The sequence below is a fragment of the Actinoplanes sp. NPDC004185 genome, from assembly GCF_053603475.1.
In genome coordinates this window covers 1-93627 of the sequence record NZ_JBSGFR010000036.1, presented here as the reverse complement: position 1 = coordinate 93627, position 93627 = coordinate 1, and the positions used below count along the sequence as shown (strand labels likewise).

The window sequence follows — 93627 nt, the reverse complement described above, 5'->3', positions numbered from 1 at the left end:
GACCGAGCGCGAGCGCCGCCGCGAGCATCCACCCCAGCCGTCCCACACCTGACCTTCGGACGGGGCGGCGCGTTGCTGAGCTCACGCGGCCGCGGTCGCCGCCGGCCGGGACATCGGCGGCGCCGGGTTCACCGACCGTTCCACCGTGATCGCGTGCCACAGGCAGAACATCGCCACCGTCCAGACCTTGCGGGAGTTGTCGGCCACGCCGGCCCGGTGCTCGGCCAGCAGCCGCTGGGCGTAGCCGAGGTCGAGCAGGTGCCCGGTCTGCGAACCGGTCATCAGCTCGCCGATCCAGTCGCCGATGCCACCCTTGAGCCACAGCCGGGTCGGGGTGGGGAAGCCCAGCTTGCGGCGGTCGCGCACCGACTCCGGCACGATGCCGCGCATGGCCTCGCGCAGCGCGTACTTGGTCGTGCGGCTGCCGGCCGGAAGCTTGAGCTCGGTGGGGAGTCCCGCCGCGGCCGCGTACACCGCCTGGTCCAGGAACGGCACGCGCAGCTCCAGCGAGTGCGCCATCGACATCCGGTCGGCCTTGGTCAGGATGTCGCCGGGTAGCCAGGTGTGCAGGTCCACGTACTGCATCGAGGCGACGTCGTCGACGTCGGCGGTCTCGGCGTACAGCTTGCTCGTGACCACCGTGTGCGGGTCGGCGGTGAAGCGCATCAGCTCCGCCTTCTCCGCGGGGGAGAAGATCCGGGCGTTGCCGTAATAGCGCTCCTCGATCGGCGTGGTGCCGCGCTCCAGGAAGCTGTGGCCCTTCACGCCCTCCGGGATGACCTTCGACAGGCTGCGCAGACCTCGCTTCATGCCGGCCGGCAGGCGCTCGATGCCGGCCAGCGACATCGGCTCGCGGTAGATCGTGTAGCCGCCGAACAGCTCGTCGGAGCCCTCCCCGGACAGCACCACGGTGACGTGCCGGGACGCCGTACGGGCCAGGAAGTACAGCGGCACCAGCGACGGGTCCGCGACCGGGTCGTCGAGCAGCTGCACGATGCGCGGCAGCTCCCGGATGACGTCGTCCTCGGTGACCACCGTCGGGGTCAGCCGCACCCCGAGCTGGTCCGCGGTGTGCTGGGCGATCTCGATCTCCGAGTAGCCCTCGTGGGCGAAACCGGCCGTGAACGCGTGCAGGTCCGGCTTGACCTCGGCGGCCAGCGCGACGATGGCCGACGAGTCCACCCCGCTGGACAGGAACGCCCCGACCGGCACCTCGGCGTGCAGGTGCTTGCGGACGCTGTCGCGCAGCGCGTCCCGGATGGCGTGGATCGCCACGTCCGGCCGGACGTGCAGCGGCCGCAGCGACGGCCGGAAATAACGGTCCAGGCGCAGGCCGCCGCCGGGGGTCCAGGTCATCCGGTGCCCCGGCGGCAGCCGCCGCACGTGCCGGTGCAGCGTCATGGGGTCCGGCACGTACTGCAGGGTCAGGTAGTGGGCCAGGGCGTCGGTGTCCAGGGCCGCCCCGGAGTCGCCGCTGAACGGCAGCAGCGCCTTGCGCTCACTGGCCAGGAACAGCCCGTCCGAGGTCTCCAGCAGGTACAGCGGCTTGATCCCGAACGGGTCGCGGGCGGCGTGCACGGTCCCGGTCCAGTGGTCGTACGCCACGAACGCGAACATCCCCCGCAGCCGCGACAGCGCCGCCGCCCCCCAGTACTGGACCGCCGCGGCCAGCACCTCGGTGTCGCCGTGGGTGGCGAACGTGGCGCCGTGCTCGCGGATCAGGTCCGCCCGCAGCTCCCGGTAGTTGTAGATCTCGCCGTTGAACACCATGGTCCAGCGCCCGGCCTGCGGACCGTCGAACGGGTAGTGCGCCGGCTGCCGGCTGTCCGCCACGTCCACGATCGCCAGCCGCTGGAAGCCGAAGGCCAGGCCGTCGCCGTACTCGACCTGCGTGTCGTCCGGCCCCCGGTGGTGCATCGTGGCCAGCGCCTCGGCGAAGGCGGCGGCCGACGCGGGGTCGGGGACACCGGCGTGCGCCCGGCTGCTCACGAACACGCTCAGACCACACATCGTGGCACTCCTTCGGTTGACGGCGGGTCTGCACCGTAGGAAGCCGGTTATGAAGGACCTGTGAGGAAGTGGCCGGGAATCGTGGACGCACCGGAACCGGACCGGATCCTCACCGGAATCTGACAATCGCCGCGGGGGTTGACCGCCTGGGTGAGAATCGCGTCCGTGACCGCCCGGATCCTGGTAGCCGACGACGACCCGAAGCACGCCCAGCTCATCCGCCTGTACCTGGAGCGTGAGGGCCACCACGTGCTCACCGTCGGCGACGGGCGGGCGGCGCTGGAGCAGGCCCGGGCCCGCCGGCCCGACCTGCTGGTCCTGGACGTCATGATGCCGCTGGTCGACGGGCTCGACGTGTGCCGGATCCTGCGGGCCGAGTCGTCGCCGGTCGCCATCCTGCTGGTGACCGCCCGCTCGTCGGAGAACGACATGCTGCTGGGCCTGGACATCGGCGCCGACGACTACCTGGCCAAGCCGGTCAGCCCGCGCGAGCTGACCGCCCGGGTCCGGGCCCTGCTGCGCCGCATCGGCACGGCCGACGGGCAGTCCGCGACGCTGCGCGTCGGTGATCTCGAGGTGGACGCCGGCCGTTTCGAGGTCCGGGTCGGCGGGGCCACGGTGCACCTGACCGCCAAGGAGTTCGGCATCGTCGAGCTGCTGGCCCGCGAGCCCGGCCGGGTCTTCACCCGGGGGCAGATCATCGACCGGACCTTCGGCTTCGAGCAGGACGTCTCCGAGCGGACGGTCGACGCCCACGTGGTCAACCTGCGCCGCAAGATCGAGGCCGACCCGGCCGAGCCGCGGTACGTGCAGACCGTGTACGGCCGCGGTTACCGGATGGCCGAGCAATGAGCTTCCGGCTGCGGATCTTCCTGCTGGTCATGGTCGTGGCCGTGACGGCGATCGGGGCGACCGCCTGGCTGACCCTGAACCTGACCTCCCGGGCCTTCAACGAGGCCCAGGCCAGCGCGGACCGGCACCGCTACGAGATCGCCGACGAGGTGGCCCGCTACGGCCTGCTGCGCGGGCGGTGGCCGGGTGTGGACAAGCTCGCCGCCGGGCTGTCCCGGCAGACCGGCCTGCACATCCGGCTCATCACCCTGGACCAGACGGTGCTGGTCGACACGGACAACCTCGCCGGCCGGGCCGCCGGCCCGGTGCGCCCGGGCCCGATGCTGATCGACCCCCGGCCGCAGCTGGAGGGCTGGGCCGGCGACAGCAGCCCACCGGCGCTGTCCGCTCTGCTCGCCAAGGGCGTCCCTGGCCGGCGGCTGCTGACGACCCCGCTGTTCGAGCCGGCCCGGGGCGGCGACCTGGAACGGACGCCGGTGGCGGGCATGCTGCGCCAGCTCGCCCAGTACCGGGCGGCACTGGTCGCCGTGCGCTGCATCGCCGACAAGAAGCCCGGCAGCGACGCCGTACTGGTGACCGACCGGGCGCCCTACCTGACCGGGCAGCAGCTCAAAGAGCACCCCGACTGCGTCAGCCGGGCGTCGAAGCTGGTGCTGGACGACCGCCGGCGCATCGACATCGACATGCTCACGTACCGGCAGTGCAGCGCCCCGGCGTCCCCGAAGGAGGACAACACCTGCGCGGCCACCACCTTCAACGACCGGGCCGGGGTGTCGGCCGCGCTGCCCCTGCAGCTCTATCTGGGCGCGCCCGCCGACACCGACGTCGGCCGGCTCGGCCGGCCCGCCGCCTTCGGCGCCGCCGGCCTGATCGTGGTAGCCCTGATCGGCACCGCCTGGATCGCGCGCGTGGTCAGCCATCCGGTACGCCGGCTCACCGAGGCCTCGCGGCTGCTCGCCGACGGCCGGCTCAGCGTCCGGGTGCCCACCTCCGGCCGCGGTGAGCTGGCCCGGCTGTCGCAGACCTTCAACGCCATGGCCGAGGCGGTGCAGCGCAGCGAGGAACGCCAGCGGCGGCTGGTGGCCGACGTCGCGCACGAGATGCGGACGCCGCTGTCGAACCTGCGCGGCTACCTCGAGGGCCTGTCCGACGGGGTGGTCGAGCCGAGCCGCGAGCTGTTCGTCTCGCTGCACGAGGAGACCATGCTGCAGCGGCGCATCCTGGACGACCTGCAGGTGCTGGCCCTGGCCGAGGTCGGCGACCTGCGCTACGCCAAGGGCCCGGTCGACCTGGCCGACCTGGTGCAGGTCGGCGCGACCGTGCACCGGGCGGTCGCGGCCGAGGCCGGCATCGCGCTGACCGTGGACGTGCCCGGCCCGGTGTGGGTCGAGGCGGACCCGGACCGGCTGCGCCAGGTCCTGGGCAACCTGCTGACCAACGCGGTGCGCTACACCGACACCGGCGGCCATGTCCTGGTACGCGTCCGTGAGCGCGGCGCCGAAGCCGTCCTGACCGTGCGGGACACCGGGGTCGGCATGACGCCGGAGGACCTGTTGCGCGTCTTCGACCGCTTCTGGCGCGCCGATCCGGCCCGGCAGCGGGCGACCGGCGGCAGCGGCCTGGGCCTGACCATCGCCCAGCGGATCGTGCGCGACCACGACGGCTACATCGAGGCCACCAGCGAACCGGGCGATGGCACCACCTTCACCGTGTGCCTGCCGCTGCGCCCGGCAGCGGCGGCCGGTGCGGACCCGTCACCGCTCAGTGCGGGCCCACCGCCGTGATCCGGATCGCCGCCGCGCCGAGCTCGTCGCTGGCCGCCAGGTCGACCTCGGCCTCGATGCCCCAGTCGTGGTCGCCCTCGGGGTCCTCGAAGACCTGCCGCACCTTCCACACCGTGGGCGTGGTCTCGATGTGCAGCAGCGCCGGCCCGCGCGCCGAGGGCCCGGTGCCGACCACCGGATACTCGGCGTAGTAGTCCTCCAGGGCTTCGATCCAGCGATCGGTGTTCCAGCCCGACTCGGCGTCCAGCTCGCCCAGGTCCTCGGCCCGGCGCAGGGCGAACAGCTCGACCCGGCGGAACATCGCGTTGCGCACCAGCACCCGGAACGCCCGCACGTTGCGGGTGACCGCCGGCGGCTTGTCGTCCAGCGGGGACACCTCGACGATCTCGGCGCCGGGGTTGCGCAGCCGCTCCCACTCGTCGAGCAGGCTGGAGTCGACCTGGCGGACCAGCTCGCCCAGCCACTCGATCAGGTCGGTGAGCTCCTCGGTGCGGGCGTCCTCGGGCACGGTCTGGCGCAGTGCCCGGAACGCGTCCGCGAGATACCGCAGGACCAGACCCTCGGAACGGGACAGCCCGTAGAACGAGACGTACTCGGTGAAGGTCATCGCGCGTTCGTACATGTCGCGGACGACGGCCTTGGGCTTGATCTCGTAGTCGGCGACCCACGGGTGCCCGCCCCGGTACGTCTCGTACGCACCCTCCAGCAGCGGCAGCAGCGGCTTGGGGTAGGTGACCTCCTCGAGGAGCTCCATCCGCTGGTCGTACTCGATGCCCTCGGCCTTCATCGCGTTGACGGCTTCGCCCTTGGCCTTGAACTGCTGCGCGGACAGCACCTGGCGGGGGTCCTCCAGGGTGGCCTCGATGACCGAGACCACGTCCAGCGGATACTCCGGGGACTCCCGGTCGAGCAGCTCCAGGCAGGCCAGCGCGAACGGCGACAGGGCCTGGTTGAGCGCGAAGTCGATCTGCAGGTCCTCGGTGAGGCGGTAGCGGATGCCGTCGTCGGTCTCGACCCGCTCGATGACCCCACCGGCCAGCAGCGCCCGGGCGATGGCCAGGGCCCGGCGGATGTGCCGGCGCTGCGCGGCCGGCTCCTCGTGGTTGTCGGTGAGCAGGTGCCGCATCGCCGCGAACGGGTCGCCGCCGCGGACCAGCACGTTGAGCAGCATCGCGTGCGACACCTGGAACGACGAGGTCAGCGGCTCGGGGTCGGCGGCCACCAGCCGGTCGAAGGTCGGCTGTCCCCAGCCGATGGTGCCCTCCGGCGGCTTCTTGCGGACCACCTTGCGGCGCTTCTTCGGGTCGTCGCCGGCCTTGGCCAGCATCCGCTCGTTGTCGATGACGTGCTCGGGGGCCTGCACGATGACCGTGCCGAGAGTGTCGTAGCCGGCCCGCCCGGCCCGGCCGGCGATCTGGTGGAACTCGCGGGCCTTGAGCAGCCGGGTGCGGACCCCGTCGTACTTGCTCAGGCCGGTGAACAGCACGGTGCGGATGGGCACGTTGATGCCGACGCCGAGGGTGTCCGTACCGCAGATGACCTTGAGCAGGCCCGCCTGCGCGAGGGTCTCGACCAGCCGGCGGTACTTGGGCAGCATGCCGGCGTGGTGCACGCCGATGCCGTGGCGCACCAGCCGGCTCAGGGTGCGCCCGAAGCCGGCGGTGAACCGGAAGCTGCCGATGGCGGCGGCGATCGCGTCCTTCTCGGCCCGGGTGCACATGTTGATGCTCATCAGCGACTGGGCGCGTTCCAGGGCGGCGGCCTGGGTGAAGTGCACGATGTAGACCGGGGCCTGCCGGGTGGTCAGCAGCTCCTCGATGGTCTCGTGCAGCGGGGTCATCGCGTACTGGAAGACCAGCGGGACGGGCCGCTCGGTGTTGCTGACCACGGCCGTGGGCCGCCCGGTGCGCCGGCTCAGGTCGTCGACGAAGCGGGTGGTGTCGCCCAGGGTCGCCGACATCAGGATGAACTGGGCCTGCGGCAGCTCGATCAGCGGCACCTGCCAGGCCCAGCCCCGGTCGGGCTCGGCGTAGAAGTGGAACTCGTCCATCACGACCTGGCCGACGTCGGCGTCGGCGCCCTCGCGCAGGGCCAGGTTGGCCAGGATCTCCGCGGTGCAGCAGATGATCGGGGCGTCCGCGTTGACGCTGGCGTCACCGGTGAGCATGCCGACGTTGTGCGCGCCGAAGACCGCGCACAGGGCGAAGAACTTCTCGCTGACCAGCGCCTTGATCGGCGCGGTGTAGAAGGTGGTGCGCTTGTCGGCCAGGGCGGCGAAGTGCGCGCCGGTGGCGACCAGGCTCTTGCCCGAGCCGGTGGGGGTGTTGAGGATGACGTTCGCCCCGGTGGCGATCTCGATGAGCGCCTCCTCCTGGTGCGGGTAGAGCGTCAGTCCCTGCTCGCTCACCCAGCTCTGGAAGGCGTCGAAGACGGCGTCGGGTTCGGCGGTGCCGGGCAGGCGGTCGGTGAGCGTCATGATGAGACCACCCTATCCGTCGCGCTTTTCCCAGCACCGTGGCCGGGCGCTGATCGCGCCCGGCCACGGAAGGGGACCCTGCTGTGGAGTTGCTGACGATCCGCTAGACGCCGAACGCCGAGTAGATCGGGCCGGCGACGCTGCCCGCGAGGCCGATGACGGCGGCGACGACGGCGATGGTGGAACCGATTCGAAGGCGCATTCCGGGAGCTCCTCTGGTGCGGTGGTGGCCTCGCTGCACAGAGAATTCGCTCCGCCGGGTGCGGAACGGGACACACCGGGTTGCCGATCGGTTGCAGAATGTATCGACACCTCTCAATGCCCACTGACCTTCGGAGGTCCCGTGAAATCCCTCGCCGTCCTCGGCGCCGCGCTGGTGCTCACCACCGCCGCCGCCCAGGCCCCGTCCGCCCCGGCTCCCTGCACCGCGCAGGTGCAGCTCAACCCCGGCTTCGAGCGCGGGACAGCCGGCTGGACCGCCGGCCCCCGCATGGTGGTGCTGGGCACGCCGGAGCGCCCCGCGCACACCGGCCGGGCGTACGCGACCTTCGCCGGCCTCGACGTCACCCGCACCGACCTGCTGCGCTCCACGGTGACGATCCCGGCCGGCTGCGGCCTCGACGTGAGGTTCTTCGCCCGGGCGAGCTCCACCGAGACCAGCCGCAGCGACTACCTCAACATGGGCCTCGCCGTGTCCGGCGAGCCACCCAAGACCCGCTTCTCCTTCGCCTTCGACATGCGCACCGACTGGCAGCAGTACAGCGCCACGGCCTCCACCGCGGCCACCGAGCGCACCGCGACCATCACCTTCTTCGGCAGCGAGTCCGCGGGCGGCGGCGCGACCACCTTCGACGTGGACGACGTCACCGCGACGCTGCGCCCGCAGGCAACACGCTGAACATGTAGCAGCCGTAGACCACGTTGCGGCTGTGCACCAGCACCACGCCCGGCTCGGCCAGCACGGCGGTCAGCGCCGCCACCGGATCACCACCGTCGTGCTGCCGGCTGGCCGGATGGATCCGCCCGGCGCTGTCGTAGGCCCGCAGCACCTGCGCGCGGCCGTACCAGTCGCCCGGATAGGGCAGCTCGCCCGCCGGGCCGCCGCAGGGTGCGGCGTGGGCGAACACCGCACCCTTCTCCCGGTACGGCGATGCGGGCAGCGGCGGCTCGTAGTTGAACAGCAGAAGTCCCTCACCGGCGGCCGCGTCGCGCAGGCAGCACCGCAAGGGCTCACCCCCGCCCGCACAGCGCCGTTCGGCCGCGGGGTCGGCCCGGACCTGGGCGAGCAGGCTGGGGGAGAGGGCATCGATCCGGTACGCGATGGTCGTCGTCATGACCTCATCCTGCTGCGCCGCCCGGCCGGTGGTCTGGCGGTATTCGGACGGTCGCCTCGCGGGCACACTGAGACCCATGGACGTCGTGCTGGCACCTTTCACCCGAGACTCGCTGCCCGCCGTGCAGCCCTGGTTCGAGCACCCGGAGGTCGACCGCCGGCTGGGCGGCCCGCAATGGCCGGTCCGCAGCCTGGAACTGGCCGGCACGGGCATCGGCGATTCGTTCCGCGGCCGCCGGGTGCTGCGCGACCACTCCTGGGTGGCGTACGACCCGTCCGGGGTGGTGGTCGCCTACATCGGCGGCGACGTGTACGACCGCTGGAGCCGGTACTCCGAAGGGCCGGACGGTGCCGTGGTCGACGCGGTGGAGCCGGGCCCGAGCATGGGCCTGGCATACGTCGTCGATCCGCGGCGGTGGGGGCACGGCTTCGGAACCGCGGCGCTGCTCGCCGTCATGGCCGCGCCGGAGGTGGCCGACGTGGTGCTGTTCGCGGCCGGGGTCGAACCGGACAATGTGGCGAGTGCCCGCTGCGCGGCGGCGGCGGGCATGCGCCCGGACCGCACGGAACCGGACTGGGAGGGATTCATCCACTACATCCGGCGACGTGAACCTCTCTCTAGCGGGGCCAGGCCGCCAGCCGCTCCCGCACCCCCCGGACCTGCTCCGCGCTGAGTCCGTAGACGGCGAACCGGGCGTCGTCGAGCCGGTCCAGATACCGGCCCGCGTCGGCCACCTCGTCGTCGTCCAGGCCGGGGTCCAGCGCCCGGGCCAGCTCCAGCACCCGCGTGAGCGGATACCGCTCCAGCGCGGCCGCCACGTCGATGTAGTCCCGCACCTCACGCCGGTTGACCAGCGCCGCGACCTTGGACGCGACCAGGTCGTCCAGGTGCATCACCGGGCCCACGTCCATCACCACCGGCGCGCGGCTGCGGTCCAGCCGGGTCAGGGTCAGCCGCAGCGCGCGGGTGCCGTCGGCCACGTGGTATTCGCGCAGGTCGTCGTCCATGCCCTCGAAGAGCTCGTCGGCGACCTCGCGGAACACCTGGTAGCCGGCCTCGGTCAGGGCGGCGGTGACCTGCCCGGCGGCGGCCTCGACGGCCCCGGCGGTGTCGGTGAACAGGTCGATGTCCTCGGTCGGGCGCTGCACGAGGCCGTTGACCAGCCAGGCGACACCGCCGCCGAGCACGAAGCCGTGCTTCTCCCCGACGGTCAGGGCGATGGTGGCGACGTCACGGTAGAAGTCGTCGATGTTCCCGCTCACCCGGGCGACGCTAGCGGATCAGCCCTGCGGGGCTGCTGCGACCGGCCGGGGCGGTCCGTCACCCGTGCACCTGCCGGCCCATTGAGAGACCGGAGCTCGTGTATCCGTACCGGCCGTAGAACCGCACGGCTCCGGCGTTGCGGTGATGGATCCCCGCGGACAGATAGGTGATCCCCGCGGTGGACGCCCACTGCTCCGCGGCGCTGAGCAACGCCGAGCCGACACCTCGGCCGCGCGCGTCCTCGGCGACCACCGTGTGGATCTGCGCCGAGGGTTCCGGACGCAGGATCTGATGGTCCGGCGGCTCGGGGCTGCGTACCACCTCGACCATCCCGGCGACCCGGCCCGCGACCTCAGCGACCAGCACGGCGTGCCCGGCCGGCCCCTCGGCCAGGAGCGCGGCGAAGTGTCGTCGCACCGCTTCCGGCTCGGGGATGCGGTAGGCCTGCGGGTCCAAGGCCAGGTGGGCCTCGGCGTTGGCCACCCTCAGCCGCACGAGGGCGTCGACATCGGACGTGGTGGCGGGCCGCACGGTGGGGTTGTTCGCTGGCACCTCGCGGAACCTACTGGATCGACGCGGACGTCGGCACCTGCGGACGGCGTCGCGGAACCGGGCAGCTCCGGGCTGCCGATCTCGCCCTCGCGGGGCTCCGGGCTCAGGCGGCGGTGACCCGGCGCAGCACCGGGTGGCGGGCCTCCCAGGCGGCGCGGACGCCGCGCGGCAGGTTGAGCTCCGGCCAGATCCGCACCAGCGTCGGCCCGTGGAGGTAGTTGCGCAGCTCGTCGACGCGGACGGCCTCGCGCAGCACGTTCTCGTACATCCAGAGCAGCATGGTGGGCTGGTCCAGGTCGAAGGTGCGGACCGGATTCCACCACAGCCGCAGGGGCAGCTCGGCCACGCCATGGGCCGGGCCGGTCAGCTCGCCGAGGGTGCCCGCCACGAGCACCGGCCGGTGGGGCCGGGCGAGGTGGACCGCCGGAGCGTCGGGCGCGGTGGTGGGCATGGGACCAGGGTAGACCGCCGACCCCGTCGAACGATAACTCCTAGAGTCCTAGGATGCCTTAGACGCAGTGCGGCAAGCCGCACCAGACACAGAAACGACCGCCTGCGGCGGACGACAAAACTAAGAAAGGCGGGTCCGGACGACCAGCTGGTGCAGCGCCTCGACGGCATCCCGGTCGGCATGCTCCGGCAGGACGGAGCTGTCCCGTGCCGCTTCCAGCTCGGTCCGCAGCCGGGGGATGTCCCGGGCCAGATCACTGCGGACGGCGGACGGGAACGGGCCGTGCTCGGCCTCGCGCTTGCGGCCGATCAGCTCCGGCACGTATGCCAGGCCGGTGCCGAGCAGGCCGAGGTCGGTCTCCAGCTCGCCGGTCCGCATGAGGTGCAGCCCGGTGAGCAGCACCCGCAGCGTGTACAGCGCCGGCTTGAGCTCGCCGGTGCGGTCGAAGAGCCGTTCCTGGGTCGCCGCGAAGCCCAGGTAGTGGTGGGCGTGGTGGCGGGTGATCAGCGCCGGGGCCAGCGCCTTCAGCTCGTCGTGGACCGGGGAGGTGGCGACCACCAGCGGGGACAGCAGCTGTTCCAGCACGTAGCCGTTGCGGCCGGTCAGCAGGCGGGCGAACTTGAGCAGGTCGTGGCTGACCACGTCGAGTTCGACGCCGTCGCGCCAGCCGTCGGACTGCAGGGTCTCCGGGCCGGTGCGCAGGCCGACGACCTCGGCCGCCGGCAGCAGGTGGGCCGCGCGCAGGTCCAGGTCGGAGTCGGCTGACGCGAAGCCGTACAGGTGGGCGCCGCTCACGGTCGCGAAGATCAGGGGGTAGGGCAGGTCGGCGGCGACCTGGCCGGCCCAGTTCGGCACGTCGATGGTCATGGCAGACCCCTTTCCCGTACGGCGTGGAGCAGCGCGTCGACGGCGGCCCGGTCGGGCGTTTCGGGCAGGGCGGTGCGCGCGGCCGCCTCGTCCAGGTCGGCCAGCAGGTCGGCGGCCCACGCGGTCACCGATTCCCACGGCACGTCGCCGTTCTTGACGGCCAGCAGGCGTTCGCGCAGCGGTGACACGTCGACGAGCACCTCGCCGGTCCGCAGGACGTGGGCGCCGGCCAGCAGCAGCCGGATCATGTGCATGGCCTGTTTGTGGTTGGTGTCGCCGGTGCGCCGGCGCCGGGAGTCGACGCGTTTGAGCTGGTCGCGGGCGTACGCGCCGTAGGTGTCGGCGACGCGCCGGGACAGGAACGCCTGCCGGGTGGCCAGCAGGTGTTCGCCGTCGGCGGTGACCGCGGTGATCAGGGGTGACCAGAGGACTTCGAGCACGGTCGGGTTGCCCTGCAGGGCCAGGGTGCAGAAGCGCTCGATCTCCCAGGAGAACTGTTCCTCGGCCGGGCCGTCGAGGTGGGTCGGTGGCTTGTCGAGGTGCCAGAACAGGTCGGTGGGGGCGGCGTACACGCCCCGGCGGTCGTGGTCGGAGCCCGGGCCGGCGAGGCCGTACGCGCGGGAGCCGACCACGACCGCGAGGATCGTGTGGTCGGTGACGAGGGTGGTCACAGGTCCAGGCTGGTGCCGTCGATCGCCTGCAGGTCGTCGTCGCTGAGGTCGAGCTTGTCCAGGGCGGCGACGTTGGTCTCGAGCTGTTCGACGCTGCTGGCCCCGATGATCAGGCTGGTCATGCGCTGGTCGCGCAGGGCCCAGGCGAGGGCCATCTGGGCCAGGGACTGGCCGCGCCGCTGGGCGATGTCGTTGAGGTTGTGGATGCGGCCCATGGTGGGCTTGTCCAGGTCGCTCTCGTTGAGGAAGACACTGGTGCGGACCCGGGAGTCGTCGGGGATGCCGCCGAGGTAGCGGTCGGTGAGCAGGCCCTGCTGCAGGGGGCTGAAGGCGATGCAGCCGGCGCCGACGGCTTCGAGGGTGTCGAGCAGGTGGTCCTTCTCGATCCAGCGGTTGAGGATGGAGTAGGACGGCTGGTGGATCAGCAGGGGGGTGCCGAGCTCCTGCAGGATGGCGGCGGCGCGGGCGGTCTGTTCGGCGTTGTAGTTGCTGATGCCGACGTAGAGGGCCTTGCCGGAGCGGACGACGGCGTCGAGGGCGCCCATGGTCTCTTCCAACGGGGTGTCCGGGTCGGGGCGGTGGTGGTAGAAGATGTCGACGTAGTCGAGGCCGAGGCGGCGCAGGGACTGGTCGAGCGACGAGACCAGGTATTTGCGGGAGCCCCACTCTCCGTAGGGGCCGTTCCACATGTGGTAGCCGGCCTTGGTGGAGACGACGAGCTCGTCGCGGTGGTGGCGGAAGTCGGTGGCCAGGATGCGGCCGAAGTTCTCCTCGGCGCTGCCGGGTGGCGGGCCGTAGTTGTTGGCCAGGTCGAAGTGGGTGACGCCGAGGTCGAAGGCGCGGCGGGTGATGTCGCGCTGGCGTTCGATCGGGCGGGCGTCGCCGAAGTTGTGCCACAGGCCGAGGCTGATGGCGGGCAGCTTGAGCCCGCTGCGCCCGGCGCGGCGGTAGGTCATGGTGTCGTAGCGACTCGGCGCAGCCGAATAAGAGGGATCAGAATAGGTCACACACCACACCCTAGGGACACATGATCGAAACGTGCGCGCTGGTAGGTTCGTAGGTGCCGTACACCGCGCGGGAGAGACCATCTCGGTGGCGCCGAAGGGGCAAATCCTCCCCGGAACCTCTCAGGCAAAAGGACCGCGCAGGTAGGCGACTCTGGAGTGCCCTATGGGTATGACAGAGGGGGAGGTTGCGTCCGCCGACCTCTCTCTCCCCGCAGGAGCCGCTATGACGTTCGCTGACCGCCACATCGGCCCGGATGCCGACGCGCAGACCCAGATGCTCAAGGCGATCGGGTACACGTCGCTCGAAGCGCTGATGGATGCCGCGATCCCGGAGGTGATCCGCTGGCACGGGTCGCTGGAGCTGCCCGCGGCCGCTTCCGAGGAGGAGGCGATCGCCGAGCTGCGCGAGATCGCCGGCCGTAACACGGTCGCGACGTCGATGATCGGGCTCGGCTACTACGGCACGTTCACCCCGGCGGTGATCCGGCGCAACGTGCTGGAGAGTCCGGCCTGGTACACGGCGTACACGCCGTATCAGCCGGAGATCAGTCAGGGCCGGCTGGAGGCGCTGCTCAACTTCCAGACGATGGTGACCGACCTGACCTGTCTGACCACGGCGAACGCGTCGATGCTGGACGAGGGCACGGCGGTGGCCGAGGCGATGACCCTGGCCCGCCGGTCGAGCAAGAGCAAGAGCCCGGTCTACGTGGTCGACGCGGACACGTTGCCGCAGACGCTGGCGATCCTGCGGACCCGGGCCGAGCCGCTGGGTATCGAGATCGTCCTGGCCGACCTGGACGCCGGGGCGGAGCTGCCGGCGGAGTTCTTCGGGCTGCACCTGCAGTATCCGGGCGCTTCGGGCGCGGTGCGTGATCACGCGGCGCTGGTCGAGGCGGCGCACGCGGTGGGTGCGCTGGTGACGGTGGCGGCGGATCTGCTGGCGCTGACGCTGCTGCGCGCGCCGGGCGAGATCGGGGCGGACATCGCGGCGGGCACGACGCAGCGGTTCGGCGTACCGCTGGGCTTCGGTGGCCCGCACGCCGGTTACCTGGCCGTGCGCGCCGGGCTGGAGCGGTCGTTGCCGGGCCGGCTGGTCGGGGTGTCGCGGGACGCGGACGGCGCTCCGGCGTACAGGCTGGCGCTGCAGACCCGTGAGCAGCACATCCGGCGGGAGCGGGCGACGAGCAACATCTGCACCGCGCAGGTGCTGCTGGCGGTGATGGCGAGCATGTACGCGGTGTATCACGGTCCGGCGGGGCTGCGGGCGATCGCCCGGCGTACCCATGAGCGGGCCGGTGCGGTCGCGGCCGGGCTGGCCGCGGCCGGGGTCGAGGTCGCGCACGCCGCGTTCTTCGACACGGTGACCGCGGTGGTGCCGGGCCGGGGGGCCGAGGTGGTCGCGGCGGCCGGGAGCGCGGGGATCAACCTGCGGCTGGTGGACGCCGACCGGGTGTCGGTCGCGTGTGACGAGACGACGACGCCGGCGCACGTCGAGGCGGTGCTGGCCGCGTTCGGTGCGGCTCCCGCGGCTGCGGCCGGGGCGGCGCTGCCGGCGGGTCTGGAGCGCACCACCGACTATCTGACCCATCCGGTGTTCTCGGCCCACCACTCGGAGACGGCGATGCTGCGTTACCTGCGCAAGCTGTCGGACCGGGACTACGCGCTGGACCGGGGCATGATCCCGCTGGGCTCGTGCACGATGAAGCTGAACGCGACCACCGAGATGGAGCCGGTCAGCTGGGCCGAGTTCGCCGATATCCACCCGTACGCGCCGGCGTCGCAGACGGCGGGCTACGAGGCCCTCGTCGCGCAGCTGGAGGGCTGGCTGGCCGAGATCACCGGCTACGACGCGGTGAGCGTGCAGCCGAACGCGGGTTCGCAGGGTGAGCTGGCGGGTCTGCTGGCGATCCGGGGTTATCACCGTTCGCGGGGCGAGACCCACCGGGACGTGTGCCTGATCCCGTCGAGCGCGCACGGCACGAACGCGGCCAGCGCGGTGATGGCGGGCATGCGGGTGGTCGTGGTGGCCTGTGACGACAACGGCAACGTGGACCTGGGTGACCTGGCGGCCAAGATCGAGAAGCACGCGGACGCGCTCGCGGCGATCATGGTGACGTATCCGTCGACCCACGGTGTCTACGAGAAGGGCATCGCGGAGCTGTGCGGCGCGGTGCACGACGCGGGCGGTCAGGTCTACGTCGACGGGGCGAACCTGAACGCGCTGGTCGGTCTGGCCAAGCCGGGCAAGTTCGGCGCGGACGTGTCGCACCTGAACCTGCACAAGACGTTCTGCATCCCGCACGGCGGCGGTGGCCCCGGCGTGGGCCCGGTCGCGGTGCGCGCGCATCTGGCGGACTTCCTGCCGGGTGACCCGCTGGAGCCCGGTGAGCACCACGCGGTGTCGGCGGCGGCGCACGGCTCGGCCGGGATCCTGCCGATCTCGTGGGCGTACCTGCGGATGATGGGCCCGGACGGGCTGGCCGCGGCGACCGGGGTGGCGGTGCTGGCGGCGAACTACGTGGCGGCGCGGCTGCGGGAGCACTACCCGGTGCTGTACGCCGGCAACGAGGGCCTGGTCGCGCACGAGTGCATCCTGGACCTGCGGCCGCTGACCAAGGCGACGGGCGTGACGGTCGACGATGTGGCCAAGCGGCTCATCGACTACGGCTTCCACGCGCCGACGATGTCGTTCCCGGTGGCCGGGACGCTGATGGTGGAGCCGACCGAGAGCGAGGACCTGGCCGAGCTGGACCGGTTCTGCGACGCGATGATCGCGATCAAGGCGGAGATCGACCGGGTGGCGGCGGGGGAGTGGCCGCGGGACGACAATCCGCTGCACAACGCCCCGCACACGGCGGCGGCGGTGACGGCGGACGAGTGGCAGCACGCGTACCCGCGGTCGCTGGCCGGTTTCCCGGCCGGGGTGGACCGGACCTCGAAGTACTGGCCGCCGGTGCGGCGCATCGACGGGGCGTACGGGGACCGGAACCTGGTCTGCTCGTGCCCCTCGCCGGAGGCGTTCGAGGACTGAGCGGTCGTGGTGGCGATGTCGTCGCGGGTCGGCCGGGGGTGGTGCTTCCGGTCGGCCCGCGGGCGTGTCGCAGGTCTCTCAGGCCGCCAGGGCGTGCACGGCCGGTCCGCGGTGTGGTGCGATCGTCCTGCCGTCGGGCAGCAGCTCACCGGTGTCCTCGAAGACGATGACACCGTTGCAGAGCAGGCTCCATCCCTGCTCGGGGAAGGTCGCCACGATCCGGGCCGCTTCGCGGTCGACGGCTTCGGCAGAGGGGCAGGACTTCTGGTGCTGGCACATCGGGTGTCTCCGGTAGGGGGTTGTGTCGTGCTTCACATCAACGGGGCGGAACACTACTCCCATCCGAACGAATCCGGATCTCGTGAGTGATGGCGCCCCATTGAGAGAATCCACTGTTCTGATGTTCCACGGCAGAGCCGCCGCCGACCACTTTCCGACACCCGGGCGGGGTCCTCAACCGGGTTCTCCGGCGTCCTGCCAGGGCCGTCACGGTGAGTCATGCCGTTTCGAGTGGTCGGTGGGTGATGACGGTGACCCCGCAGAGCTTGTCTCGGCGTTCCTCGAAGACAACGGACTGCCGGTGCGAGACATCGGCCGAACGGCTACCCAATTCCACCCGACCGGCGTCGGAACCCCTTGTGGCGCAACACTGTACGTGTCCGCGTCGGCCGGTTCGGTGATCATCGGCGGGCCGCCCGGAGCGCCCTCTCCGGTCCCCGGGATCCCGGATGTGGTGGCCGTCGTGCACACCCACCGCGACCCGGACGAGCCGTCACCCTCGGTCATGGGAGCGTGTGCGATGGGCTCCGGCAATTCGGGAGGTTCCGCAGCCGGTGCAAGCCCGGACGAGTGGCGGCTGGGTCCGTGGCGCGACAGTTGGAGCCGCGCCGAGCACGCCGCCGCGGTCACCGCCGTCCGGGCCGCGATCGGGCGTGGCGACGTCTATCAGGTCAACGTCGTGGGGCATGCCTCAGCGCCGTACACGGGCGATCCGGGGCCGGCCCTGGCCCGGGTGGCCGCCCTGCCCGGGGCTCGCTACGGCGGCGTGCTGAGCGGCGGCGGCTGGGCGGTGGCGACGGCCACGCCGGAGACGCTGGTCGAGGTCCGCGGCGGCCGGGTGATCACCCGGCCGATCAAGGGCACCCGGCCGGCCACCGAGCAGGGCCGCCGCGAGCTGCTCGCCTCGGCCAAGGAACGCGCCGAGCACGTGATGATCGTCGACCTGGAACGCAACGACCTGGCCCGCCTGGGCGTGGGCGCGGTCCGGGTGGACGAGCTGTTCGCAGTGCGCCGCTGGTGCGGGCTGTGGCAGGCCGAGTCGGTCGTGTCGGCCCCGATCGAGCAGCCGGTGGGGCTGCCCGGCCTGCTGCGGGCGTTGTGCCCGGGCGGCTCGGTGACCGGCGCGCCCAAGCACGCGGCGCTGCGCGAGATCGCCCGGCTGGAGCCGGTCGGCCGCGGCGTCGCCATGGGCGCGCTGGGCTGGGTCGGCACCGACCACGTCGACCTGGGCCTGAGCATCCGTACGGCGGCGGTGGACGGTGAGCGGGTGCACCTGTGGGCCGGCGGTGGCATCACCATCGACAGTGACCCGTGGGCGGAGGTCGACGAGGCGGCGGCCAAGGCGGCCCCGATGCGCGCCGCGCTGGCCGGTTCCTGAGCCGCGCACCCTCTTCGCCTAGGTTGGGCCCATGACTGTGCGAGGAATCCGCTTCTACGGCGACCCGGTGCTGCGGGCCCCGGCGGCCGAGGTCGTCGCGTTCGACGACGACCTGCGGGCGCTGATCACCGACCTGGAGGACACCGTGCGCGAGCCGGGCCGGGCCGGGGTCGCCGCCCCGCAGATCGGGGTCGGCCTGCGCGCGTTCTCGTACAACGTCGGCGGCGTGGTCGGGCACCTGATCAACCCGGTGCTGTCGGAGCCCGGCGGTGAGCAGGACGACGAGGAGGGCTGCCTGTCGCTGCCCGGCATGGAGTATCCGACCCGGCGCGCCTGGGAGGTGACCGCCACCGGCGTCGACCAGTTCGGTGAGCCGTTGACGATCAAGGGCACCGGCCTGCTGGCCCGGGCGTTGCAGCACGAGACCGACCACCTCGACGGCCGGCTCTACATCGACACGCTGACCGGTGACATCCGCCGGCAGGCCCTGCGTGAGCTGCGCCGCGGACCGCGGGCGGCCCGCCGATGAGCGAGCCGACGGTGCCCGACACGACCCGCCTGGCCGCCGCGTCGCTGGCGGCCGGTGATCCCACCGGCTGGTTCGAGCAGCTGTACGCCGAAGCCGGCGCGGGCACCGCGCACGTGCCGTGGGACGTGCCGCGTCCCAGCAAGCTGCTCGCCGAGTGGGCCCGCGACGGCGCGGTCGTCGGCGGCGCCCGCCGCGCCCTGGTCATCGGCTGCGGGCTGGGCCGCGACGCCGAGTTCCTGGCCGGGCTGGGCTTCACCACCACGGCGTTCGACATCTCCGCCACCGCGGTACGCACGGCCCGCGAGCGGCACCCGGACTCGCCGGTCGAGTACGCCGTGGCGGACCTGCTGGACCCGCCGCCGCAGTGGCGCGGCGGCTTCGAGCTGGTGTGTGAGAGCAACAACGTGCAGGCGCTGCCCCAGCCGGTCCGGGACCGGGCGATCGCCAACGTGGGCCCGCTGGTCGCGCCCGGCGGCACCCTGCTGGTCCTGGCGGCCGCCGCCACCGGTACGGACACCGACGGCCCGCCGTGGCCGCTGACCCGCGCGGAGATCGACGCGTTCGCCGCCCCGGGCCTCACCCCGGTCCGGGTCGAGGAGATCGGTGACCCCGACGACCCGCTGATCAGGCGGTGGCGGGCGGAGTTCCGAGCCGGCGGATGACCCTGGCCAGGTCCGGCGGGTCCAGCCCGGCCAGGCCGCTGAGCTCGGCCGGGCTCAGCCAGGCGTGCCCGGCCAGGGTGAGCTGCTCGTCCGGCATGAGACCCTCGCGGGCCAGCGGCGGCCGGGCGACGTCGTAGCGGGCCAGAAAGAACTCCTCGGGCCCGGCGAACTGCTGTCCCTTCCACCGGAAGTCCCGCTGCACGGTCACCGACGGCCCGGTCACGGCGGCCGGGTCGAGCCCGGTCTCCTCGGCCAGCTCCCGGCGGGCCGCGGCCAGGAAGTCCTCGCCGGGCTCGACGCCGCCGCCGGGCGGCTCCCACACGTCGTGCCCGTCCACCGGGTCGCGCCAGTGCAGCAGCAGGATCCGGCCGTCCGCGTCGAGGCAGACGATGCGGGCGGCGCGGCGGTGGACCGGGTCCATGTCAGAGCACCTCGAATCGTGGCGGTGGGTGGCGCAGGAAGTCGTGGTGGGAGATGTCCCAGCCGTACGCGCCGGTGCGGGCGAAGACCAGCACGTCACCGATGCGCAGCCGGTCCACGCGCCGGTCGCGGGCGAGGACGTCGCGCGGGGTGCACAGCTCCCCGACGGCGTCCACGGTGACGTCGGTGACCTGGGGGCGGGGCCACTCGTAGGGCCAGTCGTCGACGGGCAGCACGGTGAACGGGTGGCTGTAACCCCAGGCGGCGGGCAACCGGAAGTGGTGGGTGCCGCCGCGCAGCACCGCGAACCAGCGGCCGTGGGTGTGCTTGAGGTCGAGGACCTCGGCGGCGTACCAGCCGGCGTCGGCGGCCAGGATCCGGCCCGGCTCGACGATCAGCTCCACGCCGGCGGGCACCGTCAGCCCGGCCAGCCCGGCCCGCAGCTCACCGAGGTCGATGGTGGCGTCGCTGAGGTAGTCGACGCCCAGCCCCCCGCCGACGTTGACCAGCCGCAGGTCCAGCCCGTGCCGGGCGGCGGTGGCCACCGACCAGTCCAGCGCCTCGGCGACGAACCGGGCGTGGGCGGCGGCGTCCAGGTTGTTCGACACGGCGTGCAGGTGGAAGCCCGTGAGCCGGACCGAGGTCAGCGGCAGGGCCAGCACCGCGGCCAGTTCCTGCTCGTCGACACCGAACGGGGTGGGCGTACCCGTCATGGCGTGACTGCCCGGCAGCGCGGCCCGCGCGCGGTTGACCCGTACCGCCGCGTCCACGACCGTCCCGGCCGCCCGGGCGGCCCGGTCCAGGCGCCGCAGCTCATGGCCGCTCTCCACGTTGACCTGCGCGCCCGCCGCCACCGCGGCGGCCAGCTCGGCGTCGGTCTTGCCCGGCCCGCCGAAGACGATCCGGCCGGCGCCGGCCGCGACCGCCAGGTCGACCTCACCGCCGGAGGCGACCTCCAGGCCGTCGCAGGCCGCGCCGAGGGTACGCACGACCGCCGGGTGCCCGTTGGCCTTCACCGCGTACAGCAGGGTCGTGCCCGGCGGCAGCGCGGCCCGCACCGCGGCGGCCCGCTCCCGCAGCGCGGCCGGGTCGTAGACGTAGGCACACACCGGCCGCGGCAGGGCCCGCAGCGCGGCGGCGACGTGCTCAGGCGGCGGCATGCAGCGGATTCTCCACCGGCAGGTACTCGTCGCCGGCCCCGGCCAGGCGCATCCGCACCAGCGCCTTGTGCGGCACCGTCGGCGCGGTGAACGCGGCGTGGTCCTGCGCCGCGAGCTCGCCCGCCCCGGCGTAGGTCTCGTCCACGACGGACCGCACGACCCGCCACGCGGCGTCCTCGTCCAGCCCGTGCGACTCACCGAGCCGGATCACCAGCTCGCCCAGGTGGGCCTGGAACGCCGTGTAGCCGATCTTGGCCCGCAGCACCGCGGGATCGTCCGTGCCGACCACCGAGCCCGGCCACAGCGTCACGTCGTGCCCGGCGGCGGCCAGCCGGCCCGGGTGCAGCCGCAACCCGGCGAAGTCCCGCACAGCCAGGCGCTGCGGCACCCCACCGGTGAACGTGGGCAGGCAGTTCTGCAGGTGCGCCTCCAGAGCGACCCCGCGCAGCGTCAGCCTCAGCAGCGGCGGCACGACCAGCCGCGTGTACGCGTCCAGGAACGCGGCCGCCGCGCCCGCGTCGTCGCGTCGTCCCGTACTCGTGGCGAACTCGGCCACCAGCGCGGCCGCGACGAACGGCAGCGCCCCACCCGGCACCGCCTGCTCGCCCGGGCGCAGCCGCCCGGTGAGTCCGTCGCGCATGATCGCGGCCATGTCGCGCCCCGACCCGGCCGGTACGGCCGCCCCGGCGGTCTCGGCCATCAACAGCAGCCGGTCCGCGGCCGGGTCCTCGGCGACGAGCCGGTGCAGCAGCACGGACACGGCCGGGCCGTTGCGGGTGCTGGCCACGCTGATGCTGCGCCGCGTCGAGGTGACCTGGATGTCCAGCGACACCTTCACGTACCGGCGGGTGCCGTCCGCGGCGACCGGCAGCAGCAGCGTGCGCAGCGCGGCGGTCGGGATCGCGTCGAGCTCGTCGTCCAGGATGCGCAGCGCCCCGCCGGCGAGCAGGTCGCGGTACCGCGACGGCAGCACGGCGTCGCGCTGCCAGGCGTGCACCGGCTGCAGCCGGTAGCCCGCCGGCACCTGCGGCAGCTGCGGATACACCTCCCGCAGGGCGGCGCCGACGTCGTCACCCAGGTGCAGGTCGTCGCGGACCGCGAGGAACCCGAGCCGGGTGTGCCCGGCCTCCAGGTCGTGGGCCAGCACGTCACTGGTGTCCCAGCCCAGCCGGGTCCGCCCGCACGGGTGCAGGTTGTGCCCGGCCACGGCGAGCCGCTCCCCGGCGACCGCGGCGTGGTCGGGATCGGTGGCCGGCACGTGCGCCTGCCGGGCCATGGCGACGGCCAGGTTGACCACGGCGTTGCGCAACTCGGCGGCGAACCCGGCGGCGTTGCCCGGCAGCCGCTCCGGCAGCAGGTCGGCCGGGTCGTCGGCGCCGGCGGTGCCGTACTCGACGCGGTGGAAGGCGTGCAGCCGGTCGCCGGGCGCGGCCGCCACGATCCCCTCGCGGACCAGCGCGCCCCGCAGCCGCCGCCCGACGACGTCGGCCGCTTCGGGCAGCGCGGCGGTGAACCCGTCGCTGAGCTGCGGCGCGTGCACGGCCAGGGCCGCGCTGGTGTGGGCGGCGGTGAGGGAGAGCCGGGTCGCCAGGCTGCGTGTCATGCCCCCGCCATCGGATTGTCGTGGGTGGTCCAGAGGTCGTCGAGCGGGTCGTCGGCCAGCCGCATCGCCGTGGTCGCCTTGACCGGCAGCGGGTCGCTGAGCAGCCGGGCCGCGTCGCGGGTCGCGGTGCCTCGGATCGCGGCGGCGGCGGACGCCCACAACCGTCCCGGGTCGGCGCCGGCGCGGGCCAGCACGGCGACGAGCTGCCCGGTGACCGTGCCGAGGACGGCGGCGGCCAGCTTGGTGCGCAGCACGTCCGGGTCGTCGCTGGGCAGATCACCCTCGACCGGCGGTGCCTCGACGCCGTGGGCGCGCAGCCGGCGGGCGCTGACCCGGACACCGCCGAGGTCGCGGTAGACGATCCAGGACGGCCGGCCGCCGTCGAGGACCAGCAGGGTGTTCTGCCCGTGGGCCTCCAGCGCGACGCCGCGGTCCAGGACGGTCAGCAGCGGCGGGAGCAGCAGGTGCACGAGGTCGTGCCACCACGCGTACGGGTCGGTGGCCAGCGCCGGCAGCAGCTCCGGAAGGGCGCCCAGCGGGAGCACCGTTTCGGTCGCGGTGATCCGCGGGGCCTGACGGCGCAGGTAGGCGAGGTGACGCTGGGGCCGGCCGTCGATGAGAACCGCGCCGGCGGCGGTCTCGCGCAGGACGGTCAGAGGCAGATCGGCGGTGAGGGTGGCGAGCAGGTCGGACAGTCGCGGGCCGTTGTGGACGGCGGCCGGTGAGACGGTACGCACGGCGGAGGTCATCTGGATGTCGACGGCGGTCTTGACGTGGTCGGCGCCCGACAGCGGAGCGACGGTGCGCAGGGACATGAGGGGGCGGACGAGTTCGGTCTCGCCGGCGTCGGTCAGCCACGGGTAGCGGGCGGTGAGGCGTTCGGCCTGCCAGGGGTGGGCGTAGAGCAGGGGAGGGGTGTCGCCGTACCAGCGGTCGGGCGGGACGGCGAGGCGGCGCAGGCGGATGACCGGGCGGTGCTCGGGGGCGTAGGCGAGGACCTCGGCGACGGTCAGGCCGCCTCGGGTACGGGCGCAGGGGTGCAGCGGGTGGCCTTCGGGGACCCGCTGCTCGAGGCGGCCGAGGCCGTCGGGGTCGCCCTGGGCTCTCTTGAGGTCGAGGGTGGCCGGGGTGGGTGGGGGGTCGGCGTAGGCGAGGGCCAGGTTGGCGACGCTGTTGTCGAGCTCCTGGGCGAGGCGCTCGGTGTGGGGGCCGAGGTTCAGGGCGCGCAGCAGGGCCGCGGGGTCGTCGTAGGCCTCACCCGGGCGATTCCTGTCCGGATGGGATTCGTCCTGGTGGGTGCTGCGCGGGCTGTCCCGGGTGTGGGACCTCCCGTCAGGACCACTTCCGGCTCCGCGGGCCTCGTCCCAGCTGGCCTCGTCCCGGCGGGTTCGGCTCCGGCCGCCTTCTTCGCGGCGGATGTCGCTCGGGCGGATTCCGTCTGGTGGGGTGAGCCAGGCAGTGAGGCCCTGCTCGGGGGCGGCGAAGGGGAGGGTGGCCGCGGTCGGAGCGGTCAGGACGCGGCCGTCGGCGAGGGCGACGTGGTGTGCACGGTGGGTTACACCGGGGAGTGGTTCGTGGTGCAGAGCGTTGAGGAGGCGGACCATGATCGCGGTTCGGGCCGCCGGGAGGGCCGCGTCGTAGGCCGCCACCACGTCCGGTCGGTGTTTGCGCAGCTCAGTGCGGGTTCGGGTGGGGTCGGCGGTGTGCCCGTCCGGTGGTGCTGGGGTGGTCGGTGGTGTGGGCACGGGTCATATTCTCCGGCAGCCGGCTGGCGAAGGTCGGGCCGGGCCTGCCATCTAACATCCTAGGATGCCGTACAGGGTGTGCGCTCGGTCGCCGAGGCACGGCCGTTCCCAACCTAAAAGGAATCAACGACTGACCCTGATCTGGATTCAGCTTCGGGGTGGCGGGATTGGCCTTACTTCTCGTGCATGCCCGCGAGGAAGTCTGCTTCTCTCGCTGCGTCCAGGCCGACCGGTGTGCGGTCGGGGCGTTGGGGCGCCGTACCGCCGATCTGTTGCAGCCAGGTCCACGTGTCGACGATCGTCTCGCCGACCGGGCGGATCTTCAGGCCGATGGCCTGCGCCTTGGTGACGTCCGCGCCGTGCATGAACGCGTAGTCGTGGCCGGTGAGCCAGATCGGGAGGTCCATCCAGGGCTCGATGCCGGCGGCGAGGATCGCCTGCGGGTCGGCCCAGCGCAGGTCCGCGTGGTTGCCGGTGACCTCGTTCGCCGTTTCCAGCAGCTCGCCCATCGTGGTGTGACCGGGCGGGCTGACCACGTTGTAGGGGCCGGCGGCGCCCTGTTCCGCCGCGTCGAGCATCCAGGTGGCCAGGTCGCGGGCGTCGATGTACTGCAGTTTGAGGTCATGCGGGCCGGGCGCGAGGGTGGGTCCGCCGCGGGCGAGGCGGTTGAGCCACCAGGGGAGGCGGCCGATGTTCTCCCGGGGGCCGAGGATCAGGCCGGCGCGGGCGTGCAGGACCGGGCCGGTGAAGTGCTGCTCGGCGGCGAGTTCGGCGCCGCGTTTGGCCGCCGAGTAGACGCTGTCGTCGTCGGAGTCGGGGGAGGCGTCGACGAGCGGGTCGTCCTCGGTGCGTGCCGGGGTGTCGGTGTCGGCGTGCACGCTGCGGCTCGAGAGGTAGGTGTAGTGGCCGGCGCGGCCGTCGAGGGCTCGGGCGCCGTCGCGGACGGCGCTGGGGCGGCCGGACCAGGTGTCGACGACCAGGTCCCAGGTGCCGCCGGTGAGTGCGGTCAGTCCGGTGGGGGTGAGGCGGTCGCCGGTGAGGCCGGTGGTGCCGGGTGGGGGTGGCTGGTGGCCGCGGTTGAGGACGGTGACGTGGTGCCCGCGTTTCTGGGCGTCGTCGATGAGGGCGGGACCGACGAATCCTGTGCCACCGAGCACGAGCAGCTTCATGGCGTCGACGATGCCTTTTGTCGTACCCCGAACGGAAGATGTGATCGCTGACAGCGGAACCGGGGGTGCGAGATGGCGTTGCGGGTGGATCTGACGGTCGACTGTGCGCGGGCGGTGGAGCTGGCCCGGTTCTGGAAGCTGGCGCTGGGCTATGTGGACGAGCCGCCGCCGGCGCCGTTCCGGACCCGGGAGGAGTGGGCGGCGTCGTTCGGGCCGCCGGGGGACGACGAGGGTGGCGGGGCGTGGCTGCACGATCCGGAGGGGATCGGTCCGCGGTTGGTGTTCCTGGAGGTGCCGGAGCCGAAGGTGGCCAAGAACCGGCTGCACATCGATGTGCGGGTGGGCCGGTACGGCTCGCCGGAGCAGGTGTGGGAGCGGGTGGAGGCGAAGGTGGCGCAGCTGGTGGGCGCGGGTGCGTCGGTGCTGGCGGTGGACGGCACGCATCACGTGGTGCTGGCTGATCCGGAGGGCAACGAGTTCTGCGTGGCGGGCTGATGCGCGGTCTGGTCGGGGGTCACGCGCCGAGGGGGAAGTCGGCGACCGGGTGCCAGTTGTGGCCGGGTTCGCGGGCGCCGGCGATCAGGCGGAGCGAGGTGACGGTGGTGGTGATCGGCAGGTGGCGGGTGACGGCGGCGGCTGCTGCGGCGAGGGTGGGCCGGGGGTGGTCGTGGCCGATGGTGAGATGGGGGATCGTCTCGTCGAAGGCGCCGCCGTAGGGCTGGGCCCGGGGGAATCGGGCGGTCAGGGCGGCGGTGAGGGTGATGAAGGGTTGGGCCGGGTCGGGGGCGAGCCAGACGACGGTGTCGCCGAACCAGCCGACGCGGTCGAGGGTGACCTCGAAGGGTGCCTGGGTGTCGGTGATCTCCTGGACGGCGGTCAGGACGTCGTCGGTGATGGTGTCGGGTGGCAGGAACGGGAAGAGGACCGTGATGTGGGCGGGCACGCCCCAGGAGGCGGCGCGGTCGAGGGCGGCGCGGTGGGTGCTGACGGCTGCTTCGGCGGCGGGGACTTCGACGATGAGGGCGGTGTGGGTGGCTCGCATGGGTTGATTCTTGTGCCTCCGGCGTCGGACGCGGTGGTGCCGGCCGGTGTGGGCGTCGGTGGTCCGGGCGGTTCAACGAGCGGCTGACGGAGGCCGCGGTGCAGGGAGCTCCGGCGCGGCCACGGGTCGACACCGGGGGCCGGGCCGCCACCGCGTGTCCGCGCCGGGGCTGCCCTCAGCTGATGAACGCCGCCCGGAAGTCGATGGTGGCGATCATCTGCCCGCGGTTGTTGATGCCGACCGGCATCTCGTTGCCGGTGAGTCCCCGGGTGGTCAGGTCGATGATCTGCCGGTTGTGCCACAGCACCGGCCGGCTGGTCCCGTCGGCGGTCTGGGCGACGCCCGCGAACACGCCCTTGTCGTTGACGGCGGTGGCGTTGCCGTCGGGCCCACCGAGCGTGCCGAGCTCCACCGGCCCCAGTGGGTAGGTCACCGGCCGGGTGCGTCCCTGCTCGTCGGTGGAGTATCCGGCGATGATGCCGCTGTTGTTGATGTCGTTGGGGTAGTTGCGGCCGGGGGTGGCGAGAGGCCCGAAGCCACTGGTGGAGCCGTACTGCTGGAAGCCGAGGTAGGTGTCGTCGAACAGCATCAGGACCTTGGCCTCGTTGTTGATTTTTCCGGTGGTGCGGGCGGTGGTGTTCTCCGGGCCCAGTTCGGTGACGGTGCCGTCGTGCCAGATCAGGCGGCTGACCGGGGCGCCGGTTTGGTCGACGCGGGAGACGAGGACCTGGCCGTTGTCGTTGATGTCCCAGCCGATGCTGCGGCCCTGGCCGAGGTCGGTGATGCGGCCGCGGTGCCAGATGACGGCGCGGTATTCGCCTTGGGCGTTCAGGGCGGTGCCGGCGATGGTGCCGTTCTCGTTGATGCCGTGGGCTTCGGCGTAGTGGCCGCCGGGCAGGGTGGGCAGGTCGGTGAGCCGGCCGTTGCGCCAGGAGAAGGCGTGCAGCTCGCCGTCGGCGGTGAGGCTGCGGCCGACGGCGATGCCTTTGTCGTTGAGGTCGTAGACCTCGGTGGACAGACCGCCGAGGGTGCCGAGGTCGGTGACGGTGTAGTGCCGGGGCGCCGCGGTGGCCGGGGTGGCCAGGGCGGTGGCGGCGACGGTGGCGGTGATGACGGCAGCGAGCAACGTTCTCATGTTTTCCCCCCGTGGGACGACAGCGAGTTGTTCCAGTGTGGACCGGTGGTGCCGGGCGGGGGGAGAGCCGATCATCCAGGAGTGCCCTGACAGATGTCATGGGACGGCCGTGACGGTTGCCCCCCTCGGCCGTCGCCGGCAGCGCCGAGGATCGGGGTATGACAGTTACCGCGTTGCCTGAGGCCGGGATCCGAGGGTCCGGCCAGTTCGCCGTCGATCTGGAGGCGGTGGTGAAGCGTTTCGGGGCGGTCACCGCCGTGGACGGGATCAGTTTGCGGATCCGTCCGGGGGAGGTGGTGGCCCTGCTGGGGCCCAATGGTGCGGGCAAGACCAGCACGGTGGACATGTTGCTGGGTCTGTCGGCGCCGACGGAGGGCACGGCCAGGGTGTACGGCCGTCCGCCGCGGGAGGCGGTGGCGCTGGGGCTGGTGTCGGCGGTGATGCAGACCGGTGGCTTGTTGAAGGACTACACGGTCGAGGAGACCGTACGGCTGACCGCGGTGCTGTTCGGGCGGGGCCGGGCCGAGGTGGCGCGGGCGCTGGAGCGGGCCGGGATCGCCGACATCGGCCAGCGGCTGGTCGGTAAGTGCTCGGGTGGTCAGCAGCAGCGGCTGCGGTTCGCGATGGCGTTGTTGCCGGATCCGGAGCTGCTGATCCTGGACGAGCCGACGACGGGGATGGACGTCGGGGGCCGGCATGACTTCTGGACGTCGATCCGCGAGGACGCGCGGGATGGCCGTACGGTCATTTTCGCCACGCACTATCTGGAGGAGGCCGACGCGTACGCGGACCGGGTGGTCTTCGTGCGGCGGGGCCGGGTGGTGGCTGACGGTACGGCGGCCGAGGTGAAGGCGCTGGCGTCGGGCCGTACGGTCCGGGCGACGTTGCCGGGGGCCAGTGAGGCCGAGCTGCGGGCGCTGCCGGGGGTCGAGTCGGTGGAGCTGCGCGGCGACACCGTCTATGTGCATGCGCGGGACACCGATCAGGTGGCGCGTTATCTGCTGTCCGAGACCGCTGCCCGGGATCTGGAGATCACCTCCCGGAATCTGGAGCAGGCGTTCCTGGCCCTGACCGCCGACGACACGACCGAGGAGAGTGCCCGATGAGCATGCCTGTTGCCCGTAGCCTGCCGCGTTTCGGCGGTTTCAGTTTCGCGATGATCGCCCTGGAGCTGCGGCGGATGGTCCGCAACAAACGCACGGTGATCTTCACGGTGGTGATGCCGCCGGTGTTCTTCCTGTTGTTCGGCACGAATGCGTCGTCGCGCTCGGAGCGGGTCGGCGGCGGGAACGTGACCGGTTACATCCTGGTGAGCATGGCGGTGTACGGGGCGATGCTGGCCACGACCAGCGGCGGGGCGATGGTGTCGATCGAGCGGGCGGCGGGGTGGAGCCGGCAGTTGCGGCTGACGCCGTTGCGGCCGGGGGCGTACGTCGCCGCGAAGCTGGTGCTGGCGATGGCGATCGGGGCCGTGTCCGTCGGGGTGACGTTCGTGGTCGGGGCGTTGTCGGGGGCGCAGTTGCCGGCGTCGGCGTGGGTGGCCTGCGGGTTGCTGGCCTGGGTGTGTGCGCTGGTGTTCGCGGCGTTCGGGTTGTTCATGGGCTATCTGCTGCCGAGTGAGAACGTGATGCAGATCCTGGGCCCGGTGCTGGCGGTGCTGTCGTTCGCCGGTGGGTTGTTCGTACCGGTTGACCAGCTGGGACACACGTTCGCGACGATTGCGAAGTTCACCCCGGTTTATGGGGTGGGGGAGCTCGCCCGGTATCCGCTGACCCACGACGGGAACCTGTGGGTCGCCGCGGCCGGTGTGGTGGTGTGGACGGCGGTGTTCGCCGCGGGTGCGATGTGGCGGTTCCGCCGGGACACGGCGCGGGTCTGAGTGAGCGGTAGCGTCACGACCATGAGCGAGGCGGAGCGGCGGGGCCGGCGCTTCGGGTGGGTCTTCGCCGGGTTGTGGTTGTTCTACCTGAAGGAGAACCTGACCGCACTGCTGGCCCATCCGGCGGGGTGGGAGCGCGACGTGGGGCTGGCCGCACTGGCCGGCTTCGCGGCGTCGTATCTGGTCCTGGTGACCTGGATAAGTTCGGTGCGCCGGGGCGGGCGGCCGCTGCGGGTCGTGGTGCGGCTCTGGCTGGTCCTGCTGGCGTTGCTGATCCTGACGGCGTTGCAGGTGCCCGGCGCGGGGGTGCATGCGCTGACCTGTCTGGTGTACGTCGCGGCGTCGGGGATGGTCGGCTTGCCGTTGTGGCAGGCGCTGCCGTTCGCGGCGGTGCTGCTGGCGGTGGCCGAAGGGCTGGCGTGGCGGGTGCCGGGCTGGGACGACCAGGGCTACGGCCTGGCGGTGCTGCTGGGGGCGGCGGCCAGCGGCGGGTTCCGGCTGGCGGCGGAGCGGCAGTGGCGTTTGCAGGTGGCGCAGCAGGAGCTGGCGGAGATCACCCAGCGGGAGACCGCCGAGCGGGCGGTGGCCGACGAGCGGGCCCGCATCGCCGCTGATCTGCATGACATCCTGGGGCACTCGCTGACGGTGGTGACGGTGAAGGCGGAGCTGGCGCAGCGGCTGCTGGACGTGGATCTGGGCCGGGCGCGCTCGGAGCTGCGGGATCTGGAGGCGCTGGCCCGCGACGCGTTGTCGGATGTGCGGGCGACGGCGCTGGGGGTGCGGGGGATCTCGCTGCCGGGGGAGATCGCGGCGGCGCGGGAGGCCCTGGCGGCGGCGCACGTGTGCGCGGAGCTGCCGGGGGCCACCGACGCGGTGCCCACGCGCAACAGGGAGTTGTTCGCGTGGACGATCCGGGAGGCGGTCACCAACGTGGTGCGGCACAGCCGGGCGGGACATTGTGCGGTGCGGCTGGAGCCGGGCAGTGTGGAGATCGTCGACGACGGGCCGGGCAACGGTGTTCCGGCCGGTGACGGGCAGGGTCTGGTCGGTCTGCGGCGCCGCGCTGACGCGGCGGGGGCGACGCTGACGGTCGGTCGCCGCGGCGACGGGCCGGGTTTCCGGGTACGGGTGGAGGTGCCGGCATGATCCGGTTGTTGCTGGCCGATGACCAGGCGCTGGTCCGCGGGGCGATGGCGGCCCTGCTCGACATGGAGCCGGACCTGCAGGTGGTGGCCGAGGTGGGCCGCGGTGACGAGGTCGTCGACGCGGTCCGTGGCCACGCCGTGGACGTGGCGCTGCTGGATGTGGAGATGCCGGGGCTGGACGGGGTCGCGGCGGCGCGGGCGTTGCGGGCGGCGGTGCCGGGCTGCCGGGTGCTGATGGTCACCACGTTCGGCCGGGCCGGGTATCTGCGGCAGGCGATGGCCGCCGGGGCCAGCGGTTTCGTGGTCAAGGACACCCCGGCGCGGCAGCTGGCCGACATGGTGCGCCGGGTGCACGAGGGGCTGCGGGTGGTCGATCCGGCGCTGGCGGCGCAGTCGCTGGCGCACGGGGACTCGCCGCTGACCGAGCGCGAGAGTGACGTGCTGCGGGCGGCCCGCGACGGCGGCACGGTGGCTGACATCGCCCGGGAGCTGCGCCTGTCGGAGGGCACGGTGCGTAACCATCTGTCGTCGGTGATCGGCAAGACCGGGGCGCGGACCCGGGCCGAGGCGGTCCGGCTGGCCGTCGACAACGGCTGGCTGCTGGCCTAGGCCGGTCCGGCCGCAGCTCGGTGCCGCCCTCGGGCGGACTTTAGGTTTTTTCGCAGTGCAACCGTCCGGCAACCGAACGCGACCGGAGTCTGCACCCAGCGCCACGAAAAGTTCCCCCTGTCAGCCGGTGAGCCGTCACCGGGCGACACACACGAGGGGGAACACACGATGTCCGCAGCCACGACGAAGACCGTCAGCCGCGAGCTGGAGCAGCTGATCCGCGAGAACATGCCGCTGGTGGGTCACCTGGTCCGGGAGATGTTGTTCAAGGTTCCCGCGCACGTGCACCGCGACGACCTGGCCTCGGCCGGGTACGCGGCCCTGGTCACGGCCGCGCAGGCGTTCGACACCGGCCGGGGCATCCCGTTCGGGCGTTTCGCCGCCGTGCGGGTCCGCGGGGCGCTGCTGGACGAGCTGCGCAGCATGGACTGGGCGAGCCGTTCAGTGCGGGCCCGGGCCCGCCGCGCGGACGTGGCCCGGCAGGAGCTGACCGCGCAGCTGGGCCGCACGCCGAGCCCGGCGGAGCTGGCCGCGCTGCTCGGGGTCGGTGTCAGCGAGCTGGCCACCGTCGACGACGACGTGCAGCGCGCGGCGGTGCTGTCGCTTCAGGGTTTCACCGCCGGCGCGGCCGAGGACATGGTCACCGAGGACTCGATGAACCCGGAGGAGACGCTGCTGCACCGCGAGCGGATCGGCTACCTGCACGACGCGGTGGCGGTGCTGCCGGAGCGGCTGCGGTTCGTGGTCGAGGCGTCGTACCTGCAGGAGCGGCCGCTGGCCGAGGTCGCCGCGGAGCTGGGCGTCACCGAGTCGCGGGTGTCGCAGCTGCGCACCGAGGCTCTGGCCCTGCTCAAGGACGGTCTGAGCACCCACATGGAGCAGCAGGAGACCGGTCCGGCCAAGGGCGACGGTTGCGTGGCGCGGCGCCGGGCGGCGTACGCGGCGCAGATCGCAGCGCGCAGCACGATGGCGTCGCGGCTGGCCGTGACCGACGTGCAGGGCATGCACACCTCGGTCGCCTACGCCGCCTGACAATTCAGTTGCGGCACCGCCGGGACCGCGTCAGAGTGGTTCCCGAGCACCTGCCGCCGAGCCCGAGGAGCCGTCACCTCCGTGTGATACCGACCCGACCCGTGCACGCGCCGCCCTTCGCTGGTCGCGCGCGGGTCGCCGTACCCCTGTCGGTATCGGTCCGTGGAGGACTCCTTGTTGAAAGCCGCTTCGATCAGCCGCGCCCACGACGGTGATCTGCTCTTCTCCGACCTCGACCTGATCGTCGGTCCCGGCGACCGCATAGGCGTCGTCGGCCCCAACGGGGCCGGCAAGACGACCCTGCTGCGCGTGCTGGCCGGCGAGCTGGCGCCGACCTCCGGCAGCGTCACCGCCGCCCCGGGCACCCGGGTCGGGTACGTGCCGCAGCAGGTCGCCGACCCGCGGGGCACCGTCGGGGAGTTCCTCACCGGCGGGCTCGGTGAGCTCGCCGCGGTCACCGAGCGGCTGCGGCAGCTGGCGACCGCGCTCGAGCGCGGCGACGACGTGCTCGACGAGTACGGCCAGGTCCAGGAACGCTGGACGGCCCTGGAAGGCTGGACCGCCGAGACCCGGCTGACCGAGATCCGCCAGCGTCTCGACATCGACCACCTGCCCGCCGGCCTGCGCCTGAGCGAGGTCAGCGGCGGTGAGCAGGCCCGGCTGCTGCTGGCCCGCGCGCTGCTGGACGCGCCCGGGCTGCTGCTGCTCGACGAACCCACCAACCACCTGGACGCCGAGGGCGCCGCCTGGCTGGCTGACTGGCTGCGCGACTTCCCCGGCGGGGTGCTGGCGGTCAGCCACGACCGGGCGTTCCTGGACGCCGTGGTGACCCACGTCGTCGAGCTCGACGGCATCCACGAGCAGCCGCAGGACTATCCCGGGTGCGGCTACACCGCCTACCGGCAGGAGAAGGCCCGCCGCTGGCAGCGGCTGCTGTTGGACTACGAGGCGCAGGAGAAGGACCGGGTCCGCTGGGAACAGGACATCGAACGGACCAAGCAGCAGGCCCGGTTCGTCGAGACGACCGTACGGTCCGGGGTCGAGGCGCCGCACCTGCGCCGTATCGCCAAGAAGGTGGCGCAGAAGGCCAAGGCCCGCGAGCGGCGGCTGCGCCGGCAGATGGAGTCGGCCCGGTGGATCGCCGAGCCGCGGACCCGCCCGCCGCTGACCCTGGCGTTCCCGGCCGACGAACGCGCCGACCGTGACACCGTGCTGGCCGTGCACGACCTGACCGTCAAGCTCGGCGACCGGACCCTGCTCGACGGTGTCGACCTGGACGTGCGGCGCGGCGACCGGATCCTGATCACCGGGCGCAACGGCGCCGGCAAGACCACCCTGCTGCGCGCGATCGCCGAGCACGCCGAGGCGGAACTGGCGGTGCTGCCGCAGACCTCCGACGGGCTGCGCACCGCCACGACGGTGCTGGACTTCTTCCGGTCCCGGGTGCCGGTCTACGCCGAGGACGCCGAACGGCTGCTGGCCGGGCACCAGTTCGGGCCCGACCAGTGGGGGGCCAGCCTGCGCAGCCTGTCCGCCGGGGAGCTGCGGCGGCTGCTGCTGGCCGTCATGGTCAACAGCCCGGCGCGGATCCTGCTGCTCGACGAGCCGACCAACTTCCTGGACTTCGACGCCCTCGACGTCGTCGAGCAGGCGCTGCGCGCGTACCGGGGGACGCTGCTGACCGTGACCCACGACCGGTACTTCGCCGGAGCTGTCGGGCACACCCGTACCTGGCATGTCGCGGACGGTCAGGTGCGTCAGAGCTGACACGATGGTCGCCATGTCGACGCTGATCCCCAGGCAGAACGCAGGTGCGGTCACCGTCGGCGGCAGCGCCGAACAGGTCACCGAGGCGTGGCTGGCCAACCGGCGGCTGTCGGAGCACACCCGTGACGCGTACCGGCGTGACGTCGCGGCGTGGCTGGCGTGGTGCGCGCAGCGGGAGGTCGACCCGCTGCGGGCGTCGTTCCTGGACGTCAACGCCTACGCCCGGGGTCTGGAGGCGCAGTCGCTGGCCCCGGCGACGGTCGCGCGCAAACTGTCCGGGCTGTCCAGCTGGTACGACTTCCTGGTCAAGCTGCGCGCGATCGACGCCAACCCGGTCGGTGGCGCGGACCGCCCGCCGGTCTCGCGGGACCACTCCGCCACTGTGGGGCTGTCACCGGAGGAGGTCGACGCGCTGCTGGGCGCGGTCGAGGCCGAGACCGGGCCGGCGGCGCTGCGGCACCGGGCGGCTGTCGCGCTGCTGGCCGACCTGGGTCTGCGCGTCGGTGAGCTGGTCGGCCTCGACGTCGCCGACGTCGGCGTCGAGCGTGGGCACCGCAGTGTGCGGTTCGTCGGCAAGGGCGGCAAACCCCGGCGGCGGGCGCTGACCCCGTACGCGGCGACCGCCCTGGACGCCTACCTGGAGCAGCGCGCCGCCGCCGAGGGCACCACCGCCGACCGGCTCGACGGGCCGCTCCTGGTCACCGCCACCGGCGCCCGCATCGACCGGCACGCCGTCTTCCGGCTGGTGCGGCGGCTGGCCCGCGACGCCGGCATCGCGGGCTGGGCCCGGCTGTCGCCGCACTCGCTGCGGCACGCCTTCGCCACCACCGCCCGGGCCGAGGGGGTGCCGCTGGAGGACGTGCAGGACGCGATGGGTCACGCCGACCCCCGCACCACCCGCCGTTACGACCGCGACCGGCACAATCTCGACCGTGACCCCGCTTACACCATCGCCGCGGCGCGGGTCAGGCGCAGCGGTGGGTGAGCGACCCCCTATTCTCGACCGCGGTCAGGCAACGATCAAGGGACGAGGTCGGGTTGAACATCTTCGAAGCGGTGCTGCTGGGCGCGGTGGAGGGCTTCACCGAGTTCCTCCCGATCTCCAGCACGGGCCATCTGACCATCGTGGAGAAGCTGCTCGGCTATCAGATCGACGCGCCGGACATCACCGCGTTCACGGCGATCATCCAGTCCGGTGCGGTCATCGCCACGGTCATCTTCCTGCGCAAGGACATCGCCCGGATCATCGCCGGCTGGGTCCGCGGCGTGCTCAACAGCGAGCACCGCGACCACCTCGACTACCGCTTCGGCTGGGCCGTGATCCTCGGCTCGATCCCGATCGGCATCGTCGGGCTGCTGTTCCAGGACACCATCGAGAGCACCCTGCGCAGTCTGTGGTTCGTCGCCGGGGCGCTGATCCTGTGGAGCGGTGTGATGGCGTTCGCCGACCACGCCGCCACCCAGGTCCGCCACGAGCAGGACGTGACCTGGAAGGACACCCTGATCATCGGGGTGGTGCAGTGCCTGTCGCTGATCCCCGGCGTGTCGCGGTCCGGGGCGACGATGTCGGCCGGGCTGCTGCGTGACTTCGACCGGGTGACGGTCACCAAACTGTCGTTCTTCCTGTCCATCCCGGCGCTGCTGGCCGCCAGCGTGCTGCAGACGGTCACCGAGTACGACAACATCTCGGCCGACAACGGCGGTGTCGGCTGGCTCGCGACGATCGTCGCGACGCTGGTCAGCTTCATCGTCGGCTGGTTCGCCGTGTCGTGGCTGCTGAAGTTCATCGCCCGGCACTCGTACAGCATCTTCATCGGCTACCGGCTGGTGCTGGGCTCGCTGCTGATGGTGCTGCTGGCCACGGACGTCATCCAGCCGAAGTGAGCGACCAGGCGGACCGGGCCCTGGCGTACGTGCGCGGGCTCGGCGCCGCCGGTGACCTGCCGGTGCCCGGCGTACGGATCACGGTCGGTTTCCACCCGGACCGGCTGCTGGCCGACGGGCGTACCGTCGCCGAGCACCTGGCCCGCGACCGGGTGTACCGCAGCCAGTTCGAGACCGGCATCTCCAACGGCGGGCTCACCGCGTACGCCGGCGGGGACCGCGAGCGCTGGGAACGGCGGATGTTCGGCGGCGCGTACCCGCCGGAGCAGACGACCGGGCGGCCCGTCTACGGCGGGCTCAACCTGGCCGGGCACCTTGACGGGGCGTCACCACGGTTCGGCAGCTGCCACCTGGTGCTGCGCCCCGAGGTGAACGCGCGGGCCACGTTCAGCCACGGCGACAGCGTCACCGAACCCACGGTGGTGGGCACCGCGGACACCTTCGGCGGCATCTGGGCGGCGCTGCTGGAGCAGGTCACCCGTACCGGATCAGCTCTGGGGCTGGCCGCGGACGGCCCGCAGGCCTGGACGGCCGCGCTGACCCGGCCGCGCAACACCGCCGGCCGGGCCCTCGACGACTACGTCGAGGCGCAGATCCACGGCGGCGTCGACCTGGACGCCGACGTCGAGGCCGTCGTGGCCGACCCCAGCTTCACCGGTACGCCCACCGCCGCGCACCTGGCCGAGCTGGCCCCGCTGCGGCACCACCCCGGTTTCGTCCTGCCGGCCACGGACTTCCCCGACGACCTCCGCGGGCCGGAGGCGGCCGCGCTGGCCCGCAGCCTGGGACCGCGGCTGATCGACGCCGCCGTCATCGGACGCGCCGCCCAGCAGGCGAGAGACGCCGCGACCCTGCAACTGTGCAAGTACCTGTGGCACATCCTGGTGCTGCTCGGCCGGCCCCTCGCGCCCCCAGGGTGAGGAAATCCGCTGTCGATCGTCGCAGGGGGGTGGTACAAACCCGCGGTGGAGAAGACTCTGGAGTTCGCCGACCTGGCGCGGCTGATGGACGAACGATCGGCCGCTTTCCGGGCGGCGGTCGCGGCGGCACCCGACCTCGATGCGCAGGTGCCGACCTGCCCCGAGTGGACGTTGTTCGACCTGGTGCAGCACCTGATCGACGGGCGCCGCAGGTGGGCCGCCACGGTGGCCGCCGGGCCCGCCGACGGTCCGCCGGCGATGACCGCCCCGGTGGCGCCCCGGGAGCGCGAGGCGCTGCTGGACTCGTTCACCGCGGCGACAGGGGAACTGCTGGACGCGCTGCGGGAGGCCGGCCCGGACCGTGGCTGCTGGACGTGGTGGGGTGACTCGCAGTCGCCGCAGACCACCGGTGCCGTCGCCCGGCACCAGCTCCAGCAGGTCGCCGTGCACACCTACGACGCCCAGGTCACCGTGGGCGTCCCGCAGCCGCTGCCGGTCGAGGTCGCCCTCGACGGTGTCGACGAGTTCGTGACCACCTGCGTCGCGACGACGGCCGCGTGGCCGCACAAGCCCGCGGTCGTCGACTACCACGCCACCGAGGGCCGGTCCTGGCGGCTCTGGTTCTCCGCCGACGGCGCCCGGGCCGCCCGCCTTCCCACGCCGGTCGCCGTCGAGCACCCGGACGCGGCCTATGTCTCCGCCCGGGGCACGGCCAGCGACCTGGTGTTGTTCTGCTACGGCCGCATCCTGATGGACGCGCTGCAGGTCGAGGGTGACCGGCAGGTCTTCGACCAGCTGATCGTCTGGGAGCCGGAGTAGGACAAGCGGTGGGGTCGTCGGACTGTCACGCGGAGGGGTCCCAGGCGATGAGCCGGTCGAAGATGCGACGGTCGCCGGCCAGCGTGAGGGACTCCAGCGGGATACGGCCGTAGAACATCAGGACCAGGTCACTGGCCGTGCCCCGGGCGGAGACGTCGGCCTCGGCCTGGCCGGCCGCGGGCGTGAGGTGAGCGACCTGCGCCCCCACGCCAGACAGCCGCAGGCGCCAGGAACGGCCCTCCGTGGCGTAGTAGTCGACGACCGCGGGCTTGTGCGGCCAGGCGACCGTGGTCGCGACGAGGGTGAACTGGCAGTCGTCGAAACTGTCGAGGGCGAGCTCGACCGACAGCGGCTGCGGGGCACCCACGGTGAGCTGGGCGTCGTAGGTGTGCACCGCGATCTCGGGGACCTGTCGCCGGGCCCAGGCGCCGGAGGTCTGCGGCGACGGCGAGTCGTCCCACCACGTCCAGCAGCCGCGGTCCGGGCCGGCGTCCCGCAGCGCGCTGGTCAGGTGCTCGACGGACTCGGTCCACCAGTCCAGCAGCGCCTCGCGTTCGCGGGGTGCACCCCGGGCGTCCTCCCACGCCGACTTGTCCGGCGGCGCGTCGGCGGGCCCCGCGGCGACGATGGCGGCTGATTTGCGCCGGCCCGTGCCCACGTGCTGCACGAGATCGAACAGCGTCCGCCCGGGATGGGTCGGCACCCGCAGGTCGAGGCTGGATGCCGCGGCGACCGCCGCGCGGAAGGCGGCCGATCGTTCGTCGATCAGCCGCAGATGATCGGAGAACGTGAGAGTGGTGTCCACCGCGGCTTTCTACCACCGCGTGGCGACGACCGGACAGCGGTTATCGCAGCATCTCAGCCGGGCAGTCCCAGCGCGGCCCGGGCCAGCTCCAGCGCCGCCTGCGGCGTCAGCCCCAGCGCGGTGGCCTGCTCGGCGTAGCGTTGCGCCGCCTTCTGCGCCGCCGCCGGGGTCTGCGCCGCCCGGGCCGTGATGACCGTGCCGGCCCGGCCTCGGGTCTCGACCAGCCCGGCCTGCTCCAGCTCGCGGTAGGCCCGGGCGACGGTGTTCGCGGCCAGGCCCAGCTCGGTGGCGAGCTGCCGCACCGGCGGCAGCTTCGCGCCGGCCGCCAGCGCACCGGCGGCGGCCAGCTCGGCGATGCGCAACCGCACCTGCTCGTACGGCGGCACCGCCGAGTCCGCGTCGATCACGATGTCCACATCCGCCCCCGGGTCCGCCTCAGAGCAGCCGCGGCGGCGTGTTGCCGGCCGCGACGATGGCCCGGCGCATCGGCACCATCGCCAGCAGGATGCCACCGACGATGAAGAACACCACCAGCGACACGAGCCCGATGCGGTAACTGTTGGTCAGCTGGAACACCAGCCCGAAGGCCAGCGGCCCCAGCCAGCTCGTGCCCTTGTCGCTGATCTCGTAGAAGCCGTAGTACTCGCCCTCGCGGCCGTCGGGGATCAGCTGGCTGAACAGTGACCGGCTCAGCGCCTGGCTGCCACCCATGACCAGGCCGATCGCCACACCTAGCAGCATGAACGGCAGCGGCTCACCCTCGGGCAGCCAGAACGCGGCCAGGATGACCCCGAGCCAGCCGACCAGGGCGATCAGCACCGTCTTGCGGGCACCGATGCGCTCGGCGACCGCGCCGAGCAGCAGTGCCCCGCCGAACGCCAGGAACTGCACGATCAGGATGGTCACGATCAGCGCGCTCTGCGCCAGGTGCAGCTCCTCGGTGCCGAACTGGCTGGCCAGGGCGATGACCGTCTGGATGCCGTCGTTGTAGATCAGGAACGCGAGCAGGAAGAACAACGTCAACGGGTACGCCCGCAGGCTGCGGATGGTCCGGCCGAGCTGGCGGAAACCGTCGGTGAGCACGTTGCCGCCCGCCGTACCGGCCTCGGCGCTGGGATGCTCGCGCAGCCGGCGCAGCGGCACCAGGGTGAACACCGCCCACCACACCCCGGCCGACACGATGCACCAGCGGGCCAGGTCCAGGGTCCGCTGATCGTCGCCCTCGATCGTCAGCCAGGTGACCACGGCCAGGTTGAGCAGCAGCAGGACACCGCCGCCGAGGTAGCCCAGCGCCCAGCCGCGGCTGGACACCTTGTCGCGTTCGTCGGGCCCGGCCAGCCGCGGCAGGAACGAGTTGTAGACGACCACCGACGCGCCGAACGCGATGTTCGCCACGATGAACAGCAGCCCGCCCAGCAGGTACCGCTCGCCGGTCACGAACGCCATCGCGATGGTCGCGCCGGAGCCGAGGAACGCCGCGGCGGCCAGCAGCGGCTTCTTGCGTTCGGCCCGGTCGGCGACGGCGCCCATCACCGGCAGCACGAACACGGTCAGCAGCACCGACAGCGACACCAGGTACGGGAAGTAGGAGCCGGCGGCGATGCTCAGCCCGAACGGGTGCACCCGCGCGTCGCAGTCGTCGGCGCCCAGCGCGCAGCCGGCGGCCTGCTCGGTGACGCTGGTCAGGAACGGCCCGAGGAACACCGTGATGACGGTGGTGGAGAAGGCGGACATCGCCCAGTCGTAGAAGTACCAGCCGGTACGTTCACGCCGGTTGCTCACCGGGACGGTGGTGGCGGTCATCAGGGTGGCTCCAGGCGGAAGGCGGGGGGACGGCGCGCTGATGATGCCACCTCAGCGCCGTCCTGGGTACCGCCACGTCGAGTGTCAGGCCTCCGGCTGCCACCACTTGGCCAGGGTGCTGGTGGCCGGGTCGTCGGAGTCGGCCAGCGCCGCCCACGGGTCGACGCCGGGCGGCAGGTCCTCGGCGGCGTACGCGGCCAGGTCGTGCGCCGGCACCGGCTCCTGCGCCACGGCCTCGACCAGCCCGGAGTGGTACAGCCCGAGACTGCCGGTGTCGATCCACGGGAACCCGTCGACCGGTTCCGGCAGCGGGCCCACGTCGACCACCGGCGGGAACATGCTGACCTGGTCCAGGTCCGGCGCCGCGTCGGGATCCGCGCCGACGGGACCCATGCCGTGGCCGTCGGTCACGTCGACGACCCCGGCCCCGGCGTCGTCGTCGTGGCCGGTGCCCGGCTCGTGCTGGTCGTCCCAGCCGGCGTCCGTGGCGTCGTGCGGGTCGTCGAAGTCGTGCCCGGCGTCCAGGTCGTGGGCGTCGAAGCCGGCCTGGTCGGCGTCGTCGTGACCGAACAGGTCGTCGTGGAACGGGCTGTCCGGCCCGGCATCGTCGTGGACGCCCGGGTCGTGCAGGCCGGCGTCGTGGGCCTCGCCGGGCTCGTCGTGACCGTCCGCGTGCGAGAAATCCGGCCAGCCGTGCTCGTCGCTCATGTCGCCTCCTCATCGGCGGGTGCGGGGGCCAGCGAACGCGCCCGCGTGAGAACCTCGTCGACCTGCCTGATCCGGGTGCGGACCGCGGCCAGGTCCGCGGTCGCCTGGGTGCGCCGTTTCGCGCGGCCGGCGGCGTCCTCGGCCGCGGCGGCGTCGATGTCGGCGATGTGCGCGTCGAGCTCACGCAGCCGCCGCTCGACCGCGTCGTCGACGGCGACGCTGAGCGCGTACTGCAGGTCGGTGAAGCGGTAGGAGATCTCGTCGGACAGCGCCGCGCGGGCCTCGCCCAGAATCTCCCGCAGCCAGGCCCGGGCCTGCTGCCGGTCGCTCTGCACCCGCCGCCGGTACAGCACGTAGCCGCCCGCGGCCAGGCCCAGCCCGAGCCCGGCGACCGGGACGAGCAGCCCACCGGCGACCGCGGACCCGACGCCGAACAGCGACGCGCCGAAGATCGCCCCGCGGCCGGCCATGAAGGCGATCCCGCCGGCGGACAACGCGACCAGCAGGTTGTCACCGGCGCCGTCGCGGGGCGGGCTGGCCGCCAGGGCGTGCCGCAGGGTCGCGTTGAGCCGGTCCAGGACCCCGGCGAGCTCGTCGGCGTCGAAGACCTGGGCCAGGATCCGCTCCCCGACCTGCCGGAACGTGGCCTGCAGGTCGTCGGACAGCTGCACCGCCACGGCCTGCAGCTCGGTGTCGAGCTGATCGGGCAGCGCGTCCAGCGCCGCGCCGCGGGTGGTGTCGATGCGGGCGCTGAAGTCGTGCTGCACCCCGGCGATGCGGGTGCGCAGCAGGCCGACGACCTCGACACGGGCCCGCTGGGTCTCGGTGCTCAACAGCAGCGACCACTGCCGCGACTCGCTGCGTTTGCGGGCGGCCAGCGCGGAACGCTGGGCCCGTACCCGGGCCACCTGCGCCGGGTCGGCCTCGCTGGCCTGCACCCGGGCCGCCGCGGCCGCCTCCAGGCGGCCCAGCTCCCCGCGCGCGGCGCGCAGCACATTGGCCAGCTGCAGCTGATGCCCGCGCCCGGCCAGCTCCACCAGGGCGTGCTGCAGCTCGGCGATGCGTGACGCGTCGACCAGCGCGGCCTGCTCCCCGGCGGGCACCGTGCGGGCCAGCTCGGCCAGCCGCGCCGACACCGGGAACCACGGCGCGTCGGCGAAGCGGGGGGCGCGGGCCCGCAGCAACGCCCGGTTGTCGTCCGCGATGCGCCGCCACCCCGGATAGGCGTCGACCTTGGTCAGGGCGAACACGACAGCGTCGACGCGGGCGCTGGCCGCGACGAGGAAGTCCAGCTCCGGCTGCGACAGCGGCGCGGACGCGTCGGCGACGAACAGCAGGGCGGTGGCCCGCTCGACCGCGTCCAGGGCGACGGTGGTGTGCGCCGGGTCGAGCCCGCCCACCCCCGGGGTGTCGAGCAGGCTGACGTACTGCAGCAGCGGCGCCGGATGGGTGACCTCGATCCGGCGCGGGATCCGGGCGCCGCCGGGCAGGCCCCGGCCGGTGGCCCAGACGGCCAGCTGCGCCGGGTCGAGGTCGACCGGCTCGCCCGCGCCGGGCACGTAGGCGACGGCCGACAGCGGGCCGGGCGAGAAATGCAGGTAGGTCGCGGTCGCGACGGCGGCATCCACCGGCGACAGATCCGGTACGCCGAGCAGCGCGTTGAGCAGCGAACTCTTGCCGCGTTTGGTCTCACCGACGAGCACCACCGAGGGCCGGGTCAGCTGGACCCGGCGCAGCTCGGCCAGCTCGGCCCCGGCGTCGGGGTCACCGGCGCGCACCGCGGCCAACGCGTCGCGCACGGCGACGTCGAGCTCCTTGGCCAGGCTCACCGCATCCCCTCCGATCCGCGCCGGGCCGGCACGATCTCGGTCCGGTCGGCCGGCCCCGGACCGGCCTGGACCCGGGCGGTCTGCTCCGGACCGCCGTGGGCCCATTCGGTCGGCTCCGGGCCCGCCTGGGCCCGTTCGACCTGCTCGCGGACGGCCTGGGCCAGCAGGTGGAAGCCGCGGTGCGCGACCTGCGCCACCCGGGACTGCGCCGGACCGGCGCCGGCGACCGCGTACACCCGCCACCGGTTCGCCGCCTCCACCGCCGCGGCCGCCAGCTGCGGGCCGTCGGCGTGCGGCAGCCGCAGGATCCACCGGGCGTCGTCGGAGGTCGCCAGCCGGATCAGCTCCTGCTCCCACGCCACCGGCAGGTGCACCGCCCCGGAGGTGACACGCTGGGCCACCTCCAGCAGCCGCAGCCGGTGGTAGGCGGGCTCACGCAGCAGCCGCTCGATCGCGTCGCGCAGCGCCTCCCGGTCCCGGGGGTCGCTGGTGTGCCCGGCGACGCGTTCCAGCCGCGACAGCGCCCAGCCGGCCTTGATCGCGTCGGCCCGCCAGCGCAGCGTCTGCTCCAGGGTGTCGCGCAGCCGCGGGAAGCCGGACGCGCGGACCAGCCGGCGCACCAGCTCACCGGTGCCCAGCCGGGGGTCGGCGGCCAGCTCGGCCAGGGCGAAACCGATGCCGTACAGGTCGAGCAGGGCGAGCAGCCGGTCACGGCGGTGCACGTCGACCGGCGAGGGACGGCTGCGGAACAGGTCGACCGACGCCAGCAGCACCCGCAGCTCGGCGGCCGGCAACGCGGACAGCTCCTTGAGCGCGGCGCAGTCGGCCGCGGTGAGCCGGCCGGCCTCGCCGGTCTCGGCCAGCAGGCCGACCACGGGCACGACCTCGGACACCGTACGGGCCAGCAGCAGCGCCTGCTGCTCGGCGAGGGGACCGGCGACCGGCCACGGGTCCCCGGCCCCGCCGACCAGCGTGTCGACCTTGCCGAACACCCCCAGCGCGTTGATCGGGCTGCTGGCCAGCCGGGCCGACGCCGTCCGGAACGCCTCCAGCGCCTGCACGTCGTCGGCGCGGACGGCCTGGGTGAACACGTAGACGACCGCCTCGGCCGCGGCGACCTCGGAGGCGGAATCGGCGTCGATGTCGGCGTCGAACGGTGCGGCGCCGGCGCCGAGCTCCGCCTGCGCGCGGGCGCTGACCCGGGTGTCGGTGGAGGCCAGCCCGGGCGTGTCGACGACGGTCAGATCGCGCAGTTTGTCGCTGGTCAGGGAGACGTCCACATAGGCGACGCGGTCCGGGCCGACCCCGAGACGCTGCGGGATCATGCCGTCGTCGGCCAGCGGCAGGCTCGAGCGGGAGCCGTCGCGCAGCACCACATCGACGCGGTCGGCGGGCCCGTACCGGAAGCGGGTGACCACCCGGGTGCACTCACCGACCGCCGTCGGGGCCACCCGGCGGCCTATCAACGCGTTGACGAGTGTCGACTTTCCGGCTTTCAACCGCCCGGCGATAGCGACGCGTAACGGCTCCGACAGCCGGTCGCGGACCTGAACGGCCTGGCCACCGGCTTCCGGGCCGACCCGGGCGACGATTTCGTCACACAGCGTCGCCACGCGGGCGGAGAGCGGTCCGACGGTCATGACTCGTCAGCCGAGCACATGGTCAGGGAGAATGTACTGACCGCGGCCGGTGTCGAAGACACAGTCGCCACCCTTCCCGTTCGCGGGCAGGGCGGGACGCCTGCCGCACCACAGACTACGGAAGCTCGGGGCGACGCAGATCCCGTGTTCGTGCCACCCGGGCACGGACGCCGGGCAAGGCAGGGGAAACGGGGGATGCGGGTGGCACAGCAGGACCTGGCCGGGCTCGCCGCCGCGCATCTGCACCGCCCCGGCCTCGTCGTGCTCACCGGCGCACCCGGAGCCGGCCGTTCCACCCTGTTGCGGCGGGTGGCGGCCGCGGCACCTGGGCCGGTGCACGCCGGGGGAGGGCTGGCGATGCTCGCCGCCGTACCGGCGCTGGCGCTGTCTCGGGCCTTGAAGGCCCGCCTGCCCGCCCACGACGTGCCGCTGCTGGCCGAGGCGGTGCGCTCCCGGGTCCGCGGCGGCCTGCTCGTGCTCGACGACCTCCAGTACGCCGACCCGGCGACCCTGGCCGCCCTGCCGCACCTGGCCGCGCACGTCCGGGTCGTGGTCGCGCTGCGCACCCCGCACCGGCTGAGCGAGCAAAGCGTCGCGGCGCTGCGCCGGACGGCCACGGCCTGGCTGGAGGTGGCGCCGCTGAGCCGCGAGTCCGCGCTGGAGCTGGCCCGGCGCGCCGGTGGTCAGCTCGGCGACGCCGCGCTGGCCGCGGTGGTGGACCGGGCCGGCGGCAACCCCCTGGCGATCACGGCACTGGCCCGGCAGGCGGGGGCGGGCCGCGGCACCCCGGAGACCGACATCGACCAGGTCGCGTACGCGATCGCCACCGCCCTGGCCGACCTGCCCCGCACGGCCCGCACCGCCCTGGCCGCACTGGGCCTGCTCGGCCGGCCGGCCCCGGCGGCGCTGCTCGGCCCCGGCGCCGACGAGCTGCGCGCCGCCGGGCTGGTCACCGTGGACGTGGCCGGGCTCGTGCCGGTGTCGGCGTACTTCGCGGAGACCGCGGCGGGGCTGCTCGACGCGGCGGCCCGGACGGATCTGCACCGCGCGCTGGCCGAGCTGACCCCGGACGCGGAGGCGGCGCGGCACCTGGCTGCGGCCGGTGACCATCAGGGGGCGTACCGGCGGGCTCTGACCGCGGCCGACCGGCTGGCCGGCGGGGACCGGGCCGATCTGTTGCAGTTCGCGTGTGAGCTGCCCGGGGTGACTGTTGACCCGCGGGTGCGGATCGCGGCCGCGGACGCGTTGCTGGCCGCGGGCCGGCCGCATCCGGCGGCGCGGGTGCTGACCAGCACCGGCCCGCTCGGGGTGGAGGCGGACGTGCTGCGCGGGGAGGCGCTGCTGCAGGCCGGGGACCCGGTGGGGGCGCGGGCGGCGGTGCGCCCGGTGCCCGACGCGGCCCCGGGCACGGTCGTGGCCGCCCGGGACCGGATCCTGGTGCTGGCCGAGCTGGCCACCGACCCGGCGGGCGCGCTGGACATGGCGGGCAAGGTCGCCGCCCGGTACCCGGCCCCGCCGCCCGGGGTGGCGGCGGCGCTGGCAGCGGTCGGTGCGGCGCATCGCCGGCCGGGATGGGACACGGCCTTGGCGGCGGCGGTCGCCCAGAGCTCTGATCCGCTGACTGGGCGGTGGAGTGCGTGGCTGCTGGTGGAGCATCTGGCGGCGGACGGGCGGCTGGGTGAGGCGGCGGCCGCGGCCCGGGACGCGGCGGCGGGGTGTGCGGCGGATCTGGCCTACAGCTGGCAGACCCGGTTCCTGGCGGTGGCGGACTGGGCTGATGTTCTGCAGGGCACGCTTCTGGTCGCGTCGGCTGCCGTGAGTGCTGCGCCTGACGTTTCCGGGGTGTCGTCCGGGGCGGGCAGTGGTCCTGCCGGTGCCTTGGGCCGCGATGGCGTCGTGGGGGCTGCGGCCACGCCGGAGCTCGGCGTGCCGGGTGGGGGCGCCGGGTCCGGGCCTGTCCCGGCACCGGCCGATGGCCTGCCGGGCGTTGTTTATGGCCGGGCCGCCGGTTCCGGCGATGGCCCACCGGGTGTTGTCCCGGGCCGAGCTGCCGGTTCCGGCTCTTTCCCGGCGCCGGGCGGGCGTCCGCCGGGCGGCGCGGGTGCTGTTTCTGCCGGATCTGATGCCTCTCACGCGGCGCGTGCCGGAGATCCGTCCGGGCCGGGCGCCGTCTCTGGCGGCCGGGGTGAGGTCGGGTCGTCGTCGGATGCGCGGTTCGCGGCCGACCGGGCGTTGCGGCGCGCCGCTGATCTCACCGACCGGGCGCTGCCCGCCGACGCGCGCGGCTATGCCCTCGCGGCGACCGCGTTGATCGAGGCGGACACCGGTCTGCTCGCCGCCGCCCGGGCCCGGCTCGCCGCTCCGGACGGGCATCCGGCCACCGCGTGGGTGGCGCGGGAGGCGGCCTGGCTCGACGGGCAGCCCGACCGGGCCGCCCAGCCTCCGGACGCCGCCGTCGCGGGGCTGCTGACCGGGCTGCGGCACATCACCGCCCGGTGGGCCGCCTACGACTCCGGCGCCACGGCCCGGGCTGCTTTCGCGTCCGCGTTCGACCTCGACGCGCCGGCCCCGGCGATCCCCGCGGGGCTGCCGGCCGCCGCGCGGCGCACGCTGACCGCGTGGGCGACCGGCACCGGGTTCGCCGCCGCCGCGCAGAGCTGGGCCGGGATCGCGTTGCGGGAGCAGATCCGCTGCCTGCTCGCGGCGGGCCTGCACGACACCGATCCGGAACGGGCCGTGGCCGCGCTGCTGGAGGCCGAGCAGCTGGCCGACACGGCCGGGCTGGTGGTGCTGGCCGGCCGGGCCCGCCGCGGGCTGCGCCGGCACCATGTGCACCGCGACACCCGCAGCCCGCGTTCGGGTTCGCAGCTGACCCGGCGCGAGACCGACGTGTTGCGCCTGGTCGCGGCGGGTGAGCCGACCCGGCGGATCGCGGGGCAGCTGGGTATTTCGGCGGAAACGGTGGACACCCACATCCGAGCGGGTATGCGCAAGCTGGGCGCCCGGACCAGGACGGAGGCGGCCGCACTGGCGTTGACCCAGATCGAGACGGCCGGACCACCGGACCGTGACCGTCGCTCCGCCGTACTGCCCGACCGTGAGGATGGCCGGTGACCCGACAACCCGACGCTCCCCGCCACGTCGTCGCCTCCGGCAACGACGCCGAGTCCGTGGTCCGGCGCCTGGCCCGCGAGGGCTGGATCCCCCGCGAGGGTTTCGCGTTGCCGGACCCGGCGTGGGACGTCACCGGCGCCCGGCTGGTGCTGCACGGCCGGGTCGCCGACCGGGAGAACCTGCAGCTGGCGGTCCTGGCGGCGGCGCGCGGAGCGGGCATCGTGGCGGTCTGCGACGCGGACACCCCGGTGGGCCGGGCGTTGATCGACGACCTGAGCCGGCTCGGCGCGGTCCACTTAGGCCCGGGCGGGCAGCCGGTGCCGGCGGACGCCGGTGACACGGTCGCGGAGCTGGTGCCGGAGCAGCGGGCCCTGCTGGACCGGCTGGCGGCGGGCGACACGATCGCGGCGGCCGCGGCGGCGGAGTTCCTCTCGCTGCGGACGGCCAACCGGCGCATCGCGGAGGCGCGGGCCTTGTTCGGGGTGCGCACGACCCGTGAAGCCGTGCTGGCGTACCTGCGCCAGCGCCGCACCCCCAGCTGATCGCGGGCGCCGCGTAGGGTGCCAGGCGATGAAGATACTGATATCGGCCGACATGGAAGGCGTCTCCGGGATCGTGCATCCCAGCGAGGCCAACCCCGGCGGCTACGACTACGAACGGTCCCGGGCGCTGATGACCGCCGAGGTCAACGCGGCCGTCGCCGGGGTCCTGGAGGCCGTGCCCGGCGCTGAGGTGCTGGTCGCGGACGCGCACGGCCCGTTCCGCAACCTGCTGCCGGAGGAGCTCGACCGGCGCGCCCGCCTCGTCCGGGGCAAGCCCCGCCCGCTGGGCATGCTGGCCGGGCTCGACGACGACACCGACGCGGTGCTGTTCGTCGGCTACCACGCCCGGTCCGGTGCCGGGCCGGCCGTGCTGGCCCACACGATCAGCGACGCCGTGCTGGATGTGCGCCTCGACGGCCGCTCGCTGGGTGAGATCGGCCTGAACGCGGCCCTGGCCGGTTTCCACGGCGCCCCGGTGGTGCTGATCAGCGGGGACGACGTGGCCTGCGCCGAGCTGCTCGAGCTGGTGCCGGGCGCGGCGACGGTGGCGGTCAAGCAGGCGCTGGGGCAGGCAGCGGCGATCGCCCTGCACCCGGACGAGGCCCGGGAACGGCTGCACCGGGCGGCGGCGAAGGCGATCCGCCGGCACGACCAGGTCCCGCTGGTGATCATGCCGGGCCCGCTGAAGGTCGAGGTGGACCTGTACGGGCCTTACACGGTGGACCTGGCGACGTTGATCCCCGGGGTGAGCCGGGCTCCGGGCGGTCGGACGGTCACGTTCCCGGCCGAGGATGTGGCGCAGGCCTACCGGCTGGTGCAACTGCTGACGCAGCTGGCCCAGATCAAACCGAACTGACCGGTCAGTGGGGGCGGATGCCGGCGACGCGGTTGCGGCGTACGCGGCTCAGGTCCGGTGGGCGGGTCCGGTCGATGTGCCGGGGTGTCTCCAGCTCGTCCGCCCGCAGTGGCGCCAGCGTCTGCGCGATCCCCTCCACGATCCGGTCGGTGGCTCGCATCGCCTGGGCGCCCGCCGTGCCGGTCAGCCCGGACAGGTCGATGGGGTCGCCGAAGCGGACGTGCACCACCGGCCGCCGCCGGATCGTCCGTAGCAGGGAGCCGGCCAGGCCTTTCGGGGCCGCGTACGGCAGGACCCGGTGGGCGTCCCACTGCGCGACCGGGATGACCGGCGCCCCGGACAGTGCCGCCATCCTGGCCACGCCGGTCTTGCCGCGTTCGGGCCACATCCACGGGTCCAGCCCGATGCGGCCCTCCGGGTAGACCAGCACCACCGACCCGGCCCGCAGCGCCTCGGCGGCGGCGGGCAACGCCTGCGCGACCTGGGCGCTGTGCCGGTCGACGCGCAGGTGCCCGCACGCGCGCATGATCGAGCCCGCGACCGGGGCTGTGAACAGCCCGGCGGTGGCCATGAACCGTGGTGCGATCCCGGCGCGGCTGCACGCCGCCATCAGCATCAGCGGGTCGATCGGGCTGACGTGGTTGGCCGCGAGGATCAGCGGGCCGTGCCGCAGCCCGGCCGGCACCTCACCGGAGACGCGCAGCCGGCACAGCAGCGGCACGACCATCCGCGAGGTGCGCAGCAACGCCCGCCACAACCACGGTGCCCGCCAGGTAGCTTCCATCAAGGCGACATGATCGCATGCCGGTCAGCCCGCGTCGCGCAGCTCCGCCAGGCGGGCCTCGATCTCGGCGAGTTCGGCGCGCAGCCGTTCGGCCTGCTGCTCGACCTCGGCGCGTTCGGCGGACACGATGTGCTCGACCGCTTCCTGCACGCCGGGCACGTCGACCAGCTGCACGATCTTCATCGCCTCCGACGGCTTCACCACGTACGGCTTGGCCAGGGCTTTCGAGCCCTGGTTGGCGGCGATGGTCCATTCGCCGTCGGTGTAGGCGAGGGTGACCGTCAGGCTCGGCGGCGGCTTGGGCTTGGCCGTCTTGGCCGCTGCCTTGCGCGGGGCGGGAGCCGACGCGGCCGGCGCGGGAGCCGCATCCGCAGCCGGGGCCGGGGTGGCCGCGGGCGGGGGAGCCGGCGCCGGGATGGGCTTGTCGATCACGAACTCGGGGGCCGGTTTGGCCGGCTGCGGCGGCACGGGGGCCGCCTTCTTCACCGGGCCCTTGGGGGCCACCTGCAGGTCACCGGGGGAGAACGGCAGCTCGTCGCGCCCGAAGCGCACGACCACCCACTCGTCGGACTCGGCCGGGTCGGTCAGGGCCACGACCTGCCCCACCTGCCCGGCGATCTGCCCCGCGGACTCGGTGAACATCACCCGCGGCCGCCGCCCCGCGGCGAGCCCGTCGCGGATCACCTGCAGCTCGTCCGTGCTGAGCCCTCGCACACCGGTGCGTGCCGCCGTCGCCATGGTCGTCCTTTCGTCGGTCAACGTGGATTCGAACGCGTGTTTCAATGCCGTAGTTGTACCAGGCCCCACCGACAAAGCACGCAGGCGCGCCCGGCTCGCCGGACACGAAGGGCCGCGGCGGGGATCATGTGACCGATCCGCCCGCCCAGGCAGTCCTTCAGAGCAGTAGCCACCACACAGCCGGGAGCGCGCACTGTGCAGCAGAACCTGCGAGGCCTGTTCGAACGAGCCCTCGACGACGAACCCCTGCCGCCGCCGGGTGACCCGGTCGAGCAGGCGATGAGCCAGGGCCGGCGGATCCGCCGGCGCCGGGGCCTGCTCATCGGGGGTACGGCCACCGCCGTGGTCACCGGCACCCTGATCGCCGTGAACATGGCCCTGGCCCCGGCAGCCGGGCCGCCCTCGTTCGTGTCGCCGGCGGCGATGCTGATGCCACCGGCGAGCGCCGGCTGCACGTGGCCGGTGCAGGACAACGCCGCCGCCGTCGCGGTCTTCCTGCGCGACGACATCACCATCAGGCAGGTCAACACCCTCGCGGAGGCGCTCGGGAAGGACCCGGCCGTACGCGACTCGCAGTTCGAGAGCCGCCAGCAGGCGTACGAGAAGTTCAAGAAGCTGTGGGCCGACAGCCCGGACTTCGTGGCCGCGGTCTCACCGGCCAGCCTCCCGCAGTCCTTCCGCGTGGAGCTGGCCCAGCCGTCGGGGTACCGGGACTTCGCCGCAAGGTTCCGCAGCCGTGCCGGCGTCCAGGACCTGGTCGGCCAGTCCTGCCCGGGAACGCCGAAGTGAGCCGTGGGTGGCGCCGGGACCGCGCGGCCCGAGACGAGGAGTTCGCCACGTTCGTCGCCGCCGCCACGCCACGGCTGCGGCGCACCGCGTACCTGATGTGCCGCGACTGGCATCTGGCGCAGGACCTGACCCAGCTGACCCTGGCCAAGATGTACGCCGCCTGGCCCCGGATCTGGCGCACCGCCGACCTGCCGGCCTACAGCCGCCGGGTGCTGATGAACGCCGTCTTCGACCTGCGCAAACGCCGCAGCGGCACCGAGCTCGTGCTGGCCGACCTGCCCGACCGGCCCGGTCACCCGGCCGAGCCCGCCACTGACCTGCACGTCACGCTGATGCAGGCGCTGGCCACCCTGCCGGTACGCGACCAGGCCATCGTGGTGCTGCGGCACTGGGAGGACCACAGCGTCGACACCGTCGCCGAGATCCTCGACGTGTCGTCCTCGGTGGTCAAGATGCAGAGCATGCGGGCCCTGGGCCGGCTGCGGGAACTGCTCGGTGAGGACTTCGCCCGGCAGTAGCCGCTCACAGCGGCCGGTCGGTGACGCAGTACGCCCGGCCGGCCGGATCCCGCAACGTCGTCCACCGACCGTACACCGCCACCACCTCGGCACCCAGCTCCTGATGCCACGCCACCTCCGCCGGCCGGTCCGTGCAGGCCAGGTCCACGTGCATGCCGGCCACGCTCCCGCCGACGCGCTGCAGCAGCAACCGCAGCGGCATCCCGTCCGGGCGTACCAGGAAATCGAACTCCGGCAGCGACCCCGCCCGCCGCGGCCAGCCCGTCAGGGCGGCCCAGAAATCCGCCTCGGCGTCGAAGCCGGCCACCGGCACGTCCAGGCACATCTGATCCACCAGGCTGCGCCCACCGGCCGGCCGCACCGCCTCACCGCCCCACGCCACCAGGCAGAACAGCAACCCGGCCGGGGAACGCAGCACCACCAGGTCCCCGTCGTCGAACACGACCGCCGCGCCCAGCGCGACCGCCCGGGCGGCCTGCGCCGCCACGTCCTCGACGTGCAGATCCAGGTGCGCCCGGGCCGGGCCGTCCCCGACGACCTGCACCCGCAGGTACGCGTCCCCGCCGGCCGGCACCAGCGTCGCGAACGCCCCGCCCGGCCCCCGCCGCGCCGACAACCGCGACCCGGTCACCGCCTGCCAGAACGGCTCGGCCACCCGTGAGGGCGTGTCCAGGAACCCCGTCACCCACCGCACCCGCATCACGCCTCCCGTTCCGGCCGGCCCGGCCGCCGCTGCACCGCCGGTCCCCGATGCACCGGCGCGTCCCCGCTCAACTGCTCACCGCGGGCGAGGTCGGCGTCCGCCTCCTGCTCGCGGCCCAGGGCCCGCAGCACCGCCGCCCGGTGCAGCAGCACCTGACCCAGCCGCACCCGCAGCCCGAGGCGCTCATACTCCGCCATCGCCGCGCCGTACTCCCGCAACGCCACCGTGTGCTGCCCGCGCATGTCGGCGACGTCACCCAGTGCCGTGTGCGCGCCGCCGACGCCGTGCCCGCTGCGCAACCGCTCGAAGATCGCCAGCATCGCCCGGAAGTCGCGCTCGGCGTGGTCGTACGCCCCGTGCCGCACATACAGCCAGCCCCGCTCCTGCAGGCAGTAGCCGCGCAGCATCTCGTCACCGATGCGCTCGGCGACCCCCGTCGCCTCCGCCACCAGCTCCCGGGCCCGGTCGGGCTGCCCGGCGAGCTCCGAGGCCAGGCCCAGACCCAGCAGCGCCCAGCCGCGTTCCGGCGACTCCCGCCCGGGCAGCAGCTCCACGGCCCGGCTCAGCACCGGCACACTGAGCTCCGGACGCAGGAACGTGTTGTACAGGGTGCCCAGCGACAGCCGTACCTCGATCTCGTCGGCGACCGCGCCCAGCCCGATCAGCAACTCCAGCGCCTTCAGCAGCGCCGCCTGGGCCTCGGCGAAACGGTCCTGCGCCCGCCACGCGTCCCCGACCCGCCACAGCGCCAGCGCGATCTCCCGCACGTCGGTGCCGAGCCGCTCGGCGGCCTCCAGCGCCTGCTGCGCCGCCGGCAGCTCGAGCCGGACCAGACCCGCCATCCCGTACGAGTGCGACACCCACCGCAGCGCCCGGATCCGGAACGGCTCGTCACCCAGGGCCCGGGCCACCGGCACCGCCGCCGACCACAGCCGCAGCCGGTAGGAGTGCTCGGCCTCACCGGTCACCAGCGGATGCACCGCCTCGATCAACGCCCGGGCCGGGGCGGCCAGCCCCGCCCCGACGGCCGCGTGCAGCGCCGCCAGCACGTTCTCCCGCTCGGCGGCCAGCCAGTCCCCGGCCCGGGCCCGCGTGATCAGCCACCGCAGGTGCCGGCGCAGGCAATCCACGCCCTCCGCGCCGTCGTCGGCGAGCTCACGCGCGCACAGCCGCACCAGGTCGTGCATCCGGTAACGGTCCGGCGCCGGCGACTCCACCAGGAACGCGTCCACGAGCCGTTCCAGCGCCTCGGCCACCACGTGCTCGTCCAGCGCGCACCGGGCCGCCGCCGCGCTCAGCCCCACCGACGTACCCGGATAGCCACCGACCCGCCTGAACACCAGCCGCTCACCCGGGCCCAGCTCGTCGTAGACCGCCCGCAGCGTCGAGCGCACCGCCCGGTCCGCCAGCCGCATCTCGTCCAGGCGCCGGCCCTCGTCGGCGAGCCGGTCCGCCAGAGCCGACGCCGACCACTGCGCGCGCATCCGCAGCCGGCCACCGACAATCCGCAACGCCAGCGGCAACCCGCCGCACGCCTCCACCAGCCGCCGCGCACCCTCCGGATCCGCCGACACCCGCCCCGGACCGGCCGCGGTCGCCAGCAGCTCCAGCGCAGCCCCCGGCGTCAACGCCCCGATCGTCAGCACCGAAGCGCCCAGCAGATCCGACAGCAGCCGCCGGCTCGTCATGATCGCCACGCTGTGCGCCCCGCCGGGCAGCAGATACCGCACCTGGGCGGCGTCGCGGGCGTCGTCGAGCAGCACCAGCACCCGCCGGTCGGCGACCACCGACCGGAACCGCGCCGCCAGCTCCACCACCTCACCGCGCAGCTCGTCGTCCGGACGCCCCAGCGCCCGCAGGAACCGCACCAGCACCGCCTCCGGCGGCACCGGATCAGCCGACGCACCCCGCAACGCCGCGTACAGCTGACCGTCGGGGTAACTGTCGCGGGCATCATGAGCGGCCCGTAACGCCAGCGCCGACTTGCCCGTGCCCGGCGCTGCCGCGATCACCACCAGCTGCGAGCCGCCCTCGACCGCCGCCCGTACCGCCGCGAGCTCCTCATCCCGCCCGACCAGCGCCGGAGCCGCCGGCAACTCACCCGGAGGGTGGGGGAGCACCGCCACCGCCCGGTCCGGCTGCGGCTCGGCCAGCCGCTGCTGCCACCACCCCAGCGCGACCCCCACCACCGCCACCAGACCCACCAAAGGCCAGGCCAACCACGTGTACGGCCGCAGCGCCCCCGGTAGCACCCCACCCGTGGCCACGTTCACGGCCACCGCCAGCAACACGGAGAACAGCCCCGACGTCACGACCAGCAACGGCACGACCCGATGCCGCATCATGCCCGGAAACATACATGCCCGTCACTTTTGCGTCAGAGCGCGGCACGCACCTTGCCCAGCGTGCCCGCGAACCGGGCCAGCGCCGCCGGCGACAGCACCCCGCCCAGCAGCTCCGCCAGCGCCCGCTCGAACACCACATCGGCCGCCGCCAGCGCCGCCGCCCCCGACGGCGTCAACGCGATCAACGACGAACGCCGGTCCTGCGGATTCGGCCGGCGCACACAATGACCGGCCGCCTCGACCCGGTCCACCACCTTGCTCGCCGCACCCACGGTGATCTGCAACTGCGCCGACACGTCCAGCACCCGGCACCCCGGCGTCGCCGCCACCACCCGCATCGGCATGAACTGCCCCAGCGGCAACCCGCACTCCCGGCTCAGCCGCACGTCCACGGCGTTCCACACCGCGATCTCCAAACCCACCAGATCGTCGAAGAACCGCCGGAGATCCGTCACGGCCCCACCCTAACGCCGCCCCGGAACCACCCCACCCAGCTCGGCGGCGTGCCCCGCCGTCCACGCGTACGCGGCCCGCACCTGCTCGACCACCCCGGCTTCCCGCAACCGCAGCATCGCCGGCACCCCCGCCGCGGCCCCCGACCCGATCCCACGCCAGCAGCGGTCCTGCCACCACAACACCGTCTCCACCAGCAACGGCAGATCACCCCAGCCGTACGCGTCCGCGACAACCCGTACCCGCCGCGCCGCCTCCCCGGCCTCCACCGCCGGACCCAGCGGCACGAACTGCCAGCACACATGGGCCACGTCCTGCACCCGCGCACCCGGCCCGGCGATGTCCCAGTCGATGAACGCCACCGGCCGCCCACCACGGAACACCGCGTTCTTCGGCGACAGATCGTGATGACAGACGACCTCCTGACCACCGGCCAGCGCCGAACCCGCAGTCAGATCGTGGAACTCGCGCACCAGCACCGCCACCGCCGCCAGCGCCGCGTCGCCGACCGGGGGAGCGCCGTCACCCCACGGCACGTCACCGGCCACAAAACTCAGCACCTGCCGCCCACGATCATCGACACCGAGGAACCGCGGCGCCCCCGCCCAGCCCCGCTCGGCCAAGAACTCCAGCAGAGCCCGTACGAAACCGGCATCCGCCGGGGGAGCCTTCCGCACCGTCGCACCCACCCGGACAGCCCCACCGACGAACCCACCCGGCAACGACACCTCCGTCATGACCCCATCCTCGGCCCCGACGGGCTACGCAACCACCACCCGGCATGGCACGATTCCGCGTGTGACCAGCCGACCCGCCGCAGCCCAGCACCTCAGCGACCTGGCCCGGCTGCGCCGCGTCCGCGACCGCATCGACCGCGACTACGCCCAGCCCCTCGACGTCGAAGCCCTCGCCCGCGGCGCCGCCATGTCCGCCGGGCACCTCAGCCGCGCGTTCAAACTCGCCTACGGCGAATCGCCGTACGCCTACCTGATGACCCGCCGCATCGAACGCGCCATGGCCATGCTGCGCCGCGGCGACCTCAGCGTCACCGAGGTCTGCTTCGCCGTCGGCTGCTCCTCCCTGGGCACCTTCAGCACCCGCTTCACCGAACTCGTCGGCGTGCCACCCAGCGTCTACCGGCGCGAGGTCGCCGGCACCACCGCCGGGATGCCCTCCTGCGTCACCCGCCAGGTCACCAGACCGATCAGGAATCGAGAAGCCACAGCCCCGGCCCCGCACCTAGCCTGATCAGCATGGACATCGTCATCCACAGCAGCTACCTGCCGCACAACGACCCCGACGCCGCCCTGGCCTTCTACCGCGACACCCTCGGCTTCGAGGTCCGCAACGACGTCGGCTACAACGGGATGCGCTGGATCACCGTCGGCCCCCCGGAACAGCCCGGCACCTCCATCGTCCTGCACCCACCGGCCGTCGACCCCGGCATCACCGACGACGAACGCCGCACCCTCACCGCGATGATGGCCAAAGGCACCTACGGCGGCATCAACCTCGCCACCAAGGACCTCGACGCCACCTTCGAACGCCTCCAGGCCGGCGACGCCGACATCGTCCAGGAACCCACCGAACAGCCGTACGGGATCCGCGACTGCGCCCTGCGCGACCCCGCCGGCAACCTGATCCGCATCCAGCAACTGCGCTGACCGTCCCACCCTGGCCGCCCCGCACAGATGGAGAACGCATGAGCCCGCAGAACACCACACGGCACGACCAGATCCGCGTGCGGGGCGCCCGGGTGAACAACCTCAAAGACGTCAGCATCGACATCCCCAAACGGCAGCTCACCGTCTTCACCGGCGTCTCCGGCTCCGGCAAGAGCTCCCTGGTCTTCGGCACCATCGCCGCCGAGTCCCAGCGCCTGATCAACGAGACCTACAGCGCCTTCCTGCAGGGCTTCATGCCGACCCTGGCCCGGCCCGACGTCGACGTCCTCGAAGGCCTCACCACCGCCATCATCGTCAACCAGGAACGCATCGGCGCCGACCCCCGCTCCACCGTCGGCACCGCCACCGACGCCAACGCCATGCTGCGCATCCTCTTCAGCCGCCTCGGCCGACCCCACATCGGCTCACCCCAGGCGTTCTCCTTCAACGTCGCCTCCATCAGCGGCGCCGGAGCCGTCACCATGGAACGCGCCGGGCAGACCGTCAAAGAACGCCGCACCTTCAGCATCACCGGCGGCATGTGCCCCCGCTGCGAAGGCCGCGGCTCCGTCACCGACTTCGACCTGACCGCCCTCTACGACGACACCAAATCCCTCAACGAGGGCGCCATATCCGTGCCCGGCTACAGCATGGACGGCTGGTCCGGCCGCATCTACCGCGGCTGCGGCTTCTTCGACCCCGACAAACCGATCCGCCGCTACACCAAGAAGGAACTACAGGACCTGCTCTACAAGGAACCGACCAGAGTCAAGATCGAGGGCATCAACCTCACCTTCACCGGGCTCATCCCGTCGATCCAGAAGTCGATGCTGAGCAAGGACGTCGAAGCCATGCAACCCCACGTCCGCGCCTTCGTCGAACGGGTGGTGACCTTCACCGCCTGCCCCGACTGCGACGGCACCCGGCTCAGCGCAGCCGCCCGATCATCCAAGATCAACGGCACCAGCATCGCCGACGCCTGCGCCATGCAGATCAGCGACCTCGCCACCTGGGTCGGCAACCTCACCGAACCCTCCGTCGCACCCCTGCTCACCTCCCTGCACCACACCCTCACCTCCTTCGTCGAGATCGGCCTCGGCTACCTCTCCCTCAACCGCCCCTCCGGCACCCTGTCCGGCGGCGAGGCCCAACGCGTCAAAATGATCCGCCACCTCGGCTCCGCCCTCACCGACGTCACCTACGTCTTCGACGAACCCACCATCGGCCTGCACCCGCACGACATCGAACGCATGAACAACCTGCTCCTGCGCCTGCGCGACAAGGGCAACACCGTCCTGGTCGTCGAACACAAACCCGAGACCATCGTCATCGCCGACCACGTCGTCGACCTCGGCCCCGGCGCCGGCACCGCCGGCGGCACCGTCTGCTACGAAGGCACCGTCGACGGCCTGCGCACCAGCGGCACCAGCACCGGCCAGCACCTCGAAGACCGCGCCACCCTCAAGAAGACGGTCCGCACACCCACCGGCACCCTGGAAATCCGCGGCGCCACCGCCAACAACCTCCGCGACGTCGACGTCAACATCCCCCTGGGCGTCCTCTGCGTCGTCACCGGCGTCGCCGGCTCCGGCAAGAGCTCCCTGATCCACGGCTCCATCCCACCCGGCGCCGGCGTCATCTCCGTCGACCAGGGCGCCATCCGCGGCTCCCGCCGCAGCAACCCCGCCACCTACACCGGCATGCTCGAACCCATCCGCAAGGCCTTCGCCAAAGCCAACGGCGTCAAACCCGCCCTGTTCAGCGCCAACTCCGAAGGCGCCTGCCCCACCTGCAACGGCAACGGCGTCATCTACACCGACCTCGCCATGATGGCCGGCGTCGCCACCCCCTGCGAGGAATGCGAAGGCAAACGCTTCCAGGCCGCCGTCCTCGAATACCACCTCGGCGGCCGCGACATCAGCCAGGTCCTGACCATGTCGGTGACCGAAGCCGAAGCCTTCTTCAGCACGGGGGAGGCCCGCATCCCCGCCGCCCACGCCATCCTGCAACGCCTCACCGACGTGGGCCTCGGCTACCTCAGCGTCGGCCAGCCCCTGACCACCCTGTCCGGCGGCGAACGGCAACGCCTCAAGCTCGCCACCCACATGGGCGGCACCGGCGGCACCTACGTGCTCGACGAGCCCACGACCGGCCTGCACCTCGCCGACGTCGAACAGCTCCTGGCCCTGCTCGACCGCCTCGTCGACTCCGGCAAATCGGTCATCGTGATCGAGCACCACCAGGCGGTCATGGCCCACGCCGACTGGATCATCGACCTCGGCCCGGGAGCCGGCCACGACGGCGGCCAGATCGTCTACGAAGGCACCCCGGCCGACCTGGTGGCCGCACGATCGACACTGACCGGCGAACACCTCGCGGCCTACGTCGGCAGCTGACCGGGCGCCGGCCCAGGGGAGCGGTCAAGGCCGGGCAGTCCTGCGCATCAGGCGGGACCGCCCGACCTCATCGGTGAAACCCCACCGGCGGTAGAACCCGACCAGGTCCGGCTGACAGACCAGCTCGACGCTCTTTACGCGGCTGACCCACGGATGGGCCAGCACCGCACCCATGATCACAGCGCCGATACCGACGCCGCGAACGTCGGGGGCCGCCACGACATCAAGAATCAGCGCCAGCAGTGTGCGGTCGGTCAGCACCCGCGCGAAGCCGACCAGCCGACCCGACGACCGATCCGTCACGGCCACCACGACATCGGACCCCGCGAGCAGTCCGCGGGTCTCGGCCTCCGTGCGCCCGGCCGCCCACCACGCCGAGGCGAACAACTCCAGCAGCTGATGCACCGGGATGGTTTCGACGTCGTGGGAAACCTCGAATGCGGAAGCGGTCATGGCGTCACCGTTCCAGATCTGCTCGGCAGCCGCGCCGTCCGGACGGCACAGGGACGCCGGCGGCGTCGGGGTCATCAAAGCCGGCCACCGGGCAGCAGTCGCCGCGCATCAACCGGATCCTCTGGTAATCCCATGGTCGATAATTGACATTATGTCAACCTGAGTGCGGAAGAGGGGCCGGAGGGCTCGACGACGGCTGGCAGCCAACCGAAACCTCAGGAGAAGCCGTCTGGTGGAACCAGCGCGCCATGGAGGAAACGACAGGCCGCAGACAACCGCGCAAACGTGGCCGACCCCAGGATCGCCGGGACGACTGAGGGTGCTCACGGCGTACCGGAAAGGCTGCCGGCGGCGGACCGCCCAGCGGACGCAGACGATCTCACCCCGGGCGTAGCGTCGCCCCCATGAGCAAGCCGTGGACGTGCCGGCTCGGCTGGCACAAATGGACCAGGCACGTCACCGAGGACGGCCAGCCGTTCCTGCAGTGCGGCCGCTGCGACGCGCAGAACCCTTACAACAAGATCCCGCCCAGCGCCGGTCTCGGCTGAAACCCGGCCGGCGACGGGATCCCATCGAACCGCTATTTCCTGCATAATATTCCTTATGCAGGACGAACAAGACATCAACGTAGAAACTCTCATAGAAGACTTCCTCGGCGCAAGGGCTGTGCGGAAGCCGTCCGAGCACACCCTCATGGCCTACCGCCGGGATCTCACCACTGTCCTGCGGCTCATCGGCGAGGACGTCACTCTCCGTGACCTCTCCCCCAAGTCTCTGCGCGCCGCCTTCGCCACCTTCGCCGCCGGTCGGGCCCCCGCCTCGGTCTACCGGTGCTGGTCCAGCTGGAATTCGTTCTTCGGCTTCCTGGTCGTCGACGGTGTCGTCGCCGGGAATCCGATGCCGGCCGTGGGTAAGCCCCGGATGGCGGTCCCCTCCCCCAAGCCGTTGCGTGGTGAGGACACCCCGGAGCAGCTCCTGCAGGCGGTCAACCAGCCGGACGAGCGGCAGCGCGACCCGTGGCCGGAACGCGACGTCATGGTCCTGGCCCTCGCGCTGTGTGCCGGGCTGCGGTTGTCGGAGCTGCTGGCGTTGAAGGCCGGTTCGGTGCTGGGGCGTCCGGGTGAGCGGCGGGTCGAGGTGGCCGGTAAGGGTGGCCGGCCGCGGACGGTGCCGATCGAGCCGGAGCTGGATGCCGTCGTCGAGCGGTATCTGGACAGCCGGCGGGTGCGGTTCGGGCGGTTGCGGCCGGGTGATCCGCTGCTGCTGGATCGTAAGGGCGCGCCGTTGAAGCGGGGTGGGTTGCAGTATCTGGTGGAGTCCTGTTACCGGCGGGCGGGGATCACCGATCGGGTGCCGCGGGGTGCGCAGCTGCATGCGTTGCGGCATACGTTCGCGACGCGGCTGGCTGAGGACGGGGCGAATGCTTCGGAGATCATGCGGTTGCTGGGGCATGCGTCGTTGACGACGTCGCAGGGCTACATCGAGGTGACGGCGGCGCAGCAGCGCGCGGCGGTGCGGGCGAACCGCACCAACCGCGCGCTGGGTGAGCTGGCCGGTTAGCTGTTCAGGAAGCTGAGCAGGGCTTCGTTGAACTCGGCGGGGTGGGAGGCGTTGATGCCGTGCGGGCCGTCCTTGATGACGACCAGGCGGCTGCCGGCGATGGCTTCGTGGGTGCGTTTGCCGCTGTGTTCGAAGGGCACGATGGCGTCGCTGTCGCCGTGGATGACCAGGGTCGGTACGTCGATCTTGGCGAGGTCGCCGCGGAAGTCGGTGAGGCCGAAGGCGGCGATGCAGTCGAGGGTGCCCTTGGGTGAGGCGATGTGGGCGAGTTCCTGGGCGTAGCGGACCTGGGAGTCGCTGACTTTGAGGGTGGTGCCGGCGGTGAAGAAGCCGGTGGCGAAGCCGTCGACGAAGGCGATGCGGTCGGTGGTGACGCCTTGCTGGAAGCTTTTGATGGTGGCGTCGTCGAGGGCGCCGTCGGGGTTGTCGTCGCTCTTGTAGAGGTAGGGCGGGACGGCGCCGGCGAAGACGGCCTTGGCGATCCGGTCGCTGCCGTAGGTGCCGAGGTAGCGGGCTACTTCGCCGCCGCCCATGGAGAAGCCGACGAGGGTGACGTCGCGCAGGTCGAGGTGGCGCAGCAGGGCGTCGAGGTCGGCGGCGAAGGTGTCGTAGTCGTAGCCGTCCCAGGTCTGGGTGCTGGCGCCGAAGCCGCGGCGGTCGTAGGTGATGACGCGGTGGCCGTCGGCGATCAGGGCCGGGATCTGGGCTTCCCAGCTGCGGCTGGACAGGGGCCAGCCGTGGATGAGGACGACGGGGTTGCCGGTGCCGAAGTCTTCGTAGTGGAGTTCGACGCCTTCGGCTGCGGTGAGGTGGGTCATGTCAGGCCACCGTCAGGGTGACGTCGACGTTGCCGCGGGTGGCGTTGCTGTAGGGGCAGACCTGGTGGGCGGCGTCGAGCAGGCCGCGGGCGGTGGCTTCGTCGACGCCGGGGAGTTCGGCTTCGATGGCGATGGTGAGGCCGAAGCTGCCCTGGCCGTTGGGGCCGATGCCGACGTCGACGGTGATGGCGGTGTCGGTGAGGGTGATCTTCTGCTTGCTGGCGACGATCTTGAGGGCGCTGTGGAAGCAGGCGGCGTAGCCGGCGGCGAAGAGTTGTTCGGGGTTGGTGAGGTGGCCGCCGGGTCCGCCCATCTCCTTGGGGACGGCGAGGTCGAGGTCGAGGACGCCGTCGCTGGAGCGGGTGTGTCCGCCGCGTCCGTCGCCGGTGGCGGTGGCTGATGCGGTGTAGACAGCGCTGCTCATGGTGGGGCTCTCCTTACCTAGATGGTGCTGGTGGCGGCTGCTGTGTCGCGGATGCGGCTGAGCAGGTGGTGCAGGTGGGTGAATTCCTCGATGGTGAGGTCGAGGGCGCAGGCGAGGCGTTCGGGGATGTCGGCGGCCTGGTGTTCGAGGGCGGCGCCGGCTGCGGTGGGGCTGATCCAGACGGTGCGTTCGTCGTCGGTGCCGCGTGCGCGCTGGATGAGGCCTTGGTGTTCGAGGCGTTTGAGCAGGGGCGAGAGGGTGCCGCTGTCGAGGTGCAGGGCGGTGCCGAGGTCGCGCACGGTGAGGCGGCCGCGGTGCCAGATGACGCGTAGGGCGATGTATTGGGGGTAGGTGAGCCCGAGGGCGTCGAGGGCGGGGCGGTAGAGGCCGGTCATGGCGCGGGAGGCGGCGTGGAGTTCGAAGCAGATCATCTGCTCGAGTCCGGTGGTGGTGTCGGCGCCTGCCATGCGATGAACGGTAGTACGCAATTTAGTTGTGCACAACCTAGGTATGGGTGAGCGTCGTCTCAGCGGTCATCCGGGTGAGCTTGTGCGGGTTGCGCACGTAGTAGAGCCCGGCGATGCGGGTGTCCTCGACGCGGATCGCCATGATGCCGTCTAGGTCGCCGTCGATGCGGATGATCAGCGCGGGGCTGCCGTTGACCTCGGTCGGTTCGCAGGTGAGCAGGCCCTGGACCTTGCCCAGGCCGCCGGTGGCGAAGCGGACCACCTTGCCGGCGCCGGCGACCGGGCGCATGGCGGCCTGCTTGACTCCCCCGCCGTCGCTGACCAGGACGACGTCCGGGGCGAGCACGTCGAGCAGTCCCTGCAGGTCGCGGGTCTCCAGGGCGTGCTGGAAGGCGGCGAGCGCCGCGCGGGCGCCGGCGACGGAGACCGCCTGGCGCGGGCGGCGGGCGTCGACGTGGCGGCGGGCCCGGTGGGCGATCTGGCGTACGGCGGCGGGGCTCTTGCCGATCGCGGCGGCGATCTCGTCGTAGCTGACGTCGAAGGCCTCGCGCAGCACGAACACGGCGCGTTCGGTCGGTGACAGGGTCTCCAGGATCAGCATCAGGGCCATCGAGACGCTCTCGGCGAGCTCGGCGTCGTCGGCCACGTCCGGGGCGGTGAGCAGCGGTTCGGGCAGCCAGGGCCCGACGTAGGCCTCCTTGCGGCGTTGCAGGGTGCGCAGCCGGTTGAGGGCCTGGCGGGTGGTGATGCGGACCAGGTAGGCGCGCTGGTCGTGGACCCGGTCGAGGTCGACGCCGACCCAGCGCAGCCAGGTCTCCTGCAGCACGTCCTCGGCGTCGGCGGCGGAGCCGAGCATCTCGTAGGCGACGGTGAACAGCAGGTTGCGGTGGGCGACGAAGGTTTCGGTGGCGTGGTCGCTCATCGCTGCGCGAGCATCTCGGCGCGCTGGTGGTCCTTGGCCCACCAGGAGACCGCGCCCGGGTGGCGCGCCTCGTAGGACAGCTGCCAGATGATGCTGCGGCAGACGAGCTCCTTGAGGGCGGCTCCGGGGCGTCCGGCGAGGTGCAGCCGGGTGGCGGTGTCGCTGCGGTGGGAGAACTGGAAGATGCCGGCCCGCCGGCCCAGGCTGAGGCACTGGCCGGCGAAGCCGACCTCGACGGGCGCGGGCTGGTCGCCGGCGATCCGGCTGAGCACGGTACGGGCGGCCTGCGGGCCCAGCTGCATGGCGGCCTGGCAGCTCATCCGGTACGGCAGGCCGGAGGGTGCCGCGGAGTCCCCGGCGGCGACGATGCGGTCGTCGTCGACGCTGGTGAGGGTCTCGTCGGTGCGCAGCCGGCCGAGGGCGTCGGTGCTCAGGCCGCTGCGGGCGGCGAGGTCGGGCACGCCGAAGCCGGCGGTCCAGATGGTGACGGTGCTGGGCAGTTCCCGGCCGTCGTGCAGGTGGACGGCGTCGCGGGTCACGGCGGTCACGGTCGCGCCGGGTCCGGCCAGGACGGTGACGCCGAGGGCGGTCAGGCGCCGGGTGACGGATCGGCGGCCCCGGGGATGCAGGTACGGGCCGAGCACGTCACCGCAGACCAGGGTCACGGCGTGGCCGGTGGCGACGAGTTCGGCGGCGGTCTCGATGCCGGTGGGGCCGGCGCCGACCACCGTGACCGGGGCGCCGGTGGGTGCGGCGTCGATGAGCGGCCGCAGGCGTTGGGCGTCTTCCAGGGCGGCGATGGGGTGGGCGTGCTCGGCTGCCCCGGGCACGCGCGGGTCGGCGCTGCCGCTGCCCACCGCGTAGACGAGGTAGTCGTAGCCGAGGGTGGTGTCGTCGGCCAGGGTGATGCGGCGCGTGCCCGCGTCGAGGTGGGCCACGGTGCCGACCGTGAGCCGGACGCCGGGGGCGAGGATGTCGCGGTAGTCGACGAGAGCGTGGTGGGTGCCGCCGACGAGCTGGTGCAGGCGGATCCGTTCGACGAAGACCGGGCGCGGGTTGATGAGGGTCGCGTGGACGTCGGCGCGCCGGGTGAGGCGGTTGGCTGCCATGACCCCGGCGTAGCCGCCGCCGATCACGAGGACTTCGGTGCTGCCGGTCATGCTGGTTCCTCCGGTTCTGGACAGGGTCTGCCCTCAAGACACCGGCGGCGCGTTCGTTGTGACAGGACTCAGTCGGCCGGCGGCGGATCCAGGTGCACGACCAGCGGCCGGTGGTCGGAGACGCCGACGGCGGGGGTGCGGACCTGCAGCACCGGGCCGAGCAGTCCGGCGCCGCGCGGGTCGGCCAGGATGTGGTCGAGCTGCGCGCGCGGGGCCGGGCTGGGGTAGGTGGCCTTGCGGGCCAGGGGGCGCCAGCCGGAGAACGCGCGTACCGGGCCGGAGGGCATGTTGAGGTCGCCGAGCAGGACCCGCGGTGCCGGCAGCCCGCGCAGGGCGCGGACGGCGGCGCGCAGCTGCCGCACGTTCCAGCCGGGGACGAACGACAGGTGGGTGTTGGCCACGGTCATCGGTCCGGTGGGGGCGTCGATGACGGCGGCGATGAGCACCCGCGGCTCGTCCTTGAGCATCATCAGTCCGCCGCCCGGGCCAGGGATCCACACCGGGGAGCGCACCGGCGCGGCCGGCAGCTGGGTGATCTGCCAGCGCAGTACGGGCCAGCGGCTGACCAGGGCGATGCCGTACAGGGGGTGGGCGTTGTCGTCGTCGGAGCGCCAGGGCTGCCACTTCTCCCCCGGGGTGCCGACCACGGCCGCGGCGAAGCGGTGCGCGGGCGCGCCCATGGCCTCGGCGGCGATGGCGGTCAGGTCGAGCAGGCCGCTGCGGGGCTGGGCGCGGTCGACCTCCTGCAGTCCCAGCACGTCGGCGTCCAGGTCGGCGACGGCGGCGGCGACGCGGTCGGCGTGTACGTTGCCGTCGGACAGGGACCTGCCGTGCAGCAGGTTGAAGGTGGCCAGTCGCACGGGGTAAGACCTTAGCCGGGATGAGGGGTGGGGGCTGTGTTCAAAGCGGTGTGCTGTGCCATGACGGTGTTCGTGATCCTGGGGTCGCTGGGGATCTGGCTGCGGCGCAGCCGTGGTCGCGGGTGATCTTTGCCGGAGAGGTGATCTTTGCCGGACAATGGGCGCCATGACCGACGACGATCTCATCACCCGGCTCGAGGAGCAGGAGCGGCGCCTGACGTTCGCCCGGTTCGACAACGCGGACGCGTGGCACCTGGGCAGCCTGCTGGTCGATCTGGCGACGACCCGGGAGCTGCCGGTGGCGGTGGACATCCGCCGGGGCACGCAGCAGTTGTTCCACGCGGCGCTGCCGGGCAGCACGGCCGACAACGATGTGTGGATCGCCCGCAAGGTCCGCGTGGTGGAGCGTTTCGCCGCGTCGTCGTACCTGGTCGGGCGGCGGCTGGCGGCCAAGGGTGACGCGCTGGACGCCAAGTACGGGGTCGATCCGGCCGACTACGCCGCGCACGGCGGGGCGTTCCCGGTGCGGGTGCCGGACGTGGGGGTGGTCGGCGTGGTGACGGTGTCGGGTCTGCCGCAGGCCGACGACCACGCCCTGGTGGTCGAGGCCATCGAGGCTCACCTGAGCGGGGCGTGACGTATGTCGCTGAATCCTGTGCGTCACATCACGATCGATGCCCATGACCCGCACGCGCTGGCCCGGTTCTGGATCGAGGTCACCGGCTACCTGCCCGATGAGGAGCCCGACGACGACGAGGTGCTGATCACCGCGCCGGTGCCGGACGCGCCCGGCCTGCTGTTCATCCGGGTGCCGGAGGACAAGGCCGGCAAGAACCGGGTGCACCTGGACATCCAGCCGCCGGCCGGCACCCGCGACGAGACCGTGCAGCGGCTGCTCGCGGCGGGCGCGACCGTGTACGAGGACCACCGCACCCCCGACGGGATGGGCTGGGTCACCCTGCGGGACCCGGAGGGCAACGAGTTCTGCGTCGAGCGCAGTGCCGCCGAGCGTGGCCTGACCACGTCGTGAACGACCCGGAGCCGGTGGCGGGCCTGACGCTGCGGCCGTGGCACGACGACGACGCGGACGCGTTGATCGCCGTGGTGGGTGACCCGCTGCTGGAGCGCTGGACCAGGGTGCGGGCCGGTGATCCCGGCGAGGCTCGGCAGTGGCTGGAGACGCAGCACGCCGGCCGGCGCACCGGTAGCCGGTTCAGCTTCGCGGTGCTCGACGACGCCGGGCTGGTCGGCAACGTGGCGCTGAAGCGGCCCGACCCGGCCGCCGACGACGCCGAGGTCGGCTACTGGACCGCCGCGCACGCCCGCGGCCGCGGGATCGCCCCGCGGGCGCTCGGGTCGCTGACCCGGTGGGCGTTCGCCACGTTCCCCGGCGTGCGGCGGCTGCGGCTGCTGCACCAGGTCGACAACACCGGCTCCTGCCGGGTCGCGGTGAAGAGCGGCTACGCGTACGAGCAGACCCTGCCGGCGACTCACCCGTATCCGCTGGAGGGTCACCTGCACGTGTGCGACCGGCAACTCCAGCCGCCAGAATTGGCACGCTGAGTGTCTGTCTGGTTACTCAGGAAAACTACCGCCGGGTAGAGCTTGTGCCTGCCGGGACCGCCCGACATACGGTGGGCGTGGTGCTGCGCGACCCCGGCTGGCAACTCGAACGGCGGATTTCCCCGGGCGGTGTGCGGTGACGAGGTGCGGGTATCGCGAGACGGAGCCGATGCTGGTGGTCGCGTCACCGGCACCGGACCACCCCGCCGAAGGAGAGATGTGAGCAGAGTCGCCGTACTACAAGGGCTGGGCACCGCGGTGCCCGGCCGCACGGTGTCCAACGCCGAACTGGCGCCCGCCCTCGGCGTCAGCGACGAATGGATCCGCCGGCGCACCGGCATCGCCCAGCGCCGCGTCGTGGACCCCGGCACCACCACGGCTGACCTGGCCACCACCGCCGCCCGTAACGCCCTCAAGTCGGCCCAGACCGACGCCGTGGACGCCGTCGTGGTCGCCACCACGACCCCGGACCGGCTCAGCCCGGCCACCGCCCCCGAGGTCGCCTGGCGGGTCGGGGTCGCCCCCGCCGCCGCGTTCGACATCGCGGCGGTGTGCAGCGGCTTCGTCTACGGCCTGGCCACCTGCGCCGGCCTGATCGCGGCGGGCATCGCCGAGCGGGTCCTGCTGATCGGCGCGGAGACCAACTCGTACTTCCTGGAGCACACCCCGGAGGCCCGCGGCCCGGCAATCCTGTTCGGCGACGGGGCCGGCGCGGTCGTGCTGCGCGCCGGTGAGACCGGCGAGCCCGGCGCGATCGGCCCGTTCGACCTGGGCAGCGACGGCGCCGCCGCCGACCTGATCCGCATCGAGAACGGCGGCTGCCGCCAGCGGGCCCGCACCGCGGCCGACCCCGGCGACCCGTACTGGGCGGTCTCCGGCCAGGAGGTCTACCGGCGCGCGGTCGAGCACATGACCGCGTCGGCGCTGAAAGTGCTGCGCGCCGCCGGCGACACCGTCGCCGACGTCGACCGTTTCGTCGCGCACCAGGCCAACCAGCGGATCCTGGACCGGGTCGCCGAGCAGATCGGCGTGCCGGCCGACCGCTGCATCGGCAACGTGGCCAGTGTCGGCAACACCGGCGCGGCGTCCATCCCGCTCGCCCTGGGCGACGCCTGCCGCGACGAGGCCCTGCTGGCCGGGCACCGGCTGCTGGCGACCTCGTTCGGCGGCGGCCTCACCTGGGCGTCGGCGATGATGACCTGGCCCCAGGTGGATGTGATCGCCACCGAGCAGTGACGCGCTAGGTTGGCGCGATGCCCACTGACAAGATCGACGCCGCTGCCGCGGGGACGTTCACCCTGGCCGGGCACCCCGTGCGCCGGCTGGGATTCGGGTCGATGCGCCTGACCGTCGACCCGGACCCGGGCCCGGCCGTGCGGGTCCTGCGGCACGCGGTGGAACTGGGCGTCAACCACATCGACACCGCCGCGTTCTACGTCTCCCCCGGCGGCACCCTGCAGGTCGGCACCGGGGACAAGCGCTACGCCACCGAACTGATCCGGGCGGCGCTGTGGCCGTACCCGGACGATCTGCTCATCGCGACCAAGGTCGGCCCGGGCGAGGAAGGCTGGGCCCGCAGCGCGGCGCAGCTGCGCGCCCAGGTCGAGGAGAACCTGCGCCGGCTGGGCCGCGACCACCTCGACCTGGTCAACCTGCGGTTGCGCGGTCCCGGGCACGGCAGCTGCGCCGAGGAGTTCGCCGCCCTGGCCGCCCTGCGCGAGCAGGGCCTGATCCGTCACCTCGGGCTGTCGGCCGCGACGCTCGCCCACGTCGACGAGGCCGAGGCGATCGCCCCGGTCGCGTGCGTGCAGAACAGCTACGGCCTGGACTACCGCCGCAGCCACGACGACCTCCTACGCAGCTGCGGCGAACGCGGCATCGCCTTCGTGCCGTTCTTCAGCCTCGCCGGCGACGCCCGCGAGAAAGGCGCCGGCGAGGAGACCAACGAGGCGGTCCGGGCGGTCGCGGCCGCGCACGGGGCCACCACCGGACAGGTACGCCTCGCGTGGGCCCTGCACCAGGGCTCGCACGTGCTGGTGATCCCGGGCACCAGCAGCGTCACGCACCTGCGGGAGAACGTCGCCGCGGGCGCGCTGCGCCTGACCGCCGAGCAGCTGGCGACGCTCTAGTCGCCGCGGGCGGCGAGTTTGCGGCCGCGGCTGCCCAGCGGGATCTGCGACATGTCCACCGCCTGCGAGCTGAGGTCCTTGAAACCGTAACCACGCCCGGTCAGGTACGCCGCCGCGGCGGTCTCGGCTCGGGTCACCGCGGCCGGGATGTCCTGCTCCTGCTCGACGGTGTCGGCGAAGCGGAACGTGAAGAACGGCCGCGCCGCGATGTCGTAGGTCAGCGACCCCTCCGGCGTGTACGCGGCGAACGCCACGTCGTGCTCGCCGGCACGGGCCAGCAGTTCGGCGCGTTGCTCGTCGGTGAGGCCGGCGAAGGCGCCGCGGACGGTGACCCGGATGGTGCGTGTGCTCATGCGCCGACCGTAGAGGGTGCCCGCGCCGCCCTCCACCGGTTTACCGCTTGGGCGGCGCCAGCGGTCGCGGCGGATCGTTGGACGGGCCGAACGCGGTGAGGAACTTGTCGCGGAACGCGTCCATCGGCCACACCGGCGCCTGCGGGGCCGGTTCGAGACCGTCGGTCCAGCCCCAGCCGGCGATGCGGTCCAGCACGGCCGGGTCCCGGGACATGATGGTGATCGGCACGTCGTGGCTGGCGGTGGCGCCGACGACGATCGGGGCCGGCTGGTGGTCGCCGAGGACCACCAGGACCAGGTTGTCGTCGCCGTACTCGCGCACCCAGGACACGACGCTGTCGATCGAGTACTTGATCGACTTGGCGTATGCCTCGCGGACCCGCGCCGCGTCCTTCCACACCTCGCCGGCCGACGCGGCGCCGCGCTGCTGGGCGGCGTAGACCGAGCCGTCGCCGATGTCGGCCCAGTCCAGCAGGGCCGGCAGCGGCGCCCACGGGGTGTGGCTGGACACGAAGGTGATCTCGGCCATCAGCGGGTCACGGCCGGGCCGGGTGTACTCGCGGTCGGTGAACGACTTGAGGGTGAACTGGTCGGGCATGGTGGCCCAGCTGAACGCCGGGCCGCGGTAGCCCAGGGTGTGCGAGTCGTAGACGCGGTCGTAGCCGTAGAACTGCCCCTCCGGCCACGCGTAGGTGACGCCTGGCTCGACCCCGACGGTCTGCCAGGCCGCGGTCCTGCGGAAGGCGCTGGTCAGCGTCAGCCGGTCACCGGAGACCAGGCTGCGGTAGCGCTGCTCGTTGTTGATCCACACCCCGGACTGGAACGTCGAGTGGGCCAGCCAGCTGCCGCCGCCCGTGGTCGGCGAGGTGAGAAAGCCGCTGCGGGCGGCGAACCCGTCCGTGGTGAGCTGCCGGCCGCCCTCGGCCAGGGTGGCGTCGACACGCTGGTTGAGCTTGGGGTCCTCGATAGCGGACCGCCCGTAGCTCTCGATGAAGGTGAACACCACGTCCTTGCCGCGCAGCCCGGTCAGCAGCTGCTCGGCGGGCACGTCGCGGAACGCGTCGTCGCGGGCCTCCGCGGCGAAAGCGCGCCGGTCCTGCACGGCCGCCGGGACCTTGAGGACGTTGTCGTGGGCCAGCACGAAGGCGCTGTCGGAGGCGACGTACACCCCGGGGACGAACGAGGTGCCCAGCAGGGCGCAGGCCAGCCAGGCCAGGCAGGCCGCGGCGATGCCGCGGGTGCTGGCGGTACGGTGCGCAGCCGCGACCGCGGCCAGCCGGCGCACGGCCAGGGTCATCAGGACCAGTACCGCCACCGCGAGCAGGATCGCCCCGGCCACCGCGGCGATCGCCCCGGGCCGGCCGACCGAGCCCTTGACGAAGCGGTAACCGTCGGCGAGCAGCGGCCAGTCCAGCACCGGGTCGAACTGGCGGGCCAGCACCGTGAAGAAGCCCATGTCGATGACCTTGATGACGGTCAGCAGCCCCAGCACCGCGCCGAGCATCGTGGCGCCGATCCGGCGGGCACGCTCCGGCAGTGCCAGCAGCAGCGCGAACGCGGCCAGCGCCTCCAGCGGGATGCGCACGAACGCCGCCGGGACCGACGAGCCGGGCGGTAGCCGCGTGATCTGGTCCGGCACGACGAGCGCGAGGAAGACCAGGACAGCGGCCAGAATGGTGAGCACGGCGGCGGTGGCCCGGCGCCGGCGCAAGCGCGTGAAGAACGACAACCCGACGATCCTTAACCAGCTGCGGTGGAGCCCCCTGTCAGATGCGAACTGTACTCACCGACCCTGGCACCGCCGGGCGCGCGTTGGGCCAGGCGGTGTCAGGTTGCGGTCACAGCTGTCCTCGTCCCATCACGGCGGGGACTCCGGCAAGCCGGTCCAGCGTGCCGGTCAGGTCCTGCACGCGCCGGACGATGCCGCGCGGGTTGATCACCGTCAGGTGCACCGCCTGGGCGTTCGCGGCGGCCCGGGCCCGCAGCAGCGCGTCGGCACCGCCCGAGTCGCACAGGCTGAGCTCGGCCAGGTCGAGGATCACCTCGGCGGGGCGGGCCGTGGCGAGCACCTCGCCGACGGCGTCGGTGAGCAGGTCGGCGGTGCCCAGGTCGAGCTCGCCGGACACGGCCAGCCGGATCACCCCGTCGTTGACCAGGTGGGTGTCGATGCGCATGGTGCTCAGCCCTTGATCTGCCGCGGCGTCCCCGTGCCGGCGGCGACGCTGATCCGGCGTGGCTTCGCGCTGTCCGAGACGGGGATCCGCAGGTGCAGCACCCCGCTGTCGTACTCGGCCTCGAGCTTGTCGGTGTCCAGCGTGTCGCCGAGGAACAACTGACGGGTGAAGACCCCCATCGGGCGTTCGGCGATGACGCTCTCCACGCCGTCGCGGCGGGCGCGCTGGCGCTGCGCGCGGACGGAGAGAACGTTGCGCTCGACGGTCAGGTCGATGGACTCGGGGTCGACGCCCGGAAGATCGAAGTAGACGTGGAACCAGTCGCCGTCGCGTTCGGCGTCGACGTGCATGACCGCCGGGCGCGCCGCGGTGCCGGCGAGCTGCTCGAACATGCGGTCGATGTCGCGGAACGGATCCGTGCGCATGAGCATGGTCATCTCCTCCTTGGTGCTCCCTCACCAGGCTTCTTGAGTCCCGCAGACTCAACTTCTTCTGAAATACAACGACTGTCGGTGTGCTGTCAAGCACTCAGCGCAATCCGTTCAGTAGCGGAACGTTCCCACCAGCGCTGTGAGGTCGGCCGACATCCGGGCCAGCTCGTCGGTGGCCTGGCGGGCCTGCGTGACGCCTTGACTGGTGAGCCGGGCGGCTTCGGCGACGCCGGTGATGTTCTGGGCGATCTCGCCGCTGCCGGTGGCGGCCTCGGCCACACTGCGGTTCATCTCCGCGGTCGTGGCCGTCTGCTCCTCCACAGCCGAGGCGATGGTCGTCTGGAAATCACTGATCCGTGAGATCACCGCACTGATCTCCTCGATCGCCAGCACCGCACCACTGGTGTCCGTCTGGATGGCCTGCACCCGCCGCGAGATGTCCTCGGTCGCCCGGGCCGTCTCCTGAGCCAGATCCTTGACCTCCGAGGCCACCACCGCGAAGCCCTTACCCATCTCACCCGCGCGGGCCGCCTCGATGGTCGCGTTCAAGGCCAGCAGGTTGGTCTGCTCGGCGATCGAGGTGATCACCTTGATCACGTTGCCGATCTCGGCCGAGGACTCCCCGAGGTCGAAACGCTGGACAGCTCCTCCGACGCGGCGGCCAGCGACGAGGCCGAGCCGTCGATGGTCGTGACGGTCCGGCGCAGCTGGGCCATCGCCGTGTCGAGCGCGCGGGCCATCCGCCCCGGCTCGTCCCGGCTGGTCAGGCCGCTGGTGCCGGTGGGATCCCCGGCCGCGAGGGCGTCACAGACCGCCTGGACCCGGCGCAGCGACCGGACGATGCCGCGCGCCACGGCGAAACCCGTCACCAGCGCCAGCACCGCGCCGAAGATCAGCACCAGGACGGACTCGGTACGGCTGATGTCGTACAGCGCTTTCGCGGCGTCCGCGGACCGGGCCGCGTCGGCGTCCTCGGTCTGCTTCAGCGTGTCGACAATGTCGGTGAGCTCGGTCAGCACGGGCCGGGCCTCGCTGTCACGGGTCCGCTCCCACGCCACGAGATCCTTGTCCCGCCCGGCGCCGAGCAGCTTGTCGTGCACGATCCCCACATAGGTCCGCCACCGCGACTCCATGGTCTCGATGTGGGTGGGATGCCCGGCCGGGCCACTGGACCGGTACCGGGCCAGGCCCGCCTGCACCTCCTGCAGCCCGGCATGGACGGCGTCGGTGTAGCGGGCGGTGTCCTTTCGGTCCGCCGAGACGGCCTGGTTCGCCACGTCCAGACGGACCTGCGTCATCGCGGCGTCGACCGCCCCCCACGGCCTCGATGCTGGTGACATTGCCGTGGTAGATGTGCTGCGCTGTGGCACTGACCGAACTCAGCGCCCGCAGCCCGATGAGACCGATCCCCACCGCGACCAGCACCCCGATCGCGACCGCGCCAGAATCTTGAGATTGACGCTCAGATCGGCGAACGACCGCCGCCGCGCCGGACCGTCGACTGCCGCACTCGTGCTCAAGGCCGCATCCCCTCGCCGCGCTCCGGGCGGGACACGGTCCGTCACCGGCCGCCCCGCCCCACAGTCGGCCCCCGCCGCCCGTACCAGTCCTGTTGGCAGCCGCGCCCACGATGTGAGTGGCCCCAAAACGCTTTGCCGGGGGCGTCGCTGCGCCCGTACCGTGATCGCATGAACCTCAGGTCCGCCACGACGACGCCGGGATGTCCCGGCGGAGCACCGCGCTGATCTGATCTGCAACGACGTGGCCCCGGGCGATCCGCCCGGGGCCACGTCTGTTGTCCCTGGGCCGGTCGCCGGGCCCGCACACCCAGGGAGAAACCGATGCACGTGGACCACCGCAAACTCGGCCGTGAACTCGACATCTTCGACTCCGACCCGCTGATCGGCGCGGGCCTGCCGTTCTGGCTGCCGGCCGGCGCCGCCGCCCGCCACGAGGTCGAGAGCTACCTGTACGACCTCGAACGGCGCGCCGGATACCAGCACGTCTACTCGCCCGTGCTGGGCAAACGCGCGATGTACGAGCTGTCCGGGCACTGGCGCAACTTCGCCGACGACATGTTCCCGCCCATGCACCTGGGCGACGAACTGGTCCTGCGGCCCAGCCTGTGCCCGCACCACGCCCTGATCTTCAAGGCGCGGGCCCGCTCCTACCGCGACCTGCCGCTGCGCCTCGCCGAGATCGGCGGCATGTACCGCGCCGAACGCTCCGGGGTGCTCGGAGGCCTCACCCGCGTCCGGGCGATCTCGCTCAACGACGCGCACACCTTCTGCCCGGTGTCCCAGGTCGGCCAGGAAGTGGCGGCCGTGCTGGACCTGATCCGCCAGGCCCACGCGGCGCTGGGCCTGAAGGTGTCGTCGTACCAGCTGTCGCTACGCGGCCCCGGCGGCAAGTACGCCGGCGCCGACGACGACTGGGACCAGACCGAACGGCTGCTGCGCGAGGCCCTGGACGCCGCCGAGGTGCCGTACGAGGCGGTCGAGGGCGAAGCCGCGTTCTACGGCCCGAAGATCGACATCCAGATCGCCGACCCGGCCGGCCGCGCATCGACCCTGTCGACCATCCAGATCGACTTCCACCAGCCGGCCCGCTTCGACCTGTCCTACACCGATCAGAACGGCGCGAAGGCCCGCCCGGTGATGGTGCACCGCAGCCTGGTCGGATCGATGGAACGGCTGTTCGCGGCGCTGCTGGAGCTCCACGCCGGGGTGTTCCCGGTCTGGTACTCGCCGGTGCAGCTCAGCGTGGTGCCGATCGGGGCGGAGCAGGACAAGGCGGCCGACGACTTCGCCCGGGAGGCGATCGAGGCGGGACTGCGGGCGCAGGTCGACCGGGAAGGGACCATGGGGGCGCGGATCCGGGACGCCGCGCGGCGGAAGATCCCGTACGTGGCGGTGATCGGTCCACGGGAGCAGGCCGAGGGGCTGGTGGCGCTGCGGCTGCGCGACGGCCGGCAGGTGCCGGCGATGGCCCGGGCCGAGGCTGTGGGGTTGGTGCGGGCGGTGTCGGTGGAACGGTCGCACGAGCTGCTGCCGGCCGAGGGCTGAGGGCCGGTGTCAGGTCAGCAGCGGGTCAAGGACCGGTCGTGTCGGCCCGCTGCTGCCCTGTCCGCCATTCCCGGGCCAGGACGGCGAAGACGAGCTGGTCCGCCCACTCGCCCCGGAACTGGTAACTCTCCACGTGGTGGGCCTCCTGGCGCATGCCGAGCCGGGTCATCAGGCGGGCGGACGCTTCGTTGCGGCTGTGGCAGCGGGCGTAGACGCGGCGTAGGCCGAGCCACTCGAAACCCCAGTCCAGCAGGGCCGCGGCAGCTTCGGTGGCCAGCCCGCGACCGGCGTGGTCGGGATGGAAGACGTAGCCGAGCTCGGCAGTCCGGTCCTGCTCACTGCGCCAGACCAGCTCCACGGTCCCGACGACGCCGGCCTCGGTCGTGGCGGCCAGTGTGAGGCAGTCGCCCTCGGCCCGGAGCGCGTCCTCGCCGACCATGGCCAGCACCGAGGCCCGGGACTGCTCGCGGGTACGCGGCACGCCCTCGGCCATCCACTGGACGACGTCGGATCGGCCCTGCCAGGCATGGACGTCGTCGAGATCGCCCACCGTGATGGGCCGCAGAGTGAGGCGCGGCGTCCGCATCGGATAGATCGGCTGAAACATCAGCCGATCGTAATGGCGTTCGACCGGCGTGCGACCGGACACGAATCCCACCGCTGGTGCCGAGCCGCCCCGGGTGCGCCCCGTGGATCAGGGCGGCGGTGCGGCCGTCGGAGTTCCGGTCCGCCTCGGGGGTGCGCCGGGCGCTCACTGTCGGGAGTCGGCCGGCCCGGCTCCTCCGTCATTCCTCCACGCGCCCGACGCCGCTCATTCGCTGGACGATCAAGGCAGGACACCGACGCAGTTTAGTGACTTCGCAGCCCGCTGCGGTTACACCATAACTGTCATTATGGTGTGTCGACGTTTTGTCCGCTTGCAGCATGCGTCTTGGATTATCGGATTACCAGTAATTGCAATCCAGTAATCCTGGCCAACTCTGCGTGGCCACGGGTGAGCGCGGACAGCCGCAGGGCTTTAGGTTCGAGGAGAGGTGGCTTACAGCCAGTCTGGCCTTAAGGCTGACCGGCGTCGGCCAAGTCAGAACGCCGGGGATCCGCGCTCCCGTCGGCGGGAACGCCTGCATGAGAATGGCGGCATGACCGACCACGACCAGAGCGCTACCGCGCTCGGCGCCGAGCAGCCGCATGTCGACGAAGCGAGCACCGTCACGTTGTGGCGGTCTGTCGGACAGGACGAGCTTGACGCGGTTGCTTCGTCAGGATGGCGTGCTTGGCCGCTGCGGCTACCGGACCAGCCGATCTTTTCTGCCGTACGTGAGCGGCAGCTCGCTGTGAGGATCTGTCGCGAACGGACCGTGCCTGCTGAGGGCGTGGGATACGTGGTCCAGTTCGATGTCCCCCGGCGATCTCTCCATCGGTTCGAGGCGGTCCACGGCACTGGTCGCGACGAGTTCGGGTATCGGATCCCGGCGAACGAGGTTGCCGAGCTCAACGCCACCATCATCGGCGTGATCCGAGAGGAAGCCGACTACCGAGGCCCAGTCGATGATGCAGAGTTCGTTGAAGCCGAGCAAGCCCTGGGCCGGCCACTGCCGCGAGCCTGGCGAAGCTACCTGCAAGGCGAGTCCTGGTTCCGGCGAGGATGGCTGACAGGCGAAACCTACGTCTCGCTCAACATGCCACGCGAGATGCTCCGCCTCCATGAGGCTGGGGAGGAGGCCACCGACGCACACCCTGGTATCGCGATCATCGGCGGTGACGCTTCCCGTGAGCAGCTGGTGCTGGACCTGCGGAAGGATCCCGCACCGGTGCTGCTGCTCGACATCACCAGTGCGGGGTGGGAGACCGGAATACGACAAGCCGGCGATGTCAGCCAACTCATCGATCGCATCGAGAGCGGCGAGTTCGTGTTCAGCTTCGATGAGTGAAGCCACCCGGCAGACCACGGCATGCGGAGATCTGACGCAGGAGTCAGGGCCCGGCACGCCGACGATCCTTGGCGGATCGTCGGCGTCTTCCGTGGAACGGTCGTGGTCAGCGACGGCCTCTCGGAGCGAGATCAGATGGTGGGTTCGCCGAACCAGCGAGCAAGGTGGACGTCCAGCTCCCGTTGCTCGTTCCCGATCCAGGCGACATAGCCGTCGGGCCGCAGCAACAACGCCGGAACCTCCACCGCCGCGGTCGGATCCGCGAGGTGGTCGACCCGGTCCGACCACCCGCCGACGCTCAGCCGTTCGGTGCGGTCCAGCAGCAACCCCCGGCCGTGGTGGAGCAGGTCGTAGAGCCGCCCCTGCTTCACCTCGACGTCGCGCAGGCGGCGGCCGACCAGATCCGGCCCCGGCCCGAAGTCGTACCGGATACCGATCGCCGTGATCTTCTCGATCAGATAGCGGTTCACCTCGTCGAAGTCCATCAGCTCGCTGAGCAGCCTGCGCACCGCCTGCGCCCCCGGCTCCGGCGACGACAGTTCCATCTGGGCGCGGGTGTTGTCCAGCACGTCGGCCGCCACCGGGTGACGTTCGGTCTGGTACGTGTCCAGCAGCGTCTCCGGCGCCCAGCCGCGGATCCGGCCGGCCAGCTTCCAGCCGAGGTTGACCGCGTCCTGCACACCCAGGTTGAGGCCCTGCCCGCCCGCCGGCGGATGGATGTGCGCCGCGTCGCCGGCCAGCAGCACCCGGCCCACCCGGTAACGCTCGGCCAGCCGGGTCGCGTCGCCGAACCGGGACAGCCAGCGCGGGGAGTGCACGCCGAAGTCGGTACCGGCGACCGTGCGCAGCTCCTGCCGGAAATCGTCGATCGTCGGCGGCTCCGCACGGTCGCTGACTCCCGCGGCGGGCACCACGACGCGGTAGACACCGTCACCGAAGGGCTGCACGGTGAACGACATGTGGGTCTCGCGGACCGCGGTCACCGTGGCGGCGATCTCCTCCGGCGCGACCCTCACTTCCATCTCGCCCATCAGGGTTTCGGTGCGGGACGGCTCGCCGGGGAACGCGACGCCGAGCAGCTTGCGCACGGTGCTGCGGGCGCCGTCGCAGCCGACGAGGTAGCGCGTGCGCAGGCGTTCACCGCCGGCCAGTTCGACGGTCACCCCGTCGTCGTCCTGCTGGAGGCCGGTCACCGTGCGGCCGTGGCGGATCTCGGCGCCCAGGGCGGTCGCGTGATTTTCCAGCAGGTCCACGATGACCGGCTGTGGAATGCCCAGCAGGTAGGCGTGAGCGGAATCCAGGCCCGGCGGCACGGGCTTGGCGATGGCGGCGAAGAACCCGGCGGCCGGACGCTGGCGGGCGCGTTCGCGGATGCCGTCCAGCAGACCGCGCATCGCCATCAGCTCGATGGTGCGGATGTGCAGGCCGACGATGCGGACGAACGACACGGGCTCGGTGTCCTGCTCCAGGACGAGGACCCGTACGTCGTGCAGCCGTAGCTCGGCGGCCAGCGTCGCGCCGGCCGGACCGCAGCCGGCGATGATCACGTCGAAGGTGTGCATGGGGTGACTGCCTTTCGGGAGTGCCTTGGTGGCGAGGCGCTCCCGGCGACACCTACGTCAGTCGCCCGGCCGTGACGGGAGGGGGAGCACCCACAGCGATCCAGCGTTCATGGGTCTCACCTCCTCGGGCGGTGTCACGATCGCCTGCAAGCTACAAGTCGCACTCGTCGGCGTCCACCCCATTATCTCACGAGCGCCGTTTCCGACGACCACGGGTGGCGGCATTTGTCCAGGTCAGCCGTCGCTATGGTGCCCGGCATGTCTGCTGCTGAGGTGATCATCGTGGGTGGTGGCCCGGTCGGGCTGCTGCTGGCCGGCGAGCTGCTGCTCGCCGGCGTGCGCCCGGTCGTGCTGGAGCAGTTGCCCGAGCCCAGCACGGCGTACAAGGCCAATGCTGTGATCGGTCAGGCCGTGCGCTTCCTGGACCACCGGGGGTTTCTCGAAGAGCGGCCGCGGGCCGCTCCGGCTTTCCTGTTCGGCGCGCTGCCGGTGAAACTGTCCGGGCTGGCCGACAATCCCCTGTACGGCCTGCAGATCCGCCAGGCGCAGCTGGAGGCGTTGCTGGAGCAGCGGGCCCGGGAGCTGGGCGTGGATCTGCGGCGTGGGCACCGGCTACTGGAGCTGCGCCAGGACGACGACGGTGTCTCCGTACAGGTGCAGGGCCCGGACGGCGCCTACGAGATGCGTACCGGATATCTGGTCGGATGCGACGGCGCGCGCAGCGGCGTCCGCAAGCAGCTCGGGGTCTTGTTCGCCGGCCACACCGATCCGGGCGTCGTTTCGCGGGCCGCCCACGTGAGCGTGCCGGCGTTGTGGGTCAGCGCCGAAGCCGCCGCCGTCATCCTGCCCGGCGGCGACCGGATCGGCCTGTACGCCTGGCACCGCACCGAACGCGGCGCCTACGTGGTGGTGCCGCACGGGCCCGGTGTCCTGATGGTGTCGGTGATCGAGTGGGACGGTCCCGCGCCGGCCGACGACGACCCTGTCACCCTCGACGAGGTACGCGACAGCCTGCACCGGGTCCTCGGGCAGGACCTGCCGCTGTCCGCACCGACCACGCCGGGCCCGCACCTGCTGCGCCGCGGCTACGTCGCCAACACCCGGATCGCGACTTCGTACCGTCAGGGCCGGGTGTTCCTCGCCGGTGACGCCGCCCACGTGCATCCCTCGGTGGGCGCGCCCGGACTCAACCTCGGTCTGCAGGACGCGGCCAACCTCGGCTGGAAGCTCGCCGCGCAGGTGCACGGCTGGGCGCCGCCCGGGCTGCTCGACAGCTACCAGGCCGAGCGCCGGCCGGCCGCCGAGCGGGTCACCATGCAGACCCAGGCTCAGCTGGCCCTGATGTCGCCCGGTCCCGCGGTCACCGCGTTGCGCCAGGTTGTCGGCGAGCTGCTCGACCTTCCCGGTGTCACCGGGCATGTCGCCGGGCTGCTGGCCGGCTCGGACGTCGCGTACCGGATGCATGCCGGCACCGCCCATGCGGTGACCGGGCGGTTCGCGCCGGAGCTGGAGCTGCGGGTCGGCAGCCGGGACACCCGCCTGGCCGAGCTCATGCGGGCGGGCCGGCCGCTGCTGGCCGACCTCACCGGCTCCGGGCACCTGACCGACCTGATCGCAGGGTGGCGTGACCGCGTCGACGTGGTCAGCGCCCAGGCGCGGACAGCACCGGCCGAGGCTCTGCTGATCCGTCCGGACGGCTACGTCGCGTGGGCCCTCGGCCCGGACGGCACCGACGGGCTGCTCGACGCGCTGGTCACCTGGTTCGGCGCTCCTGATCCGCGGACAGCAGGCGCGTCAGCCGGTCCAAGCCACTTCTGATCAGCTGCCCGTACCCGTCGTCGCCGAGCGCGCCGATCCCCGCCTGCGCCTGCCGCAGGTGGTCCCGGGCCGGGCCGAGGTCGCCGAGCCTGCGGTAGCACTCGGCCAGGTTGAGGTGCAGCGACGGATACAGGCCGGCCGCCGTCAGCGGCACCCCGGCCTCGGCGACCCGGGCATCGGTGAGCTGATCGGCCGCGGCCAGCGCACGCCGGTCCCAGATCAGCTCCTGCCGGACGTCGTCCTGCACGTCGGCCAGGGCGTGCGCGAGGACGCAGACGTGCAGCGGGTCGCCGCCCTCGCCGCCGATCTCGTCCCAGACCCGGGCGAACACCTCACGGGCGGCGTCCGGCCGGCCCTGCTGATGGTGCAGCTCCACGCCCTGAGCGATGCGGGCGAGAGTGGGGTCGGCGCCGGTCACCAGGAAAATTTTGAACTCGGTGGGCCGCCCGTGTCGAGAACCTCCGGGCGGCTGCGTCCCAGGGGACACCAGCGGCCACCACCGGCCGCCGGGGACGACGAAAGAGGGACGACCGTGCACCAGGATGAGATCACCGAGGTTCTGCACCGGCCGCTCAGCCAGGAGATGCTGGCCCGGGACCTGACCCGGCTGGCGTACGTCGCCAAGGACGGCACCCCGCGCAACGTGCCGATCGCGTTCACCTGGAACGGCTCGCAGATCGTCATGTGCACCACCAAGAACGCCCCGAAGCTGCCCGCCCTGCGGGCCAACCCGATGGTCGCGCTGACCATCGACACCGAGGTGCACCCGCCCAAGATCCTGCTCCTGCGCGGGCGGGCCGAGCTCGACGTCGTCGACGGCATCCCGCAGGAGTACCTGCAGATGAACGGCACCTACACGATGACCGCCGAGCAGCGGGTGCAGTGGGAGGCGGAGGTGCGCTCGCTGTACGACGGCATGGTCCGGATCGTGGTGACGCCGACCTGGGCCAAGCTCATCGACTTCGAGACGACGTTGCCCAGCGCCGTCGAGGAGCTGGTGCGGCAACGTGAGGAACGGCAGCGGGCCTGACCACAATGAGCCGTACCCGCATCGACAGGAGACCGTGATGGCCAAGTACCTGCTGCTCAAGCACTACCGGGGCGCGCCGGCACCGCCCAACGACGTACCGATGGACCAGTGGACCCCGGAGGAGGTGTCCGCCCACCTGCAGTACATGCGGGACTTCGCCGCCCGGCTCGAGAGCACCGGCGAGTTCGTCAGCGAACAGGCGCTCTCCCCACAGGGCACGTTCGTGCGTTCCGACGGCGAGGGACGCCCGCCGATCACCGACGGACCGTTCGCCGAGACCAAGGACCTGATCGCCGGCTGGATGATGATCGACGTGGACAGCTACGAGCGGGCGCTGGAGCTGGCCGCCGAGCTGTCCGCGGCGCCGGGGGCCGGCGGGGAACCGATCCACGAGTGGCTCGAGCTGCGCCCGGCCTACACCGAGCCCGAGACCATCACGGAGTGAGAAGTGGACGAGGTCCTGCTGCGCAGCCTGACCCCCGCGGTGATCGGCGTTCTCGTCCGGCGCGGCGCCGACTTCGCGGCGGCCGAGGACGCCGTGCAGGACGCCCTGCTGGAAGCCGTACGCGGGTGGCCCGGTGACCCGCCCCGCGACCCCAAGGGCTGGCTGGTCACCGTGGCCTGGCGCAAGTTCCTCGACGCGACCCGCGCCGAGGCGTCCCGCCGGCACCGGGAGGTACGCGTCGAGGCTGAGCCGCCGCCCGGCCCGGGTGAGGTGGTCGACGACACGCTCCAGCTGTACTTCCTGTGCGCGCACCCGTCGCTGACCCCGGCCTCGGCGGTCGCGCTGACGTTGCGGGCGGTCGGCGGGCTGAGCACCCGCCAGATCGCCCAGGCCTACCTCGTGCCGGAGGCGACCATGGCCCAGCGGATCAGCCGGGCCAAGCGGACCGTCGCCGGGGTGCGGTTCCACCAGCCCGGCGACCTCGCCACCGTGCTGCGGGTGCTCTACCTGGTCTTCAACGAGGGCTACTCCGGTGACGTGGACCTGGCCGGCGAGGCGATCCGGCTCACCCGCGAGCTGGCCGCCCGGACCCTGGACGAGGAGGTCGCGGGGCTTCTCGCGCTCATGCTGCTGCACCATGCCCGGCGCGAGGCGCGCACCGGTCCCGGCGGCCGGCTCGTGCCGCTCGCCGAGCAGGACCGCAGCCGGTGGAACACCCGCCTGATCGCCGAGGGCGTCGACGTGCTCCAGGCCGCGCTGGCCCGAGACCGGCTGGGCGAGTTCCAGGCCCAGGCGGCGATCGCCGCGCTGCACGCCGACGCCCGGACGGCCGCGGAGACCGACTGGGTGCAGATCGTCGAGTGGTACGACGAGCTGGTGCGCCTCACCGACAGTCCGGTGGCCCGCCTGAACCGGGCGGTGGCGGTCGGTGAGGCCGACGGTCCGCGCGCCGGTCTCGCCGCCCTGGCGGAGCTGGACCCCGGGCTGCCACGCCACACGGCCGTCGCGGCGTACCTGCACGAGCGGGACGGTGACCGGGTGACCGCGGCGCGGCTCTACACCGCGGCGGCCCAGGGCGCGGCCAGCCTCGCCGAACGCGAGCACCTCACCCGGCAGGCGGCCCGGCTCAACGCCCTGCTGCGTAGGATCTCCCCATGATCAGACGAATCGAGTGCACCGGTACCCGGTGAACGCCGTCGAGGCCCGGGTGGACCGGGTACTGGGCGCCGGCCCCTTCTGCGAGACCGGCCGACCACGCGTCACTGTGACCTCGCCCGACGCATCGCTCATCGCGATCGGCGGGGCGCTTGCCCGGCCGCAATGGCGCGCCCGCGACGTCTCCGGTCGATCCCAACCGAATCCGGGTTGGCACCCGACGGGGGTCTACCGCTCCGACGACCTCACCTGCCTGTTCCATCTGACGACGCGATGGCCGGTCAACGCGCTCGCCTTCCATCCCACCCTGCCGTTGCTGGCCGTCGGCACCGGCGCGTACGACGGCGGATGGTCCTACGAAGGCGAACTGCTCCTGCTGGATCTGTCCACCGGTGCGACCGTGTCGCTGCTGGCCGATCCACGGGAGGTTCGGCAGCTCACGTGGCAGGATCGGGAAACTCTCGGGCTGGTGCTGGCTGTTCCGTGCGACGAGGACGAGGAACGGTTCGGCACCACATCGCTGGCCTGCCGCATCCGCCGTGACGACTGAAACCGGGCCACCACAGGCATGCTGCGCATGCCGTACGGCGAAGAGCCGTGCCCGGACGAATCTCGAACGGATCCCGCTCTGGCGTTGACCCAGACCCCACCCGTCTTCCACGCCGGCCGGTGGACGAGTGAGCCGAGCGTTGTGCTGGAGGTGGACCTCGACGACGGCACCGTCCGAGGAACCCACCAGGGCCGACTCCCCCGCGATCGTGACGTCCCGGGCCGACGGCCGATGGGCGCTGCGCAACACCGAGCACACCGCCACGACGATGACCGGCCAGGTCACGCTCATCGACCCGGACGGTGCGCCACCGCGCGCGGTCGACCTGGGTCGTTACGACCTGTTCAACCACTACTTCGACATCCGGTACGCACCCGACCTGCTCTTCCTCCAAGGCATGGGCAGCAGACCCGGGCGCGACAAGTGGGTGGTCGCCGTCGACGCACCCGACGGGCGAGTACGGCGGCTCTTCCCGCTCGAGTGGGACACCTCGCGCGGCGGGCATCTGTTCGGCGGGTGTGGTGCCTACCTCAACGACCGCGCCGGCCCGGCGCTGGTCCACAGTGGCACCGTGCACAACGGCGCCGGACCGTTGACCGGGAACGTTTTCGTGGCCCGCCGCACGTACCCGACGGGCGAGCGGCAATGGGTCTTCACCGCCGACCATCAGGCCACGGCACTCGACGTGGACGGCGACTTCGTCTACGTCACGTTCAACTCGGGGGAACTGGTCATCATGCGTGCCACGGACGGCGCCGTTCAGATGCGGCAACAGCTACGGGTGAACGGTCGTCGCGTCGTTCCGCTCTCACTGGCGCGGGCAGGAGCAGACCGGCTGGTGATCGGCACCCTGGACGGTCTGCTGCTCGACTGTTCGATCGCCGCCTCGCCTCGGGCCGAGGTCAGCTTCCCGGCGACGCCGGGTCGCGGAACCGGCTGCTCGCGGCCCGGAGCTCGGTGATGAAGGCGGCCACTGCCGGGTGGGTCGCGGCGCCGCGACGGTACGCGACCCGGGTACGCCGGCGCGTCTGCAACGGCACGAGCCAGACGCCGGTGGGTGGCTTCGCCGTGGCCAGCTCGGGCACCAGCGACACGCCCTGGCCGGCGGCGACCAGGGCGAGCACCGTGGTGAAGTCGTCGGCCTGGTGCCGGGCCCGGGGCGTGAAGCCCGCTGCCCGGCACACGTGCAGTGTCACGTCGTGGCACAGCGTCCCGGGGCTGGCCACGATCCAGTCCGCGTCGCGCTGGTCGCGCAGCGACCCCGAGCCGGTCGACGGCAACGCCAGGTAGACCGTCTCGTCCAGCAGCGGCACGGCGTCGAGCATCGGGTCCGGCTTGACCGGGACGACGTCGTAGTCGTGCAGCAGGCCCACGTCGAGGCGGTGCTCGCGCAGCGCGTCCGGGACGGCCGCCGGGTCCAGCTCGGTGACCATGAGCTCCAGCCCAGGGTGGCGTTCGGCCAGGGCGACCAGGGTGGACGGCAGCAGGGTGCGCACCGCCGTGGGGAACGCGCCGATGCGCAGCGGCCCGGACAGGCCGGTGGCCAGCGCGGCGATCGCCGTGGTGGTCTGCTCCAGCGCGGCCAGCACGCACTCGCCGTGCTGGACCAGCACCCGGCCGGCCGGGGTCAGGGCGACGCGCCGGCCGGTGCGTTCCAGCAGGGGCAGCCCGACCTCGCGTTCCAGGGCGGACAGCTGCTGGGAGACCGCGGACGGCGTGTACATGTGCGCCTGCGCGACAGCGTTGATCGTGTCGAGGCGGGCGAGGTCGCAGAGCAGGCGCAGGCGCCGGACATCCAGCATCAGCTGAGCTTACGGTTCTGCGCAGAAATGTGAACTGGACCTTATGGCAGTTGGTGCCAGAGGCTGGGCCCATGACTTTCTCCGGTGTGTACGTCCCCCTGATCACCCCGTTCGACGCCGACGGGTCGGTGGCCCTGGACGCGCTGGAAGCCCTGGCCGGCGAGGTGCTGGCCGACGGCGCCGCCGGGCTGGTGGCGCTGGGCACGACCGGGGAGCCGGCGTCGCTGAGCGCGGACGAGCAGCGGGCCGTGCTGGAGGTGGTCACGCGGGTGTGCCGCGACCGCAACGCCACGCTGGTGGTGGGGGCGAACTCGGTCGAGGCGGTGCGGGAGCTGCGGGAACGGCCGGGGATCCAGGCGGCGTTGAGCCTGGTGCCGCCGTTTCTGCGCCCCGGGGAGGACGGTGTTGTCGCGTACTTCGAGGCGCTGGCCGCGGCCAGCCCGGTGCCGGTGCTGGTCTACCACGTGCCGTACCGGACCGGGCAGGCGTTGTCGGCGGCGGCCCTGCGGCGCCTGGCCGCGATCCCGGGTGTGGCCGGGATGAAGCTGGCGGCGGGTGGCATCGACGCGGCGACCGTGGAGCTGCTGGCCGATCCGCCCGCCGGGTTCTCGGTGCTCGGTGGTGACGACGCGTTCGTCTCGCCGCTGCTGGCCCTGGGTGCGGCCGGCGGGATCCTGGCCTCGGCCCACGTGGCCACCGACCGCTTCGCCGAGCTGGTGCGGGCGTGGGCGGCCGGGGACGTCGTCCGGGCCCGGGCGGTGGGTCATGCGCTGGCCGGGCTCGCGCTGGCGTTGTTCGCCGAGCCGAACCCGACGGTGATCAAGGGGGTGCTGCACGCGCAGGGCCGGATCCCGACCGCCGCGGTACGGCTGCCGCTGATGCCGGCCGCCGCCCACAGTGTCGAGACGGCGCTCAAGCAGCTCTAGTCGAGGGCGTCCCGGACCGCGGCGATCAGGCGGGTGGCCCGGGCGTCGCCGTAGCCGACCATGCGGTTGGTGACGTAGGCGAAGCCGACGCCGTACTCGTCGTCGCCGAAGGCGAACTGTCCGCCCGCGCCGTCGTTGCCGAAGCTGCGTGCACCCGGCAGGGCCCGGAAGGACGAGTCGAGCAGGAAGCCCGAGCCCCACCGCTGTCCCGCGTCCATCCCGGACCAGCTCGCGCCGGCGGACTGCTCACGGACCAGGTCCGTCACCGTCTGCGCGGTGAGCAGCCGCTCGGTGCGGCCGACACCGGTCACGGCGGCGGCGAACAGCGCGGCCAGGCCGGTCGCCGACGACACGGCGCCCGCGCCGGGGATCTCGGCGGTGAGCAGGTCGGGATCGTTCCAGCCGTGCGGCTCGTCCAGGCCGGGGAAGACGAACGCGCCGTTCATCGTGACCATCCGCATGATCAGCGTCTCGGGGCCGGGCATCGGCGGCCGGCCCGGCGCCTCGGTGAGCCGGGCCAGATCGCCGAGCTCCTCGGCGGGTACGCCGATCCAGGTCCGCAGGCCGAGCCGGTCGGCGATCGCCGTGCGGAACCAGGCCCCCGGGCTGAGCCCGGTGATCCGCCGGATCAGCTCACCGAGCAGGAACCCGAAGACATGGGCGTGATACTCGTACGCCGTGCCGGGCTCCCACAGCGGCGTCTGCTCCTCGATGGTCCGCACGACCGGTGTCCACGCGGTGACCTCCTCGAACGACAGGGTCCGGTCGAGCACCGGCAGCCCGGCCCGGTGCCCGAGCACCATCCGCGCGGTGATGCCGCCCTTGCCGTGCGCGGCGAACGCCGGCCAGTACCGGCTCACCGGCGCGTCGAGGTCGAGCTCGCCGCGCTGGGCGAGCAGGTGCGTGCAGATGCTCACCACGGCCTTCGCGCACGAGAACACCGGCACGGCGGTGTCGCTGGTCCACGGCCGGCCGGTGCGTTCGTCGGCGACGCCACCGTACAGCTCGACCACCATGCGGCCGCCGGCGTACACCGTGACGGCCGCGCCGAGCTCCGGGAAGTCGCCGAAGTTGCGGGTGAAGACGTCGGCCACCGCGCCGAAACGCTCGTCGGCCTCTCCCTTGATGTCCACAGCGGGACACGGTAGGCGGCCCGCCGCGCCGCTTCCACCGATTTGCGGCGACCTCAGCGGATCAGGGCCAGGGCGCGTTCGGCCAGGCCGGGCGGCGCGGACCGGGGTGACCCGGCGGTGAACGGCGGGTCCGGGTCGTACTCGACGGCCAGCTGGACAGCCTGCGCGGTCTCGTCGTCGCGCAGGCGCGCCAGCAGCGTCAGCGCCATGTCGATCCCGGCGGAGACGCCCGCCGCGGTGATCACCGGGCCGTCGGTCACGACGCGCTGCTCGACCGGCTGGGCCCCGAACGCGGCGAGCCCGTCGCGCCAGCCCCAGTGGCTGGTGGCCCGGCGCCCGTCCAGCAACCCGGCCGCGGCCAGCACGAACGAGCCGCTGCAGACCGAGGTCATCCACTGGGGGCGGGCCGCCAGCAGCCAAGCGCGCAGCGCGGGATCGTGCATCGCCTCGGCCGTGCCGGGACCGCCGGGCACCACGACGACCTCCGGGTGCGGCAGGTCGGCGTAGCCGGCGGTCGCGGTCAGGGTCAGGCTGCCGAGGTCGTCGGTCACCGGGCCGGGCGCCGCGGCCACGAACGTCACGCTGACCTGCGGGGCGAAGCCGAGCACCGTGTACGGGCCGACGGCGTCCAGGGCGGTGAACCGGGGATAGAGCGGGATGGCGACGTGCATGCCTCAGGCCTCTCTGTGCTGGAAGCGGCGGCGGTAGTCGGCCGGTGAGATCCGCCAGCGGCGCCGGAACGTGCGGTACAGGGTCTCGGGCAGGCCCAGGCCGCAGTCGCGGGCGACCCGGGCCAGCGGCGCGTCGGTGGACTCGAGCAGGCGGCGGGCCGCCTCGGCCCGGCTGTGCTCGACGTAACGGCCGGGCGGCATGCCGACCTGGCGGGTGAAGACGCGGGAGAAGTGCCGTTCGCTCATCGCCGCGCGCCGGGCCAGAGCCGGCACGCTCAGGTCCGCGGCCGGGTTCGCGTCGATGTAGGCGCGCAGCTCACGCAGGGGTTCACTGCGCGGGACGCCGGTGCGCATCGGCGTGCTGAACTGGCTCTGCCCGCCGGGGCGGTGCAGGTAGACGACCAGGCCGCGGGCGACGTCGGCGGCCAGGGTGGTGCCGTGGTCGTCGGCCACCAGGGCCAGCGCCAGGTCGATGCCGGCGGTGACCCCGGCGGAGGTCCAGACCGTGCCGTCGCGCACGTAGATCGGGTCCGCGTCGACCTCGACCCGCGGGTAGGCGGCGGCGAGGTCCTCAGCGACCAGCCAGTGCGTGGTCGCGCGGCGACCGTCGAGCAGCCCGGCCTCGGCCAGCAACAGGGCCCCGTTGCAGACCGACGCGACCCGCCGGGCACGGCCGGCGAGCCGGGCGATCGGCGCGGCCAGGTGCAGGTGCTGCGACGCGGACAGTCCGCCGGCGATCAGCAGGGTGTCGATGTCGGTGAGGTCGTCGAAGGCCATCGCGGTGGTGGTGATGCCGTTGTGCGCCCGGACCGGGCCGGCCTCGGCGGCCACCACGTCGAGGTGGTAGCCGCCGCGGGCGATCAGGGCCGCGGTGGCGAACACGTCGGCCGGGCCGGCCAGATCGAGCAGCTGGAATCCGTCGTAGACGACGACGGCGATGCGGCGGTCCCCCATGGCGTCGATGATCGCGGGGCCCGCGGGGTGGCGTCCACGCCACGACCATGACGATTTCGGCCATCCGGCTGGTCAGCCCAGAATGCGGCGGGCCTCCGCGAGCACGGCGGGCGAGGCCAGCGGCGCCCAGGACGCGAACAGCTCACGGAAGTAGGCGCCGTGGCGGGCGACGAACGCCGGGTCCTGCTCGGCCACGTCGAGCTCGTTGACGATGCTCAGGTCGGTGAACGGGCCGGTCTGCTCCGGGGCCAGCTCGTGAGCGGCGCCGGTGAAGCGGTCCCACACCTGCCGGGTGCCGGGCAGGGCCCGCCAGGTGCGGGAACGGTCGCACGCGCCGTACAGGTAGATCAGTGCCTCGGCGCGCTTACCGACCAGCTCGCGCAGGACCGGGCGGTCGGCGACCGCCAGCAGGGTCCGGTCGAAGCCGTCGGTGCCGTAGGCGGCGTGGGCCAGCCCGGCCAGCTGCACCTGCGGGTCGTGGCCGAGCGCGCCGAGCCGGTCGTGGACCCGGCCGAGGTGGGCGTAGAGGGTGCCGCCGGGGTGCTCGATGCTCGCCGCGCCGCGCTCGCGCAGCCAGGCCCGCACGGACTGCTCGGTGCTCATCGCGCCGGGCCCGCGCCGGTGAGCACGGCGACCTTGCCGGTCTCCAGCGCCACCCACACGGTGCTGTCGGGGCCGAGGGTCAGGCCGTGCGGTTCCGACTTCGGGCTGGGCAGGTCGTGCTCGGTGACGGTGCCGTCGGCGCTGATGTGCCCGACGCGGTTGGCGCCCCATTCGGTGAACCAGCAGCCGTCGCCGTCGGCGACGATCGCGTGCGGGCGGGCTGCCCGGTCGGGCAGCGCGAACTCGGTCACCGTGCCGTCGGTGGTGATCCGGGCGATCTGGCCGGCGCCGATCTCGACGCACCACAGCGCGTCGCCGCCCGCGGTGATGCCGACCGGGTCGGCGGCCGGGGTGGGCAGCTCGTGCACGGTGACCGCGCCGTCGGTGGTGATCCGGCCGACCGCGCCGGCCCGGTTGAGGGTGAACCACAGGGCGTCGTCGGGGCCGGTGGTGATGGCCGAGACGAACGCCTGCGCGACCGGCAGGGCGAACTCGCGCAGGTCGCCGTCCGGGGTGAGGCGCCCGATCCGGTCGGCGTTCATCTCGGTGAACCAGAGCGCGCCGTCGGGGCCGGCGGTGATCCCGTACGGGCCGCAGCCGGGCGTGGGCAGCGGGAACTCGCTGAGCTGCCCGTCGGTGGTGATCCGGCCGATCCGATCGTCCTGGGTGCGGGTGAACCACAGCGCCCCGTCCGGCCCGGCGGTGATCAGACTGGGCCGGCAGTCCGGGGTGCCCAGGTCGAAGGTGTGCAGCTCACCGCCGGTGGTGAGGCGCGCGATCCGTCCGGCGTGCACGAGCGTCAGCCACAGGGCGCCGTCGGGGCCGGTGGTGATGCCGTACGGGCCGGCGTCCCCGTCGGCGACCGTGATCTCCCGGATGTCCATGGCGTTCACCTCTGCTGTCTCAGGGCACTTCCGGGTCCGGTGGGCGCCAGCCGCGGCGCCGGCCCCGGCGCAGGGCGGCGGCGACCACCACGACCAGCAGCACCACGCCCGCGCCGATCCCTGCGACCAGCAGCGACATGTCCTGCGCGTGGTCGCGGCGGGCGGCCAGGGCGAGCGCCGCGGGGTCCTCGGTGTGCATGACCGCCGGGGCCGGCGGCGGCGGGGACTCCGGGCCGAGGGTCTCGGTCAGCGCCCGGTACGGGTTCAGCACGCCGAAGCCGTACAGGTCGCTGCGCCGCCCGCCGGGGGCCGGGTCGGCGGTGGCCACGATGCGCCGGGCCACCTGGGCCGGGGTCAGCGACGGGAACCGCTGCTTGAGCAGTGCGGCGGTGGCCGCCACGAACGGGGTCGCGTAGCTGGTGCCGTCGCCCTGGGTGTGCCCGGAGCGGCGCGCGGCGATGGTCACCCCGACGCCCGGGGCCATCACGTCCACGTAGTCGCCGTGCTGGGAGAAGTCGCCGGCCACACCGTTGGCGCCGATCGCGCCGACGCCGATCACGTCGGGATAGGACGCCGGGTACGGCCGCGGGTTGCCGTCGTCGGGGCGCCCGTCGTTGCCGGCCGCGGCGACCACGACGACGCCGGCGGCGACGGCCCGGGCGACGGCGGCGCGGACCCGGCCGTCGTCGGTGGTCATCACCAGTGACATGTTGATCACGTCGGCCCCGCCCTCGTCGACGGCCCAGTCGATCGCCGTGGCGAACTTGGCCGGGCTGACCGGCCCGCCGGTGCTCTGCTGGGTGTCGGTCTGCTCGCTGACCCGCACGGGCACGATGGTCGCGTCCGGGGCCAGCCCGCGCAGGCCGGCGCCGGTGACCGGCCGCGCGGCGATGAGGCCGGCCACGGCCGTGCCGTGCCCGACGCAGTCCTGGCGCCCGGTCGCGTCGCCGTGCAGGAAGTCCTTGCCCGCGGCGACCCGGCCCCGCAGCTGGGGATGGCCGGCGTCCACGCCGGAGTCGATGACCGCGACGCGCACGCCGGCGCCCGTGGCGAACGGGGCGAGCCGTTCCGGGGCGAACAGCTGGGTCTCGTACGGCTTGGCCGCGCTGACCTTGGCCTGGCCCGGCAGGGTGGGGCAGACGAAGGCCCGGGCCTGGGCGGGCGCGGCCGGCAACAGCACAGCGGCCATCCCGGTCAGCGCACCCAGCGCCGCCGTCACCCTGTGCAACCTCATCGCCACTCCCCCGCACCACGACCGGCTTGGATGTTACCGAGCCGGACCCGGCGGCGGTGACCCGGAGGCTGTGAGCACCGGCTCGATTGACCGGCTCCGGCGCTCGCCGCTAGGTTGTGGGGACCATCTGCGGCGTCGTGAGGGAAACCGGTGGGAATCCGGTGCGGTCGCGCCACTGTGAACGGAGCCCTGCGGGGTTCCGTGAGTCAGGACGCTCACACGTACGCAGGCCTGTTGAACGGGACGCGTCATCCCGGTAGGAGGTCTGACCCAGTCATGTCGAACAACACTCAGTCGGTACGCCCGCTGAACCCGCCCGCTGTCTCACCGCGGGTGCTCTGGACCGCCGTCGGCGCGGTCACCATGCTCCTGCTGCTGGCCTACCTGGTCGCGTTCGACCAGGGCGCGGTCTCGCAGGGCGGCATGTACCTGCACGAGCTCATGCACGACGGCCGGCACCTGCTCGGCGTGCCGTGTCACTGAGCTCGGCCCGCACCACCCCCTCCTACGGCGCCATCCTGCTGCGGGGCCTGCTGGCCGGCATGATCGCGGGTCTGCTGGCGGGCGTGTTCGCGTACGCCACCGGGGAGAGCCGGATCGACGCGGCTATCGCCATCGAGGAAGCCGCGGCCCACGCGGAGACCCCCGGTGCGGCCGACGACGGTCACCACGACGAGGAGCTCGTCTCGCGCACCGGCCAGAAGGGCGGGCTGTTCCTGGCCACGGCCCTGTACGGCGTGGCGATGGGCGGGTTGCTCGCGACGGCGTACACGTTGCTGCGCCGGCGGTTGCGCACCGCCAGCGACACCCGGGCGGCGTTCGGCCTGGCCGGGGCGGCTCTGCTCGGCATCGTGCTGGTGCCGTTCGTGAAGTATCCGGCCAATCCGCCCGCGGTCGGTGATCCCGCGACGATCAACCAGCGCACCATCGGCTGGCTGTCGATCGTGGTGATCGGTGTGGTCGCGGTCTGGGCCGGGGTGCTGGCGTCCCGCTCGTTGCGCGCGGACGCGCCGGAGTGGCTGCGGGCCGCGGCGGCGCTGGGCGCCTTCCTGGTGGTGGTCGCGATCGGGTACGTGCTGCTGCCCACGTTCGACGAGGTGCCCGACACGTTCCCGGCGAGCCTGCTGTGGACGTTCCGGCTGGCCTCGCTCGGCACCCAGGTGACGTTGTGGACGGCGCTGGGGCTGGCGTTCGCGGCGCTGCTGGACAGGCTGGCCAAGCGGGTGCCGGCCGAGAAGTCCGAGGCCGTGGCCGGGTGAGCGGTGTGCGGCTGCTCGCCGCGTCGACCACCCCGGCTCTGCGCCGGGCGGTCTTCGCCGGCGACGACGACGATCTCGACGAGGGCGGCCTGCGGGCCGCCCTCGCCCTGTGCGACCCGGACGGCCCCG

95 protein-coding genes, 2 pseudogenes and 2 riboswitches are annotated in these 93627 nt (G+C 72.8%); of the genes and pseudogenes, 46 read left to right on the top strand and 51 right to left on the bottom strand.

What is annotated here, in order from left to right; all coding sequences use genetic code 11:
• Window positions 1-81: 81 nt before the first annotated feature.
• A complete protein-coding gene (gene asnB / locus ACWEOZ_RS31440; RefSeq protein WP_451914283.1) occupies window positions 82-2010 on the bottom strand; it encodes an asparagine synthase (glutamine-hydrolyzing) in 1929 nt (642 codons plus the stop codon).
• A 156-nt stretch (window positions 2011-2166) separates the two neighbouring features.
• Between asnB and ACWEOZ_RS31435 the strand changes: the two genes are divergently transcribed.
• Together ACWEOZ_RS31435 and ACWEOZ_RS31430 are read left to right on the top strand one after the other, a co-directional pair.
• On the top strand, window positions 2167-2862 hold the full coding sequence (locus tag ACWEOZ_RS31435) for a response regulator transcription factor (protein WP_451914285.1): 696 nt from the start codon (window positions 2167-2169) through the stop codon (window positions 2860-2862).
• A complete protein-coding gene (locus ACWEOZ_RS31430; protein ID WP_451914282.1) occupies window positions 2859-4646 on the top strand; it encodes a sensor histidine kinase in 1788 nt (595 codons plus the stop codon). Before ACWEOZ_RS31435 ends, ACWEOZ_RS31430 begins: the two co-directional genes overlap by 4 nt.
• Here ACWEOZ_RS31430 and ACWEOZ_RS31425 read toward each other — a convergent pair.
• The gene (locus tag ACWEOZ_RS31425; RefSeq protein WP_451914281.1) at window positions 4624-7122 is read right to left on the bottom strand and encodes a DEAD/DEAH box helicase; all 2499 of its coding nucleotides are present in this window, start codon (window positions 7120-7122) and stop codon (window positions 4624-4626) included. The two genes, ACWEOZ_RS31430 and ACWEOZ_RS31425, sit on opposite strands and share 23 nt — an antisense overlap.
• Before the next feature lie 343 nt (window positions 7123-7465).
• Between ACWEOZ_RS31425 and ACWEOZ_RS31420 the strand changes: the two genes are divergently transcribed.
• Window positions 7466-8020, top strand: a complete 555-nt coding sequence (locus ACWEOZ_RS31420; RefSeq protein WP_451914280.1) for a hypothetical protein — start codon at window positions 7466-7468, stop codon at window positions 8018-8020.
• Here ACWEOZ_RS31420 and ACWEOZ_RS31415 read toward each other — a convergent pair.
• Entirely contained in the window at window positions 7986-8456 is a 471-nt protein-coding gene (locus ACWEOZ_RS31415) for a DUF1203 domain-containing protein (protein WP_451914279.1), read from the bottom strand. The genes ACWEOZ_RS31420 and ACWEOZ_RS31415 overlap by 35 nt on opposite strands.
• Window positions 8457-8532: 76 nt before the next feature.
• On the opposite strand from ACWEOZ_RS31415, the gene ACWEOZ_RS31410 reads away from it, so the two are divergent.
• Complete coding sequence (locus ACWEOZ_RS31410) at window positions 8533-9129, top strand: GNAT family N-acetyltransferase (RefSeq protein ID WP_451914278.1); 597 nt, start codon at window positions 8533-8535, stop codon at window positions 9127-9129.
• Here the strand turns inward: ACWEOZ_RS31410 and ACWEOZ_RS31405 are convergent.
• From ACWEOZ_RS31405 to mgrA, 6 genes are all read right to left on the bottom strand, one after another.
• The gene (locus ACWEOZ_RS31405; RefSeq protein WP_451914277.1) at window positions 9074-9718 is read right to left on the bottom strand and encodes a nucleotidyl transferase AbiEii/AbiGii toxin family protein; all 645 of its coding nucleotides are present in this window, start codon (window positions 9716-9718) and stop codon (window positions 9074-9076) included. The genes ACWEOZ_RS31410 and ACWEOZ_RS31405 overlap by 56 nt on opposite strands.
• Before the next feature lie 58 nt (window positions 9719-9776).
• The gene (locus tag ACWEOZ_RS31400) at window positions 9777-10271 is read right to left on the bottom strand and encodes an N-acetyltransferase family protein (RefSeq protein ID WP_451914276.1); all 495 of its coding nucleotides are present in this window, start codon (window positions 10269-10271) and stop codon (window positions 9777-9779) included.
• 103 nt (window positions 10272-10374) lie between these two features.
• Complete coding sequence (locus ACWEOZ_RS31395) at window positions 10375-10722, bottom strand: hypothetical protein (protein ID WP_451914275.1); 348 nt, start codon at window positions 10720-10722, stop codon at window positions 10375-10377.
• 120 nt (window positions 10723-10842) lie between these two features.
• Complete coding sequence (locus tag ACWEOZ_RS31390; RefSeq protein ID WP_451914274.1) at window positions 10843-11589, bottom strand: nucleotidyltransferase domain-containing protein; 747 nt, start codon at window positions 11587-11589, stop codon at window positions 10843-10845.
• Window positions 11586-12260, bottom strand: coding sequence for a nucleotidyltransferase domain-containing protein (locus tag ACWEOZ_RS31385; RefSeq protein WP_451914273.1), 675 nt, complete (start codon window positions 12258-12260; stop codon window positions 11586-11588). Before ACWEOZ_RS31385 ends, ACWEOZ_RS31390 begins: the two co-directional genes overlap by 4 nt.
• Window positions 12257-13267: an L-glyceraldehyde 3-phosphate reductase gene (gene mgrA, locus ACWEOZ_RS31380; RefSeq protein WP_451914272.1), complete on the bottom strand. Its 1011-nt coding sequence runs from the start codon at window positions 13265-13267 to the stop codon at window positions 12257-12259. Before mgrA ends, ACWEOZ_RS31385 begins: the two co-directional genes overlap by 4 nt.
• Window positions 13268-13325: 58 nt before the next feature.
• Window positions 13326-13413, top strand: a riboswitch (glycine riboswitch).
• Between the two features lie 77 nt (window positions 13414-13490).
• Between mgrA and gcvP the strand changes: the two genes are divergently transcribed.
• Window positions 13491-16298, top strand: coding sequence for an aminomethyl-transferring glycine dehydrogenase (gcvP, locus tag ACWEOZ_RS31375; protein ID WP_451914271.1), 2808 nt, complete (start codon window positions 13491-13493; stop codon window positions 16296-16298).
• 78 nt (window positions 16299-16376) lie between these two features.
• On the opposite strand, the gene ACWEOZ_RS31370 is transcribed toward gcvP, so the two are convergent.
• Window positions 16377-16577 carry a DUF5999 family protein gene (locus ACWEOZ_RS31370; protein ID WP_212986528.1) on the bottom strand — a complete coding sequence of 67 codons (201 nt, stop codon included), beginning with the start codon at window positions 16575-16577 and terminating at the stop codon, window positions 16377-16379.
• Window positions 16578-16698: 121 nt separating this feature from the next.
• Here ACWEOZ_RS31370 and ACWEOZ_RS31365 point away from each other — a divergent pair, with 121 nt between their 5' ends.
• From ACWEOZ_RS31365 to ACWEOZ_RS31355, 3 genes are read left to right on the top strand one after another with little or no spacing between them, the layout of a single operon-like run.
• On the top strand, window positions 16699-17955 hold the full coding sequence (locus ACWEOZ_RS31365; protein ID WP_451914270.1) for a chorismate-binding protein: 1257 nt from the start codon (window positions 16699-16701) through the stop codon (window positions 17953-17955).
• A gap of 31 nt (window positions 17956-17986) precedes the next feature.
• Window positions 17987-18484 (top strand): peptide deformylase, encoded by a 498-nt coding sequence (locus ACWEOZ_RS31360; RefSeq protein WP_451914269.1) that lies wholly within the window; start codon window positions 17987-17989, stop codon window positions 18482-18484.
• Window positions 18485-18495: 11 nt separating this feature from the next.
• Window positions 18496-19146 (top strand): class I SAM-dependent methyltransferase, encoded by a 651-nt coding sequence (locus tag ACWEOZ_RS31355; RefSeq protein WP_451914268.1) that lies wholly within the window; start codon window positions 18496-18498, stop codon window positions 19144-19146.
• On the opposite strand, the gene ACWEOZ_RS31350 is transcribed toward ACWEOZ_RS31355, so the two are convergent.
• From ACWEOZ_RS31350 to ACWEOZ_RS31330, 5 genes are all read right to left on the bottom strand, one after another.
• Window positions 19109-19567 (bottom strand): NUDIX hydrolase, encoded by a 459-nt coding sequence (locus ACWEOZ_RS31350; RefSeq protein WP_451914267.1) that lies wholly within the window; start codon window positions 19565-19567, stop codon window positions 19109-19111. The genes ACWEOZ_RS31355 and ACWEOZ_RS31350 overlap by 38 nt on opposite strands.
• 1 nt (window position 19568) lies before the next feature.
• Entirely contained in the window at window positions 19569-20726 is a 1158-nt protein-coding gene (locus ACWEOZ_RS31345; RefSeq protein ID WP_451914266.1) for an alanine racemase, read from the bottom strand.
• Window positions 20713-22329, bottom strand: a complete 1617-nt coding sequence (locus ACWEOZ_RS31340) for an IucA/IucC family protein (protein ID WP_451914265.1) — start codon at window positions 22327-22329, stop codon at window positions 20713-20715. Before ACWEOZ_RS31340 ends, ACWEOZ_RS31345 begins: the two co-directional genes overlap by 14 nt.
• The gene (locus ACWEOZ_RS31335; protein WP_451914264.1) at window positions 22326-24074 is read right to left on the bottom strand and encodes an IucA/IucC family protein; all 1749 of its coding nucleotides are present in this window, start codon (window positions 24072-24074) and stop codon (window positions 22326-22328) included. Before ACWEOZ_RS31335 ends, ACWEOZ_RS31340 begins: the two co-directional genes overlap by 4 nt.
• 173 nt (window positions 24075-24247) lie before the next feature.
• Window positions 24248-25243: an NAD-dependent epimerase/dehydratase family protein gene (locus ACWEOZ_RS31330; protein WP_451914263.1), complete on the bottom strand. Its 996-nt coding sequence runs from the start codon at window positions 25241-25243 to the stop codon at window positions 24248-24250.
• 72 nt (window positions 25244-25315) lie between these two features.
• On the opposite strand from ACWEOZ_RS31330, the gene ACWEOZ_RS31325 reads away from it, so the two are divergent.
• On the top strand, window positions 25316-25738 hold the full coding sequence (locus tag ACWEOZ_RS31325) for a VOC family protein (protein WP_451914262.1): 423 nt from the start codon (window positions 25316-25318) through the stop codon (window positions 25736-25738).
• A 19-nt stretch (window positions 25739-25757) separates the two neighbouring features.
• On the opposite strand, the gene ACWEOZ_RS31320 is transcribed toward ACWEOZ_RS31325, so the two are convergent.
• Window positions 25758-26285: a 2'-5' RNA ligase family protein gene (locus ACWEOZ_RS31320; protein ID WP_451914261.1), complete on the bottom strand. Its 528-nt coding sequence runs from the start codon at window positions 26283-26285 to the stop codon at window positions 25758-25760.
• Window positions 26286-26460: 175 nt separating this feature from the next.
• Window positions 26461-27420: a hypothetical protein gene (locus tag ACWEOZ_RS31315; protein ID WP_451914260.1), complete on the bottom strand. Its 960-nt coding sequence runs from the start codon at window positions 27418-27420 to the stop codon at window positions 26461-26463.
• Between the two features lie 158 nt (window positions 27421-27578).
• On the opposite strand from ACWEOZ_RS31315, the gene ACWEOZ_RS31310 reads away from it, so the two are divergent.
• The 11 genes and pseudogenes from ACWEOZ_RS31310 to ACWEOZ_RS31260 all read left to right on the top strand — a co-directional run bounded on the left by ACWEOZ_RS31310 (window position 27579) and on the right by ACWEOZ_RS31260 (window position 37475).
• Entirely contained in the window at window positions 27579-28526 is a 948-nt protein-coding gene (locus tag ACWEOZ_RS31310) for an ABC transporter ATP-binding protein (RefSeq protein WP_451914259.1), read from the top strand.
• Window positions 28523-29299 carry an ABC transporter permease gene (locus ACWEOZ_RS31305; RefSeq protein WP_451914258.1) on the top strand — a complete coding sequence of 259 codons (777 nt, stop codon included), beginning with the start codon at window positions 28523-28525 and terminating at the stop codon, window positions 29297-29299. Before ACWEOZ_RS31310 ends, ACWEOZ_RS31305 begins: the two co-directional genes overlap by 4 nt.
• Before the next feature lie 21 nt (window positions 29300-29320).
• The gene (locus ACWEOZ_RS31300; protein ID WP_451914257.1) at window positions 29321-30445 is read left to right on the top strand and encodes a sensor histidine kinase; all 1125 of its coding nucleotides are present in this window, start codon (window positions 29321-29323) and stop codon (window positions 30443-30445) included.
• Window positions 30442-31053, top strand: coding sequence for a response regulator transcription factor (locus tag ACWEOZ_RS31295; protein WP_360829994.1), 612 nt, complete (start codon window positions 30442-30444; stop codon window positions 31051-31053). Before ACWEOZ_RS31300 ends, ACWEOZ_RS31295 begins: the two co-directional genes overlap by 4 nt.
• Window positions 31054-31221: 168 nt before the next feature.
• Entirely contained in the window at window positions 31222-32085 is an 864-nt protein-coding gene (locus tag ACWEOZ_RS31290) for a sigma-70 family RNA polymerase sigma factor (protein ID WP_451914256.1), read from the top strand.
• 237 nt (window positions 32086-32322) lie between these two features.
• Window positions 32323-32796: pseudogene (locus tag ACWEOZ_RS31285) on the top strand (ATP-binding cassette domain-containing protein); the annotation flags it as partial.
• A gap of 408 nt (window positions 32797-33204) precedes the next feature.
• The gene (locus ACWEOZ_RS31280) at window positions 33205-33852 is read left to right on the top strand and encodes an ATP-binding cassette domain-containing protein (protein WP_451914284.1); all 648 of its coding nucleotides are present in this window, start codon (window positions 33205-33207) and stop codon (window positions 33850-33852) included.
• 13 nt (window positions 33853-33865) lie between these two features.
• A complete protein-coding gene (locus ACWEOZ_RS31275; RefSeq protein WP_451914255.1) occupies window positions 33866-34837 on the top strand; it encodes a tyrosine-type recombinase/integrase in 972 nt (323 codons plus the stop codon).
• Between the two features lie 53 nt (window positions 34838-34890).
• Complete coding sequence (locus tag ACWEOZ_RS31270) at window positions 34891-35736, top strand: undecaprenyl-diphosphate phosphatase (protein WP_451914254.1); 846 nt, start codon at window positions 34891-34893, stop codon at window positions 35734-35736.
• Complete coding sequence (locus ACWEOZ_RS31265) at window positions 35733-36656, top strand: DUF3626 domain-containing protein (protein ID WP_451914253.1); 924 nt, start codon at window positions 35733-35735, stop codon at window positions 36654-36656. Before ACWEOZ_RS31270 ends, ACWEOZ_RS31265 begins: the two co-directional genes overlap by 4 nt.
• A 45-nt stretch (window positions 36657-36701) precedes the next feature.
• The gene (locus ACWEOZ_RS31260; RefSeq protein ID WP_451914252.1) at window positions 36702-37475 is read left to right on the top strand and encodes a maleylpyruvate isomerase family mycothiol-dependent enzyme; all 774 of its coding nucleotides are present in this window, start codon (window positions 36702-36704) and stop codon (window positions 37473-37475) included.
• A 25-nt stretch (window positions 37476-37500) separates the two neighbouring features.
• On the opposite strand, the gene ACWEOZ_RS31255 is transcribed toward ACWEOZ_RS31260, so the two are convergent.
• From ACWEOZ_RS31255 to ACWEOZ_RS31230, 6 genes are all read right to left on the bottom strand, one after another.
• On the bottom strand, window positions 37501-38280 hold the full coding sequence (locus ACWEOZ_RS31255; RefSeq protein ID WP_451914251.1) for a maleylpyruvate isomerase N-terminal domain-containing protein: 780 nt from the start codon (window positions 38278-38280) through the stop codon (window positions 37501-37503).
• A 53-nt stretch (window positions 38281-38333) separates the two neighbouring features.
• Complete coding sequence (locus ACWEOZ_RS31250) at window positions 38334-38696, bottom strand: GntR family transcriptional regulator (RefSeq protein WP_451914250.1); 363 nt, start codon at window positions 38694-38696, stop codon at window positions 38334-38336.
• A gap of 19 nt (window positions 38697-38715) precedes the next feature.
• Complete coding sequence (locus tag ACWEOZ_RS31245) at window positions 38716-40083, bottom strand: MFS transporter (protein WP_451914249.1); 1368 nt, start codon at window positions 40081-40083, stop codon at window positions 38716-38718.
• 84 nt (window positions 40084-40167) lie between these two features.
• Window positions 40168-40791, bottom strand: a complete 624-nt coding sequence (locus ACWEOZ_RS31240) for a hypothetical protein (protein ID WP_451914248.1) — start codon at window positions 40789-40791, stop codon at window positions 40168-40170.
• Entirely contained in the window at window positions 40788-42620 is a 1833-nt protein-coding gene (locus tag ACWEOZ_RS31235) for a dynamin family protein (RefSeq protein WP_451914247.1), read from the bottom strand. The genes ACWEOZ_RS31240 and ACWEOZ_RS31235 overlap by 4 nt, the downstream gene beginning before the upstream one ends.
• Window positions 42617-44260 carry a dynamin family protein gene (locus ACWEOZ_RS31230; protein WP_451914246.1) on the bottom strand — a complete coding sequence of 548 codons (1644 nt, stop codon included), beginning with the start codon at window positions 44258-44260 and terminating at the stop codon, window positions 42617-42619. Before ACWEOZ_RS31230 ends, ACWEOZ_RS31235 begins: the two co-directional genes overlap by 4 nt.
• A 195-nt stretch (window positions 44261-44455) precedes the next feature.
• Between ACWEOZ_RS31230 and ACWEOZ_RS31225 the strand changes: the two genes are divergently transcribed.
• Genes ACWEOZ_RS31225 through ACWEOZ_RS31215 form a run of 3 tightly spaced genes read left to right on the top strand, consistent with a single transcriptional unit; the run spans window position 44456 to window position 48772 of the window.
• Complete coding sequence (locus ACWEOZ_RS31225; RefSeq protein WP_451914245.1) at window positions 44456-47374, top strand: LuxR C-terminal-related transcriptional regulator; 2919 nt, start codon at window positions 44456-44458, stop codon at window positions 47372-47374.
• On the top strand, window positions 47371-47916 hold the full coding sequence (locus tag ACWEOZ_RS31220) for a LuxR family transcriptional regulator (protein ID WP_451914244.1): 546 nt from the start codon (window positions 47371-47373) through the stop codon (window positions 47914-47916). The genes ACWEOZ_RS31225 and ACWEOZ_RS31220 overlap by 4 nt, the downstream gene beginning before the upstream one ends.
• 28 nt (window positions 47917-47944) lie before the next feature.
• Entirely contained in the window at window positions 47945-48772 is an 828-nt protein-coding gene (locus ACWEOZ_RS31215; protein ID WP_451914243.1) for a M55 family metallopeptidase, read from the top strand.
• 4 nt (window positions 48773-48776) lie between these two features.
• Here the strand turns inward: ACWEOZ_RS31215 and ACWEOZ_RS31210 are convergent, their stop codons facing one another.
• Together ACWEOZ_RS31210 and ACWEOZ_RS31205 are read right to left on the bottom strand one after the other, a co-directional pair.
• The gene (locus ACWEOZ_RS31210; protein WP_451914242.1) at window positions 48777-49556 is read right to left on the bottom strand and encodes a lysophospholipid acyltransferase family protein; all 780 of its coding nucleotides are present in this window, start codon (window positions 49554-49556) and stop codon (window positions 48777-48779) included.
• A gap of 24 nt (window positions 49557-49580) precedes the next feature.
• The gene (locus ACWEOZ_RS31205; RefSeq protein WP_451914241.1) at window positions 49581-50294 is read right to left on the bottom strand and encodes a hypothetical protein; all 714 of its coding nucleotides are present in this window, start codon (window positions 50292-50294) and stop codon (window positions 49581-49583) included.
• A gap of 195 nt (window positions 50295-50489) precedes the next feature.
• Between ACWEOZ_RS31205 and ACWEOZ_RS31200 the strand changes: the two genes are divergently transcribed.
• Together ACWEOZ_RS31200 and ACWEOZ_RS31195 are read left to right on the top strand one after the other, a co-directional pair.
• A complete protein-coding gene (locus ACWEOZ_RS31200; RefSeq protein ID WP_451914240.1) occupies window positions 50490-51083 on the top strand; it encodes a permease-like cell division protein FtsX in 594 nt (197 codons plus the stop codon).
• Window positions 51080-51601 (top strand): SigE family RNA polymerase sigma factor, encoded by a 522-nt coding sequence (locus ACWEOZ_RS31195; protein ID WP_451914239.1) that lies wholly within the window; start codon window positions 51080-51082, stop codon window positions 51599-51601. The genes ACWEOZ_RS31200 and ACWEOZ_RS31195 overlap by 4 nt, the downstream gene beginning before the upstream one ends.
• A gap of 4 nt (window positions 51602-51605) precedes the next feature.
• Here ACWEOZ_RS31195 and ACWEOZ_RS31190 read toward each other — a convergent pair whose 3' ends face one another.
• Genes ACWEOZ_RS31190 through ACWEOZ_RS31175 form a run of 4 tightly spaced genes read right to left on the bottom strand, consistent with a single transcriptional unit; the run spans window position 51606 to window position 55839 of the window.
• Entirely contained in the window at window positions 51606-52286 is a 681-nt protein-coding gene (locus tag ACWEOZ_RS31190) for a VOC family protein (RefSeq protein WP_451914238.1), read from the bottom strand.
• 14 nt (window positions 52287-52300) lie between these two features.
• Entirely contained in the window at window positions 52301-54649 is a 2349-nt protein-coding gene (locus ACWEOZ_RS31185) for an ATP-binding protein (RefSeq protein WP_451914237.1), read from the bottom strand.
• 32 nt (window positions 54650-54681) lie between these two features.
• The gene (locus ACWEOZ_RS31180; RefSeq protein WP_451914236.1) at window positions 54682-55104 is read right to left on the bottom strand and encodes a MarR family winged helix-turn-helix transcriptional regulator; all 423 of its coding nucleotides are present in this window, start codon (window positions 55102-55104) and stop codon (window positions 54682-54684) included.
• A 9-nt stretch (window positions 55105-55113) separates the two neighbouring features.
• The gene (locus tag ACWEOZ_RS31175; protein ID WP_451914235.1) at window positions 55114-55839 is read right to left on the bottom strand and encodes a phosphotransferase; all 726 of its coding nucleotides are present in this window, start codon (window positions 55837-55839) and stop codon (window positions 55114-55116) included.
• A gap of 61 nt (window positions 55840-55900) precedes the next feature.
• Here ACWEOZ_RS31175 and ACWEOZ_RS31170 point away from each other — a divergent pair, with 61 nt between their 5' ends.
• From ACWEOZ_RS31170 to ACWEOZ_RS31160, 3 genes are read left to right on the top strand one after another with little or no spacing between them, the layout of a single operon-like run.
• Window positions 55901-56350 carry a helix-turn-helix transcriptional regulator gene (locus ACWEOZ_RS31170; protein ID WP_451914234.1) on the top strand — a complete coding sequence of 150 codons (450 nt, stop codon included), beginning with the start codon at window positions 55901-55903 and terminating at the stop codon, window positions 56348-56350.
• A gap of 5 nt (window positions 56351-56355) precedes the next feature.
• Window positions 56356-56766 carry a VOC family protein gene (locus tag ACWEOZ_RS31165; protein WP_451914233.1) on the top strand — a complete coding sequence of 137 codons (411 nt, stop codon included), beginning with the start codon at window positions 56356-56358 and terminating at the stop codon, window positions 56764-56766.
• A 38-nt stretch (window positions 56767-56804) separates the two neighbouring features.
• Entirely contained in the window at window positions 56805-59162 is a 2358-nt protein-coding gene (locus tag ACWEOZ_RS31160; protein ID WP_451914232.1) for an ATP-binding cassette domain-containing protein, read from the top strand.
• A 24-nt stretch (window positions 59163-59186) separates the two neighbouring features.
• On the opposite strand, the gene ACWEOZ_RS31155 is transcribed toward ACWEOZ_RS31160, so the two are convergent.
• Entirely contained in the window at window positions 59187-59615 is a 429-nt protein-coding gene (locus ACWEOZ_RS31155; protein WP_451914231.1) for a GNAT family N-acetyltransferase, read from the bottom strand.
• A 404-nt stretch (window positions 59616-60019) separates the two neighbouring features.
• Between ACWEOZ_RS31155 and ACWEOZ_RS31150 the strand changes: the two genes are divergently transcribed.
• On the top strand, window positions 60020-60163 hold the full coding sequence (locus ACWEOZ_RS31150; protein WP_451914230.1) for a hypothetical protein: 144 nt from the start codon (window positions 60020-60022) through the stop codon (window positions 60161-60163).
• A gap of 55 nt (window positions 60164-60218) precedes the next feature.
• The gene (locus ACWEOZ_RS31145; protein ID WP_451914229.1) at window positions 60219-61175 is read left to right on the top strand and encodes a tyrosine-type recombinase/integrase; all 957 of its coding nucleotides are present in this window, start codon (window positions 60219-60221) and stop codon (window positions 61173-61175) included.
• On the opposite strand, the gene ACWEOZ_RS31140 is transcribed toward ACWEOZ_RS31145, so the two are convergent.
• From ACWEOZ_RS31140 to ACWEOZ_RS31115, 6 genes are all read right to left on the bottom strand, one after another.
• The gene (locus tag ACWEOZ_RS31140) at window positions 61172-61993 is read right to left on the bottom strand and encodes an alpha/beta fold hydrolase (RefSeq protein WP_451914228.1); all 822 of its coding nucleotides are present in this window, start codon (window positions 61991-61993) and stop codon (window positions 61172-61174) included. The genes ACWEOZ_RS31145 and ACWEOZ_RS31140 overlap by 4 nt on opposite strands.
• A gap of 1 nt (window position 61994) precedes the next feature.
• The gene (locus tag ACWEOZ_RS31135; RefSeq protein WP_451914227.1) at window positions 61995-62417 is read right to left on the bottom strand and encodes an organic hydroperoxide resistance protein; all 423 of its coding nucleotides are present in this window, start codon (window positions 62415-62417) and stop codon (window positions 61995-61997) included.
• Between the two features lie 17 nt (window positions 62418-62434).
• Window positions 62435-62884, bottom strand: coding sequence for a MarR family winged helix-turn-helix transcriptional regulator (locus ACWEOZ_RS31130; protein WP_451914226.1), 450 nt, complete (start codon window positions 62882-62884; stop codon window positions 62435-62437).
• 37 nt (window positions 62885-62921) lie between these two features.
• The gene (locus ACWEOZ_RS31125) at window positions 62922-63806 is read right to left on the bottom strand and encodes an RNA polymerase sigma-70 factor (RefSeq protein ID WP_451914225.1); all 885 of its coding nucleotides are present in this window, start codon (window positions 63804-63806) and stop codon (window positions 62922-62924) included.
• Window positions 63803-64966, bottom strand: a complete 1164-nt coding sequence (locus ACWEOZ_RS31120) for an NAD(P)/FAD-dependent oxidoreductase (RefSeq protein WP_451914224.1) — start codon at window positions 64964-64966, stop codon at window positions 63803-63805. Before ACWEOZ_RS31120 ends, ACWEOZ_RS31125 begins: the two co-directional genes overlap by 4 nt.
• 68 nt (window positions 64967-65034) lie before the next feature.
• Window positions 65035-65826 (bottom strand): endonuclease/exonuclease/phosphatase family protein, encoded by a 792-nt coding sequence (locus ACWEOZ_RS31115; protein ID WP_451914223.1) that lies wholly within the window; start codon window positions 65824-65826, stop codon window positions 65035-65037.
• Window positions 65827-65992: 166 nt separating this feature from the next.
• Here ACWEOZ_RS31115 and ACWEOZ_RS31110 point away from each other — a divergent pair, with 166 nt between their 5' ends.
• The 5 genes from ACWEOZ_RS31110 to ACWEOZ_RS31090 all read left to right on the top strand — a co-directional run bounded on the left by ACWEOZ_RS31110 (window position 65993) and on the right by ACWEOZ_RS31090 (window position 69518).
• A complete protein-coding gene (locus ACWEOZ_RS31110) occupies window positions 65993-66463 on the top strand; it encodes a heme-degrading domain-containing protein (RefSeq protein ID WP_451914222.1) in 471 nt (156 codons plus the stop codon).
• Between the two features lie 3 nt (window positions 66464-66466).
• Window positions 66467-66856 (top strand): VOC family protein, encoded by a 390-nt coding sequence (locus ACWEOZ_RS31105; RefSeq protein ID WP_451914221.1) that lies wholly within the window; start codon window positions 66467-66469, stop codon window positions 66854-66856.
• Window positions 66853-67389: a GNAT family N-acetyltransferase gene (locus tag ACWEOZ_RS31100; RefSeq protein ID WP_451914220.1), complete on the top strand. Its 537-nt coding sequence runs from the start codon at window positions 66853-66855 to the stop codon at window positions 67387-67389. Before ACWEOZ_RS31105 ends, ACWEOZ_RS31100 begins: the two co-directional genes overlap by 4 nt.
• Before the next feature lie 219 nt (window positions 67390-67608).
• A complete protein-coding gene (locus ACWEOZ_RS31095) occupies window positions 67609-68625 on the top strand; it encodes a beta-ketoacyl-ACP synthase 3 (protein WP_451914219.1) in 1017 nt (338 codons plus the stop codon).
• Window positions 68626-68642: 17 nt separating this feature from the next.
• Window positions 68643-69518: an aldo/keto reductase gene (locus ACWEOZ_RS31090; RefSeq protein ID WP_451914218.1), complete on the top strand. Its 876-nt coding sequence runs from the start codon at window positions 68643-68645 to the stop codon at window positions 69516-69518.
• Here the strand turns inward: ACWEOZ_RS31090 and ACWEOZ_RS31085 are convergent.
• The 5 genes and pseudogenes from ACWEOZ_RS31085 to ACWEOZ_RS31065 form a co-directional block, all read right to left on the bottom strand.
• A complete protein-coding gene (locus ACWEOZ_RS31085; RefSeq protein WP_451914217.1) occupies window positions 69515-69871 on the bottom strand; it encodes a DUF6204 family protein in 357 nt (118 codons plus the stop codon). The genes ACWEOZ_RS31090 and ACWEOZ_RS31085 overlap by 4 nt on opposite strands.
• Window positions 69872-69911: 40 nt before the next feature.
• Window positions 69912-71600, bottom strand: coding sequence for a sulfatase (locus tag ACWEOZ_RS31080; RefSeq protein ID WP_451914216.1), 1689 nt, complete (start codon window positions 71598-71600; stop codon window positions 69912-69914).
• 109 nt (window positions 71601-71709) lie between these two features.
• Window positions 71710-72045 carry an STAS domain-containing protein gene (locus ACWEOZ_RS31075; protein WP_451914215.1) on the bottom strand — a complete coding sequence of 112 codons (336 nt, stop codon included), beginning with the start codon at window positions 72043-72045 and terminating at the stop codon, window positions 71710-71712.
• A 5-nt stretch (window positions 72046-72050) separates the two neighbouring features.
• A complete protein-coding gene (locus ACWEOZ_RS31070; protein ID WP_451914214.1) occupies window positions 72051-72476 on the bottom strand; it encodes an Hsp20/alpha crystallin family protein in 426 nt (141 codons plus the stop codon).
• A 111-nt stretch (window positions 72477-72587) separates the two neighbouring features.
• A pseudogene (locus tag ACWEOZ_RS31065) lies at window positions 72588-73597 on the bottom strand (methyl-accepting chemotaxis protein); the annotation flags it as partial.
• Window positions 73598-74317: 720 nt separating this feature from the next.
• Between ACWEOZ_RS31065 and thrS the strand changes: the two are divergent.
• Window positions 74318-75541, top strand: coding sequence for a threonine--tRNA ligase (gene thrS / locus ACWEOZ_RS31060; protein ID WP_451914213.1), 1224 nt, complete (start codon window positions 74318-74320; stop codon window positions 75539-75541).
• A 25-nt stretch (window positions 75542-75566) separates the two neighbouring features.
• On the opposite strand, the gene ACWEOZ_RS31055 is transcribed toward thrS, so the two are convergent.
• On the bottom strand, window positions 75567-76148 hold the full coding sequence (locus tag ACWEOZ_RS31055) for a GNAT family N-acetyltransferase (RefSeq protein ID WP_451914212.1): 582 nt from the start codon (window positions 76146-76148) through the stop codon (window positions 75567-75569).
• Between the two features lie 532 nt (window positions 76149-76680).
• On the opposite strand from ACWEOZ_RS31055, the gene ACWEOZ_RS31050 reads away from it, so the two are divergent.
• Window positions 76681-77472: a hypothetical protein gene (locus ACWEOZ_RS31050; protein WP_451914211.1), complete on the top strand. Its 792-nt coding sequence runs from the start codon at window positions 76681-76683 to the stop codon at window positions 77470-77472.
• 131 nt (window positions 77473-77603) lie between these two features.
• Here ACWEOZ_RS31050 and rox read toward each other — a convergent pair whose 3' ends face one another.
• Entirely contained in the window at window positions 77604-79034 is a 1431-nt protein-coding gene (gene rox / locus ACWEOZ_RS31045) for a rifampin monooxygenase (protein ID WP_451914210.1), read from the bottom strand.
• A 258-nt stretch (window positions 79035-79292) separates the two neighbouring features.
• Here rox and ACWEOZ_RS31040 point away from each other — a divergent pair, with 258 nt between their 5' ends.
• Entirely contained in the window at window positions 79293-80852 is a 1560-nt protein-coding gene (locus tag ACWEOZ_RS31040) for an FAD-dependent monooxygenase (protein ID WP_451914209.1), read from the top strand.
• On the opposite strand, the gene ACWEOZ_RS31035 is transcribed toward ACWEOZ_RS31040, so the two are convergent.
• Window positions 80788-81270: a hypothetical protein gene (locus tag ACWEOZ_RS31035; protein ID WP_451914208.1), complete on the bottom strand. Its 483-nt coding sequence runs from the start codon at window positions 81268-81270 to the stop codon at window positions 80788-80790. The genes ACWEOZ_RS31040 and ACWEOZ_RS31035 overlap by 65 nt on opposite strands.
• 114 nt (window positions 81271-81384) lie before the next feature.
• Between ACWEOZ_RS31035 and ACWEOZ_RS31030 the strand changes: the two genes are divergently transcribed.
• The 5 genes from ACWEOZ_RS31030 (at window position 81385) to ACWEOZ_RS31010 (ending at window position 84993) form a co-directional block, all read left to right on the top strand.
• Entirely contained in the window at window positions 81385-81882 is a 498-nt protein-coding gene (locus tag ACWEOZ_RS31030; protein ID WP_451914207.1) for a pyridoxamine 5'-phosphate oxidase family protein, read from the top strand.
• A gap of 37 nt (window positions 81883-81919) precedes the next feature.
• Window positions 81920-82327, top strand: a complete 408-nt coding sequence (locus ACWEOZ_RS31025) for a YciI family protein (protein WP_360552073.1) — start codon at window positions 81920-81922, stop codon at window positions 82325-82327.
• A 3-nt stretch (window positions 82328-82330) separates the two neighbouring features.
• Window positions 82331-83485, top strand: a complete 1155-nt coding sequence (locus tag ACWEOZ_RS31020; protein WP_451914206.1) for an RNA polymerase sigma factor — start codon at window positions 82331-82333, stop codon at window positions 83483-83485.
• A 28-nt stretch (window positions 83486-83513) separates the two neighbouring features.
• Window positions 83514-84032, top strand: coding sequence for a hypothetical protein (locus ACWEOZ_RS31015; RefSeq protein WP_451914205.1), 519 nt, complete (start codon window positions 83514-83516; stop codon window positions 84030-84032).
• A gap of 127 nt (window positions 84033-84159) precedes the next feature.
• On the top strand, window positions 84160-84993 hold the full coding sequence (locus tag ACWEOZ_RS31010) for a hypothetical protein (protein WP_451914204.1): 834 nt from the start codon (window positions 84160-84162) through the stop codon (window positions 84991-84993).
• On the opposite strand, the gene ACWEOZ_RS31005 is transcribed toward ACWEOZ_RS31010, so the two are convergent.
• Window positions 84935-85834 (bottom strand): LysR family transcriptional regulator, encoded by a 900-nt coding sequence (locus tag ACWEOZ_RS31005; RefSeq protein ID WP_451914203.1) that lies wholly within the window; start codon window positions 85832-85834, stop codon window positions 84935-84937. The genes ACWEOZ_RS31010 and ACWEOZ_RS31005 overlap by 59 nt on opposite strands.
• 71 nt (window positions 85835-85905) lie before the next feature.
• Here ACWEOZ_RS31005 and ACWEOZ_RS31000 point away from each other — a divergent pair, with 71 nt between their 5' ends.
• A complete protein-coding gene (locus tag ACWEOZ_RS31000; protein WP_451914202.1) occupies window positions 85906-86760 on the top strand; it encodes a dihydrodipicolinate synthase family protein in 855 nt (284 codons plus the stop codon).
• Here the strand turns inward: ACWEOZ_RS31000 and ACWEOZ_RS30995 are convergent.
• The 6 genes from ACWEOZ_RS30995 to mycP all read right to left on the bottom strand — a co-directional run bounded on the left by ACWEOZ_RS30995 (window position 86757) and on the right by mycP (window position 92239).
• Entirely contained in the window at window positions 86757-87893 is a 1137-nt protein-coding gene (locus tag ACWEOZ_RS30995) for a serine hydrolase domain-containing protein (RefSeq protein ID WP_451914201.1), read from the bottom strand. The genes ACWEOZ_RS31000 and ACWEOZ_RS30995 overlap by 4 nt on opposite strands.
• A 53-nt stretch (window positions 87894-87946) precedes the next feature.
• Window positions 87947-88564 carry a DJ-1/PfpI family protein gene (locus tag ACWEOZ_RS30990; protein WP_451914200.1) on the bottom strand — a complete coding sequence of 206 codons (618 nt, stop codon included), beginning with the start codon at window positions 88562-88564 and terminating at the stop codon, window positions 87947-87949.
• Window positions 88565-88567: 3 nt separating this feature from the next.
• Window positions 88568-89518, bottom strand: a complete 951-nt coding sequence (locus tag ACWEOZ_RS30985; protein WP_451914199.1) for a GlxA family transcriptional regulator — start codon at window positions 89516-89518, stop codon at window positions 88568-88570.
• Between the two features lie 72 nt (window positions 89519-89590).
• The gene (locus tag ACWEOZ_RS30980) at window positions 89591-90121 is read right to left on the bottom strand and encodes a DUF6817 domain-containing protein (RefSeq protein WP_451914198.1); all 531 of its coding nucleotides are present in this window, start codon (window positions 90119-90121) and stop codon (window positions 89591-89593) included.
• Window positions 90118-91005, bottom strand: coding sequence for a Vgb family protein (locus tag ACWEOZ_RS30975; protein WP_451914197.1), 888 nt, complete (start codon window positions 91003-91005; stop codon window positions 90118-90120). The genes ACWEOZ_RS30980 and ACWEOZ_RS30975 overlap by 4 nt, the downstream gene beginning before the upstream one ends.
• Before the next feature lie 19 nt (window positions 91006-91024).
• Window positions 91025-92239, bottom strand: a complete 1215-nt coding sequence (mycP, locus tag ACWEOZ_RS30970) for a type VII secretion-associated serine protease mycosin (RefSeq protein ID WP_451914196.1) — start codon at window positions 92237-92239, stop codon at window positions 91025-91027.
• 142 nt (window positions 92240-92381) lie between these two features.
• A riboswitch (cobalamin riboswitch) is annotated at window positions 92382-92454 on the top strand.
• Window positions 92455-92515: 61 nt separating this feature from the next.
• Here mycP and ACWEOZ_RS30965 point away from each other — a divergent pair.
• Together ACWEOZ_RS30965 and ACWEOZ_RS30960 are read left to right on the top strand one after the other, a co-directional pair.
• Entirely contained in the window at window positions 92516-92722 is a 207-nt protein-coding gene (locus tag ACWEOZ_RS30965; protein WP_360552049.1) for a CbtB domain-containing protein, read from the top strand.
• On the top strand, window positions 92713-93498 hold the full coding sequence (locus tag ACWEOZ_RS30960; RefSeq protein WP_451914195.1) for a CbtA family protein: 786 nt from the start codon (window positions 92713-92715) through the stop codon (window positions 93496-93498). The genes ACWEOZ_RS30965 and ACWEOZ_RS30960 overlap by 10 nt, the downstream gene beginning before the upstream one ends.
• The last annotated feature ends 129 nt before the right edge of the window (window positions 93499-93627 follow it).

What these genes read in the sequence shown, in the direction of transcription:
- asnB (WP_451914283.1), bottom strand. Translation starts at nt 2,010, where the DNA reads ATGTGTGGTCTGAGCGTGTTCGTGAGCAGCCGGGCGCACGCCGGTGTC.
- ACWEOZ_RS31430 (WP_451914282.1), top strand. Translation starts at nt 2,859, where the DNA reads ATGAGCTTCCGGCTGCGGATCTTCCTGCTGGTCATGGTCGTGGCCGTG.
- ACWEOZ_RS31425 (WP_451914281.1), bottom strand. Translation starts at nt 7,122, where the DNA reads ATGACGCTCACCGACCGCCTGCCCGGCACCGCCGAACCCGACGCCGTC.
- ACWEOZ_RS31415 (WP_451914279.1), bottom strand. Translation starts at nt 8,456, where the DNA reads ATGACGACGACCATCGCGTACCGGATCGATGCCCTCTCCCCCAGCCTG.
- ACWEOZ_RS31410 (WP_451914278.1), top strand. Translation starts at nt 8,533, where the DNA reads ATGGACGTCGTGCTGGCACCTTTCACCCGAGACTCGCTGCCCGCCGTG.
- ACWEOZ_RS31395 (WP_451914275.1), bottom strand. Translation starts at nt 10,722, where the DNA reads ATGCCCACCACCGCGCCCGACGCTCCGGCGGTCCACCTCGCCCGGCCC.
- ACWEOZ_RS31390 (WP_451914274.1), bottom strand. Translation starts at nt 11,589, where the DNA reads ATGACCATCGACGTGCCGAACTGGGCCGGCCAGGTCGCCGCCGACCTG.
- gcvP (WP_451914271.1), top strand. Translation starts at nt 13,491, where the DNA reads ATGACGTTCGCTGACCGCCACATCGGCCCGGATGCCGACGCGCAGACC.
- ACWEOZ_RS31370 (WP_212986528.1), bottom strand. Translation starts at nt 16,577, where the DNA reads ATGTGCCAGCACCAGAAGTCCTGCCCCTCTGCCGAAGCCGTCGACCGC.
- ACWEOZ_RS31365 (WP_451914270.1), top strand. Translation starts at nt 16,699, where the DNA reads ATGTTCCACGGCAGAGCCGCCGCCGACCACTTTCCGACACCCGGGCGG.
- ACWEOZ_RS31360 (WP_451914269.1), top strand. Translation starts at nt 17,987, where the DNA reads ATGACTGTGCGAGGAATCCGCTTCTACGGCGACCCGGTGCTGCGGGCC.
- ACWEOZ_RS31350 (WP_451914267.1), bottom strand. Translation starts at nt 19,567, where the DNA reads ATGGACCCGGTCCACCGCCGCGCCGCCCGCATCGTCTGCCTCGACGCG.
- ACWEOZ_RS31345 (WP_451914266.1), bottom strand. Translation starts at nt 20,726, where the DNA reads ATGCCGCCGCCTGAGCACGTCGCCGCCGCGCTGCGGGCCCTGCCGCGG.
- ACWEOZ_RS31340 (WP_451914265.1), bottom strand. Translation starts at nt 22,329, where the DNA reads ATGACACGCAGCCTGGCGACCCGGCTCTCCCTCACCGCCGCCCACACC.
- ACWEOZ_RS31330 (WP_451914263.1), bottom strand. Translation starts at nt 25,243, where the DNA reads ATGAAGCTGCTCGTGCTCGGTGGCACAGGATTCGTCGGTCCCGCCCTC.
- ACWEOZ_RS31325 (WP_451914262.1), top strand. Translation starts at nt 25,316, where the DNA reads ATGGCGTTGCGGGTGGATCTGACGGTCGACTGTGCGCGGGCGGTGGAG.
- ACWEOZ_RS31320 (WP_451914261.1), bottom strand. Translation starts at nt 26,285, where the DNA reads ATGCGAGCCACCCACACCGCCCTCATCGTCGAAGTCCCCGCCGCCGAA.
- ACWEOZ_RS31315 (WP_451914260.1), bottom strand. Translation starts at nt 27,420, where the DNA reads ATGAGAACGTTGCTCGCTGCCGTCATCACCGCCACCGTCGCCGCCACC.
- ACWEOZ_RS31310 (WP_451914259.1), top strand. Translation starts at nt 27,579, where the DNA reads ATGACAGTTACCGCGTTGCCTGAGGCCGGGATCCGAGGGTCCGGCCAG.
- ACWEOZ_RS31305 (WP_451914258.1), top strand. Translation starts at nt 28,523, where the DNA reads ATGAGCATGCCTGTTGCCCGTAGCCTGCCGCGTTTCGGCGGTTTCAGT.
- ACWEOZ_RS31300 (WP_451914257.1), top strand. Translation starts at nt 29,321, where the DNA reads ATGAGCGAGGCGGAGCGGCGGGGCCGGCGCTTCGGGTGGGTCTTCGCC.
- ACWEOZ_RS31295 (WP_360829994.1), top strand. Translation starts at nt 30,442, where the DNA reads ATGATCCGGTTGTTGCTGGCCGATGACCAGGCGCTGGTCCGCGGGGCG.
- ACWEOZ_RS31290 (WP_451914256.1), top strand. Translation starts at nt 31,222, where the DNA reads ATGTCCGCAGCCACGACGAAGACCGTCAGCCGCGAGCTGGAGCAGCTG.
- ACWEOZ_RS31280 (WP_451914284.1), top strand. Translation starts at nt 33,205, where the DNA reads ATGGAGTCGGCCCGGTGGATCGCCGAGCCGCGGACCCGCCCGCCGCTG.
- ACWEOZ_RS31275 (WP_451914255.1), top strand. Translation starts at nt 33,866, where the DNA reads ATGTCGACGCTGATCCCCAGGCAGAACGCAGGTGCGGTCACCGTCGGC.
- ACWEOZ_RS31245 (WP_451914249.1), bottom strand. Translation starts at nt 40,083, where the DNA reads ATGACCGCCACCACCGTCCCGGTGAGCAACCGGCGTGAACGTACCGGC.
- ACWEOZ_RS31240 (WP_451914248.1), bottom strand. Translation starts at nt 40,791, where the DNA reads ATGAGCGACGAGCACGGCTGGCCGGATTTCTCGCACGCGGACGGTCAC.
- ACWEOZ_RS31230 (WP_451914246.1), bottom strand. Translation starts at nt 44,260, where the DNA reads ATGACCGTCGGACCGCTCTCCGCCCGCGTGGCGACGCTGTGTGACGAA.
- ACWEOZ_RS31225 (WP_451914245.1), top strand. Translation starts at nt 44,456, where the DNA reads ATGCGGGTGGCACAGCAGGACCTGGCCGGGCTCGCCGCCGCGCATCTG.
- ACWEOZ_RS31215 (WP_451914243.1), top strand. Translation starts at nt 47,945, where the DNA reads ATGAAGATACTGATATCGGCCGACATGGAAGGCGTCTCCGGGATCGTG.
- ACWEOZ_RS31210 (WP_451914242.1), bottom strand. Translation starts at nt 49,556, where the DNA reads ATGGAAGCTACCTGGCGGGCACCGTGGTTGTGGCGGGCGTTGCTGCGC.
- ACWEOZ_RS31205 (WP_451914241.1), bottom strand. Translation starts at nt 50,294, where the DNA reads ATGGCGACGGCGGCACGCACCGGTGTGCGAGGGCTCAGCACGGACGAG.
- ACWEOZ_RS31185 (WP_451914237.1), bottom strand. Translation starts at nt 54,649, where the DNA reads ATGATGCGGCATCGGGTCGTGCCGTTGCTGGTCGTGACGTCGGGGCTG.
- ACWEOZ_RS31175 (WP_451914235.1), bottom strand. Translation starts at nt 55,839, where the DNA reads ATGACGGAGGTGTCGTTGCCGGGTGGGTTCGTCGGTGGGGCTGTCCGG.
- ACWEOZ_RS31165 (WP_451914233.1), top strand. Translation starts at nt 56,356, where the DNA reads ATGGACATCGTCATCCACAGCAGCTACCTGCCGCACAACGACCCCGAC.
- ACWEOZ_RS31160 (WP_451914232.1), top strand. Translation starts at nt 56,805, where the DNA reads ATGAGCCCGCAGAACACCACACGGCACGACCAGATCCGCGTGCGGGGC.
- ACWEOZ_RS31155 (WP_451914231.1), bottom strand. Translation starts at nt 59,615, where the DNA reads ATGACCGCTTCCGCATTCGAGGTTTCCCACGACGTCGAAACCATCCCG.
- ACWEOZ_RS31150 (WP_451914230.1), top strand. Translation starts at nt 60,020, where the DNA reads ATGAGCAAGCCGTGGACGTGCCGGCTCGGCTGGCACAAATGGACCAGG.
- ACWEOZ_RS31145 (WP_451914229.1), top strand. Translation starts at nt 60,219, where the DNA reads ATGCAGGACGAACAAGACATCAACGTAGAAACTCTCATAGAAGACTTC.
- ACWEOZ_RS31140 (WP_451914228.1), bottom strand. Translation starts at nt 61,993, where the DNA reads ATGACCCACCTCACCGCAGCCGAAGGCGTCGAACTCCACTACGAAGAC.
- ACWEOZ_RS31135 (WP_451914227.1), bottom strand. Translation starts at nt 62,417, where the DNA reads ATGAGCAGCGCTGTCTACACCGCATCAGCCACCGCCACCGGCGACGGA.
- ACWEOZ_RS31130 (WP_451914226.1), bottom strand. Translation starts at nt 62,884, where the DNA reads ATGGCAGGCGCCGACACCACCACCGGACTCGAGCAGATGATCTGCTTC.
- ACWEOZ_RS31125 (WP_451914225.1), bottom strand. Translation starts at nt 63,806, where the DNA reads ATGAGCGACCACGCCACCGAAACCTTCGTCGCCCACCGCAACCTGCTG.
- ACWEOZ_RS31120 (WP_451914224.1), bottom strand. Translation starts at nt 64,966, where the DNA reads ATGACCGGCAGCACCGAAGTCCTCGTGATCGGCGGCGGCTACGCCGGG.
- ACWEOZ_RS31110 (WP_451914222.1), top strand. Translation starts at nt 65,993, where the DNA reads ATGACCGACGACGATCTCATCACCCGGCTCGAGGAGCAGGAGCGGCGC.
- ACWEOZ_RS31105 (WP_451914221.1), top strand. Translation starts at nt 66,467, where the DNA reads ATGTCGCTGAATCCTGTGCGTCACATCACGATCGATGCCCATGACCCG.
- ACWEOZ_RS31090 (WP_451914218.1), top strand. Translation starts at nt 68,643, where the DNA reads ATGCCCACTGACAAGATCGACGCCGCTGCCGCGGGGACGTTCACCCTG.
- ACWEOZ_RS31085 (WP_451914217.1), bottom strand. Translation starts at nt 69,871, where the DNA reads ATGAGCACACGCACCATCCGGGTCACCGTCCGCGGCGCCTTCGCCGGC.
- ACWEOZ_RS31075 (WP_451914215.1), bottom strand. Translation starts at nt 72,045, where the DNA reads ATGCGCATCGACACCCACCTGGTCAACGACGGGGTGATCCGGCTGGCC.
- ACWEOZ_RS31070 (WP_451914214.1), bottom strand. Translation starts at nt 72,476, where the DNA reads ATGCTCATGCGCACGGATCCGTTCCGCGACATCGACCGCATGTTCGAG.
- thrS (WP_451914213.1), top strand. Translation starts at nt 74,318, where the DNA reads ATGCACGTGGACCACCGCAAACTCGGCCGTGAACTCGACATCTTCGAC.
- ACWEOZ_RS31055 (WP_451914212.1), bottom strand. Translation starts at nt 76,148, where the DNA reads ATGTTTCAGCCGATCTATCCGATGCGGACGCCGCGCCTCACTCTGCGG.
- ACWEOZ_RS31050 (WP_451914211.1), top strand. Translation starts at nt 76,681, where the DNA reads ATGACCGACCACGACCAGAGCGCTACCGCGCTCGGCGCCGAGCAGCCG.
- rox (WP_451914210.1), bottom strand. Translation starts at nt 79,034, where the DNA reads ATGCACACCTTCGACGTGATCATCGCCGGCTGCGGTCCGGCCGGCGCG.
- ACWEOZ_RS31040 (WP_451914209.1), top strand. Translation starts at nt 79,293, where the DNA reads ATGTCTGCTGCTGAGGTGATCATCGTGGGTGGTGGCCCGGTCGGGCTG.
- ACWEOZ_RS31025 (WP_360552073.1), top strand. Translation starts at nt 81,920, where the DNA reads ATGGCCAAGTACCTGCTGCTCAAGCACTACCGGGGCGCGCCGGCACCG.
- ACWEOZ_RS31005 (WP_451914203.1), bottom strand. Translation starts at nt 85,834, where the DNA reads ATGCTGGATGTCCGGCGCCTGCGCCTGCTCTGCGACCTCGCCCGCCTC.
- ACWEOZ_RS31000 (WP_451914202.1), top strand. Translation starts at nt 85,906, where the DNA reads ATGACTTTCTCCGGTGTGTACGTCCCCCTGATCACCCCGTTCGACGCC.
- ACWEOZ_RS30990 (WP_451914200.1), bottom strand. Translation starts at nt 88,564, where the DNA reads ATGCACGTCGCCATCCCGCTCTATCCCCGGTTCACCGCCCTGGACGCC.
- ACWEOZ_RS30985 (WP_451914199.1), bottom strand. Translation starts at nt 89,518, where the DNA reads ATGGGGGACCGCCGCATCGCCGTCGTCGTCTACGACGGATTCCAGCTG.
- ACWEOZ_RS30980 (WP_451914198.1), bottom strand. Translation starts at nt 90,121, where the DNA reads ATGAGCACCGAGCAGTCCGTGCGGGCCTGGCTGCGCGAGCGCGGCGCG.
- ACWEOZ_RS30975 (WP_451914197.1), bottom strand. Translation starts at nt 91,005, where the DNA reads ATGGACATCCGGGAGATCACGGTCGCCGACGGGGACGCCGGCCCGTAC.
- mycP (WP_451914196.1), bottom strand. Translation starts at nt 92,239, where the DNA reads ATGAGGTTGCACAGGGTGACGGCGGCGCTGGGTGCGCTGACCGGGATG.
- ACWEOZ_RS30965 (WP_360552049.1), top strand. Translation starts at nt 92,516, where the DNA reads ATGTCGAACAACACTCAGTCGGTACGCCCGCTGAACCCGCCCGCTGTC.